This is a genomic window from Corynebacterium sp. KPL1824, assembly GCF_000478095.1.
In the GTDB taxonomy this organism is placed as follows: Bacteria; Actinomycetota; Actinomycetes; order Mycobacteriales; family Mycobacteriaceae; genus Corynebacterium; species Corynebacterium accolens.
Map to the genome: position 1 here is coordinate 173,015 of NZ_KI515749.1, position 112,963 is coordinate 285,977.

General features: G+C 57.8%; 109 protein-coding genes, 3 tRNA genes and 2 pseudogenes (2 of these 114 cut by a window edge). 70 read left to right on the forward strand and 44 right to left on the reverse strand.

Going from position 1 to position 112,963, the window contains the following annotated elements; all coding sequences use genetic code 11:
• The 3 genes in view from HMPREF1267_RS00755 to HMPREF1267_RS00765 are tightly spaced (each overlapping or abutting the next) and all read left to right on the forward strand, a layout consistent with a single transcriptional unit that may run on beyond the window.
• Positions 1–18, forward strand: the end of a protein-coding gene (locus HMPREF1267_RS00755; RefSeq protein WP_023028066.1) for a hypothetical protein. It extends 324 nt beyond the left edge of the window; the window shows 18 of its 342 coding nt (coding positions 325–342); its start codon lies beyond the left edge, outside the window; its stop codon occupies positions 16–18.
• Positions 18–848 carry a hypothetical protein gene (locus HMPREF1267_RS00760; RefSeq protein WP_023028067.1) on the forward strand — a complete coding sequence of 277 codons (831 nt, stop codon included), beginning with the start codon at positions 18–20 and terminating at the stop codon, positions 846–848. Before HMPREF1267_RS00755 ends, HMPREF1267_RS00760 begins: the two co-directional genes overlap by 1 nt.
• The gene (locus HMPREF1267_RS00765; protein WP_023028068.1) at positions 826–1,131 is read left to right on the forward strand and encodes a CHY zinc finger protein; all 306 of its coding nucleotides are present in this window, start codon (positions 826–828) and stop codon (positions 1,129–1,131) included. The genes HMPREF1267_RS00760 and HMPREF1267_RS00765 overlap by 23 nt, the downstream gene beginning before the upstream one ends.
• Positions 1,132–1,147: 16 nt before the next feature.
• Here HMPREF1267_RS00765 and HMPREF1267_RS00770 read toward each other — a convergent pair whose 3' ends face one another.
• Positions 1,148–2,455 carry a M20/M25/M40 family metallo-hydrolase gene (locus HMPREF1267_RS00770; protein ID WP_023016457.1) on the reverse strand — a complete coding sequence of 436 codons (1,308 nt, stop codon included), beginning with the start codon at positions 2,453–2,455 and terminating at the stop codon, positions 1,148–1,150.
• A 77-nt stretch (positions 2,456–2,532) separates the two neighbouring features.
• On the opposite strand from HMPREF1267_RS00770, the gene bioB reads away from it, so the two are divergent.
• The 4 genes from bioB to HMPREF1267_RS00790 all read left to right on the forward strand — a co-directional run bounded on the left by bioB (position 2,533) and on the right by HMPREF1267_RS00790 (position 6,051).
• Positions 2,533–3,513 (forward strand): biotin synthase BioB, encoded by a 981-nt coding sequence (gene bioB, locus HMPREF1267_RS00775; RefSeq protein WP_005276160.1) that lies wholly within the window; start codon positions 2,533–2,535, stop codon positions 3,511–3,513.
• Positions 3,513–3,776: a hypothetical protein gene (locus HMPREF1267_RS00780; RefSeq protein WP_023028069.1), complete on the forward strand. Its 264-nt coding sequence runs from the start codon at positions 3,513–3,515 to the stop codon at positions 3,774–3,776. The genes bioB and HMPREF1267_RS00780 overlap by 1 nt, the downstream gene beginning before the upstream one ends.
• Positions 3,777–3,995: 219 nt before the next feature.
• Positions 3,996–5,117 (forward strand): ATP-binding protein, encoded by a 1,122-nt coding sequence (locus tag HMPREF1267_RS00785; protein ID WP_023028070.1) that lies wholly within the window; start codon positions 3,996–3,998, stop codon positions 5,115–5,117.
• Positions 5,118–5,127: 10 nt separating this feature from the next.
• Positions 5,128–6,051 carry a Sir2 family NAD-dependent protein deacetylase gene (locus HMPREF1267_RS00790; RefSeq protein ID WP_023028071.1) on the forward strand — a complete coding sequence of 308 codons (924 nt, stop codon included), beginning with the start codon at positions 5,128–5,130 and terminating at the stop codon, positions 6,049–6,051.
• Here HMPREF1267_RS00790 and HMPREF1267_RS00795 read toward each other — a convergent pair whose 3' ends face one another.
• Positions 6,052–7,065 (reverse strand): triacylglycerol lipase, encoded by a 1,014-nt coding sequence (locus tag HMPREF1267_RS00795; RefSeq protein ID WP_023028072.1) that lies wholly within the window; start codon positions 7,063–7,065, stop codon positions 6,052–6,054.
• 600 nt (positions 7,066–7,665) lie between these two features.
• On the opposite strand from HMPREF1267_RS00795, the gene HMPREF1267_RS00805 reads away from it, so the two are divergent.
• The 7 genes from HMPREF1267_RS00805 to HMPREF1267_RS00835 all read left to right on the forward strand — a co-directional run bounded on the left by HMPREF1267_RS00805 (position 7,666) and on the right by HMPREF1267_RS00835 (position 14,638).
• Entirely contained in the window at positions 7,666–8,814 is a 1,149-nt protein-coding gene (locus tag HMPREF1267_RS00805) for an MFS transporter (RefSeq protein WP_023028074.1), read from the forward strand.
• Between the two features lie 521 nt (positions 8,815–9,335).
• Positions 9,336–10,739 carry an AMP nucleosidase gene (gene amn / locus HMPREF1267_RS00810; RefSeq protein ID WP_023028075.1) on the forward strand — a complete coding sequence of 468 codons (1,404 nt, stop codon included), beginning with the start codon at positions 9,336–9,338 and terminating at the stop codon, positions 10,737–10,739.
• Positions 10,740–10,811: 72 nt separating this feature from the next.
• Positions 10,812–11,324 carry a phosphoribosyltransferase gene (locus tag HMPREF1267_RS00815; RefSeq protein WP_005276176.1) on the forward strand — a complete coding sequence of 171 codons (513 nt, stop codon included), beginning with the start codon at positions 10,812–10,814 and terminating at the stop codon, positions 11,322–11,324.
• A gap of 21 nt (positions 11,325–11,345) precedes the next feature.
• A complete protein-coding gene (locus HMPREF1267_RS00820) occupies positions 11,346–12,827 on the forward strand; it encodes a SulP family inorganic anion transporter (protein WP_023016463.1) in 1,482 nt (493 codons plus the stop codon).
• Positions 12,828–13,112: 285 nt separating this feature from the next.
• A complete protein-coding gene (locus HMPREF1267_RS00825; protein WP_023016464.1) occupies positions 13,113–13,601 on the forward strand; it encodes a ferritin in 489 nt (162 codons plus the stop codon).
• A gap of 74 nt (positions 13,602–13,675) precedes the next feature.
• On the forward strand, positions 13,676–14,029 hold the full coding sequence (locus HMPREF1267_RS00830; RefSeq protein WP_023016465.1) for a hypothetical protein: 354 nt from the start codon (positions 13,676–13,678) through the stop codon (positions 14,027–14,029).
• 12 nt (positions 14,030–14,041) lie between these two features.
• Positions 14,042–14,638: an HAD-IA family hydrolase gene (locus HMPREF1267_RS00835; protein ID WP_023016466.1), complete on the forward strand. Its 597-nt coding sequence runs from the start codon at positions 14,042–14,044 to the stop codon at positions 14,636–14,638.
• Here the strand turns inward: HMPREF1267_RS00835 and HMPREF1267_RS00840 are convergent.
• A complete protein-coding gene (locus tag HMPREF1267_RS00840; protein WP_023016467.1) occupies positions 14,621–15,754 on the reverse strand; it encodes an ROK family transcriptional regulator in 1,134 nt (377 codons plus the stop codon). The two genes, HMPREF1267_RS00835 and HMPREF1267_RS00840, sit on opposite strands and share 18 nt — an antisense overlap.
• Positions 15,755–15,862: 108 nt before the next feature.
• On the opposite strand from HMPREF1267_RS00840, the gene HMPREF1267_RS00845 reads away from it, so the two are divergent.
• Positions 15,863–16,432, forward strand: coding sequence for a TIGR00730 family Rossman fold protein (locus HMPREF1267_RS00845; protein WP_034653731.1), 570 nt, complete (start codon positions 15,863–15,865; stop codon positions 16,430–16,432).
• Positions 16,433–16,503: 71 nt separating this feature from the next.
• Entirely contained in the window at positions 16,504–18,174 is a 1,671-nt protein-coding gene (locus HMPREF1267_RS00850; protein ID WP_023016468.1) for a DUF885 domain-containing protein, read from the forward strand.
• A gap of 22 nt (positions 18,175–18,196) precedes the next feature.
• Here HMPREF1267_RS00850 and HMPREF1267_RS00855 read toward each other — a convergent pair whose 3' ends face one another.
• Entirely contained in the window at positions 18,197–19,303 is a 1,107-nt protein-coding gene (locus tag HMPREF1267_RS00855; protein ID WP_005276193.1) for an AbrB family transcriptional regulator, read from the reverse strand.
• A 58-nt stretch (positions 19,304–19,361) separates the two neighbouring features.
• Here HMPREF1267_RS00855 and HMPREF1267_RS00860 point away from each other — a divergent pair, with 58 nt between their 5' ends.
• Positions 19,362–20,132 (forward strand): TSUP family transporter, encoded by a 771-nt coding sequence (locus tag HMPREF1267_RS00860; protein WP_023016469.1) that lies wholly within the window; start codon positions 19,362–19,364, stop codon positions 20,130–20,132.
• Between the two features lies 1 nt (position 20,133).
• Here the strand turns inward: HMPREF1267_RS00860 and hrpB are convergent, their stop codons facing one another.
• Together hrpB and HMPREF1267_RS00870 are read right to left on the reverse strand one after the other, a co-directional pair.
• A complete protein-coding gene (gene hrpB / locus HMPREF1267_RS00865; protein ID WP_023028076.1) occupies positions 20,134–22,404 on the reverse strand; it encodes an ATP-dependent helicase HrpB in 2,271 nt (756 codons plus the stop codon).
• On the reverse strand, positions 22,405–23,070 hold the full coding sequence (locus HMPREF1267_RS00870; protein WP_084539211.1) for a sugar O-acetyltransferase: 666 nt from the start codon (positions 23,068–23,070) through the stop codon (positions 22,405–22,407).
• A 108-nt stretch (positions 23,071–23,178) separates the two neighbouring features.
• On the opposite strand from HMPREF1267_RS00870, the gene HMPREF1267_RS00875 reads away from it, so the two are divergent.
• The 4 genes from HMPREF1267_RS00875 to HMPREF1267_RS00890 all read left to right on the forward strand — a co-directional run bounded on the left by HMPREF1267_RS00875 (position 23,179) and on the right by HMPREF1267_RS00890 (position 25,821).
• Positions 23,179–23,502 carry a hypothetical protein gene (locus HMPREF1267_RS00875; RefSeq protein ID WP_023028078.1) on the forward strand — a complete coding sequence of 108 codons (324 nt, stop codon included), beginning with the start codon at positions 23,179–23,181 and terminating at the stop codon, positions 23,500–23,502.
• Between the two features lie 294 nt (positions 23,503–23,796).
• Entirely contained in the window at positions 23,797–24,486 is a 690-nt protein-coding gene (locus HMPREF1267_RS00880; RefSeq protein WP_023028079.1) for an alpha-ketoglutarate-dependent dioxygenase AlkB, read from the forward strand.
• A 39-nt stretch (positions 24,487–24,525) separates the two neighbouring features.
• Positions 24,526–25,065: an NADPH-dependent FMN reductase gene (locus HMPREF1267_RS00885; RefSeq protein ID WP_023028080.1), complete on the forward strand. Its 540-nt coding sequence runs from the start codon at positions 24,526–24,528 to the stop codon at positions 25,063–25,065.
• 36 nt (positions 25,066–25,101) lie between these two features.
• Positions 25,102–25,821 carry an SDR family oxidoreductase gene (locus tag HMPREF1267_RS00890; RefSeq protein ID WP_023028081.1) on the forward strand — a complete coding sequence of 240 codons (720 nt, stop codon included), beginning with the start codon at positions 25,102–25,104 and terminating at the stop codon, positions 25,819–25,821.
• 67 nt (positions 25,822–25,888) lie between these two features.
• Here HMPREF1267_RS00890 and HMPREF1267_RS00895 read toward each other — a convergent pair whose 3' ends face one another.
• Together HMPREF1267_RS00895 and betT are read right to left on the reverse strand one after the other, a co-directional pair.
• The gene (locus HMPREF1267_RS00895) at positions 25,889–27,466 is read right to left on the reverse strand and encodes an aldehyde dehydrogenase family protein (RefSeq protein WP_023028082.1); all 1,578 of its coding nucleotides are present in this window, start codon (positions 27,464–27,466) and stop codon (positions 25,889–25,891) included.
• Positions 27,467–27,511: 45 nt separating this feature from the next.
• Positions 27,512–29,752 carry a choline BCCT transporter BetT gene (gene betT, locus HMPREF1267_RS00900; RefSeq protein ID WP_023028083.1) on the reverse strand — a complete coding sequence of 747 codons (2,241 nt, stop codon included), beginning with the start codon at positions 29,750–29,752 and terminating at the stop codon, positions 27,512–27,514.
• A gap of 333 nt (positions 29,753–30,085) precedes the next feature.
• Between betT and betA the strand changes: the two genes are divergently transcribed.
• The 5 genes from betA (at position 30,086) to HMPREF1267_RS00925 (ending at position 35,005) form a co-directional block, all read left to right on the forward strand.
• Entirely contained in the window at positions 30,086–31,861 is a 1,776-nt protein-coding gene (betA, locus tag HMPREF1267_RS00905; protein ID WP_023028084.1) for a choline dehydrogenase, read from the forward strand.
• A 190-nt stretch (positions 31,862–32,051) separates the two neighbouring features.
• On the forward strand, positions 32,052–32,180 hold the full coding sequence (locus HMPREF1267_RS00910) for a hypothetical protein (RefSeq protein WP_005280591.1): 129 nt from the start codon (positions 32,052–32,054) through the stop codon (positions 32,178–32,180).
• Positions 32,181–32,433: 253 nt separating this feature from the next.
• On the forward strand, positions 32,434–32,643 hold the full coding sequence (locus HMPREF1267_RS13525) for a hypothetical protein (RefSeq protein WP_023028085.1): 210 nt from the start codon (positions 32,434–32,436) through the stop codon (positions 32,641–32,643).
• Between the two features lie 113 nt (positions 32,644–32,756).
• A complete protein-coding gene (locus HMPREF1267_RS00920; RefSeq protein ID WP_023028086.1) occupies positions 32,757–33,116 on the forward strand; it encodes a helix-turn-helix transcriptional regulator in 360 nt (119 codons plus the stop codon).
• Positions 33,113–35,005 (forward strand): cation-translocating P-type ATPase, encoded by a 1,893-nt coding sequence (locus HMPREF1267_RS00925; protein WP_023028087.1) that lies wholly within the window; start codon positions 33,113–33,115, stop codon positions 35,003–35,005. The genes HMPREF1267_RS00920 and HMPREF1267_RS00925 overlap by 4 nt, the downstream gene beginning before the upstream one ends.
• A gap of 911 nt (positions 35,006–35,916) precedes the next feature.
• Here the strand turns inward: HMPREF1267_RS00925 and HMPREF1267_RS00930 are convergent.
• Positions 35,917–36,642: a TIGR02391 family protein gene (locus tag HMPREF1267_RS00930; protein ID WP_023016479.1), complete on the reverse strand. Its 726-nt coding sequence runs from the start codon at positions 36,640–36,642 to the stop codon at positions 35,917–35,919.
• A gap of 113 nt (positions 36,643–36,755) precedes the next feature.
• Between HMPREF1267_RS00930 and HMPREF1267_RS00935 the strand changes: the two genes are divergently transcribed.
• Complete coding sequence (locus tag HMPREF1267_RS00935) at positions 36,756–37,106, forward strand: VOC family protein (protein ID WP_023016480.1); 351 nt, start codon at positions 36,756–36,758, stop codon at positions 37,104–37,106.
• Here the strand turns inward: HMPREF1267_RS00935 and HMPREF1267_RS13530 are convergent, their stop codons facing one another.
• The 3 genes from HMPREF1267_RS13530 to HMPREF1267_RS00945 all read right to left on the reverse strand — a co-directional run bounded on the left by HMPREF1267_RS13530 (position 37,107) and on the right by HMPREF1267_RS00945 (position 39,008).
• Positions 37,107–37,406, reverse strand: a complete 300-nt coding sequence (locus HMPREF1267_RS13530; protein WP_366513730.1) for a HEPN domain-containing protein — start codon at positions 37,404–37,406, stop codon at positions 37,107–37,109.
• On the reverse strand, positions 37,407–37,736 hold the full coding sequence (locus HMPREF1267_RS13090; RefSeq protein WP_023016482.1) for a hypothetical protein: 330 nt from the start codon (positions 37,734–37,736) through the stop codon (positions 37,407–37,409).
• Positions 37,737–38,033: 297 nt separating this feature from the next.
• A complete protein-coding gene (locus HMPREF1267_RS00945; protein WP_034653306.1) occupies positions 38,034–39,008 on the reverse strand; it encodes an NAD-dependent epimerase/dehydratase family protein in 975 nt (324 codons plus the stop codon).
• An 82-nt stretch (positions 39,009–39,090) separates the two neighbouring features.
• On the opposite strand from HMPREF1267_RS00945, the pseudogene HMPREF1267_RS12930 reads away from it, so the two are divergent.
• The 7 genes and pseudogenes from HMPREF1267_RS12930 to HMPREF1267_RS00975 all read left to right on the forward strand — a co-directional run bounded on the left by HMPREF1267_RS12930 (position 39,091) and on the right by HMPREF1267_RS00975 (position 43,734).
• Positions 39,091–40,328 (forward strand): annotated as a pseudogene (locus tag HMPREF1267_RS12930) (IS3 family transposase).
• 72 nt (positions 40,329–40,400) lie between these two features.
• The gene (locus HMPREF1267_RS00950) at positions 40,401–41,084 is read left to right on the forward strand and encodes a LysE family translocator (RefSeq protein WP_023016486.1); all 684 of its coding nucleotides are present in this window, start codon (positions 40,401–40,403) and stop codon (positions 41,082–41,084) included.
• 106 nt (positions 41,085–41,190) lie between these two features.
• Complete coding sequence (locus tag HMPREF1267_RS00955; RefSeq protein WP_232215111.1) at positions 41,191–41,877, forward strand: LysE family translocator; 687 nt, start codon at positions 41,191–41,193, stop codon at positions 41,875–41,877.
• A gap of 9 nt (positions 41,878–41,886) precedes the next feature.
• Entirely contained in the window at positions 41,887–42,216 is a 330-nt protein-coding gene (locus HMPREF1267_RS00960; RefSeq protein ID WP_005276253.1) for a YbjQ family protein, read from the forward strand.
• A gap of 57 nt (positions 42,217–42,273) precedes the next feature.
• Positions 42,274–42,558 carry an RNA-binding S4 domain-containing protein gene (locus tag HMPREF1267_RS00965; RefSeq protein ID WP_023016489.1) on the forward strand — a complete coding sequence of 95 codons (285 nt, stop codon included), beginning with the start codon at positions 42,274–42,276 and terminating at the stop codon, positions 42,556–42,558.
• Positions 42,559–43,386, forward strand: coding sequence for a VOC family protein (locus HMPREF1267_RS00970; protein ID WP_023028089.1), 828 nt, complete (start codon positions 42,559–42,561; stop codon positions 43,384–43,386).
• An 18-nt stretch (positions 43,387–43,404) separates the two neighbouring features.
• A complete protein-coding gene (locus tag HMPREF1267_RS00975; protein ID WP_023016491.1) occupies positions 43,405–43,734 on the forward strand; it encodes an MGMT family protein in 330 nt (109 codons plus the stop codon).
• Here HMPREF1267_RS00975 and HMPREF1267_RS00980 read toward each other — a convergent pair.
• On the reverse strand, positions 43,718–45,343 hold the full coding sequence (locus HMPREF1267_RS00980; RefSeq protein ID WP_023028090.1) for an amidohydrolase: 1,626 nt from the start codon (positions 45,341–45,343) through the stop codon (positions 43,718–43,720). The genes HMPREF1267_RS00975 and HMPREF1267_RS00980 overlap by 17 nt on opposite strands.
• A gap of 203 nt (positions 45,344–45,546) precedes the next feature.
• Between HMPREF1267_RS00980 and HMPREF1267_RS00985 the strand changes: the two genes are divergently transcribed.
• Positions 45,547–46,902 (forward strand): MFS transporter, encoded by a 1,356-nt coding sequence (locus tag HMPREF1267_RS00985; RefSeq protein ID WP_051141740.1) that lies wholly within the window; start codon positions 45,547–45,549, stop codon positions 46,900–46,902.
• Here the strand turns inward: HMPREF1267_RS00985 and HMPREF1267_RS00990 are convergent.
• The gene (locus tag HMPREF1267_RS00990) at positions 46,899–48,392 is read right to left on the reverse strand and encodes a PucR family transcriptional regulator (RefSeq protein ID WP_023028092.1); all 1,494 of its coding nucleotides are present in this window, start codon (positions 48,390–48,392) and stop codon (positions 46,899–46,901) included. The genes HMPREF1267_RS00985 and HMPREF1267_RS00990 overlap by 4 nt on opposite strands.
• Positions 48,393–48,538: 146 nt before the next feature.
• Between HMPREF1267_RS00990 and gabT the strand changes: the two genes are divergently transcribed.
• On the forward strand, positions 48,539–49,867 hold the full coding sequence (gabT, locus tag HMPREF1267_RS00995) for a 4-aminobutyrate--2-oxoglutarate transaminase (protein ID WP_023028093.1): 1,329 nt from the start codon (positions 48,539–48,541) through the stop codon (positions 49,865–49,867).
• 28 nt (positions 49,868–49,895) lie between these two features.
• On the opposite strand, the gene HMPREF1267_RS01000 is transcribed toward gabT, so the two are convergent.
• The 3 genes from HMPREF1267_RS01000 to HMPREF1267_RS01010 form a co-directional block, all read right to left on the reverse strand.
• Positions 49,896–50,948: a histidinol-phosphate transaminase gene (locus HMPREF1267_RS01000; RefSeq protein WP_005276271.1), complete on the reverse strand. Its 1,053-nt coding sequence runs from the start codon at positions 50,946–50,948 to the stop codon at positions 49,896–49,898.
• 103 nt (positions 50,949–51,051) lie between these two features.
• Positions 51,052–52,377: an amino acid permease gene (locus tag HMPREF1267_RS01005; protein WP_023028094.1), complete on the reverse strand. Its 1,326-nt coding sequence runs from the start codon at positions 52,375–52,377 to the stop codon at positions 51,052–51,054.
• Between the two features lie 70 nt (positions 52,378–52,447).
• Positions 52,448–53,701: a M20 family metallo-hydrolase gene (locus tag HMPREF1267_RS01010; RefSeq protein WP_023028095.1), complete on the reverse strand. Its 1,254-nt coding sequence runs from the start codon at positions 53,699–53,701 to the stop codon at positions 52,448–52,450.
• 168 nt (positions 53,702–53,869) lie between these two features.
• Between HMPREF1267_RS01010 and HMPREF1267_RS01015 the strand changes: the two genes are divergently transcribed.
• Positions 53,870–55,138, forward strand: coding sequence for a helix-turn-helix domain-containing protein (locus tag HMPREF1267_RS01015; protein ID WP_023028096.1), 1,269 nt, complete (start codon positions 53,870–53,872; stop codon positions 55,136–55,138).
• 7 nt (positions 55,139–55,145) lie between these two features.
• Here HMPREF1267_RS01015 and HMPREF1267_RS01020 read toward each other — a convergent pair whose 3' ends face one another.
• Entirely contained in the window at positions 55,146–56,801 is a 1,656-nt protein-coding gene (locus HMPREF1267_RS01020) for a thiamine pyrophosphate-dependent enzyme (protein WP_023028097.1), read from the reverse strand.
• 130 nt (positions 56,802–56,931) lie between these two features.
• Between HMPREF1267_RS01020 and HMPREF1267_RS12515 the strand changes: the two genes are divergently transcribed.
• The 4 genes from HMPREF1267_RS12515 to HMPREF1267_RS01030 all read left to right on the forward strand — a co-directional run bounded on the left by HMPREF1267_RS12515 (position 56,932) and on the right by HMPREF1267_RS01030 (position 59,007).
• Positions 56,932–57,831 (forward strand): LysR family transcriptional regulator, encoded by a 900-nt coding sequence (locus HMPREF1267_RS12515; RefSeq protein ID WP_034666756.1) that lies wholly within the window; start codon positions 56,932–56,934, stop codon positions 57,829–57,831.
• A gap of 58 nt (positions 57,832–57,889) precedes the next feature.
• Positions 57,890–58,060, forward strand: a complete 171-nt coding sequence (locus tag HMPREF1267_RS13260) for a hypothetical protein (RefSeq protein WP_005276281.1) — start codon at positions 57,890–57,892, stop codon at positions 58,058–58,060.
• Positions 58,061–58,132: 72 nt separating this feature from the next.
• Positions 58,133–58,405 (forward strand): hypothetical protein, encoded by a 273-nt coding sequence (locus tag HMPREF1267_RS13265; protein ID WP_023028098.1) that lies wholly within the window; start codon positions 58,133–58,135, stop codon positions 58,403–58,405.
• Positions 58,406–58,410: 5 nt separating this feature from the next.
• Positions 58,411–59,007 (forward strand): hypothetical protein, encoded by a 597-nt coding sequence (locus HMPREF1267_RS01030; RefSeq protein ID WP_023028099.1) that lies wholly within the window; start codon positions 58,411–58,413, stop codon positions 59,005–59,007.
• An 18-nt stretch (positions 59,008–59,025) separates the two neighbouring features.
• Here the strand turns inward: HMPREF1267_RS01030 and HMPREF1267_RS01035 are convergent, their stop codons facing one another.
• The 3 genes from HMPREF1267_RS01035 to HMPREF1267_RS01045 form a co-directional block, all read right to left on the reverse strand.
• Positions 59,026–60,357 (reverse strand): amino acid permease, encoded by a 1,332-nt coding sequence (locus HMPREF1267_RS01035; protein ID WP_023028100.1) that lies wholly within the window; start codon positions 60,355–60,357, stop codon positions 59,026–59,028.
• Between the two features lie 225 nt (positions 60,358–60,582).
• Entirely contained in the window at positions 60,583–61,434 is an 852-nt protein-coding gene (locus tag HMPREF1267_RS01040) for a PrsW family intramembrane metalloprotease (RefSeq protein WP_023028101.1), read from the reverse strand.
• On the reverse strand, positions 61,435–62,016 hold the full coding sequence (locus tag HMPREF1267_RS01045) for a hypothetical protein (RefSeq protein ID WP_023028102.1): 582 nt from the start codon (positions 62,014–62,016) through the stop codon (positions 61,435–61,437).
• 42 nt (positions 62,017–62,058) lie between these two features.
• Between HMPREF1267_RS01045 and HMPREF1267_RS01050 the strand changes: the two genes are divergently transcribed.
• The 3 genes from HMPREF1267_RS01050 to HMPREF1267_RS01060 all read left to right on the forward strand — a co-directional run bounded on the left by HMPREF1267_RS01050 (position 62,059) and on the right by HMPREF1267_RS01060 (position 66,432).
• Positions 62,059–63,993, forward strand: coding sequence for a M13 family metallopeptidase (locus HMPREF1267_RS01050; RefSeq protein WP_023016508.1), 1,935 nt, complete (start codon positions 62,059–62,061; stop codon positions 63,991–63,993).
• 58 nt (positions 63,994–64,051) lie between these two features.
• On the forward strand, positions 64,052–64,930 hold the full coding sequence (locus HMPREF1267_RS01055) for an alpha/beta hydrolase (protein WP_023028103.1): 879 nt from the start codon (positions 64,052–64,054) through the stop codon (positions 64,928–64,930).
• A gap of 65 nt (positions 64,931–64,995) precedes the next feature.
• Positions 64,996–66,432, forward strand: a complete 1,437-nt coding sequence (locus HMPREF1267_RS01060) for a PepSY domain-containing protein (protein WP_023028104.1) — start codon at positions 64,996–64,998, stop codon at positions 66,430–66,432.
• Here the strand turns inward: HMPREF1267_RS01060 and HMPREF1267_RS01065 are convergent.
• The 5 genes from HMPREF1267_RS01065 to HMPREF1267_RS01085 form a co-directional block, all read right to left on the reverse strand.
• Entirely contained in the window at positions 66,371–69,832 is a 3,462-nt protein-coding gene (locus HMPREF1267_RS01065; protein WP_023028105.1) for an arabinosyltransferase domain-containing protein, read from the reverse strand. The two genes, HMPREF1267_RS01060 and HMPREF1267_RS01065, sit on opposite strands and share 62 nt — an antisense overlap.
• Positions 69,833–69,906: 74 nt before the next feature.
• Entirely contained in the window at positions 69,907–71,883 is a 1,977-nt protein-coding gene (locus HMPREF1267_RS01070) for a galactan 5-O-arabinofuranosyltransferase (protein WP_023028106.1), read from the reverse strand.
• A gap of 144 nt (positions 71,884–72,027) precedes the next feature.
• Entirely contained in the window at positions 72,028–72,786 is a 759-nt protein-coding gene (locus HMPREF1267_RS01075) for a decaprenylphospho-beta-D-erythro-pentofuranosid-2-ulose 2-reductase (RefSeq protein ID WP_023028107.1), read from the reverse strand.
• A gap of 43 nt (positions 72,787–72,829) precedes the next feature.
• On the reverse strand, positions 72,830–74,245 hold the full coding sequence (locus tag HMPREF1267_RS01080) for an FAD-binding oxidoreductase (protein WP_023028108.1): 1,416 nt from the start codon (positions 74,243–74,245) through the stop codon (positions 72,830–72,832).
• Positions 74,246–74,372: 127 nt separating this feature from the next.
• The gene (locus HMPREF1267_RS01085; protein WP_023028109.1) at positions 74,373–74,648 is read right to left on the reverse strand and encodes a hypothetical protein; all 276 of its coding nucleotides are present in this window, start codon (positions 74,646–74,648) and stop codon (positions 74,373–74,375) included.
• Between the two features lie 34 nt (positions 74,649–74,682).
• On the opposite strand from HMPREF1267_RS01085, the gene HMPREF1267_RS01090 reads away from it, so the two are divergent.
• From HMPREF1267_RS01090 to HMPREF1267_RS01100, 3 genes are read left to right on the forward strand one after another with little or no spacing between them, the layout of a single operon-like run.
• Positions 74,683–75,147, forward strand: a complete 465-nt coding sequence (locus tag HMPREF1267_RS01090) for a hypothetical protein (RefSeq protein ID WP_023028110.1) — start codon at positions 74,683–74,685, stop codon at positions 75,145–75,147.
• Positions 75,148–75,156: 9 nt separating this feature from the next.
• Positions 75,157–76,065 (forward strand): hypothetical protein, encoded by a 909-nt coding sequence (locus tag HMPREF1267_RS01095; protein ID WP_005276310.1) that lies wholly within the window; start codon positions 75,157–75,159, stop codon positions 76,063–76,065.
• Between the two features lie 11 nt (positions 76,066–76,076).
• The gene (locus HMPREF1267_RS01100) at positions 76,077–76,517 is read left to right on the forward strand and encodes a GtrA family protein (protein ID WP_005280656.1); all 441 of its coding nucleotides are present in this window, start codon (positions 76,077–76,079) and stop codon (positions 76,515–76,517) included.
• Positions 76,518–76,529: 12 nt separating this feature from the next.
• On the opposite strand, the gene HMPREF1267_RS01105 is transcribed toward HMPREF1267_RS01100, so the two are convergent.
• Complete coding sequence (locus HMPREF1267_RS01105; protein WP_198011985.1) at positions 76,530–77,456, reverse strand: glycosyltransferase; 927 nt, start codon at positions 77,454–77,456, stop codon at positions 76,530–76,532.
• Positions 77,457–77,518: 62 nt separating this feature from the next.
• On the opposite strand from HMPREF1267_RS01105, the gene HMPREF1267_RS01110 reads away from it, so the two are divergent.
• On the forward strand, positions 77,519–78,184 hold the full coding sequence (locus HMPREF1267_RS01110; protein WP_034666764.1) for a GNAT family N-acetyltransferase: 666 nt from the start codon (positions 77,519–77,521) through the stop codon (positions 78,182–78,184).
• Positions 78,185–78,187: 3 nt separating this feature from the next.
• Here the strand turns inward: HMPREF1267_RS01110 and HMPREF1267_RS01115 are convergent, their stop codons facing one another.
• A complete protein-coding gene (locus HMPREF1267_RS01115) occupies positions 78,188–78,988 on the reverse strand; it encodes an ABC transporter ATP-binding protein (RefSeq protein ID WP_005276318.1) in 801 nt (266 codons plus the stop codon).
• Between the two features lie 55 nt (positions 78,989–79,043).
• On the reverse strand, positions 79,044–79,895 hold the full coding sequence (locus tag HMPREF1267_RS01120; protein ID WP_042404151.1) for an ABC transporter permease: 852 nt from the start codon (positions 79,893–79,895) through the stop codon (positions 79,044–79,046).
• A 214-nt stretch (positions 79,896–80,109) separates the two neighbouring features.
• Here HMPREF1267_RS01120 and HMPREF1267_RS01125 point away from each other — a divergent pair, with 214 nt between their 5' ends.
• The gene (locus HMPREF1267_RS01125; protein ID WP_023016519.1) at positions 80,110–81,363 is read left to right on the forward strand and encodes an aminotransferase class V-fold PLP-dependent enzyme; all 1,254 of its coding nucleotides are present in this window, start codon (positions 80,110–80,112) and stop codon (positions 81,361–81,363) included.
• A 28-nt stretch (positions 81,364–81,391) separates the two neighbouring features.
• On the opposite strand, the gene HMPREF1267_RS01130 is transcribed toward HMPREF1267_RS01125, so the two are convergent.
• A complete protein-coding gene (locus HMPREF1267_RS01130; RefSeq protein WP_023028113.1) occupies positions 81,392–82,348 on the reverse strand; it encodes an NAD(P)H-quinone oxidoreductase in 957 nt (318 codons plus the stop codon).
• Between the two features lie 128 nt (positions 82,349–82,476).
• Here HMPREF1267_RS01130 and HMPREF1267_RS01135 point away from each other — a divergent pair.
• From HMPREF1267_RS01135 to HMPREF1267_RS13285, 12 genes are all read left to right on the forward strand, one after another.
• Positions 82,477–82,561, forward strand: a tRNA-Ser gene (locus tag HMPREF1267_RS01135).
• Positions 82,562–83,342: 781 nt separating this feature from the next.
• The gene (locus tag HMPREF1267_RS01140; RefSeq protein ID WP_023028115.1) at positions 83,343–84,587 is read left to right on the forward strand and encodes an IS256 family transposase; all 1,245 of its coding nucleotides are present in this window, start codon (positions 83,343–83,345) and stop codon (positions 84,585–84,587) included.
• 226 nt (positions 84,588–84,813) lie between these two features.
• Positions 84,814–85,143: a hypothetical protein gene (locus HMPREF1267_RS13270; protein ID WP_232215087.1), complete on the forward strand. Its 330-nt coding sequence runs from the start codon at positions 84,814–84,816 to the stop codon at positions 85,141–85,143.
• Between the two features lie 6 nt (positions 85,144–85,149).
• Positions 85,150–86,118 (forward strand): LGFP repeat-containing protein, encoded by a 969-nt coding sequence (locus HMPREF1267_RS01145; protein WP_255343687.1) that lies wholly within the window; start codon positions 85,150–85,152, stop codon positions 86,116–86,118.
• 41 nt (positions 86,119–86,159) lie between these two features.
• Complete coding sequence (locus HMPREF1267_RS12525; protein ID WP_023028118.1) at positions 86,160–87,053, forward strand: AbfB domain-containing protein; 894 nt, start codon at positions 86,160–86,162, stop codon at positions 87,051–87,053.
• A 117-nt stretch (positions 87,054–87,170) separates the two neighbouring features.
• Entirely contained in the window at positions 87,171–91,190 is a 4,020-nt protein-coding gene (locus tag HMPREF1267_RS12530; RefSeq protein ID WP_084539215.1) for a hypothetical protein, read from the forward strand.
• Positions 91,191–91,192: 2 nt separating this feature from the next.
• Positions 91,193–92,026: a hypothetical protein gene (locus HMPREF1267_RS01155; protein ID WP_023028120.1), complete on the forward strand. Its 834-nt coding sequence runs from the start codon at positions 91,193–91,195 to the stop codon at positions 92,024–92,026.
• Between the two features lie 5 nt (positions 92,027–92,031).
• Positions 92,032–93,003: a hypothetical protein gene (locus HMPREF1267_RS13275; RefSeq protein WP_023028121.1), complete on the forward strand. Its 972-nt coding sequence runs from the start codon at positions 92,032–92,034 to the stop codon at positions 93,001–93,003.
• A 300-nt stretch (positions 93,004–93,303) separates the two neighbouring features.
• On the forward strand, positions 93,304–93,705 hold the full coding sequence (locus tag HMPREF1267_RS01165; RefSeq protein ID WP_023028122.1) for a hypothetical protein: 402 nt from the start codon (positions 93,304–93,306) through the stop codon (positions 93,703–93,705).
• Between the two features lie 105 nt (positions 93,706–93,810).
• Positions 93,811–94,275, forward strand: coding sequence for a hypothetical protein (locus HMPREF1267_RS01170; RefSeq protein WP_023028123.1), 465 nt, complete (start codon positions 93,811–93,813; stop codon positions 94,273–94,275).
• A 176-nt stretch (positions 94,276–94,451) separates the two neighbouring features.
• Positions 94,452–95,276 (forward strand): DDE-type integrase/transposase/recombinase, encoded by an 825-nt coding sequence (locus tag HMPREF1267_RS13280; RefSeq protein WP_023028124.1) that lies wholly within the window; start codon positions 94,452–94,454, stop codon positions 95,274–95,276.
• Entirely contained in the window at positions 95,231–95,944 is a 714-nt protein-coding gene (locus tag HMPREF1267_RS13285; protein ID WP_232215089.1) for a hypothetical protein, read from the forward strand. The genes HMPREF1267_RS13280 and HMPREF1267_RS13285 overlap by 46 nt, the downstream gene beginning before the upstream one ends.
• Here HMPREF1267_RS13285 and HMPREF1267_RS13455 read toward each other — a convergent pair.
• From HMPREF1267_RS13455 to HMPREF1267_RS01185, 3 genes are all read right to left on the reverse strand, one after another.
• Positions 95,941–96,066, reverse strand: coding sequence for a hypothetical protein (locus tag HMPREF1267_RS13455; protein WP_023028126.1), 126 nt, complete (start codon positions 96,064–96,066; stop codon positions 95,941–95,943). The genes HMPREF1267_RS13285 and HMPREF1267_RS13455 overlap by 4 nt on opposite strands.
• A gap of 137 nt (positions 96,067–96,203) precedes the next feature.
• Positions 96,204–96,497, reverse strand: a complete 294-nt coding sequence (locus HMPREF1267_RS01180) for an antibiotic biosynthesis monooxygenase (RefSeq protein ID WP_005276388.1) — start codon at positions 96,495–96,497, stop codon at positions 96,204–96,206.
• A 132-nt stretch (positions 96,498–96,629) separates the two neighbouring features.
• Complete coding sequence (locus tag HMPREF1267_RS01185) at positions 96,630–97,439, reverse strand: class I SAM-dependent methyltransferase (protein ID WP_005280722.1); 810 nt, start codon at positions 97,437–97,439, stop codon at positions 96,630–96,632.
• A gap of 550 nt (positions 97,440–97,989) precedes the next feature.
• On the opposite strand from HMPREF1267_RS01185, the gene HMPREF1267_RS01190 reads away from it, so the two are divergent.
• A complete protein-coding gene (locus HMPREF1267_RS01190) occupies positions 97,990–99,183 on the forward strand; it encodes an IS481 family transposase (RefSeq protein WP_034666960.1) in 1,194 nt (397 codons plus the stop codon).
• 75 nt (positions 99,184–99,258) lie between these two features.
• Here HMPREF1267_RS01190 and HMPREF1267_RS01195 read toward each other — a convergent pair.
• The 6 genes from HMPREF1267_RS01195 to HMPREF1267_RS01220 form a co-directional block, all read right to left on the reverse strand.
• Positions 99,259–99,331, reverse strand: a tRNA-Arg gene (locus HMPREF1267_RS01195).
• A gap of 158 nt (positions 99,332–99,489) precedes the next feature.
• A complete protein-coding gene (locus tag HMPREF1267_RS01200) occupies positions 99,490–100,557 on the reverse strand; it encodes a GTP-binding protein (RefSeq protein WP_023028128.1) in 1,068 nt (355 codons plus the stop codon).
• A 63-nt stretch (positions 100,558–100,620) separates the two neighbouring features.
• On the reverse strand, positions 100,621–102,195 hold the full coding sequence (locus tag HMPREF1267_RS01205; protein ID WP_023028129.1) for a DASS family sodium-coupled anion symporter: 1,575 nt from the start codon (positions 102,193–102,195) through the stop codon (positions 100,621–100,623).
• Positions 102,196–102,478: 283 nt separating this feature from the next.
• Positions 102,479–103,843, reverse strand: coding sequence for a magnesium transporter (mgtE, locus tag HMPREF1267_RS01210; RefSeq protein ID WP_034666766.1), 1,365 nt, complete (start codon positions 103,841–103,843; stop codon positions 102,479–102,481).
• A gap of 125 nt (positions 103,844–103,968) precedes the next feature.
• The gene (locus tag HMPREF1267_RS01215) at positions 103,969–104,292 is read right to left on the reverse strand and encodes a DUF202 domain-containing protein (RefSeq protein WP_023028131.1); all 324 of its coding nucleotides are present in this window, start codon (positions 104,290–104,292) and stop codon (positions 103,969–103,971) included.
• Entirely contained in the window at positions 104,285–104,647 is a 363-nt protein-coding gene (locus tag HMPREF1267_RS01220) for a YidH family protein (protein ID WP_005276372.1), read from the reverse strand. The genes HMPREF1267_RS01215 and HMPREF1267_RS01220 overlap by 8 nt, the downstream gene beginning before the upstream one ends.
• Before the next feature lie 85 nt (positions 104,648–104,732).
• Here HMPREF1267_RS01220 and HMPREF1267_RS01225 point away from each other — a divergent pair, with 85 nt between their 5' ends.
• Positions 104,733–105,110 carry an NUDIX domain-containing protein gene (locus tag HMPREF1267_RS01225; RefSeq protein WP_034653750.1) on the forward strand — a complete coding sequence of 126 codons (378 nt, stop codon included), beginning with the start codon at positions 104,733–104,735 and terminating at the stop codon, positions 105,108–105,110.
• A 124-nt stretch (positions 105,111–105,234) separates the two neighbouring features.
• Here HMPREF1267_RS01225 and HMPREF1267_RS01230 read toward each other — a convergent pair whose 3' ends face one another.
• The gene (locus HMPREF1267_RS01230) at positions 105,235–105,423 is read right to left on the reverse strand and encodes a hypothetical protein (RefSeq protein ID WP_023016536.1); all 189 of its coding nucleotides are present in this window, start codon (positions 105,421–105,423) and stop codon (positions 105,235–105,237) included.
• A gap of 271 nt (positions 105,424–105,694) precedes the next feature.
• Positions 105,695–105,783 (reverse strand) — tRNA-Ser (locus HMPREF1267_RS01235).
• A gap of 120 nt (positions 105,784–105,903) precedes the next feature.
• Here HMPREF1267_RS01235 and hisC point away from each other — a divergent pair.
• Together hisC and HMPREF1267_RS01245 are read left to right on the forward strand one after the other, a co-directional pair.
• Positions 105,904–106,956: a histidinol-phosphate transaminase gene (gene hisC, locus HMPREF1267_RS01240; RefSeq protein ID WP_023028132.1), complete on the forward strand. Its 1,053-nt coding sequence runs from the start codon at positions 105,904–105,906 to the stop codon at positions 106,954–106,956.
• Positions 106,957–107,349 (forward strand): phage holin family protein, encoded by a 393-nt coding sequence (locus tag HMPREF1267_RS01245; protein ID WP_023016534.1) that lies wholly within the window; start codon positions 106,957–106,959, stop codon positions 107,347–107,349.
• Positions 107,350–107,392: 43 nt separating this feature from the next.
• Here the strand turns inward: HMPREF1267_RS01245 and HMPREF1267_RS01250 are convergent, their stop codons facing one another.
• Positions 107,393–107,653, reverse strand: a complete 261-nt coding sequence (locus tag HMPREF1267_RS01250; protein ID WP_023016533.1) for a MoaD/ThiS family protein — start codon at positions 107,651–107,653, stop codon at positions 107,393–107,395.
• A gap of 58 nt (positions 107,654–107,711) precedes the next feature.
• On the opposite strand from HMPREF1267_RS01250, the gene HMPREF1267_RS01255 reads away from it, so the two are divergent.
• Genes HMPREF1267_RS01255 through HMPREF1267_RS01270 form a run of 4 tightly spaced genes read left to right on the forward strand, consistent with a single transcriptional unit; the run spans position 107,712 to position 110,779 of the window.
• Positions 107,712–108,848: a molybdopterin molybdotransferase MoeA gene (locus HMPREF1267_RS01255; protein WP_023028133.1), complete on the forward strand. Its 1,137-nt coding sequence runs from the start codon at positions 107,712–107,714 to the stop codon at positions 108,846–108,848.
• Positions 108,845–109,324 carry a MogA/MoaB family molybdenum cofactor biosynthesis protein gene (locus HMPREF1267_RS01260; protein WP_023028134.1) on the forward strand — a complete coding sequence of 160 codons (480 nt, stop codon included), beginning with the start codon at positions 108,845–108,847 and terminating at the stop codon, positions 109,322–109,324. Before HMPREF1267_RS01255 ends, HMPREF1267_RS01260 begins: the two co-directional genes overlap by 4 nt.
• Entirely contained in the window at positions 109,314–109,775 is a 462-nt protein-coding gene (locus HMPREF1267_RS01265) for a molybdenum cofactor biosynthesis protein MoaE (RefSeq protein ID WP_023028135.1), read from the forward strand. Before HMPREF1267_RS01260 ends, HMPREF1267_RS01265 begins: the two co-directional genes overlap by 11 nt.
• Positions 109,772–110,779 (forward strand): ThiF family adenylyltransferase, encoded by a 1,008-nt coding sequence (locus HMPREF1267_RS01270; protein WP_023028136.1) that lies wholly within the window; start codon positions 109,772–109,774, stop codon positions 110,777–110,779. The genes HMPREF1267_RS01265 and HMPREF1267_RS01270 overlap by 4 nt, the downstream gene beginning before the upstream one ends.
• A 21-nt stretch (positions 110,780–110,800) precedes the next feature.
• Here the strand turns inward: HMPREF1267_RS01270 and HMPREF1267_RS01275 are convergent, their stop codons facing one another.
• The gene (locus HMPREF1267_RS01275) at positions 110,801–111,052 is read right to left on the reverse strand and encodes a hypothetical protein (RefSeq protein ID WP_023028137.1); all 252 of its coding nucleotides are present in this window, start codon (positions 111,050–111,052) and stop codon (positions 110,801–110,803) included.
• Positions 111,053–111,289: 237 nt separating this feature from the next.
• Positions 111,290–112,487, reverse strand: a pseudogene (locus HMPREF1267_RS12535) (IS3 family transposase).
• Between the two features lie 436 nt (positions 112,488–112,923).
• Here HMPREF1267_RS12535 and HMPREF1267_RS13100 point away from each other — a divergent pair.
• A protein-coding gene (locus tag HMPREF1267_RS13100) for a hypothetical protein (RefSeq protein WP_023028138.1) crosses the window boundary here: on the forward strand, positions 112,924–112,963 show its 5' portion. Its footprint extends 110 nt past the window's final position; 40 of the gene's 150 nt are visible here — the first part of the coding sequence; its start codon is at positions 112,924–112,926; the stop codon falls past the right edge of the window.

A 112,963-nucleotide genomic window follows, 5' to 3' on the forward strand; every position in this document is an offset into this window, starting at 1 on the left:
AAGTTGAGGAAGCGCTGATGGAAATCTGGCGGTTGGATCACCCTGAGGCTGGCCTGCTCGAGGTTGAGCGCGGCTACGATGCCGAGTTCGCTGAGCAGGGCGAATGGCCCAAGGAGCCGAAGGAATTTACGCCGGTGCTTGGCGATGCCCCCTTTATCTACCGCCTCCAGCTCTGGCGGAAGAATCCCACACCCCGCATGCAGATCGTGGTCGACCACGAGGTTCGTAGCCGGCACGACAAGCCGCGTGGTGGCCGTTATTCATTGCAGAAGAATCTGGAAAACGATCTCTCATTCAGTGAGAATAGTGCGCCGCTGACTAAGCCTTATGTAGATATCCAAGCCACGCCCTTTGGGGAGATACAGGATGTCTACTACCGCGATGGGGAGGAGGCCGTGGACTTTGATCCGCCGCCGGGCTCCTTGGGTGAAAAGCGGCGCCGGGCAATGGAAGAAAGCCCCTTCAAGCGCGTGCTGTATCCACTGCTCGGTGGGCTGGGGAAGTCCGGGTGGGCCATCGCGATGATTGTTTTGGCTCCTATTATTAGCCGCATCCTCTCGTGCTTGCTGCCGGATTGGGAGCTGCCAGATGTAGATTTCCCAGAGATTTACCTTCCGCTGCCAAATCTGCCGAATCTGCCGGAGCCACCGCAGATTACCTTGCCCGCGCCGCAGTTTGCGGTGCACTTTGTACCGCCGGAATGGGTGGTTTTCCTTATGGATTACAGCAGGGTGTGGATGCCTATAGTTATTGCCATTGCCTTTGGGGTGATGGCGGTGCGCAATGCAAAGAAGTCGGAGGCGAAGAAGGAGGAGTGGCAGAACCATGAAGATTCGCGGCGCGATTGATGAGGAGGGCCGGTGCAAGCATTGGCATTCCCCGCTCGACGTGGTGGCCAATAAGTGCGCGACCTGCGGCGAGTACTTTGCGTGCGCGCTGTGCCATGCGGAGCTGACGGATCATGAGTTTGGGCCCATGCTTGTCGATGCCCCCGCTGCCCTCTGCGGTTCCTGCGGCTTCGAGATGGATTACCGGCTGTATTCTACTGTCGAGGCATGCCCGGAGTGCGGGCATATGTTTAATCCCGGCTGCAGTGCGCATGCCGGGATCTACTTTCAGGTCACCGCGTAAAAGCGAGGGGAGAGTGCTACTGGTTCAAGCCCAAGAAGCGGTTGACTAAGCTGTGGTAGGCGCGCACGGTGAGATCGAGATCCTCGAGGTAGAGGTGCTCATCGTGGCTGTGTAGCTGTGAGTTGGCGCTGGCCATATCGCGGCCCTCGGCATGCATCGCGAAACCGTAGGCGTTGCCGCCCTTGCGGCGAGCGAAGCGGAGGTCGGAGCCACCGGTGGCGTGGACGGGGACGACGTCTTTATTGGGGAAGAACTCTTTGGCGGTGGCCTCAATGGTGCGCCAGAGCTCGGTATCGGTGGAGGACTGGGTGGCGTTTTCGGTAATGAGGTGCTCGATTTCTACCTCATTGGCGAGATCGCCCAGTGCGCTGCGGAGGAAATCGTCCAAGTCTTCCTGGGTTTGCCCAGGGAAGGGGCGGATATCCATCTCGAGGTAGGCGTGGGAAGGAAGCACGTTGATGGCTCCGCCGGCGCGCAGGACGGTCTCGGCGATGGTGGTGTGGCTAAAGGCGTGGGCGTAGGCATCGAGGTTGCCGAACTTGGTGTAGTCACCGGTGCCATCGATAAGCTCTTTTTCGGTCTCAGGATCGAACTTGAAGGTGCGGACGAAGCCCTCCCAGATCTCGTTGGAGGCTGTGGGTGGCTCGGCCTCGGCGATGCGGCGGGCGACCTCGCCGATCTTTACGATGGCAAAGTCTTTGCCGTAGGGAGTCGAGCCGTGCCCGGCATCGCCGGTGACGTGGAGGCGGCGCTGGCCAGCACCCTTTTCGCCCACGTTGAAGCCCACCGCGCCGGGCAGGTGGCTACCGCCGGTCTCGGAGAGGCAGTTCTTCCAAGAGAAGGCATCGGGGTGGTTTTCTGCCATCCACCGCACGCCCAGGCCACCGCGGGCCTCTTCATCGGCCATGCCCACGAAGGCGAGCGTTCCGCCGGGGTTGCCGGCGCGCGCTACCTCGCGGGTGACGGCGGCCATGGTGGCGGTAATAAAGAGCATGTCTACTGAACCGCGGCCGTAGAGCTTGCCGTCTTCAATGAGTGCCTCGAAGGGCGGCTTAGTCCACTTGGGTTCGTCGACGGGGACGACATCGGTATGCCCCATAAGGGTGAGGGGCTCCTTGGCGGGATCGCCGGGGACGGTCACCACGATGGACACGCGTCCCGGGTGGGATTCAAAGCGCTCGATGGAGACGTCTTCACCGGCAAAAAAGTTCTCAAGAGTATCGGCATTGCGCACCTCAAAGCCGGAATCCGGGGTGAGGTCGTTTACGCAAGCATTGCGGATGAGTTCTTGGAGGAGTTCGAGGGTGTCATCGTAAAGCGTCATGCCCCTTAGGGTAATCCCGCGAAAAAAATTTTGTGATTTTGGCCAAAGTTGAACGGCGTTCAAGTATGGTTCACTGCATGAGCATCATCGACATCGCCCGTGAGAAAGCTCTGGAGCAAGGCAAAGGCCTTAACCAGGAAGAACTACTACAAGTACTGCAGGTTCCAGATTCCCAGCTGGAAGAAATTGCTGATATCGCCCACCAGACCCGCCTGAAGTGGTGCGGCCCGGACGTATCGGTGGAAGGCATTATCTCCATCAAGACCGGTGGTTGCCCAGAGGATTGCCACTTCTGTTCCCAGTCCGGCCTTTTTGAGTCCCCAGTGCGCGCAGTGCGCCTGAACATCCCTGAACTGGTGGAAGCGGCACAGAAGACCGCCAAGACCGGCGCCACCGAGTTCTGCATCGTCGCTGCGGTGAAGTCCCCGGATGACCGCCTGCTGGACCAGGTGGGCGAGGCCATCGCCGCCATTAATGATGCCGTTGACATCGAGATTTCCTGCTCCCTGGGTACCCTGACCCGCGAGCAGGCACAGCGCCTGAAGGACATGGGCGCACAGCGCTACAACCACAACCTGGAGACCTCCCGCTCCTACTTCCCCAACGTGGTCACTACCCACACCTGGGAAGAGCGCAAGAAGACCCTGGATTACGTGCGCGAGGTAGGCATGGAAGTCTGCTGTGGCGGCATCATCGGCATGGGCGAGTCCCTGGAGCAGCGCGCTGAGTTTGCAGCCCAGCTGGCAGAGATCGATCCGTGCGAGGTTCCGATGAACTTCCTCGACCCTCGCCCGGGCACCCCATTCGCTGATCGCCCGCTGGTTCCGCTGGGAGAGGGCCTGCGCGCCGTTGCTGCATTCCGCTTGGCGATGCCCTCCACCACCCTCCGCTTCGCTGGCGGCCGCGAGCTTTCGCTTGGCGATGACGGCACCGAGCGCGGTTTGCTCGGCGGCATCAACGCCATCATTGCTGGCAACTACTTGACCACCTTGGGTCAGGAAATCGAAAAGGATGTGGACATGCTGGGCCGCATCGATCTCCCGATCAAGGCTCTGTAGTGTCCGAGCCGAACTCTGAGTTGGCAACCGCCGTCCTGGCCGGGGACGAGCCAATTTTCCACCCCAATACCGGCAAGCCGATCGAAGAGGTCTTCGCGCTGCACCCCGCCGCAGCCGCCGGCCTTGACGTGCCGCGCTACTGCCAGATCTGCGGCCGCCGCATGGTGGCCCAGGTGCGCCCCGATGGCTGGCACACCAAGTGCTCGCGCCACGGGGAGCTAGATTCCGAGTGGTTATACGTAGAGCAGCTACCAGAGAGCTAGCATTACCAAGATAAGGAGCCGCTGCCGCAAGGCAGGCGGCTCTTTTTCTATTGAAAAACAGCCGTGAACTGCGGGTAGGTAATCCTACTTGCGAAATTTGGTGCGTCCTACTTTAGAGATTTGGTACTCTCTACTTTAGAGATTTGGTGCGTCCTACTTGCGAAATTTGGTAAATATATGTTTGTTCCTCGGCAGCTCAGTGGATCTATAACGCAGTTAATGAAATGGTTTCCAGTTGTCAGCGTGACGGGGCCGCGGCAGTCTGGGAAGTCGACTCTTCTGAGAGAAATGTTTCCGGACTTGTCATACCTCAATCTTGAGGATCCAAGTATCCGAAGGGTGGCACAAGAAGATCCTGTGGGTTTCCTTTCGAGCCAACGTGGACCGTTGATTATAGATGAGGCTCAATATGCACCGGATCTGTTTTCCGTTGTCCAACTTCGTTCGGATGAAGTGGGAAGCCCTGGGCAATATATCTTATCCGGATCGCAAAATTTCTTGCTTATGGAATCCATAACGCAATCGCTGGCGGGCCGCGTTGGGATCAGTCATCTGTTGCCCTTCGGCCTCATGGAAGCTCGCTCTATATCAGCTGATCTGACCGTTGATGAATTTATGGTTCGTGGTGGATATCCGCGCTTGTACCAGGCTCAAATTCCTCCGGAAATCTATTTTGAAAACTACGTGCAGACTTATCTCCAACGGGATGTGAGTGGGTTACTCAATGTTCGGAATAGTGATAGCTTTTGGCGATTCATTAAGGTTTGTGCGCTGCAAGCTGGAAACTTAATCAACTATTCCGCAATCGCAAATGAGATTGATGTTTCTTTCCAGACGGTAAAAAATTGGGTCTCAATTCTGGAGTCTAGTTTCATCATATTTTCTTTACCCAGCCACCATTCCAATCCCCGGAAGGTGCTTACTAAGACCGCGAAGTTGTATTTCTATGATACTGGTCTGTTGTGCCACCTTCTTGGTATTTCTTCACCAGAAGAACTTTCTGTGCATCCACAGTCAGGTGCAGTGTGTGAAAATATGGTGGTAGCAGAAACCATGAAAACGCATATTCACTCTGGTCGCAAGCCGGATCTACGGTTCTATCGGGATAGTTCTAAAAGAGAAATCGACCTATTGGATTTTACGGGCGGCGATCCTAAGGCTTATGAAATCAAGGCATCGCAGACCTATCATTCCAAATACACGCGTCATCTCGCGACTGTAGGTGAAGAGCTGGAGATCAAACCCGCAAACCGCACAGTGCTATACCGCGGCCAGCATTCCTTCGAAGCGAATGGTGCGCAGGTAGTCCCTGTTGAGCAGTACTTGAAGGCGCTTGATTAGATTGGTGGGTATGGATCCCGCTGTAGCCCATGCTCATCAGTCCGCGCTGCGATCGATTGCGCGTGTCGTGGAGGAGACGGCGCCGCGCACGGAGGCGGGCAAGGCATTGGGGGACATCGCCAAGCAGCTGCGAGAAGGGCCGGTGATGGTGCTGACGGGGGCGGGGGTATCGACGGAATCGGGGGTGCCGGATTATCGCGGACCGCGGGGCTCGCTGAGCAGGCACCGGCCGATGACGTATCAGGAATTTCGCCATGATCCGGCCGCTAGCCATAGGTATTGGGCGCGCAGTTTTGTGGGCTGGCGCGTGATGGATTCCGCGGCGCCGAATCGCACGCATTATGCGCTCGTGGAGTTGGAGCGCGCCGGGCTGGTTAATGGTGTGGTCACCCAAAACGTGGATGGCCTGCATAAACGGGCGGGTACGGAGAGGTTGGTGACGCTGCACGGTGATATGGAAACCGTGGTGTGCCTGCTGTGTGGTCACCATGAGGATCGCGGGCACTTCGACGCGCGATTGGCTGCCGCGAACCCGGGATACCTGGAGCGCCTAGTCGTGGAAAGGGACCAAGTTAACCCGGATGGTGACGTGACGCTGGATGAGAAAGATGTTGCGGCGTTCCGGATGGCTGGCTGCGAGCGTTGCGGATCGGAGCTGCTCAAGCCGGACGTGGTGTATTTTGGCGAGCCCGTGCCAGCCACGCGGCGGGATGCGGCCTTTGCGCTATTGAACGAGGCTAATTCGCTGCTGGTGGCCGGTTCTTCGCTGGCGGTGATGAGCGGATACCGCTTCGTGCTTGAGGCGAAGAAGCAGGGCAAGCGCGTGGCCGTTATCAATGGCGGGCCAGGCCGCGGGGATAAGAAGGTGGATACGCTGTGGCGCACGCAGGTGGGCCCGGCTTTTGATGCCCTGCTCGATGAGTTGGAGATTTAATCAACGCGGCGTGTGCTCTACCATCCTGAGCAGCGTGCGCACGATGGCGTGCACGCGCCTATCCATGGGCATATCTTCGTGCATGACCACGGCGTGGCGGTCAAAATCTTGGATATAGATATTGCGCACCGCACCCTCAGGAGCGCCCTCTGGGTCGAGGAAGCAGGTCTCGGGCGGGACGACGACGGCATCGGAACGCGTGGCAATGCAGGTGTAGCTCACGCCGGATTCGAGGTCGCCATCGCGGTTGACATCGCGAAGCACCTCGCTGCCTACCACCTGGTCCATGCCGGCGGGGCCAAACCAGCCATCGATAATGGAGCGGATCACCGCCTCTTGGCGTTGGGTGCGAATGAGGCGACTGGCGATGCCCCCGTGGGTCGTCCCATGATTAGGCGCGCTGATGCTCATGAGGTGGACGACCTTTTCGGCGCCGCCGTCCATGCGCATCCAGTACCGCGCGAGCAGTCCGCCCTGGGAGTGGCCTACCAAGATGACCTTTTCTGCTCCGGTGACGGCGAGCACGGTATCGATATACGCGCCGAGCTGCTGCGACGATTCCGGGATGGTCTGCGTGGCGCGATGGCCATAATCAGGGGCAAAGACCGCCCAGCCGTCTTGGCGCAAGATATTGCCCATAATTTGCCAGACGCCCTTGGTATCGCAGGTGCCGTGGACCAGGATGACCGGCCAGGGGCGCTCGTCGCTCGGGCGGGCGCCCCAATCGTCTTCGAAAACGCCGCGCGGCTTCGTGCGTGCGCCGAGGGGGAGGGTCCTTGCGGCATCGGCATCGAGGGCGGAATCGCCGGGACTGGACTTGTCCTTTTCGGCCTTGAGGCGGTCAACGATCTCGTCGGCGACGTCATCCTGCAAAGCACTGGCCGCGGCCGGGGAGGCGATGCCAAGGCGTGGCGAATCTTTTTCTTCGGGTGCATCTTCCTCGTTCACGCGCCCGAATTTGAGGAGTTGTTCAGAAATAATGCTTTTCAACTCTGCAAGAGATTCGACAGCCATGCTTTAAATCATACGCGTTAATGCAGGTAAATGGCCTCTTTGGAAAAGTTGAAGAAATTTATGGAGAAAGCGCTTGACCTCGCGCCACAATCGTTGTAAACTTAGGCTTGCCTAATCACGGGCGGTGCTTACGGCGTAGGGCGCTCCACTCCTTGCCGCTAAGTGCCAGAGATTAGTCATGGGGAGAGGGCCCGCCGATGCGCAGTCGGCGGGCCCTCGTTTATGCAAGAAAACTTGCACGATTATCGCAGGCCGCTTAGCCTTGCTAATTGTTCAGGATTTCTTGCACGATTGGAGTAAGGGTGAGCCCGCGAAAGTATGAGCATCCAGCCATCGAAGAACTAGAATTCGTCCGTGTTCTGGCCGCAGTAAGCGATCCCATCCGGTTGGAAATGGTTAAGCGCATGGCGGACGGCCAAGAGCACGATAGCTTGGGCCTTGCCGATGACCTCCCGAGATCTACCCTGACGTATCACACTCGACAGCTCCGCGAAGCGGGAGTGACGTGGACAAGAAGTAAGGGTCGAACCTGTTTGATTTCTTTGCGGAGCCAAGACTTGAATGAACGTTTTCCGGGCTTGCTTGATGCGGTGATTGACAATGCTTAAGCAGCTGTGGCCGTTTGTCATAGGTAGCGTGGCCCTCGGCTTAGATGCATATGTTATTGCTGGCTTGCTGCCGCAGATTGCGGAAGACTTGGGCACGAACGGCAGCATGATTGGCTTGGGTGTCACCGCTTTTACCGGTGCGTACGCTGTATCTGGTCCGCTGTTATCGGGTAAAGCGGGCAAGAATCCGCGTAGCGGCCTGCTTGGCGCAATCGCTGTATTTTCTCTGGCGAATATTATGACTGCCGTATCACCTACGGTGGGAGTTTTTATCGTCTCGCGGCTAATTGCTGGTGTGGCGGCGGGAGTCTATTCGCCGTTGTCCTCAGCGGTTGCGGGTATGTCTGTCGCAGCAGAGCGTCGCGGGCGCGCACTGTCATTGGTCCTAGCTGGATTGGCGGTGGGAACTGTCGTGGGTGTGCCGGTGGGATTGGGTGTCGCTGAGCAGTTAGGCTGGCGGGCTACTATTGGGTTGGTTTCGCTAGTTGGCATAGTGGCGATGGTAGGTATAGCGTTGCGAAATCCGAGTGCCGTACCGGCTGTGCCTTCTTCCTCGCTGAGACAGCGAGTCCGAGTCATCGGCCGAGTAGATAATTTACTTACGGTCCTAGTTACTTTCTTTGTGGGAGTGGGGTCGTTAGGTTTGTACACCTATATTTCTGTCGTGCTCGGTCGTGTGCAGGTAGACACCATTGCGGGCATGTGGATATGGGGTATCGGTGGCGCAGTGGGCGCATTTGGAATCGGGCGGGTGCTCGATAAGGTAGATAGTTCTCGCACGCTAACGTTAATAATCATTGCTTTACTTGCGGCTGATTTCGCGCTATTACTGCTCTTCCCTTCGAGTCATGTGGTGGCAGTGGTGTGCCTATTTGCATGGGGGCTTTTGGGTTGGGCTTCTATGGCGCCGCAACAAAATACCATGCTCAGTGCGAACCCTGATGAAGGTGCGACTGCAGTCGCTGCGAATGCATCTGCAAACTATCTGGGCTCAGCTGTTGGTTCTGCAGTAGGGGGTCTTTTGCTTCCTTCATCCACGGGGCTTTTGCTTGCTGCGCTATTTGCAATTTTATTAGGAATCGCATGCAATGTTGGAGTCGGCACTCTTTCTCGCGCTCGGTCCGGCGGGCATGCGGCTTAGGCACCCCAAGGACTACTAAACTTTATTCCCGTATCGGCAAAAGTTAAACGCTTTTTGTGGCTCATACCGCTGATTTTCGCGCATTAAATGAGGCATTCGTTTTTCGGAGTACGCGGTGCACTGTGAGTACTTCGCCATATTCTTTTGTCACTGTGGTGTCGAAGGGTACGGTTTTCTTTCCTTTAATCGTGCAGCGGAGAGCTTCTAAAAGTCCGGTCTTTCCGCCTTCCAGTCAGAGAAGCATGATTCCGGGGTGCAACTCGGATAAGAACTGCGGTATTTGCAATAAGGTTCGTTAGCGGTTTGAAACCGTTCCACTATCCGCTCATCGGGTTCCGAATTCCTAGCTTCAGAGATTGCGTTGACACCGATGATGGTTGAAAGCCGACAAGCCCTGCCCCTTCGCTGGTGATATCAGCAGAGCTTTAACTCAGGCTATCTCGGTATAAACCTATCTCGGTATAAACAATGTATGGCACGGAGCACTGCCGTGCTGCTCGGTCCCCGCTAAACTCGCCGGTATGACCGATCTGCAGCATGTCCACTCCGTAGATGAAGCGGTGACTCGCTTAATTGAGCATTATGAAACCTCGTGCGAGTTGGCGCGCGAGGCCCTTGCCTCCGGCACCCTCGATGATTATCGCCACGTGGTCTATCCCAAGGTGACCGTGGAGATCCGTAAATGGCAGCCGATCGACCGCTCCGAGCCCTTTGGCTATGTGGACGAGGCCGGCAAGTATTCTGCGGTCGTCTCCAAGCCGCACATCATCCGAGAGTACTTGCACGAGCAGCTGACTCGGCTGACTAACAATTATCCGTGCGATATCTTCGTGGGCCAATCGGATGAGCGCATTCCGCCGGAATACATCAAAGATGCCCCGGCGGCGCCGCAGGAACGCGGCCCCATTCCGCGCCCGACCTTGGATGAGGTCAATGATGCGATTATTGATGGCGAGTGGGATGCGTTTCACGGCGGGGAAAAGCCGCTCTTTCACTTCGGGGCGCAGCGCTTCGATATTGCCTGTGCGCGCATTGAGCATTACACCGGCATCGAGGTCGATACGGTGCAGAAATACATTCTGTTTACCAATTACGCGATGCATACCACGGAATTCGTGAAATTCGGCCTGCGCGAGCTGACCAAGGAGGATTCGCGTTATACGGCGCTGGTATTGCCCAATGGGGAGACCATTCACCCTAATGATGCGGTGGACCTCGACCTGGATGGGCTAACGCTGACCTCGCGCTTTCAGATGCCCCGGTTCGATCTCATTACCGCAGGTGGCGATGGCATCACGATGATCAACATCGGCGTGGGGCCATCGAATGCCAAGACCATTACGGACTGCTTGGCCGTGCTGCGGCCGGAGGCCTGGATCATGATTGGCCACTGCGCCGGCATGGATGGGCGCATGCGCATCGGTGACCTGATCTTGGGCAATGCCTACGAGCGCCACGACCACATCTTGGACCGACAGGTGGTTTCTTCCACACCGATTCCGGCCATTCCAGAGGTCCAGCGCATGCTGGAGGCGGCCGTCGATGAGGTCTACGGTAGCGATAATTCGCTCATGCGCACCGGCACGGTGCTATCGACCGATGACCGCGATTGGGAGTGGCGCACCAGCCGGGATCTGTGGGAGTGGTTGCGCACTTCTACCGCGGTGGCGGTGGACATGGAATCGTGCGCCTTGGCGGCGAATGGGTACCGCTACCGCGTGCCTTATGGCACGCTGCTGTCCGTGTCGGATCTGCCGCTGCACGCCGTGCCGAAGCTGCCGGCGCAGGCCCAGGCGTTTTATTCCAACTCCAAGGAAGCCCACGTCATGTGCGCGGTGCGCGCGGTGGAACAGCTGGCAGAAAATCCGGAGCGCCTGCGCACTCGCAAGCTGCGGCGGACGCTGGGAGAGGTTCCTTTCCGGTAGCTGCTTTCCCTTGGTAGGTATCGCTAGTTAAACTACAAAGAAAGCCCATGACGCAAAAGGAGCCGCGCAATCGTGACTGAGAATTGGATCCACCCGGACCGGGAGAACCTCACTTGGGAAGTCTTCGGCGAAGCGAGCCGGAATCTTTCGGAGCAAATCGTGGAATCCGGCTGGTTTCCTGACTTGATCGTGGGCGTTGCCCGCGGCGGCCTGATCCCGGCCGGTGCCATTGGTTATGCCATCGGGGTCAAGGCCATGGGCGCTATCAACGTGGAGTTCTACACCGATATTGGCCAGACCTTGGATGAGCCGATCATCTTGTCCCCGCAGTTGGATACGGATTCCCTCAAGGGCAAGAAGGTGCTCGTCGTTGATGACGTGGCCGATTCCGGCAAGACCTTGGATCTGGTGGTGAACTTCTTGGAAGAAACTGCCGATGAGGTGCGTTCCGCTGTCGTCTACACCAAGCCGAAGACCATTTTCGAGCCGGACTATTCGTGGAAGAAGACGGATAAGTGGATCAACTTTGCCTGGTCGGTGCTGCCGGTCATCACGGCGGATGGCTCCTTTCAGGAAGGCTCGTAGTAGCTACTAGTATGTGCAGGCGTGATTAACGAGCAGCCTGCACCCACCGGCGTCATCGCCAGTTTCCGCTTCGCATTTTCCTCACCTGCGCGTTTGCGCAAGGAAGTGCTCGGCGGGCTGGCGGTGGCGCTTGCTTTGATCCCGGAAGTTTTAAGCTTTTCTATTCTCGCTGGCCTCGACCCGCGGGTGGGGCTGTATTCTTCGGTGATTATGGCGATGGCCATCGCCTTTACCGGCGGGCGGCCCGCCATGATTTCCGCAGCGGCCGGTGCGGTTGCCCTGGTGGTGGCCCCGCTCGCCCACGAGTATGGGCATGATTATGTGGTGGCGGCGGTGCTTGCGGCCGGTATCATCCAGGTGCTGTTGGCGTGGGTGGGCATCGCCAAGCTCATGCGTTTTATCCCACGTTCGGTGATGACGGGATTCGTCAATGCGCTGGGCATTATGATGTTTACCGCGCAGCTGCCGCACCTTATTGATGTCCCCTGGATGGTCTATGTGCTGGTGGCCATTGGCCTGGCCATCATGATTGTTTTGCCGCGGTTTACCCAGGCAATTCCGGCGCCGTTGGTGACCATCGTGGTGGTAAGCATCATCGCCGTCGCGGCGGGGTGGAAGGTGCCGGATGTGGCGGACCAGGGCGAGCTGCCCACGACGCTGCCGGGCCTTTTCATTCCGGATATTCCGTGGAACCTGGAGACCCTGCAGATCATTGCGCCCTACGCCTTTGGGATGGCGCTGGTGGGCCTCATGGAATCGCTGCTTACGGCGAAGCTTGTCGATGACATTACGGATACCCACTCCGATAAGACCCGCGAATCCTTTGGCCAGGGCATTGGCAATATATTGGCCGCGGCGATTGGCGGCATGGGCGTGTGCGCAATGATTGGCCAGACCATGATCGGCGTCAAGGTATCCCAGGCGCGCACGCGCTTGTCGACGTTCCTCGCCGGCGCCTTCCTCCTCGTGCTGTGCCTGCTTTTCGGCGAGGCGGTAGGCCGCATTCCGATGGCCGCGCTGGTCGCGGTGATGATCCTCGTGGCGGCGACGACGGTCAATTGGCATTCCATCCGCCCGCGCACGCTCAAGCTGATGCCGCTTTCTGAAATCCTCGTCATGCTGCTGACGGTCGCGGGCACGCTGGCCACGCATAACCTGGCGGTAGGAGTGGTCTTAGGCGTGGTGGCTGCATCGATTGGCTTTGCCCGCCGGGTGGCGCACCTCGTGGAAGTTGAGTTGGTAGATGGATATACCTACGTGGTGCATGGCCAACTCTTCTTCGCCTCCTCGAATGATTTGGTTTACGCCTTTGATTACACGCTTGATACGGACTTCGTGGTGGTGGACCTTACCGATGCCGAGGTCTGGGATGCCTCGACGGTGGCGACGCTGGATGCGGTGCAGAAAAAGTACGCGGATCGCGGCATTGAGGTGGAGTTTCGGGGCCTCGATGGGGCGAGCGCGCAGCGCCTGGAGCGCCTGAGTGGGCAACTGGGTGATTAATATCACATTGCAAGTTTGATGTGCGGGGGCGTACCCGCCGCAAGGCGGTAAATGGAGCGACCTAGCGCGGCGAGATTGGCCGTTTAGGGCAATGACCTCGAACTATTAGGCGATATTAACTTTGCGCCGTGGTGCAGCTTTGTCTTAACTAACTTAGGTGATCCAATCTGAAAAATGCCCCTGAGGTGCGGGTTTGATTAAGCATACCTTGCTAGACGGGAGATTTTATTTGGGTATTGTAGTGCCTACAACCAATTAATTGATTCCTACAGAAAGGATTTAGCAATGGATGAGAAGCTGCAAACCCTGCTAAACAATCAGGTCATTAACGAGCACGGCGCCGCTATGGTCTACACCCAGCTGGCCTACGAGATGGACAACCTGTCCTTCCCGGGCATGCGCGATTGGTTCATGGCTCAGGCTGGCGAAGAGCGCGTTCACGCACAAAAGCTTGCGGATCACCTCTTGGCACGCGGCTACCGCGTAGAGCTCAACGATATCCCGGTTGGCTCCATCAAGGCTGCCACCCCGCTGGATGCGTTCGAAGCTTCCTTGGCGCACGAGCAGAAGGTCTCCGAGCAGATCCGCGAGATCGCCCGCGTTGCCCTTGACATCCAGGACTTGGACTCCCGTCAGCTCATTGACTGGTTCTTGGCTGAGCAGATCGAGGAAGAGGACACCGTTTCTGAGATCATCGACCAGATCAAGCTGGTGGGCAACGATGGTGCTGGCCTGCTGCGCATCGATTCCCGTTTGGCTAACCGCAACTCCTAAGTTGTGAATAACAAACACATCAAGATTTAAATCAATCCTCCCATGGCACTGCGCTGCTGTGGGAGGATTGACGTATGTCTGCACACCTCAAAACAACCCTCTCCGCCACCCTGGCGGTATTGGCATTAAGTCTCATCATTGGGGCTGCGGTCATCTCAAGCCACGTCACCCTCGGCATCTTTTTAACCACTGCGGCGCTCATGCTGAGCCCGTTTGCGGGGGTGGTGATGCTGGCGTGTGGGGTCATCGGCAAGCGCGGGCTGGTCAACCGCTCCCTATATTCCCTGAGTGGAATGCTGATTTTGGCCTCGCTGGCCGTGCTCATCGTTTTGCCGATGGCGCAGGCGACGCTGGCGCTGGTGATTTTTATCGCCGGTATCGCGGTGGGGATCGTGGCAGTGCAGACCCAAGCTACTAGGCGCGCATAAACTGGATGCATTATGCCGAAGTTGCTGTTTGATCTCTACGGCGTGCTGCTGCGCCCCGCCACGCCGGAAGCGCACGCTGAACTGGAGCGCTTCCTCGCGCCGGCAAACCCAGAGGCATTCTGGGAGGCCTATAACTTTTTCCGGCCCGATTACGATGCCGGAATTTTTAGCGATAGCCACTACTGGAACGAGATTGCCGCCCGCGCGGGGATGGAACCTATTGATTGCGCCGGGGCCGTGGCCTGCGAGAATCAGTACCTGCTCGAGGCGGACCCAGAGATGGTGGCGCTGGTTAAAGGGCTCATCGGGGAGGGCTTTAGCGTGGGCATTTTATCCAATATCCCCACAACCCTGGCGGAGCAGGTGCGCGCGCAGCACCCGTGGTTAACTGAGTGTGCGGCGGTAACGTTGAGCTGCGATATCGGAGTGGCTAAGCCGCACCCAGAGGCCTACCGGGTGGCGGTGGACGCGCTCGCGGCGCAGCCGAAGGACACGCACTTTTTCGATGACAGCATCGACTACATCGAGGGCGCGACCTATTGCGGGTTGCACACCCACCTATTTACCGGAATCGACTCTGCGCGTGAGGTTCTACGCGGTCTGGAGTGAGCGGCCGAGCTCCAATGGCTCGCGCAATAGTTGATCGGTGGCCACGGTACGGGCGACGGCTCGCACGATTTCTTTGTGGCTTGGAATCATGCGCAGTTCCAGGTCCTCCGAGGCGGAATCGCGCACGGTGGAGGCAAAAAGCTGGGGCGCGCGGGAATCGCCGGTAAAGGCCCCGCCGGCAATGACCACGGTTTTTGGTGCGTATTCGTGGACCATGTCCGCCGTAATCTGGCCCAGCTGGCGGGCGCGCTCATCCAAAATGGCGCGCACGGCTGAATTGGACTCGGCGATGGTCGCGACCTCGGGCAGGGTACTGGCCTCGATGCCGTGGCGGCGCACGGCCTCCAGGATGGACTGGGTGGCCAAGAGGTGTTCGGAAGCGCCGTGGCCCAGCACGTCAGAGTGGGTCTGCGGGAGCGGGATGATGGAATTGACCTCGTCATCGACGGAGAGCGCAGATCCTAAGGAATCATCCGCGAAGAGCAGGAGAACGCGCTCGTTCGTGCCAATCTCGGCAGCCTGGGTCTCCGAGCCCAAAATGGCGGAAATGGCAGAGGTAACAACCACGGGAACGCTAAATTGGAAGCGCAGGCGCGCGGCGATATCCACGCCGTGCCAACCCAGGTTATCCGCGGTGACTAGGCCCTCTTCATCCACGGTGCCCGAGGTGGTAATCCCCAAGGCCACGAGCCGGCGATCTAGGCCCGTCATCATGCGGTTGATGCCGGCCATGATGTGTTCAAGAAAGTCTTCCTCCGTCAGGCGGGCGACAGGAGTGGCGATCTCTTCTTCTGAAACGGTGCGGCCCTTGATGTCATAGAGGCCGATATAGGTCTCAGAGGTGCCGACAGCGATGCCGCCGAGCACCCAGTTATTATCCGCGGCCTCGAGGGGAACGGTAGGGCGGCCCCGGCCCTGGGATTGGGTGAGGTCGGTGCGCTCTTGGATGAGTCCTGCGTTGAGGAGCGCGGTGGTAGCGCGGGTAATGGTGGGCTGGGAGAGTCCGGTGGCTTCTACCAGCTCACTACGGGTAATGATCGGGTTCAGGCGCACCAGGTGAAGGCACTTAGCAGCCGGTGTACGGGGGCGGGTGAACACGGGGCCAGGTTTGATCATGAAAGAAAGTATATGTGTCACAGACTGCTTTGTCTAATCTATTCATAGGTATATGTACCGAATGGTCTAAAGGTGGAGGTAGGCCGAAAATTCCCTATGCTGGGGCGCATGAAATCAGTAGCGGTTTATTGCGGCTCCGCCGTGGGCAATTCGCCCGCCTATAGCGCAGCGGCACAACACTTGGGCGGCGAGCTTGCCCGTCGCGGGCTGAACTTGGTCTATGGCGGCGGAAATATCGGCCTCATGCGTGAGGTTGCCAACTCCTGCTTGAAGGCCGGCGGCACCGTCACTGGCGTCATGCCGCAATCCCTGGTGGATTTAGAGATCTCCCACCCAGGCTTGACCCGCCTCGAGGTCGTGGATTCTATGGCCGAGCGGAAAACCCGGATGGAGCAGCTGGCGGATGCCTTTATCTGTTTGCCCGGCGGCGTGGGCACGTTGGAGGAAGTGACAGAGGTACTGACCCAACAACAGCTGGGCAGCATTCGTGGGCCCGTTGGCTTGGTTGACGTGGAAGGTTTTTGGCAGCCCTTTTATGACATGTATGCCGCCATGGCTGAGGCGGGCTTCATCCTGCCTCGCTTTGTAAAAGCACTGGTCATAGAGGAAAATCCCGCGGCCGTGCTGGATGGTTTTGTCCAGTGGCACTACCCGGGCACGAAGTGGAACAACGATTAGCTAACAAGTTTGCAACATTTGGGTGGGGCTGGGTGGCCTATCAACAAGATAAAGGGTTAGACTTCCCTCTTATGAGTTCTGAGCAGACCGCTAAGCGCCAGCCCTCTCTACTGGACGCTTCGTGCGATAACTTCGTTCACGACCTAGCCGAGCTATCCCCAACTGATGCAACCGCGTGGGGAATTGACGGTTTTGAAGGCGAATTGCAGGATTTTTCCCCCGACTATTTTGAGGCGGTCGCTGATCGCACCCGCGATATGGTTGCGGATCTAGATGCCTTGGATGACACCACCGATGAATCCGATGATGAGGATGACTTCGATGATGTGGATTATGTCACCGCCGCCGTCTTGCGGGATCGTCTCTGCTTAGATCTGGATTTGCACCACCACGGCGAGGATATTCGCAGCCTTAATAATATTGCCTCGCCCGTGCAGACCATCCGGGATTCCCTGCTGCTTATGCCGCAGGAGACCCAGGAGGACCGCGAGGCCATTCGCTCCCGCCTGTCCAAGGTCAAGGGTTCCCTCGATGGCTACCGCGAGTCCCTGAAGGAAGCGGCCTCCCACGGCATGGTGGCACCGCACCGCCAGATCTCTGAGGTCATTGTGCAGTGCGAGCGGCTTGCCGATGCCGACTCCATGCTCGAGGGCCTCGGCCTCGACCCCGACTCCGCCGAGGTAAAGAAGGCCAAGGAGGCCTTTGGCGAGTTCTCGGATTGGCTGTCTAATGATCTGCAGCCGCAGTCCTCTAATAAGGACGCGGTGGGCCGCGAGCGCTACGAGCGTTTCTCCAAGCTTTTCGTCGGCGATTCCGTGGACTTGGACGAGGCCTATGAATGGGGCCTTGACCAGGTGCGTTACCTGCGCGGCGAACAGGAGAAGATCGCGCACGAGCTTTATGGCTCGGAGTGCTCGGTGCGCTCTGCCATGCGCAAGCTGAACCACGAGGAACGCTATACCCTGCGCGGTACCGATGCCTTGGTGGAGTGGATGCAGAGCAAGGCCGATGCGGTCATCGCCGAGCTCAACGGCAAGGAATTCGACATTCCGGAAGAAGTCGAAGAGATCGAGTGCTGCATCGACCCAGCCGGCACCGGCGGCATCTTCTACACCCCGCCCAGCGATGACTTTTCGCGCCCGGGCCGCATGTGGTGGTCCGTGCCGGAGGGCCAAGATACCTTCCACACCTGGCAGGAGCTGACTACCGTGCACCATGAGGGCGTACCGGGTCACCACCTGCAGCTGGGTTCTGCCCTGGTACAAGAGGATCTCAACCTGTGGCGCCGCGCGGTGACGTGGAATTCCGGCCACGGCGAGGGTTGGGCCCTATACGCTGAGCAGCTCATGGCCGAGCTGGGCTACATGGACGATCCTGGTGTGCGGATGGGGCTGCTCGATGCCCAGCGCCTGCGCGCGGCCCGCGTCGTGGTGGATATCGGATTGCACCTGGGCAAGAAGCTGCCGGACTGCACCGTATCCGGCGTATGGGATAAGGCCCACGTGAAGACCTACATGCGCGAAAACACCGCCATGGATGATGCGAACCTCAACTTTGAGGTCAACCGCTACCTGGGTTGGCCGGGCCAGGCCCCGTCCTATGCCTTGGGCCAGCGCCTGTGGCAAGAAACCCGCGCCGCCGCCGAAGAGCAGGGCATGAGCGCCCGCGAATTCCACTCCGAGGCGTTGGCTCTTGGCTCGGTGCCCATGTCGGTGCTGCGCGAGGCCGTGCTCAATAACTAAACGCGCAGGCTAGCCGCGCACGCTAGCGCCTTTTAGCAAACTTGCTGACAGCCCTGATGAGCTGCGGCAGGTACCCCGCAATGACCAGCACGGCGATGAGGCGGGTGAGCTGCACCGCGATAACCACGGGGCCAGCCCCGCCTTCCGCGGAGAGCGCGAGCACGGTCTCTAGCGCGCCGGGGCTGGTGGCTAGGTAGGCCTCGAAGTAACTGATATTCAGCCAGTGCATCAGCGGCCACGCCGTGGCCGCACACAGGCCGAGGACGGCGGCGATGGAAAGAATCGTCGCGGGAAGTTGTTTGGCAAAGGCCTTGAGCGATGGGAGGGAAAGCCCGCCGCCGCAGACCCACCCGATGGATAAAAAGGCGATGACCTTAAAGGCATAGATCGGCTCCAGCGTATGCCCCTCCGGCAGGAAGAAGGAGGCCAGCACCGTCAAGATCAACGGGCCGAGCACGGCCGCTGCGGGCAGGTGCAGGAATTTTCCAAGGCTTTCACCGACCAGCGCGATAACGAGCACCAACGCGATGATCCACCAGGTGGTTTCCGCCTCCAGCCTTAAGTCACCGCCCCTTCCGGCCGGCGTATCGAGGAAGGTCACGACGGCGGGAAGGGATATGGAGACGATCAATAACCGCAGGTATTGGGTGAGCGCGACGTAGCGGTAGTCGGCACCGAGTTCATCGGCAAGCGCGGGCATGAGCGAGGCACCGCCGGGGAGCATGGACAGGATGCCGGTTTCGGAGGAGACGTCCCGTGGCCGCTGGCGGTGCAGCATGACGCCGCAAAAAATTCCCAACGCGATGGTGACAAAGGACATGGTTATGGCAGCCGGCAGGTATCCCACCAATTGGCCGAAGGAAACTACCGTCAGCGGCAGCGCGGCCATGATGCCGATGAATCCGCGCGATAGCCCATAAAATTTGCGGTTGACCTTGAGGTCTTCACCGGTGATAAGGGCCATGGCGCCGGAGGCGATGATCGCGGCCAAAATCCACGCGGCCGGCACGTGCCACATACTAAAAAGCCAGCCCAAGAGGATGGAGACGGGGACCACGATGCCCCACCGCAGGATGGTGTGGGTGTCTACGCTTATTCCCCAGTGCCGCTGTGCCACGTATTCTCCCATCTTCTGCTCGTCTTCGATCGAGTCTAGACCTCCCCGCCGCGGGGTTTATGATCTCCTCATGGATATCGACGTGGCGCAGTGGGCGGTGCTCCTTGTGGGCGCGGCGGGAGCAGGCTGGATCGACGCGGTCATCGGCGGGGGAGGCCTCGTGCTTATTCCACTATTGCTTGCCGTGGTTCCGGGGCTCGCGCCGGCAACGGCGCTGGCCACCAATAAACTTGCGGCGGTATCCGGCACGGCATCGGCGGCCGTGACCTTGGTGCGCAAGGTGCGCCCGCCCGCAGGGGAGCTCGTTCGCTACGCCCTCATCGCCCTCGTGTGCGCCGGGCTGGGCGCGAGTGTGGCGGCGAATCTTAATAGTGAGATCATGCGCCCGCTCATCATCGTGCTCTTAGTGGTGGTGGGCGTCTTCGTGACCTTTAAGCCGAGCTTTGGCACCACCGAGTCTCCCGGGATCCGCGGCGGATGGCGCACCTGGGCGGGGCTTGTGGCGGTGGCGGCCATCTCCTTTTATGACGGCATCTTTGGCCCGGGTACCGGCATGTTCCTGATTATGGCCTTTACCTTCATCTTCTCCCAGAACTTCTTAAAATCCGCGGCGATGGCCAAGGTGGTCAATACCGCCACGAACCTCGGTGCGCTGGTGACCTTCATCCTTGGCGGCCACGTGTGGTGGGCCCTTGGTATCGCGTTGGCCGCCGCCAATATCCTCGGCGCCCAGGTGGGCGCGCGGACGGTGCTCAGCGGCGGGACGAAGTTTATCCGCTATGCCCTGCTTACCTTGGTAGTGGTCATGAGCTGCTATTTATCCTGGCAGCAGTGGGGTTAGGCTACATCCGGTTCTTGGTCCGCGCGGTGGCGATGGCATTCCACGGATCCTCGGGCCACGGGTGCTTGGGGTAGCGTCCGCGCATATCGGCGCGCACCCCGGCGTAGGGGCCGGACCAGAAGCTAGCAAGATCATCGGTGACCGCCAGCGGGCGGCCGGCGGGGGAGAGCAAGTGGAATTGCACGCGGTTGCCGCAGTACTCCGGGGATTCGGCCAGGCCGAAGCATTCTTGCAACTTGATGTGGACCACGGGGCGCTCGCCCGACCAATCGATCTTGGCATCGCGGCCGGAGGGCACGGGCAGGCGCTGAGGTGCGAGCTCGTCCAGGCGGGTGGCTTCGGGCCAGGGGAGCAGGCGCTGCAGGGCGGGGTACATGTCTATTTTGGCGGTGGGGGTTCCCGCGGCAATCTGGTGCAGCTCGGGCCCAAGCCACTCGGCGGGATCGGCGGCATCGACTTCCGGCCAGGGGTCGCCGTAGTGCGCGTGCAGGTGGCGGAGCCTATCTTTTAAGCTCTGGGCCTTCTCGCTGAAGGTAAATAGGCCGAGGCCTTCTTCGCGGATGCCGGCGGCAAGGGCCTGCGCGGCGGCATCGCCGGTGACCTTGACCGGGGTTTCGGACAGCACAATCGCCCCGGCCGCCCGGACTTTGACCCCGCGCACGCGGCCCCCACGCAGGAAGGCGCGGGTTTCTTCTGTGACGCCGATGGCATCCAGCGCGGCAGACTCTTCGATGCGCGCGGCGGTGCGGATGATGGGGTTTCCGGCATTGGAGAGGGTGACCTCCGCGATGGCGAGCCACGGCGAGCCGGCCAGCCCGGAGTTATCCAGCAGCCGGGCGCGGGTGCCGCTGGCCAGCAGGTAATCTTCGCCCACGCGCTTGGCCACCTGCTCGGGATAGGCGGTGGCGACGACCTCGCCAGGGTCAGCGGGTCCGAGATCCTCCACCAGGCGAGACAGGCGCCTGATTTCCTTCTGCGGTGCGGGGCGGCGGGTGAGATCGGTGGTGTTGGTGGGGGCATCGGCAAGCGCGGCGATGGTGGGCGCCGCCTGGCTGCCGTGCCGGATAAGGGCCGCGCCTTGGCGGGGATCGGTGGGCAGCAGGGCGAGTTCCTGCGTCGCGCCAATGCGCTCGAGGGTGGCGCGCGCGGCCGCAAGGGCTTGGGCGGGCGGCGGATCGAGCAGCGGGAAATCCGGGCCCGCGCCCCAGCAATCCAAAAACAGCGCAGCCTGCGTGAGATCCGCGGACAGGATCTCCGGCGTAGTGTGCGGGGAAAAGTGCTGGTAATCGTCCTGGGAATAGCAGCGAATGACCGTACCCGGCGCCTCACGGCCGGCACGGCCCGCGCGCTGGTCCGCGCTCGACTTCGACGTGGAGACCGTCACCAGGCCAGACATGCCGCGCTGTGCATCGCGCCGGGGAACGCGGGCCAGCCCCGCATCCACCACCACGCGCACGCCAGGCACCGTCAGCGAGGATTCCGCGATGGACGTCGCCACCACAATGCGCTGCTCATCGGTATAAAGCGCGGCATCTTGCTCTGCGGTGGTCTGCTTGCCGTGCAGCGGGAAAACATTATGGCCCTGCAGCTCCTCGCACACCAGGTTGACCTCGCGCACGCCGGGCACGAAGACCAGCGTGGATTCGTGTTGGCGGGCCGCCTGCTTGGCGATGCCCCCGTAAAACTCCCGCGACCCCGCCGCGCGCCCCGATTGCGGCGCGTACTGGATATCCAGGGGATAGGTCACCGCCTCTGTGGTGTGGACGAGCGAGCCCATGAGCTGGGAAAAGCGCTGCGCGTCGACCGTTGCGGACATGGCGATGACGCGGAAGTCTTCGCGCAGCTCGGCCAGCTCCAGGCACATGCCGAGCACCAGATCCGTATCCAGCTGGCGCTCGTGGACCTCATCGATGGCCACGGCGGCCACGCCCTCGAGCTCCGGATCTTTGAGTAGGCGGCGCAGCAGTACGCCTGGGGTGACGAATTCGACCTCGCTGCCCGTGCGGGATTCGCCGCGGATGGCGAAGCCGACCTTATCCGGGGTGCCGCTGAGGGTGCTTAAGCGCTGGGCGGCCGCGCGCACGGCCACGCGGCGCGGGGCGGTGACGATGACCTTGCCGCGCCCTGCGGAATGATTGGCTAGCGCCGGTGGCACGAGCGTGGTTTTACCCGTGCCGGGCGGTGCCTGAATGACGACGTTTCCGGTGTGGGGCAGCGAATCGATGGTCTTGGCTACGGGCAGCCCCGCGCCAATGCTGGCGAGATCGAACATTTACTGCGCGGCCCCAAAACCTTCCACGGGGCCGTCCAAATCCTTGCGCTCCCAGGAATCCTCATCGCCGTCCAGGGTGCGTACCACGCGGCCGGGCGTACCCAGGACCAGCGAATTATCCGGGATATCCTTGGTCACCAGCGTGCCGGCACCAATAACGCAGTTTTCACCAATGGTAACCCCCGGCATGACGGTGGCATTGGCCCCAAACCAGGTATTGCGCCCCACGGTGATGGGGTGGGCGATTTCCCACCCGCCCTCGCGCATCGCGTGATCGTTGACGGGGTGGCCCACCGTAATGAACGAGCAATTGGGCCCAATCAACACGCGATCACCGAATGTGACCTTGGCCTGGGCCAAAATGCTGCTGCCAAAGTTGATGAAGACGCCTTCCCCACAGACGATATTGCAGCCGTATTCCATATTCAGCGGCGCGTGCGCCCCCGGCACGTGCGATTCGTCCGGCAGGATCTCCCGCAAGATTGCCTGCGCCTGCTCCTTATCGGTGTTGTGCAGATCGTTGAACTGCCCAATCAGCCCAAAGGTGCGCTGGTGCTCCTTATCGATGTCCCCCATGCCCGGCAGGTGCCACTGCCCACCCGTCATTCGCTCCCAAGTGCCGTAGCGTTGCAGGTCGTGCAGCTTCTGTTCATCCATGGTGGCCATTGTAGAGGGCGCGTGGTTCCTGCCGAGCATACCGGACTTGACCCCCTCACCTTTCGATAGAATTAAGGAGACGTTTCTTATCAAACCATGTTTTGGAGTGTTTTTCTGATGAGTCGTTTGATTGGCTTTGCTGGGATTGCGGTGCTTGTGGTTTCAGGGGTCTTTGCTTTACTCGGTTACACAAAAATCTCGTATATTTTTCTAGCCGTTGCCGCCGTTGATCTCATAGTTGCCCGGATCTATCAGCCTGACGAATCCAACGACAGAAGAGCTAAACAGCTAAAAGCAGTTAGCTGCTTCTTCATACTCCTCGGCACACTTTTCATCTATATAACAGGGAATTGGATAGGTATCATCGCAATATTCTCAGGAATAATAGATCTCATGTCTGGAGAATATTCAATACTTAGAAAACAGCCGCAGAACCGATAGATTTGTCGGCTCTAATGCAAAGTGCTATGGGTCAATGACTGATCTCAAACAGGTGGGTACTTTCGTTCCTTTTCCGTTCGATAATGCTTCTATCGTTGTCTGATTTCTGGATTAGGCTATGTGGGACCTCGGACGAGGTAAAGGCTTGAGTTCTAGGATTGACAGTGCGAGCTTGCTCGATGCCCGACCTATCGTCCAGACCACCACCAAAGTAGAAACTCCTGCTTGGTATGCCATCGCTTCCCGCATTTCGTCGGCAGCGTGGCCTAACCGATTAGCGGTTAGGGTGGAGGAATGCTTTTTGATTCACTGCCGCGGCCGAATGCGTACGTCGCGCCGGGCGTGGGGCACGTGCCGGGGTGGGTGGGCATCGGCAAGCAAAAGGCCCTTGTAGAAGAGACGCGGGAGATTGCTCGTGCGTATGCGCATACGCCGATGGCGATGGTGCAGCCGCGGCTGAAATCGGGTGGGCAGATGAGCGTATTTCAGCTGCATCTTGGCCGGTATTGGCATTATCCCAGCTACCGGTACGTGGACAATATGGAAGGCACGCGGGTGCCGCCGGTACCGGATAGCCTGCGGGAATTGGCCCCGGCGGCGCTGCGGCAGGCGGCCCAGGTTGCCCCGGAGCTTGAACCATGGGTGGATAACTTCGTGCCGGAGATGGCGCTGGTGAATTATTATCCGCCCGGCTCGGCGATGGGGATGCACGTGGATGACTCTGAGGAATCGCCCGCGCCCGTGATTTCGCTTTCGATTGGGGATGAGGCCCTTTTTCGCATAGGCCATACCGAAAATCGCACTAAACCCTGGGACGATGTGACCCTGTGCTCGGGTGATTTGGTGGTCTTTGGCGGGCCGAAGCGCTTTGCCTACCACGGGGTCGTGCGGGTAAATGATGGCACGCTGCCGGAGGGATGCGGGCTGCAGGAAGGCAGAATCAATATCACCATCAGACAAGTTTCGGCGAGCGCGGTAGGCTAGGGCGGGTTACATAAAGGTTGAAGGAAAGAGGTTTTTCTTATGTCCCGAATTGGCATCATCATCGGCTCTACCCGCGATAAGGCAGCAGGCCAGGCGGTAGGCGAGTGGGTCAATGACGTGGCCCAGGGCCGCCAAGACGGCGTGGAGTACGAGTTGCTGGAACTGAAGAAATTCAATGTTCCACTCCTTACCAGTGAAGTCGTTCCTGGCGCGGCGAATAAGCAGTACGATGACGCCAACGTGCAGGAGTGGTCCAAGGCCGTCGATGCCTGCGATGGTTTTGTCTTCGTGACCCCGGAGTACAACCACTCCGTGCCTGGCCCGTTCAAGAATGCCTATGATTCGCTCGGCGCGGAATGGGCCGGCAAGCCGGTGGCCTTCGTGGGCTACGGTTCTGTCGGCGGCGTGCGCGCGGTCGAGGCATGGCGCACTGTGGTGGCTAACTTCTCCATGCCACAGCTGCGCAACCAGCTGGACTTTAATATCTTCACCGACTGGAACGATGGCGAATTCCGTCCCAGCGATGACTCCTACGAGCGCGCAAACTCCCTGCTTGCTGAGCTCGAGGACGCACTTTAAGTAAAAGGCCCTGCACCGCGCAGCGCGCTGCGTAGCATGGGGTGCATGACTGAAAAGAAAGTAGCAGTAGTAACCGGCGCCTCCTCTGGCATTGGGGAGGCCACCGCGCGTTCTTTGGCCAAGGACGGCTGGCACGTTGTCGTGGGCGCGCGCCGGACAGACCGCCTGCAGCAACTTGCCAATGAAATCGGTGGCGAGGCCTACGAACTTGACGTTACGTCCGATGTCTCCGTCTCCAAGTTCGTCTCCCACCTCGAGCGTGTAGACCTCTTGGTCAATAACGCCGGCGGTGCCAAGGGCTTGGAGCCGCTGGTCGATACCTCCATCGAGGACTGGCAGTGGATGTACGAGACCAACGTGCTCGGCACCGTGCGCATGATTCAGGCGCTCATGCCCAAGTTAGAGCGGGTGCCAGATCTTTCCGGACTGATTATTAATGTCGGTTCCATTGCCGGCTGGACCGTGTACGAAGGCGGTTCCGGCTATAACACCGCTAAGCACGGCGTGCGCGTGATTTCCCGCGCGCTGCGGCTAGAAAATCACGATGTGCGCGTTACCGAGATTGATCCTGGCCGCGTGGCCACGGACTTTTCCTTGGTGCGCTTCAAGGGCGATGAGAAACGCGCGGCCAAGGTGTATGACGGCCAGCTCAACCTCGTGGCAGAAGACATTGCGGAGGCCATCCGCTGGGTCGCCGCCCAACCGGCCCACGTCAACGTGGATACGATGACCATTAAGCCGCGCACGCAAAGCTAAGGCCCCGCGGGCCTCTGCAAAGAGCAGCGGCGGGGCGGGGCCTAGGCTTTATCTTCCTGCTTGAGCCTTATTGCAGGCCAAACTGATCCCATGCGGCAGGGGCCAGGTTCTGGTACACGTGCTTGTGCTCTTGGTATTCGGCAAGGCCGGTGGGGCCCAGCTCGCGGCCGTTGCCAGACTGCTTGTAGCCGCCCCATTCCGCCTGCGGCAGGTACGGGTGGAAATCATTGATCCAAATGGTGCCGTGGCGCAGGGCGCGGGCAACGCGCTCGGCGCGGCCGGCATCGGAGGTGTACACCGCGCCAGCCAGGCCATACTCGGTATCGTTTGCGATCTCAATGGCCTCTTCTTCGGTGGTGAAGGTCTCGATGGTCACGGTCGGGCCGAAGGCCTCATCGTGGACGCAGTCCATCTCGCGGCTAGCGCCATCGATGATCGTGGGCAGGTAGTACACGCCCTGGCCCAGATCCGTGGTGCCGGTGCCGTGCTGGCCGTTGGTGTCCTCGCTGGTGGCGGCGCGGCCTCCGGTGAGGATCTTGGCGCCTTGTTCGCGGGCCTTGTCCACGTAGGCTGCTACCTTCTCGCGGTGGTCGGCCGAAATAAGCGGACCGGTCTCGGCCTTGTCATCGGTGGGTCCACCGATCTTGATCTTCTCGGCGCGCTCGACCAGTGCGGCAACGAACTTATCGTGCAGGGACTCTTCCACCACGATGCGCGAGCCGGCGGAGCAGACCTGGCCGGAGTGGAAGAAGGCGCCGTTGAGCGCATTATCCACGGCGACGTCGAAGTTGGCATCAGCAAAGATAACGTTCGGGTTCTTGCCGCCGAGCTCTAGCGCCGTGCGCTTGACGGTTTCGGCCGCGTTCTTTGCAATCAGCTTGCCGGTAACGAGGCCGCCGGTGAAGGAGACCATGTCCACGTCGGGGTGCTGGGAGAGCGGATTGCCGCAGTTAGCGCCGGCGCCGGTGATGAGATTGCCCACGCCATCTGGCAGGCCGCATTCCTTCAGCGCAGCCATGAGCAGCATGGCGGTGTGCGGGGTCAGCTCCGCCTGCTTGAGCACGAAGGTATTGCCGGCAGCAAGGGCCGGGCCTACCTTCCAGGACACCTGCAGCAGCGGGTAATTCCACGGGGTAATCAGGCCGCAGACGCCCACCGGCTCGGCATCGATGCGTGAGCGCAGGTTGGGATCTTGCGGGTCGACCACGCGGCCAGCTTGGTGCTGGGCCAAGGTGCCAAAGTACTCGAAAGCATTGGCAATATCGTCCATATCGCCCAGGGATTCCTCGTAGCGCTTGCCGGTATCCGCGGATTCGGCTTGGGCGAAAAGCTCCTTGTGCTCACGGATGAAATCCGCCAGGCGGATGACGATCTTGCCGCGCTCGGCGGACGGCGTTGCGGCCCACTCGCCCTTATCGAATGTTTCACGTGCAACCTGGATGGCACGCAGGGTATCTGCCTCGGAGGCCTCAGAGACGACGCCGACGGTGGAGCCATCGGCAGGGCAGATAATGGTGCGGGTCTCGCCATCCTGGGCGGCCTCCCACTGGCCGTTGATGAAGAGCGACTTCGGGGCATCACCGGAGTGCACGCCCTGGAGCAGTTCGGTGGTCGTGGGATCGAACAAGGTGTTCTGGGTGCTCAAAGTGCAAGCAACCTTTCTCTAATTGCGGCGGTATTGCCCGCCAGTTTAACTATCTTCGCGCCAGGTGCGTTCCGGCTCGGCGCCATCGGAGACATCGGAATCGCCCGGCTGGCTTTGCTGCATGTAGAGGAATGCCAGGTGACGCTCGTACAGGTCCAGCACGTTATTGATGATCTGGTTTTCGGAGTAGCCGTAGACGTCATAGCCCAGCGAACCGGTCATGTCGTAGACCTCCAGGCGGTAGTACTCGCCGTCGCCCTCGCAGAAGTCCGGTCGCTCCGCGGAAACCGGGAAGAGCTGGTAGCGGAATTGGCGCTCGTTGTGCAGCCGGACCTCGAGATCGAGCTGGGGCAATTCGGCATCGGGAAGCTCACTGGTAAGCAAGATGGCGTCATAGCCGCGGGTGCGCATTTGCGTGGCCACCTGCTCGAGGGCGTAGGCGGCAGTTCCCCGCAGGTAGTCATCCATGTCCTGTTTGGTGGGGAAGGAGTTGGCGCGGTCCAGGCGGTTCTTCCACAGGTTGGAATCGCTCGGCTCGCGCTCGGTGCGGCTGCTGATGGCGCCGTGCAAGGCGGTTTTCCGGGCCTCGCGCTGGACGATTTCCAGGCGCAGCGACTTCCAGAGCGAGAACATGATGAGGTAGACCACGAACGCGAAGGGCAGGCCCATGACCACGGTTGCGGACTGCACGGTGGCAATGCCATCGAGCTGCAGCAACGCCAAGGTGAGCGCGCCGACGGTAATGGACCAGAAAATGCGCAGCCACCGGGCGCCATCCTGCCGGTTATCCGTGATGCGGGAGGTGAAGTTGGACATGACCAGCGCACCGGAGTCCGCCGAGGTGATATACAGCAGGAGGCCGATGAAGGTGGTCAGGAAGATGACGATGGCGGAGCCAGGGAATTCCTGGAGCATGTCATAGAAACCCTGCTCCGGAACGTTGATGGCGTTTTCCGCAAATTCCGGATAATCACCGGAGCGCACCATGTCCAGGGCGGTATTGCCAAAGAAGGACATCCACATCAGGATGAACAGGAAGGGGAAGGTCAGCGTGCCCAGGATGAACTGGCGCAGCGTGCGGCCGCGGGAAATGCGGGCCAGGAATAGGCCGACGAAGGTCGCCCAGGCAATCCACCAGGCCCAGAAGAAGAGGGTCCAGGACTGCATCCAGGTATCTACGCTGGCTTGGTCCTCAGCAAAGGCGAAGGTCTCCAGCGTCCAGGAGGGGAACTTGGAGACGTAGTCACCGATATTGGTGACGATGGCGTCGAAGAGGTAGGCGGTCTTGCCAAAGACCACGACGTAAATCATCAGCGCGATGGCCAGGTACACGTTGAGCTCAGAGAGGAAGCGAATGCCCTTATCCACACCGGATACGGCCGATAGCGTTGCGATGACCACCGCGATGATGATGAGTGCGGATTGCAGCCCCAGGCCCTGCTCGATGCCAAAGATGAGGTGGAAGCCGTAGGACAGCTGCACCACGCCGATGCCCAGGGACGCGGTAACGCCGAAGACGGTACCCAGCATGGCGGCAATGTCCACCGCCGAACCAATGGGCCCATGCACGCGCTTGCCGATGAGCGGGTACAGCGCCGAGCGAATAGCCAGCGGCATATTCAGGCGGTAGGCGAAGTAACCAAAGGCCATGCCCATCAGCGCATAGAGCGCCCAGCCGGTAAGCCCGTAGTGGAACATGGCATAGACCACGGCCTCTTTGGCGGCCTCCATGGTTTCGCCATCGCCCACCGGCGGATCCATGTACATCGTGACCGGCTCGGCCACGGCGAAGAACATGAGGTCCACGCCGATGCCGGCGGCAAAGAGCATGGATACCCACGAGAAGGTATTGAATTTGGGCCGGGAGTGGTCTGGTCCCATGCGGATGCTGCCGGTATTGGAAAAGGCGATGTAGAGGACAAAGACCACGGCGATGGTGGCGGTCAGGACGTAGAACCATCCCAGGTTCGTGCCAATCCATCCGGTGACGCTGGCGAGTGTATTCGCTGCGGACTCCTGCCCGAAGCCCGCGTACAGCGCCATGGCGATGATGAGGACACCGGAAATGATAAAGACCGGCCAATTGGGCTTGGGCGCGGCCACCTCATCGGCGCCGACATCATCGCCGGTTTCGGCCTTGTAGCTGCCGACGATGGCGCGTACTTGGTTGCGCGGTTTACGGCCCTTGTCCCCAGCTGAGCGAGTATCCCCAGCGGAGCGAGCGAGAGAGGTGTCGGAGTCCCCTGTGCGGGACTCCTCATGGTCGTGCGGACCAAGGTTAGCCATCTACTTCTCCTAGTCTTGATCGATTAAGTACCGAATCCTTCGCACGAGTGCCCCATAGTCCCCGAAAAAGAGGGGTGAGAGATAGGTTGGTGGCATAAATCATATGCGGGCAATCTATGCGTAAAGACCCCGGATTTCATCTACTTAGATGCATATCCGAACACCGTAAATATACATTAATCTGGGAAAACGTCCACCGGATGTGTATTCTGGGGGCGCTATTGTGCATAAATGAAAGCGGAAAAGCGCAGATTTTTTGCGCAGGATACAATGGATCCGCCCGAAAGACGGCGAGAACTACGCGTGAGATGGCTCACAGAAGGAAGGGGATTTATGGGTATTGTGGATAAGTTGACTAAGAAGCGCTCGACAAAGAGGGCGACGGATGAGGTCAGCGATGTGGTCGTCGTCGGCGGTGGCTCTGCCGGCTCCGTCATTGCGGCTCGCCTGACCGAGGACAAAGACACCCGCGTGCTCGTTCTTGAGGCCGGACGCCCGGATTCCCTGTGGGACCTATTCATCCACATGCCTTCCGGTTTCTCTTTCCCCATCGGGGCAAAGAACTATGACTGGATGTATGAATCCGATCCGGAACCGGAGATGAATGGTCGCCGCATCTACCACGCCCGCGGCAAGGTACTCGGCGGTTCTTCTTCTATTAACGGCATGATCTATCAGCGCGGCAACCCCATGGACTACGAAAAGTGGGGCCAGAACCCGGGCATGGATAACTGGGACTTTGCCCACTGCTTGCCGTATTTCAACCGCATGGAAACCACCGCTGCTGCGGATGACGATGACCCGCGTCGCGGCCACGATGGCCCGCTCTACCTGTCCCGCGGCCCGGCTACCTCGCAGCTTTTCCAGGCGCTATTTAAGTCGGTACAAGAAGCGGGCTATAACCTGACCAATGACGTCAACGGTTACCGTCAGGAAGGCTTTGCCCCCTTCGATCGCAATATCAAGCACGGCAAGCGTTGGTCTGCTGCCCGCGCCTACCTGTACCCCAACCAGGACCGCGACAACCTTGAGGTGCGTACCCGCGCATTTACCACCAAGATCCTCTTTGAAGGCACCAAGGCAGTGGGCGTGGAATACGAGTGGCAGGGTGGCACCCACCGCGTTTTCGCAGACAAGATCGTCTTGTCCGCCGGTGCCATCAATACCCCGCAGCTGCTAGAGGTCTCTGGCGTGGGCGACCGCGAGATCTTGGAAAAGCACGGCATCGATGTGGTCAAGCACCTGCCAGGCGTGGGTGAGAACCTGCAGGACCACCTCGAGGTCTACATCCAGTACGAGACCACCAAGTCCACCGCTTCCTCCCAGCCTTACCTGGATAAGTGGCGTTGGCCGTTTATGGGCCTGCAGTGGCTGCTGACGAAGAAGGGCCCGGTGGCTACCTCGCACTTTGAGGGCGGCGGTTTCGTGCGCTCCAACGAGGATGAGGCCTACCCGAACTTGATGTTCCACTTCCTGCCCATGGCGGTGCGCTATGACGGCCAAAAGGCCGACGTTAAGCACGGCTTCCAGTGGCACGTTGGCCCGATGTTCTCCGATACCAAGGGCCACGTGCACATCAAGAGCTCCGATATCCGGCAAAAGCCCTCCATCCTCTTTAATTACCTGCGCACCGAGCAGGACCGCCGCGAATGGGTAGAAGCCGTCCGCGTCGCCCGTTCCCTGCTGGATACCAAGGCGATGGAGGAAGTTGGCGCCCGCGAGTTCAGCCCGGGCCCAGAGGTCCAAAGCGATGAGGAAATCTTGGAGTGGGTCCGCAATGACGGCGAGACCGCACTGCACCCATCCTGCACCACCAAGATGGGCGATGAGTCCGATCCCATGGCCGTGGTGAACCCAGAGACCATGGGCGTATGGGGCATCGATGGCCTGTATATTGCCGATGCATCCGTATTCCCCTCGGTGCCCAACGGCAATATCTATTCCCCAACTATGATGGTGGGCGAGAAGGCTGCGGATCTTATTGCCGGCCGCACGCCGCTCGAGCCGAACCACGCCGAGTGGTACAAGGCTAAGCAGGATATGCCGCTCTACGCTGAGGGCGAAGCAGTCCGCGATCACAAGCACTCCATCCAGGGCGCTGACCACTAAGCACCCTCCCGCGGGATTGCTCTAGCGCCGCGTTTCCCATTGTGGGGCGCGGCGCTTTTGCTTGCCGACGTCCCCCTTTCCCCACCGCGCACCCCTCCGCCTGGCCAGAACCATGATTTAATCGCCGGGCAAGGAATCGGCCCCAATGGAATGAAGCTGGAATGAAGCGCCAGAGTAAAGGAGGTCAGTGATGCTCAGCATTATCGCTGTAGTCATTAGTATCGTTTTCGCCGTTGCCGTTATTAAGAAGCTCGATGACATCGATACGCACCTGAAGGAGCTGCTCGCCGCGCGCGAAGATGGCGAAACACCGCGTTAATCGTGCGGGTGGCTAAGGAGATGGTGAACGAATTTCGAATTAACCAACTGCAAAAGGCCCATACCGACCGTGAAATGGAATTTTCCTGCGATGTAGCTTGAAGGCTATGGCTTCGTAGACCTAAGTGGTTTCCAAGCAGCAGTTCCAGTACTTCGTACGTGGGGTAGCCAACACCGCCGACTTCAAGGAAGTATCATTCCCGGATACCAGCGAAAAGAGTTAGTCATTTGGCTATTAGAAAGCTTCGCTACGTGTGGTTCGACCCGTACGCAATGTCCGTGAGTGTCTAGCCCTTGAGGGAGAACCTGGTGTCAGTGTCGCTGGCCGCACCTACGCCGCCGTCATGTCCGCCGACACCCTGTTCATCACCATCCCCACAGGGGTGGGTGTGGACATTCACGTGAAGATTCTGGAGAATTTCGCCGCCCACGTCGCCCCCTCGTTGTTGGCAGCCGAACCGTGAAGGACCAGTCATCGTCTATCCCATCGACTAATTCTTGCAGGTCGCAGGACTTTCGCGTGACTGTTAGTTCAGCCCATTTTAAATAGTTCACCGAACACTGTATAGTTCAGCATGTGCTGACTATTGCTTCGCGCCTCGACGTCATGAACCGGCTCGGCCGGGCCATGGCTGATCCGACGCGCTCCCGAATCCTGATAACCCTACTAGACGGTCCGAGCTACCCGGCTGTGCTCTCGCAAAGCTTGGATCTGACCCGCTCGAACGTTTCGAACCACCTGTCTTGCCTGCGCGATTGTGGCATTGTCGTCGCTGAGCCGGAGGGCCGTAAAACCCGCTACGAAATCGCCGATCCGCACCTCGCGGCAGCGCTCGAAGCGCTGGTCCACGCGACGCTGGCCGTCGACGAGAATGCCCCCTGTATCGACACTGAGTGCTCGGTGCCCGACTGCGGCGAGAAAGGAAAGAACGCATGAGTTCAGCATGTGGATGCGAACACGAAACCGGCACGGAGATTGACGAGCTCGATCGGCCATGGTGGAAGGACCCTGAGCTACTGCTGCCGATCTTCTCCGGCGTAGCCCTCATAACAGGACTGGCGCTGGACTGGTCCGACTTGGAGACGCCCGCGACGGTACTGTATTGGGTTGGCCTGCTGTTGGGCGCTTACACGTTCGCGCCTGGAGCGATCCGAAACCTTGTCACGAAGCGCAAGCTCGGCATTGGCTTGCTAATGACGATCAGCGCGGTCGGCGCGGTGATCCTCGGATTCGTCGGAGAGGCCGCGGCGCTAGCGTTCCTGTACTCGATCGCCGAGGCACTGGAAGACAAGGCGATGGACCGGGCCCAAGGCGGACTGCGGGCACTGTTGAAGCTGGTACCGCAGACCGCGACGGTGCTGCGCGACGGCACAGCGGCCGAGGTCGCAGCGAAGGACCTCGAGGTTGGCGAGCTAATGCTCGTGCGCCCCGGGGAGCGGATCGCCACGGACGGCATCATTCGGTCCGGGCGCTCCAGCCTTGACACCTCAGCGATCACCGGAGAATCCATTCCGGAGGAGGTTGCGCCCGGCGACGAAGTGCCTGCGGGAGCGATCAACTCCGCCGGGGTGCTGGAGGTCGAGACGACCGCAGCTGGAACGGACAACTCGCTGACCACACTCGTGGACCTAGTCGAGCAAGCGCAGGCGGAAAAGGGCGACCGCGCCCGGATCGCCGACCGGATTGCCCAACCCCTAGTGCCCGGGGTGATGATCCTGGCGGTGCTGGTCGGCGTTATCGGCTCGCTGCTGGGCGACCCTGAGACGTGGATCACCCGTGCACTGGTAGTCCTGGTCGCAGCGTCGCCGTGCGCGCTGGCAATCTCCGTGCCGCTGACGGTCGTGGCCGCGATCGGCGCGGCCAGCCAGTTCGGAGTGGTCATCAAGTCCGGCGCGGCGTTCGAGCGACTCGGCGGCATCCGTCACCTGGCAGTGGACAAAACCGGAACCCTTACCCGCAACCAGCCTGAGGTTACCGGAGTGGTCCCGGCAGACGGATTCGATCGGCCGCAGGTGCTTTCCTTCGCGGCAGCAGTTGAGCAGCAATCGACACACCCCCTCGCCGCAGCGATCGCGGCAGCGGGGCCCGAAGCGCCCACCGCCTCGGACATCAGCGAGGAAGCTGGGCATGGCATCGGCGGCACCGTCGAAGGCCGACGGGTGCTGGTGGGCAGCCCCCGATGGATCGACGCCGGGCCACTGAAAGCAGACGTTGAGCGCATGGAGTCCGAGGGCCAGACCTGCGTCCTGGTCACCGTCGATGACGCTCTCGCCGGGGCGATCGGGGTCCGTGATGAGTTGCGGCCCGAGGTGCCCGAAGCCGTGCAGGCCCTGCACGCCAACGATGTGGAAGTAAGCATGCTCACCGGCGACAACACTCGCACCGCCCGGGCGCTGGCTGGAATCGCCGGAATCGACGACGTGCGCGCCGAGCTGCGCCCTGAGGACAAGGCAAGCATCGTCGCCGAATTCTCCTCCAAGACGCCGACGGCGATGATCGGCGACGGCATCAATGACGCGCCGGCACTGGCGGGTGCGACGGTGGGCATAGCGATGGGAGCGACCGGCTCTGACGCCGCGATCGAGTCTGCTGACGTCGCCTTCACCGGCCACGACATCCGGCTAATCCCGAAGGCGCTGCAGCACGCCCGCCGAGGAAGCCGGATCATCAACCAGAACATCGTGCTGTCTCTGGCCATCATCATCGTGTTGATGCCACTGGCGATCAGCGGCGTGCTGGGTCTGGCCGCCGTCGTGTTGGTTCACGAGGTCGCCGAAGTGATCGTGATCTTGAACGGCCTGCGGGCTGCGCAAGCGAAGCGCTGAGGCTGTGACCGGCAAGTCTCATAGGGGTTAAACCACACGCCGAGCGGACACACCTTGGGCCAGGCACGTCATTCGAGTTCACGGTCCGTCTCCGTGGAATTGGGATCGTACCCGGTGGCCTGTCCGTTCTCGGTGCGTGTGGGCACGGGGGCTGTGGGCGAGCCACCACCCGGCACGTGCCCCAGCCGGTCAAGGGCCCCCGAGCGCTCGGCGTCTCCAGTGCAGATCGTGGAAGGATCGAACTTGCTCAGGGACCAAGCGTCACTGCGAGACTCTTTTCGTCCCGCAACTTGAATAGTTCAGCGGCCTTGATACCACGGACATCTATTCAGAGTGCTGCCGAGTCTCATCGACACAGCCCGCGACTACCTGGGCAGTGTGTTTGACAAAAGACCCCACCCTCATCAGCGTTGCCGAGCCCTCGCCGTTCCAGTTGCCGTAACCGACTAGATGCAGATTCTTCACCGCGGTTTCGCGGCCGCGCATGAGGTGGCGGAATAGACCGAGAGCCGAACGAAAACCAGCGCACCAGATCAGATGGTCGTGCTCACTAAAGCTATCGAAGATGGGGGATGTCCCCGAGGTTCGGGCCGGAATCGCCGCCGAGAATCCGGCGGCGGCCGCGTCGGCGAACGAACAGGCCGCGCTTCAACCTACCCCCCCAATAACGCGAAGCGTCATCAACGCCCCGCGTTACACGTTTAATTTGAACTCCACAGAGTGTCGGCGCAGTTTAACGTGTGCGAGATTCATTCTTGGACCCAGCCCAGTCGCTGGCGTTAACCTTGCACAAAACTACGGCGATGGTCCTGGACGGCCTTGCTGACTGAGCACCCGGCACCTCCATCACAGGCGTTCGTGCTCCCCACATCCTTCGCTCAAGCGGACTGCTATCCCGTAAACCGATGTTGTCACCCCTCCAGGACGGTAGCCTTATCAACCCAGCGAGCCAATAGGCTGAAAGCCGCGAGCTGCTCCAACGCGACTTGCTCCTCACCACCGTCGTGTGGAACATGCATCCCGGGATTGCGGATAGCCGCGTACAAGCCCTCTGCAAAGGCGCGGGCGCCCCGATGCAGGTTCTCAAACGTCTTACTGCCATCATTTTCCATAAGCCGAAGGCGCGGCACATTACGCTTCGGATCACGGAGTGAAAACGCCTCGTTGAAAAGTGCTGTTTCAGATACGTCTAGGCGGTTCAGTTTCGCTTGGGTCTCTGCATTGACGCGGATGGCAGCCTGCATCACGGCTTGATGGTAGTGCCCGTGATTCCAGTAACCCTTGCCATTTTCCCACGCCCACGGATGCAGATTGGCTGCATCTAAGTCTGGCGTGTTCTCTCCGAGCTTTTCAGCGAGTTCAGACCGACGTTCAAGCGCTGTCTTGGCTCGGGCCGCTTGACCCCTCAGCCAGCTATACTCCTTGTCCTGGACCGGAAGTCCTTGTCTCCACCCGGGAAGCACTCGGTCAAGGATCATTTCAACGACATGGGCGCGCGCCGCAGCCTCAGTCGGCGATCCACTCATAACGGTTCCAAGGTAGGCGATGCCCGGGCCCATGTCGGGGACTACCTTCGCTGTGACTTGCAGGAACGCGTCTATCTCATTGATCGCCCACTCGGGGTCCAGCTCGGCCATGCCTCCATTATGACGTATGGGGCTGACATGGCCGGAGAGAACTGGTCTGATACCCCCACCAGAAACACCTCGCATTGTTGCAGGCGCGCTGACGCGCGCACATAATGGAAACCATGAGCGACCCCAACTTCACGATCCGCCAGATCACCTTCGACTGCCACGATCCCTCAAAGCTCGCCAAGTTTTGGTCCGCCGCAACCGGCTGCGAAATCGCCGCGGATTACGGCGATTTCGTGATGGTTGATTCCACCCCGGCGCTGGGATTTCAGCGCGTTGAGGAACCGACACCTGGGAAAAACCGCATGCACGTCGACGTTGGCGGGGCGGAGCGCGAAACTTTAATAGAACGCCTCAAAGACCTAGGCGCCACCGAACTCACCACCCACGAAGCGCCGGGATTGGTGTGGACCGTCATGCAGGACCCGGAAGGCAACGAGTTCTGTGTGGGCAGCCCCAAGGCCTAGCTACACATTGCACCTAAATTCAACCATGTGCTCATCGAATTTTTCAATCAGTCGCCGAACAAAATCAGCCCAATTACGGACTAGACCAAGGTTAAGCGCATCGGGCGTTGAACCTCGATGCACAATTTCACCTCGTATTATGACCAGCTCGGAAACCTGTTTCCGCACCGCCGCGTTGGTTTTCTTCTGCCATTTGATTTCCCGCAGCGGGCAGAAACCGAGGATACTTTTGTACAGGCTTTCGACACCGCCAACGCTAGCTGTGTTGAATCCGTAACGGCCGTCCGAATCTCCTTCGATTCACAATCGAACAAGTTCAAGTACAGCCGATCGCCACGAGTCGCCCACGAACACCCACGGATCACTACTTTGCTCAGCCACCCACGACCGTAACTTTTCCGGCAGCTCATCGGCTTTCTTATTCGTCAAAAGCCATTCAACCGTCTCGATCAGTGATTCTTCGACATAGACCTCCCACGCCGTATAGCAGAGGGATGTACCCGCGCGCAGTAACGGCCCGTAACCTGGCCCCGCGGGCTTTCCCGGCTTAGGGTCCTTCTGTGCGGGATGGTGGTCAAGAAGGGAATTGACATCCTCTAAGAGTTCTTGGGCAGCCTCTAACGCAGTCATATCCCTGACTTCCTTTACTTCTTGTTTCCAGAGGTAGTATTAAATTTAAACTCGACGGAGTGGCGAAAGAAGGCTACCTCACTCAGTTGCAAGCGATTCGAGAAGCCGAAAAGTGTGCCGCAAGGCGTTTCCTGCTCGGAAAGGCAGCCTCCGCAGGCTAGATCGTTCCGCGTCATGAAGAGCTAGCACCGCCGAAGTTCCCCTCAAGTCAGATTCGGACTCATTCTAACAGTCAGTCGCGGGGCGAAAACCAACTCAGCGCGGTCCCGACTGCAACTAAAACTGGTCCTGCCGAAACTAAATACCATCTTCTAACCGCTGGCGAAGCACGACTTCCTCTTCATCGCTGAGCCCAGTGAGTCTTTCCCCCTGATGTTCTTCTTCGAATCGCAGCGCATCCGCCAATGTTTCTTTCAACGGGCGAATCCGCAGGCCAGCTTCGTAGGCTGCGGCGCAATCGAGTAGCGCGATGTTGCGAAACTGTTCACCTGGTACCCACAACGGCAACGATTTTGGGCCCATCCACGGGGTTACATCATTAGCGAGAAGCAGTTCATCAGAGCAAGGTCGTTCCGTAGCCTCCGATGCGGTTAACTCACGCGAAATCTTGAACACATCGGACAAGGAAGTAGCAAACCCCGTAGCGTTAAAGGTTCCGAAAGTCCCAACTTCTGCAGACTCAACTATCCAGCCTGCAAGGTCTTTCACATCAATCATAGCGACGGGAAACGCCGGGTCTGGGACGATCACGTTCTCACCCGTGGGATGCGCGAAGCGCCACGGATAGTAACCACTGCGCCCTGTTTCGTCGCCGTAGCCGGCGATCAGACCGGATCGAACTACCATTACCGACCGATTTGTGCTGCGATAAATCGTTTCGCAAGCAGACTTTGCGGCTGGGTACTGCCCCATGTTCTTCATGTAGTCAATTTCAAGCGGAGCGACTACGGAATCAGACTCAGAAGAAATACTTCCCTGATCCTCATATACGCTGCTCGAGGACACAAATATACGATGCTTGGCCTCGAGTTTCGCCGCCGCATCCCGCGCATGCTTCGGCTGACTCGTCAGATCCACAATGGTGTCCCACGTTTTCCCCGCAACCTCATCGTACGCACCGTCACGGTCACGGTCCGAACTCACAAAGTCAGTTCCGTTGGGAACCTTCCCGTTACCCCGTGCAAGGCAAGTAACTTCATGTCCTCGCTCGACTGCTGCAGTCGCTATGTGTCCTCCAAGGAAACCGGTACCACCGAGCAATAAAAAGTTCATGTCACTAGTTGTGCACGAAACCTTCTCACACGTGAAGTGTCCCAGGTTTTGTTCCGTTTGAGTAGATGGGAAAATCTGGAATATGCCAAGAAAATTTGACCAGGATGCGAAGGACCGTGTGGTCCGTCTTGTAGAGGATCGTATCTTGGCGGAAAACATGTCGATGCGCCCCGCGTGCCAGGCAGTAGCTGCAAAGTTGGGGTTTCATGGCACACGGCTCGTCTATGGACTTAAGTCTGCTCGTCGTGCGGGAAACACCCCAGAACCTGTGCCTGAAGATTTGGCTGCCGAAAATGCCAGGCTACGCCGTGAAAATCACCAGCTTCGAGATACCAATGAGTTGCTGAAGGCTGCGTCAGCTTTTTCGCCTCATGACTCGACCCGAAACGTTAAGAAATGATCCGGTTCATCGATGAAAACCGGAATTATTTCTCTGTCGAGTTCATCTGCACTGGCGTTGAAAAATAACCGGGCTGGTGGGTTTATCACCTCGCGTGGGTATCGCCAGTCCAAGGCCCGTGGGTTAAGTGCTCGTCGACTTCGCGATGCTGCGTTGGTTGAACGCATTAGTGCTGTTCATAGAGATAATTATGGTGTCTACGGTGTGCGGAAAATGTGGCATGCTCTTCGCCGTGAAGGAATCGATATCGGGCGTGAACACACCGCCCGACTGATGCGCCTAGCTGGCGTTTCTGGCAAAGGCAAAGGCGGATCACCAATCACAACCCGAAAAGCTAACGTGCCTGATTTGCGCCCGGACTTGGTCGAGCGTGAGTTCAAAGCCCAGGGCCTTAAACAAGCTGTGGGTGGCCGACATTACCTACGTGCGTACGAAGAAAGGCTTTGTGTACACCGCGTTTGTCACTGACGTTTACTCCCGACGGATCGTCGGATGGGCATTATCGGACTCGATGCGCACTTCAGGCATTACCGCTGCAAGCACTCAACCAAGCGATTGTGAGCGCGAAGGAAACAACAGGCCTTATTCACCATTCGGATCACGGCTTATAGTACGTCAGCGTTGTCTACAACCAGCGTCTCGCCCAGCACGGGATTGCCGCTTCCACTGGGACCGTCGGTGACTCCTACGACAATGCTCTAGCTGAAAACGTTAACGGCTCTTACAAGAACGAGCTCATCCATACTCGCAGGTGGAATGACGTTGTCGAGGTAGAAATCGCGACATTCGAGTGGGTGTCATGGTGGAACGAGGTAAGGCTCCACCAAAGCCTGGGATATCGAACCCCAGCCGAGGCGGAAACCGAATTGTGGAAGAAAAACCCGCAACAGGGAATAATAGAAATCAAGGCAAATGCCTAGGAACAAAACTCGGGACACTTCACTACTATTATTTACAGACTGAAACCTCTATCTGGTACAAGGATCTAGTTCATGACCATTTCCTCACTTCTTACCCTGATGGGGATTTGGCTCGCGGCTTTGGTGTCTCCGGGCCCGGATATCGTGCAGGTCATCCGCGTGGCCCCACGATTCACGCGCGCCGGGCTATTGTGCGCGGTGGGGGTATTTAGCGGAACGGTCTTTTGGATTGTCGCCTCCCTGGCAGGTTTATCGGCGTTGATTACGGCGCGGCCGGGCGTGCTGAGCATCTTGCAATTGCTCGGTGGTCTTTTCTTGCTGTACATGGGCGTATTGTCCCTGCGCAGCGGGTTAGCCGCGCGGCGCGCACCCGCGCGCGAGGTGGACACGGAAGACTACGCGGAGCAGGCGCGGGCGGCTGGCGATGCCGACGTCGAAGACATGACCAACTGGCGGGCCTTCAAGCTGGGGCTGGTGACTAACCTGTCGAACCCCAAGGCTTTGGTGTTTTTCGGGGCGGTATTCGCCCAATTCATCCGCCCGGAAATGTCTGTGGGGTGGACCATCGCCGTGGCGTTGATTCTTGCCGCCATGTCCTTCGTGTGGTTTTCTTCCTTCGCGCTGCTCGTGCGCGCGGCCGCGCGGTGGACGGCGCGGTATTCCGCCGGCATCGATATGGTCTCAGGCCTAGTCTTTGGGCTGCTCGGTGTGGTGATGGCCGGGGAAGGCGCCACCGCGCTGCTGAAGTCACAGTAGTTACCTGTTTCGCTGCAGGTGAGACACTTCCTACAGTTGTTTGCGTTAGTAAAAATGCATATGAATGTGGAGGTGTTAGGTGGCTATAGGTGCCCTTGTGACCCTGATGGGCGTATGGTTCGCGGCCATGGCTTCGCCGGGGCCGGATGTAGTGCAGATTATCCGCCTGGGTGCGCGGTCCACCCGCGCGGCGGTGTGGGTGGCCATTGGCAGCACGACGGGCCTTGCCCTGTGGACCATCGCTTCGCTCGCCGGGCTTTCGGCATTGATCTCTACGCATGAGGGCATCTTGGTGCTCCTGCAGGTCTTGGGCGGCAGCTATCTGCTGTGGATGGCCTATAGCGCGATTTCCTCCGGCCTGCGCGAGCGGCGCGCACCCGCCACCGTTTCCTCCGGCCTGCGCGAGCGGCGCGCACCCGCCACCGTCGTAGGCACGGAGAAGCAGGCACCGCAGCCGCGCGGGTTTACCCCGGACGGCATCATCAAGGCGAAGACCGCCTACCGCATGGGGTTGGTCTGCGATCTTTCCAATCCCAAGGTGGTCATCTTCTTTGGCGCCATCTTTGCCAATTTCATCGACCCAGGCATGGGCGTGGGCGGAAACGTCGTCGTCGCCGCGGTGCTGATACTGGAAAGCTTGGTGCTCTTCGTCGGCGTCGGTTTGAGCACGCGCGCGGTATCGAAGTGGATGGCCAAGAACTCGGCGTGGGTGGACATCGTCAGTGGCATCGTCTTTCTGCTCCTCGGCGTGATTATCCTCTTTGAAGGCATTCGCGGGCTCATTGCGATGTAACCTGAAGTTATGATTTTTACTACCACGAATACCGTCGACGGCTATGAAATCACCAAATACCTGCGCATCATCGCTGGTGAGACCGTTACCGGGATCAATATGCTGAAAGACTTCGGGGCATCGATACGCAATATCACCGGCGGCCGCGCCTCTGGCTATGAAAGCGAGGCCATCAAGGCCCGCGAGGCGGCGCTGGATGAATTGTGGCGCCGCGGTCAGGAATTGGGCGCTGATGGCGTGGTGGGCATCGCCTTCGACTATTCCCCAATGGGCACCAATAATGACATGCTCTTGGTCACCGCCACGGGCACGGCGGTCTCGCTGCGCGCGCGTGACTAAGTCGTTGCACCCCCACCCATAGCCGCGCGGGAACGGGCTCTGGGTAAGCTGGGCGGCATGCTTGAGGTTGCAATTTCTGGCGAGTCCATCAAATTGGGCCAGTTTATTAAACTGGCTAGCTTGGTCGGCACCGGTGGTGAAGCCAAGGAACTTATCGCAGAAGGCGCGGTGACGGTCAACGGTGACACCGAAACCCGCCGCGGCGCCACGCTGCAGATTGGCGATGAGGTGTGCATCGAAGGCACCTGCGCGCGCGTGGGCGAGCCCGACGATGATGATGACTATTTTGATGAAGCCACCGCAGACGATGACTTTGATCCGGAAAAGTGGAGGAATCTATAAATGCCCGCATTTGAAGCCGAAGTAGGCATGCCCTACTGGATCGATCTGACCACCTCGGATCCGCGCAAGTCCGCCCACTTTTATGAGCAGATCTTGGGCTGGGAAATCTCGGCCGAGTCCCAGGAGGACAACCCCTACCAGATGGCGCGCCTGCAGGGCCTGCCCATCGCCGGCCTCATCCCGCAGCCGGACGAGGCGCCTATGCCGGATACCTGGGTGACCTATTTCCTCTCCAAGGACATCGACGGCGATTGCCAGCGCACGGAGAACCTCGGCGGGCGCATCTTGGCCGCGCCCCAGCCTGTGCAGCTAGGGCACATGGCCCTGCTTGCCGATGCCGCCGGTGGCATGTTCGGCCTCATCCAGCCCTCCGGTCCCGAGCACTTCGTTGCCGGTGGCGAACCTGGCACCCCGGTATGGCACGAGCTGACCGCTACGACGCGATTCCAGCAGGCCATGGACTTTTATGGCGAGCTTTTTAACTGGGAGATTCGCGCCATGGAGTCCGAGGACGAGAATTTCATTTACGCCACCGCGGAAGAAGACGGCGCCCCGTTTGCAGGGTTGTGGAATGCCGAAGGCCAGTTCCCACCCCAGGTACCGAGCTTCTGGCAGACCTACCTAGGGGTGCGCGATATCGATGCCGCCGCCGAGAAAGCGGTAGAGCTCGGCGGTGAAATCATCCGCGAACCGTGGGATTCCCCTTTCGGGCGCATGTGCCTGCTCGCGGATTCCACCGGCGCGACCGTCACCCTGACCGAGGTCGAAGACGCTCCCGAGGATGAGCCCACCGAATCCGATGACGTACTCAACCCCACCAGGGACTAAGCGCGGGGAGAGGCGTTTATGTCAGACTCCTCTGATTTAGCACAGCGCGTGCTAGCCATCGTGGCCGTCATCCCACCCGGCAATGTGTCCTCCTACGGTGAGGTGGCAAAACTCGCCGAGTGCGGGGCCCGCAATGTCGGCACCGTCATGAATAGGCACGGTGGTAACGCCGCCTGGTGGCGCGTGGTCCGCGCCAATGGTGCCTCCCACGATCCCGTTCGCGCGGAAGAATACTGGGACCGCGAGGGCATCGAGCATTCTAACGGGCGCGTCGCCATGCATAAGCACGGCATGGATGCGCGGGACCTAAACGAATTATTGGGCGATGATGCTATGCGCGATGAATGATTTCTCCACCACGCATAGTTGCATTAATCGGAATAGTAGATAGTTCTTCAGTCGGGGTTTCAAGCGGGTTTTGTTGCAAGAAGGTGATATCTGCAAGGAATCCTTCTTCAATTTTGCCCTTGTGTCCACTCCAACCGGTAGCACGAGCGGAACCAATCGTATAGGCATCGATAGCTTGCCGTACGCTTATGCGCTCAGCAGGGGAATATGCATTATTAGAAGAGGTCAATCTTTCTACAAAAGATTGAATTACCTTTAATGGGGCGCCTTCAGCTACAGGTCGGTCAGAACTTCCAGGCAGCACAGCGCCGGCATCAAGTAACCTCTTAGCTGGGTAAGAATCCTTAACTCGGTCCGGCCCCAAGAGCTCTGCCATGCTATCGCCGAAAGCCTTAATGAAATGTGGCTGAGGGGCTAATGCGATATCGAGTTCTGCGATGCGTTGTACCTGCGCATCAGTGGTGACCCCACCATGCTCGATGCGGTGAGGAATGGTAGGGCGCCCATAAGCGGCGGTTGCCTTGTCGATGGTGTCGATAGCGAGGTCTACGGCAGCATCACCGAGTGCGTGCATGGCTAAAGACCAACCAGAGGCGGCAGCCCGCAGTGCGCTGGCTTGCATGGCTTCTGGGTCGTGCTGGAAATAACCGGAATTTCCCGCACACTGACAATAGTCATGAGTCATAGCCGCCGTCGTCCCGAGGATGGACCCATCTGTGAAAATTTTCGTAGGTCCAATTTGTAGGCGGTTGTCTCCCAATCCCGTGCGCATTCCGGTATCGAGGGTCAGAACTTTTGGATCATCGGCGTGATGGGGAAGGTCGTGCAAGGCGTCTAGTGTGATCATCGTCTGTACACGGTGTCGTAGAAGATTATTGTCTCGAGCATTTTGATAAGCCTGCAGTTCAAGCGGGGAATGCCCAATCCATCCACCGGCAATTCCTGCATCGGTGACAGAGGTAAGGCCTTCTGCGGCATAGACCTTGGATGCCGCCGCTAATGCCTTTTCCAAGTGAGGAAGGGACTTCGGCTCGAGGAGCTCATTAATCGGGCGCATAGCATTTTCATCTAGTACTCCAGTAGCCTTTCCGCTTTCATCCACATTGATGGTTCCCCCTTCGATCTTTTGTTCAGGGTGGCTACCAATGCCGGCGCGTTCTAAGGCCTCAGAGTTCACTGTTATTGCGTGCCCCGAATTGTGTTTTATAAGGAGGGGCCGCGCCTTGGTAATGGAATCAAGGGTATTGATATCGAGGGGGCCGTCATCCAACAGATGTGGGTTAAAGCCCGAGGCGATGATCCACTCACCCTTAACCTCATCGAGTGATCGCTTTAGGGCGTCATACACGGTGGAACATTTACGCGCATCAGCAAGGCTAATCTCTAAGAGGGTTTCGCCGAACCATACCGAGTGCGCATGGACATCGTTGAAGCCAGGTAGGGCGTAGCTTCCTTCGGCATCGAATTCTGTGTGAGCTGAGGAAGCGAAAGGGGCCTCTCCCGCTGGGGCAATATTGGCGATTTGTTCCCCGAAAACGGCGATATCGTATAGCCTGTTCGTCTCCGTTAAGGGCAGATGAACATTGCGGATAATAGTGCTGAACTGCATCGTAACTCCCTATAGTTGTTTGGGTCACACCCTAACAGGTGGGAAATCTTCAGGGGGAGGGATTGCCGGTAAAGCTCGTTGAATTGTGCATTTATCCAATATGAAGATGATTATATTGTAAAAAATTAGGTTTGTTATAAGTTTATTTGCGCTGGGTCACAGTCTGTATAAAGTGTTGGCCAAGCAAATGAACGGAGAAAAAGTTGTCCGAACCACACAAAACGGCCCTTTCTGGGGCGCACCAGAACGAGGAAAATATAAGTGAGGAAGTCGTAAGCCAAGATATGGGACGGATTGCCTTATCGGCATTCGTCGGTACTGCCTTGGAATGGTATGACTTCTTCTTATTCGGTACAGCTTCGGCTCTGATTTTTAATCACCTATTTTTTGCATCAGGGGACCCGGCAACCGCGGCGTTGGCATCCTTTGCCACTTTTGGTGTGGGATTTTTAGCTCGTCCGCTAGGCGGCGTGCTGTTTGGTCAAATGGGCGACAGATGGGGACGCCGCCCCGCATTGATTCTTTCCATTGTGGTTATTGGTACTGCAACTGGGCTGGTAGGTGTCCTCCCAGATTACTTTGCCATAGGCATCGCCGCGCCTATCCTGCTGACATTGTTACGGCTTCTGCAAGGTATTGCAGTTGGTGGTGAATGGGGTGGCGCAACCACACTCGCTATTGAACACGCACCGGAAGAAAAGCGTGCTCGATATGCATCGCTCGTACAGGTCGGTTCGCCTGCAGGCACATTGCTTTCCTCCGGCGCTTTTGCCTTGGTCTTTATGCTGGACGATGGCCAGGTAGAGTCGTGGGGCTGGCGAATTCCATTTCTTGCAGCTTTCCCTTTGCTCGGGGTAGCGCTATGGATTCGTATGCAGGTTGAAGAATCTCCTGTATTTCGGGCCTTGGAAAATGAAGCAGAAAGCGCACCAAAAGGTTCGCTCAAGGAGCTGTTTACTGAATGTGCTCCTCAGCTTTTGTGGTCGACACTCGCAGCGCTTTTGGGCATTGGTGGATTCTTCGTGATGAATACATACGTGCTGAGTTATGGTTCTTCGGCGCTTGGACTAGAGCGGCAGTCATTGGTCAATGCGACTGTCTTGGCTGCTGTATTCCAGATACTCATCTTGTTCTTTTTGGGTCGCCTTGCAGAGAGGATTGGCAGCAGTCGAGTGATCGTCTTCGGCGGCATTTTAACCGCTATTGCGGCATGGCCCTTGTGGCTAATGATCGACACTGGGAATATGGCAATGGCAACGGTGGCAATCGTTCTTGGAATTTGCTTTGCCACTATTCCTTATTCCGTTATTGGCGTGTTGTTGGGGCAGATGTTCCCAGCCAATCTTCGCTATTCCGGCATGGCCATTAGCTACAACGTATCAGGCGCAATCTCGGGGCTTTTGCCGCTCATTGCTACATGGTTGAACTCTTTCCATGAAGAGCAATCCATAGTTCCAGCCATTATTATCCTCATTGTTATTTCTCTTGCCACTGCCCTCGGTGGGTTCATGGGTGGCCGCCACCAGCGAAGCGATGATGTGCAGGTCCGGGAGAGTTAGTCGCTGACTACCAAGAGCAGGAGCTCAGCGCGAACAACAGGATCTGTGAGGTCAACTCCGCAGAGTGTTTGAATTTTCCTGATTCGAGAGCGCACGGTATGGCGGTGGACTGCGAGGTGCTCCGAGGTGGCAGCGATCTGAGAACCAGCGAGCAAGAATGCTTCAAGAGTGGGGAGCAATTGTGTCCCGTGCTCGGTATCGTAATCAGTCAAAACATCTATGGTGGTGCTGCGGCGATTTTCTAGTGCCTCGCGGACGTACGGGTTATGTAGCCAATCTGGTGCGGGTGATGAGTAGACGCCGCTCGTCCCGCGGTCAAGGCTATGTGCATGTTTGATCATCTGTGTTATTAGCTCGGGATTGACTTCGCGCCAGGGTATTCGCGGAAGGATTGAAACACGCACTGTTGGAAGATTGGGTGCGGAAAGTACTTTTTCCTGCGATATATCGTCTGCGGGGGCGGTGACGATTAGAGCAGCCGAGTTATCTACGGGCAGGTGGAAGTAATTGGTTCCGCCTTGTGCGGTCGTATGTTTTAGTGAAGCTAGGACTCGCCGTAACTGTGCTGGGGTGTCAGCGCACACTAAGTAAGCGGTGACGTTATCGGACGTGGAGAGTGTTGAAAATGCAGCCTCTAGGAGCATTGGCACTGAGGATTCCAATTGCACAGCTAGGGCTAGCTGTCCCAAAAGGTCCTGTGCAGTGGACCATGGGGGCTGCAGAAGCAAGCCAGCTAGCCCGACTACATGTCGGATTAGCGCGCGGTCAAAAGAGCCTATTTTTTCGGTGGCGCAGACTGTGAGCCCGTAACGATGCTGGGAATTGCTCTGAAAGTAGGTAGTTACCGTGGATAGGTTCCCTGAATTTTTAGAGTTCACAGAATGTGCCGTTGACGGTGAGTCCGAGACAGAGAAACTGGAATCATTCGTTGTTTTCAACGCATCGAGTCCTTGATACGTAGCACTTGCAATCTCAATGCCTTGGGCATCGGTGAGGGTGATTGCGGCGTGTAGCTCTTTTCCGGCATGAGTTATGAGCGAATTAATGCCTTGGGTCGCAGCATGATTTAATCGCTCTTGTTGGCGCTCAAATACGCGTCGTTGTTCTTGGTCTTGGCGGGTGAACTCCGCATTTACAGCGTTGATGATGGATATGAACGGAATGGCACGGGGGACCTCAAATAGCGTAAGGCCATGGTCTATGCATGCGCGTTCTAGCTCGGGAGGCACCTTAGAAAAAACCAAGCCGGTTCCGAATCCGATGCCGTGTACACCGGCCGAGGCCAGCGTGCGCGCGTAGGTAGAGAAATCCGCCGGGGAATGTTCAAAGGCGAGGCCCAAGGTAAGAACGACCGCTCCTTCTTTGGTGAATTCGGTGGGATTTTTAAGTTCGCTGGCTTGGACCGTGGTGAAAGACTGGTGGGGACAATGAAGCGGGCGCAGTTGTAGTTTGCTTTGATGAAAAAGCCAGGTAAAAGTACTGGTGCTCATAAAAGTCTCGCTTGCTGTCGGAGTAGCTATACGGCCTGTATATCACAGTGGGAAATTTTCACCATAGTGTACGTAGAGGAGAATCTATGTAGACGGTCACAATGTATTTAGGCAGGTTGAAAATCACTGTGTGGAAAGGACACGATATGCGAGAGCTTGAATACCGTTTGGAGCAAACCCGCAAAGTAGTAGGCCAGCTCCCTGGGCCGAAGAGTGCTGAATGGGATGCCCGCCGTAAGGCGGCGCTGCCGGCTGGGCTCAATCCGGGCCTGCCAGGCTATGTGGTGGATGCCGATGGCGGGATCCTTGTAGATGCAGATGGAAACCGGTTCATTGACTTCGCTTCCGGCATTGCCGTGACCTCTGCAGGCGCCTCTAACCCGGCGGTGGTACAGGCGGTACAAGAAGCGGTAGCACACTTCACTCATACGTCTTTTCCTATCTCGCCGTATTCCTCATACGTCGCGGTTGCGGAAAAGCTCAACACAGTGACGCCCGGTGACCACGAAAAGCGCACCATTTTATTTAATTCTGGAGCGGAGGCTGTAGAAAACGCGGTCAAGATTGCCCGCAACTACAGTGGCAAAACCAGTGTGGCCGTGATGGACCGCGCGTTCCACGGCCGCACCAATCTCACTATGGCGATGACCGCCAAGCAAAGCCCTTATAAGTCAGGATTTGGGCCATTTGCGCCGGATGTCTTCCGCGCACCGATGTCTTATCCGGTTCGCGATGGCCTTAGCGGAGAAGAAGCCGCAAAGCGCACTATTACCACTTTGGAACAAGAGATCGGTGCCTCTAATTTGGCTTGTGTGGTCATCGAGCCGATCCAGGGTGAAGGCGGCTTCGTTGTTCCTGCGGAAGGTTATCTTCCCGCCATTGTTCAGTGGTGTAAGGATAATGACGTCATCTTTATCGCGGATGAAATCCAGGCTGGCATGATGCGCACTGGTACCTGGTTTGCTAGTGAACATGAGGGCATTGTCCCCGATATGATCACTACTGCGAAGGGCATTGCCTCTGGCATGCCGCTTTCTGCTGTAACTGGGCGTGCCGAAATTATGGATGCTCCACAGCCAGGCGGCCTTGGCGGCACCTATACCGGTAACCCGGTGGCCTGTGCAGCTGCTTTGGCCACATTTAAAGAATTCGAAGAAAAAGACTTCGGTGCCCGTGCTAGCCGCTTGGAAGACATTGCGCGAGAGGAGCTGGCGGAGCTTATCAAGGATGAGCGTGTTGCCGACTTCCGCGGTCGCGGCGCGATGTTGGCACTGGAGTTTGTCACAGCGGACGGTGAGCCAGACTCGGAGTTGGTGCATAAGATTGCCGCCGCTGCGAAGGAGGAAGGAATTCTTATATTGACCTGTGGTCTTGACCACAACGTCATTCGCTTCCTGCCTTCGCTGGCTATTCCAGAGCACTTGTGGCGCGAGGGCTTGCAGGCGGTCGTGGACAAATTCCACGAATTTAAGTAAAGCCGGTTTGGCCTTTGTGCCACCCGGCCTAGTCGCCGGTTTCCCCTTCCCAAGGCTGGATACCGGCGCGCTCCCAAGCGTTGAGGAAGGCTGTTGTCTCTTCCTCGGTGGTGATGGAAACGCGCACGCCCTCATCGAGGTAACGGCGGATAATGATGCCTTCCTCCGAAATCTTTCGCTCTACTTCTTTAGCATCACCTCGTGGTAGCCAGACGAAATTGGCGCGTGATTCGGGAACACCGAGGGCCTGTGCCACGCGGGTGCGCTGACGTTTGGTTTCGTCCACGCGTGCATCCAGCTCATCTTGGGCATGAAGTGCGGCGATGGCTCCAAGCTCGCCAATGTAGCTGACAGTGAGTGGCAAGGCGAGGAGATTGAGGGCATCGACAAGCTCGGGTGATGCCATGCCATAGCCCACGCGCGCGCCTGCAAGACCAAAGGCTTTGGAGAAAGTCCGAGCACCAATGAGATTTGGGTAGTTCTGAATCTCCTTGGCCGCATTTGGGCTATCCGGATCATCGTTATATTCCCAGTAGGCTTCATCTAGGAGGACCACGATGTCCTTCGGTACCCGAGCCATGAAGTTTTCGAATTCTTCCTGGCTAATGGTGGTACCGGTGGGGTTATTAGGATTGCACAGGATGATGAGGCGCGTCCTATCGGTGATTGCATCGATCACTGCATCGAGGCCTAGTCGGTCATCATGCGTAAGCGGAGTCATTATGGGTTCGGCGCCAGCCATGCGCACATACAGCGGATAGGCTTCAAAAGAGCGCCATGGAAAGATGACTTCGTCGCCGGTATGGCAGGTAGCCATCACCGCCTGCTGCACAATGGCAGATGCTCCTGGGGCTACCGCGATGTTTTCTTCTGGTAGGCCCAGATAAGTCGATAATTCCGCTCGCAGCTCTGGTGAGCCATTGATTTGGTACCGATTCGCCACAGAAGCCGCCTGCGTCATAGCCCCCAGAACGGATGGAAGGGGTGGATTTGGAATTTCATTTGCAGAAAGCTTGAGCTTATTTGGCTCAGTTTTACCGGGCTTGTAGTCGGGGAATTTGTGCAAATCATCGCGTAGCATCGTAGTGCTTCTCCTTAAAATTGAATGTCAGCAGTGGAGAGATCGACGTTGAAATATAATGACAATCTTTTGAATTGACAAGGACGGAGAGGGAAGGGGGCCTTTAAATCAGGTTCCAGACCGTTACGGCCATAATGACAAGGCCCATTCCAAAGACGAAGTAATTCCAGATATCATCCTTGAACTGGGAATAGTCATCAAACTTCTTAAACATGTAGACAGGCAGTAGGTAGACCAAGAAGGCAACGAAGATGCCACCGACCACGGAAATCATGTCCACGATGGAAGGGTTATAGACGGACACCAAGGTGGTAGCCGTAAACACAATGATGTAAATGATATTGAGCAAGGTACGGCGGGACACCTTATTTGCCAATCGAGGTACAGCGATGCGCAGCAAATATTCCGTGCCTTCCTCAGAGCCCAACATGTGCCCAAAGTAAGAAGAAATGATTGCGCACATGGTGATAACTGGTGCCATGTAGGCCATGAATTGTGAGCCCGTAATGTTTGCAAAGTAGGACAGCACGGGGATGTTTTGCTCAGTCGCTTCCTTCATACCGTCTGCGCCCAGGGCTAGTACACATGACCAGACGAAGAACATGGTGAATACGACGAGCAGAGCGGCAGTATAGACCTCCGTGCGGGAGACATGTTTTTCCGTCTTATCACCGTAAGTGGGCTGCATATCTACGGAGAATTGTGAAAGCGCTGCCATGTGGGAAAAGGAAAAGACCAGGACTGGCAGAATTAACAGAATTCCTTTCAGGATGCCCAAGCCACCGTCTTCATACTCAAAGTGGATAAAGCTTTGGATATCCCACTTTGGAATCAAATAGAACGAGGTGGCAGCCAGGGTGATGATGAGCGGGTAGACCAGTATTTGCGCTAGCCACAGCATGGGCTTGCGGCCAATGGCAAAAAGGCCAGTCATGATGCCAACGCAGACGATAGATAGTACCCACCGGTTAATGCTGGGGCCACCGAGTTGGTTGACGATAAAGCTGTCGACCACGTTGGTGATGCTGATGCCATAAATAAGCACCGTTGGGACGATGGCCAGCCAATACAAAATGGCGATGAAAAGTCCACCATTGCGACCTAAGTAATGGCGTACAAGCTCTAGGACATCTTTGCCGTGCTGTTCTTTTGGGGCACCGCTGACGATCCGAGCGTAAGTCCGGTGAGAAAAGTAAACCAGAGGGAAGATGAAAACTGTGGCAAATACCAGCGGCCAAAAGCCAAACGAACCGGCGTTAAGCGGCAAGAAAAGAATGCCGGCACCAACGGCGGTGCCAAACAAGGTGATTACCCAGGAAAGAGTGGAACCAGTCGTTTCGGCCTTTTGCGTTTGCTGCGAATTATCACCCGGCGAGGAAGGATTATCAGTGTTTTCTGTGTTCGCCGGATCGTGAATTGGGGTACTCATAATGGTCCTCAGTTATTAATTGGGGCGGATGGAATGAAAATTCAGTCTTTTGACTGCCACGGTCCGCGATTTAAGCGTTAAGTGCGCCTTGGCATAGCTCAGTCAGGGTGGCTGTCATCATGCGCACGCCGTCTTCCATGTCTTCATCTTTCGTAAACTCTGCCTCATTATGAGAGATGCCGTCTACGCTGGGGATAAAGAGCATGACGGTGGGGCAAGTATCTTTCATATTGGTCGAGTCGTGCCCCGCTACGGTTTGGACTTGTTCGTGCTTGAGGCCAAGCTCAGTGGCAACCGCATCGGCCAGGTGGACGCCTTCTGGTTGGTAGGGCGATAGCTTCCACTCATGCGTGGGGGTGAGTTCAATTTTTACCTTGGCTTCTAATTCGGCTTTGCTAACGATGTCGCGTACTGCCGCGTAGCCCTCATTGAGCGTGTCCCAGTCTGGGGAACGCAGGTCCAAGTTCATCTGCACTTCGCGGGCGATGGTGACTGGGGAATTGGGTAGGACTTTCATGGTCGAAACGGAGGCCTGCAGCGGGTGTCCTTCGCGGGCTTCGGCATAGCGGCGTAGTTCCGAAATCACAATGGAAGCACCAAAGAGTGCGTCTTGACGGTCCGCCAGAAGGGTAGATCCAGTGTGCCCCTGTTCGCCGCGAACAGTGACTTGGAATTTTTTGGCGCCCCACGTCTCAGCCACGAGCCCGATGGTGGCACCGGAGTTATCCATGCCGCGTCCCTGCTCGACATGGATTTCCGCATACGATGCGGCCTTGGGTGGGGTAAAGCTGCCGATGAACCCGTGGCGTTCCAGTTCAGAGCGGGCAGTGGTCCCATCCAGCGCAGTTGATTCATAGGCGCTGGTGAGATCCATCTTTCCGGTATAAACCGAGCTACCCATCATGGAAGGTGTAAAGCGCGAGCCTTCTTCGTTGAACCAATTGACCACCGCGAGATTATGGGTGGGGGTGAGCTCGCCAGCCTCCACTCGGCGCTTGACTTCAAGCGCTGCGTGGGCGGAGGCCAGGACTCCGTAAGAGCCGTCGAAGCGCCCTGCTAGAGGTTGGGAATCCATGTGGGACCCAGTGAGTATGAAGTCGGCACCGTCTATGAAATTGAGCAATCCGTATTGGTTGCCAATCTCATCGTATTCGACGCGGAAATCGTGGCTTTCTAGCCAAGTGTGGAACCAGCGGCGTACGGCAGCATCCTCGTCGGTGGCTGCCTGGCGGTCGATTCCGCCGCCTGAGGTGGCACCGAAAGAAGACATGGTATGAAAATCTTCGATAAATTCCGGTGTGTCTTGTGTCGATGTAGCAGACATAAAAGGCTCTCCTCAGCTCTTTGTAGTGTGCATCACAAAGAAATACATTAGCGAGCAATATTACGTTTTATTAGTGAATTTGAGAAAATGATGGGTTATAGTGGCTTTTATTGTGCATTTGCACAAAATTAGGTTGGGAGAGGGCTCGGGCCGGTAATGGGAGGTGCTATGCCCGCAGAAAGGCTGGATACAGAGTGGAATGACCTCGTCCGCAGCATCGAAGGGGATGTGGGCACATTCGTCGATGAGTTCATTACGGAGTTTTTAGCACGCAGCCCCTACGGTGATATCGCCGTTGATGAGTCGGATTTGCGGGAAACTTCACGGGCGGTATTTACCGCATTGATTACTAAACTATGGGATGCTCCCCAGGGCGAGTCGGCCCTTCCTGCTGGCGAGCAAGCAGCTCTCGATAGGCGCTTACAGGAATTTGGCCGCTTGCGGGCACTGCAAGGGATTTCCATTACTGCGGTGGTAGAGATCATGCGCCTAGACTTCATCGTTCTTTGGCGCGGGCTAGCTAAGCGTTCCACCCCACAGACTCAACGTGCTCTAATCGCGAATGCAGAGCGGGTACAAGCTGCCGTTGATGAGATTTCTTCCCAAGTCAGGGTGGCGTTTATGCAGCAACAAGCGGCGATGCGCAATGACGCGAGGGTCAGTGCGCACCGTCACTTGGAAAGACTGTTTAATGCCCCAGAGCTAAGTCAGAACCAATTAGAGTCCGTTGCCCAGGCCTTAGGGGTGGACCAGCATGAGGTTTATGATGTTCTTGTTGCTGGTCCCTCACACGCCGCCCAGTTGGAGCAGGCTTTGGCGCCGTATCTGGCGGCCGGTTCGGCGTGGGGTATTTATGTGCGCCAGGCTTTTTGTGCTTTTTACCCGGTTGCAACAGCACGAGGTAATGAGGCGGCACCAACGGCAAGTCCAGAGGCTGCAGACGCGTTAGCACCAGAGGAATCCTGTGTCTTAGATCGTGCCCGTGAGATGACTGCGAAGGCTGTTTCCAGCATTGTTCTGCCAGCCCAACGTGGGATTGGGGCGGTGCGCGCGTGTAGTGGCGGACTGATTGACATGGCAGCGGCGGTAGAAGCCTCTGGGGTGATGCGGGATGTGGGGCCGATATTAGCCGAGGAAGCTTTGCCCATAGCCTTAAGCAGTTATGCGTATCATCTGCTTCCCGGCGGTACTGATGAGCCCGTAAGCCGTATGGAGCGATTGCCGGACAAAGAACGCACCAAGTTGATTGATACAGTCACATCCTATTTTGCGGACGGTTCTATCAAAAGCACCGCCCGCGCGCTGGATTGTCATCGCAATACAGTCATTAACCGGCTCAAGCACTTTCATGAAGTAACCGGGCTATCACCATTGGTGCCTGCCGATGCGTTCTACATAGAAATGGTGCTCTATCGGTTAAAACATACTGCTAAATAGCACAGTTTTATTGCGCTGCAGGCAATGACAGATCCTGATCGGTATACACATTGACCACGGCCGGAATGCCATTATTAACTGCATTTAAAGCGCGTTCGATAGCCTCGGAAACATCTGCGTCCGCGTCTACTGATTCTCCATGGGCACCGTACCCCTTGGCGACGGCGGCAAAATCCGGATTAGCCAATTGCGTACCGGAGACACGGTCTGGGAAGTGATTTTTTTGGTGATCGCGGATGGTGCCGAATTCACCGTTGGTCATGATGACCGTCAAAAATGGTGCCCCGAATTGTACAGCCGTGGCAAGTTCCTGACCATTCATCAGGTATTCCCCGTCGCCGGCAATGGCAACCACGGGGCGTTCAGGGAATTGCAATTTCGCCGATACCGCACCTGGTACGGAATAACCCATCGACCCGTTGCGCGCTGCTAGTTGAGAAGGGTAGTGCTGGGTGGGCAGAAATTGTTGTGCCCAAATGCAGTGGTTGCCTGCACCAAAGGTAAAAATGGCCTCTTCCGGGAGTTGGTCTTGCAACGCCTTAATGACTGCTTCCATATGCGCGGTGCCTGCAGAGGTTGCTCGCCAGTCCGACTCACTTGGAATGGTGGAGAACTCCTGGTGAGCGCGACGAGCGTTTTTAAACCACTCGGATTGCGCTGAAGATATCTCTCCGGTGTTGATGTTGTCGAGGGCTTCCGCCAAGGCAACGGGGGAAGCCAAGATATGGCGGCTGATGGCTCCGGAATGTCCACGTAGGCCGGTATCGATGTTGACCACGATATTTTCCGCATGGGGATCTTGGCGCAAGGTATATCCGTCGGAGGGGACATCGGTAAGCAAAGCTCCTACCTCCAGTAGCACATCGGCTTCAGAAAGGAGCTCTGCGGCATGTTCATTGCGGCCATAGCCCAACCAACCGGCATTGGCTGGCGAAGAAAAGGAGATGCGGTCGCTGGCGCGAAAATCGTGCACCACGGGAATCTGGTTGATTTCCGCGAACTTTTCGATCGCTCGCGCGGATTCTGGGGTCCAGCGGCCGCCGCCGGCAAAAATTAACGGCTTTTTGGCAGCAGCCAGCTTTTCCGAAACATAAGCGGCATCCGCTGCAGAAACGGCTCCCTCCGTCACTGGGATGGGTTCTTCAATTTCGCCTGCAAAGTCCTGGTAGAGCACATCTTCCGGTAGTCCCACGATCACGGGGCCGGGGCGGCCTTGCTTGGCCTGGAAGAAGGCTTCTGCCACGACGCGGGAGGCGCGCGTTGGATCATCGAGGACGAAAACCTGCTTGGCCTGAGTGCCAAACCACGCCTTAGGGTCGAATTCCTGGAAGGATTCACGGTCGCGGTCAGAGAAGGGGATGAGACCGACGAAGATAACCATTGGAGTGCCATCCTGCCAGCCGGTGTGGACTCCTACGAAGGCATTGGACGCGCCGGGGCCGCGGGTGACCATGGCAACACCGGGCTCGCCCGTAGCCTTGCCGTAAGCCTCTGCCATATAGGAAGCGCCGCCTTCTTGGCGGGACACGATCGCTTCTACAGGTGAGTTATACAGCCCGTCCAGGACAGGCAGGAAGCTTTCTCCAGGGACGAGGAATGCCCGAGAGGTGCCGTGGGCAGCCAGGGATTCGGCGATAGCGGTACCAACATGACGACGAGTCATAGCAGTCACTCCTTAAAACTGTGCACTGAATTACTGCATTCATTATCCAAGTCTGATGCTATGCCTGTCTAATGTCTAAACCGCTGCTATTTCATTACCATTGCGCATAACCAATGCTTAAAATAGGTATGTGGATATACAACGCGTCAAATATTTCCTTACCCTGGCGGATTCGCCCACAGTCACCGCAGCGGCTTCTAAGCTCGGCATTACCCAACCGGCATTGAGCCGGCAACTGCGTCGCTTCGAAAAAGAGGTCGGCCTCGAGCTGTTGGAGAGGGGCACGGGCGCAACTGGTTCTCCTGCTACTTCATTGCGGTTGAACGATACGGCTCGATCACTTCTTCCCGCGTGTCGTCGCCTTTATGCTGAAAACCGAAGTACCGAACGTGCCACAGAAGTCCTGCGGCAAGGTGTCGTAGAACGGCTAATTATTGCTGCAACACAAACTACGATTTCCACCATCGTGGCGCCTCTGATTGCTACTGCTCAAGAAGGCATTCCAGTGGTCACCACACAGCCGATAGAACACTATGCAGCATTCAATGCTTTGGAAGGCAATGCCGATGCCGTGGTGTCTCCATTGCCCCCACGAGATGACCTCTGCTTTCATGCGTTGGGGCAAGCCCCCATTCGCGCCTGGGTGCCGCCAAGCTGTGCGTTGGCCGGGCGGGACAACGTGGATATTGCGCAGCTATCCCAACACAGATTGGCGCTTCCTAGCCACCGCAGCGTGTCCCGCACTCTGTTTGATGCCTTCCTTGGTACCGCAAGCGCCCCGCTCGGAGAGATGATTGAATGCGATGACACCGCCACCTTATTGGCGTTAGCTAAAGCGGAGAAGGCCCTTGCGATTTGTACTGCAATTGCCGAGGCTAACTTGGTACCGCTAAAAATTACTGCGGGCGACGAAAGCCTTCAGGGGGTACCGCTGTATTTGGTGTGGAATCCGGGCCATTTTGCTAGCGCGCAATTAGAGAAATTGGGCGATGCACTGCAGAACTATATTGCTGCGGCTACGACGGCCTAAAGCGATAGTCTGGGGAACGTAAGAATGGCGGACAAAATAGCGCCTCCTCTGCTGTGTTGTGGTTATAGCTGTCATCGTTGCTTGCGTATTTATTGCCGCGCAGTACGAACTAAATGCTTGGCGGATACAACAAGAGCGCTATGGGTGGGGTATCGAGCACTCCCACGGGCGCGTCGCCATGCATAAGCACGGCATGGATGCGCGGGACCTAGAAGTATTGCTACAATAGATGGTACAATAGGGAAACTTTTTGCATTTATAGCCTGCGGCGATGTAGAGCCCCGGCTACGCTAAATGCGTTATGAAAAAGCTGGCAATAAGTTCTCTCGTTACCGCACTTTCCTTCGTGACCATCCCTGCTGCCCAAGCGGTCAGCCTCGATCCCCACTCCGTGCCTGAGCGCACGCAGATCACCGTCAGGCACGATTCCGGCGCCACCGTCTCTACCGCCAATAGTCATGAGTCCCGCCCGGCGCTATCCTTGAGCAAGATCTACCTGGGGTATTGGGTGCTCAAGTACGGTTCTGTTGCCGATAAAGCCCAGACGGTTCTGTTGCCGATAAAGCCCAGGTAGAACATATGATCCGCTACAGCGACGATGCCGTGGCCAGCGACCTGGACCGCCGCTACCCGCAGGCCATCCCCAGCATCATCCAGGAATTCGGGCTGAGCGAGACCCACTACACCGGCTACTGGGGAACCACGCAGACCTCGACCGAAGACGTCGCGCGGTTTACCGCGGAGATCCAGCACGATCCCATCGCTGCGCCCATTTTCGCGGGAATGGCCACCGCGGCTCCCGTGGCCGCGGATGGGTACCGCCAGGATTTCGGCACAGACCACATTCCCGGAGTATGGGGCACCAAATTCGGTTGGTCCGATGACCGCACCATCCACGCCTCCGTATCTACCGGGCATGGATTTACCGTAGCCGCCAATACGTACGGCGATGCGCAGACCCATACCGCGGATGTCACGCGCGGCATCGGCAATGCGCCGGTCGGCGGATCCAGTGAGGCCATCGGCGCGCGCATCGAAAATGACCTCAACCTGCCAGAACCTGCGCAGCAGGCGCTTCGCGATGCCACCCGCACCGCCGCCGACCTTGAGCGCCAAGCGTGCGCGAACGCTAATCAAGCCCTGGCGCAGGTCAGCCAGGTGCGGGTCTGCCAATAAGCGCCGAACAGCTGGCCTTTAGATCAGGTTCCAGACGGTCACGGCCATGATGACAAGGCCCATGCCAAAGACGAAGTAATTCCAGATATCGTTTTTGAACTGGGAATAATCATCGACCTTTTTAAACATGTAGACCGGCAGCAGATAGACCAAGAATGCCACGAAGATGCCGCCGACCACGGAAATCATGTCCATGATGGAGGGGTTGAATACTGACACGAGGGTCGTTGCCACGAATACGATGACATAAATGGTGTTGAGCAGCGCGCGGCGCGAGAGCTTATTGGCCATGCGGGGAACGGCAATGCGCAGGAGGTACTCGGTGCCTTCCTCGGAACCAAGCATGTGCCCGAAGTAGGAAGAGATGATCGCGCACATGGTAATTAGCGGTGCCATATAACCAATGAACGGCGTGCCCGTGACGTTGGCGAAATAAGACAGCACCGGGATGTTTTGATCGGCTGCCTCCTTCAATCCGTCCGCGCCGAGCGCGAGGACGCAGGACCAGACGAAGAACATGGTAAATACCACGAGCATTGCGGCGGTATAGAGCTCCACGCGGGAGACGAATTTCTCCGTCTTCTTGCCGTAGGCCGGCTGCACGTCTACGGAGAACTGCGATAGCGCGGCCATGTGGGAAAAGGAAAAGACCAGAACCGGCAGGATGAGCAGAATACCTTTAAGGATTCCCCAGATACCGCCTTCGTATTCAACGTTAAGGAAGCTTTCGAAATCCCACTTGGGGATCAAGTAAATGGAGGTTGCCGCCAGGGCGATGATGAGCGGGTAGACCAGCATTTGGGCCAGCCACAGCATGGGGCGGCGGCCGATGGCAAAAAGGCCCGTCATGACGCCTACGCAGGCAATGGACAATATCCACCGATTGATGCTCGGCCCGCCGAGCTGGTTGACGATGAAGCTATCGACCACATTGGTGATGCTGATGCCGTAAATGAGCACCGTCGGCACGATGGCCAGACAGTACAATACTGCGATGAATAGGCCGCTATTGCGGCCCAGGTAGTAACGCACCAGCTCCAGGACGTCCTTGCCGTGCTGTTCTGGTGGCGCGCCGCTGACTATGCGGGCATAGGTCCGGTGGGAAAAATACACCAACGGGAAGATGAAGACGGTGGCGAAGACGAGCGGCCAAAAGCCGAAGGCACCTGCGTTGAGCGGCAAGAATAGGATGCCGGCGCCAACACCGGTGCCAAAAAGCGCGATGACCCAAGACAGGGTGGAGCCCACTGCCTTTTGCCGGTTGGCTTCCTCTGCGGAGTTTTCGGGAGCTGCCCCCTCTATACTTTCCGTGCTGTTATCCGTGCGGGACTCGTAAGTTGGGGCATTCATGAAGGTGTTTAGTCCTTTAAGTGGAGGATAGGTGGCAAAAGCGCCTTGTAGAGAGTGTAGCGAAAGTCACTACCGGCATATGCCATAAACCACATATTTATGCGCCCGAGAGAGCACCAGAAGGCTCAGGCGTTCAAAGCAACCGCGTTTGTCCAAAAATCGAGGGAAATTTTGGCGGAATGCGGTTGTTTTGGACATTTTGGGAGAAACAAGCACGGCTTGGGGTTAGCGGGTGAAGGCTAGCGCGTCCTGTGCGGTGCTGTGGCTGTAGCTGTCATCGTTGTGTGCGTATTTATTGCCGCGCAGGATGAGCCAGACGCTCAGCGGGTACAAGATGATTGCTACGGCGAGGGCTTGAATGATGGCGGCGATATCGGAATCGTGCAGGTAATTCCAGCCAAAGTGCAGGAGGAAGGATACCGCGAGGCAGCCGAGTGCCACGCCGATGCGCCACCAGAGCGGCTTGGCCGCCGCGTAGAGGGCCCAGCCGATGCCCCAACCGGCCAGCGCCGTGAGCAAAACGTGCAGGCCAGGGCCGGCGATAAGGCGCAGGCCCCACATCTGTATGAGCCCGGCGAAATCGCTATCCGGGTGGGTGGTAGCGCCCATGGAGCCGTAAAGGATGTTTTCGTTGGCCTCAAAGCCAAGGCCCACGACGGCGCCGACCATCCACCCGTGCCAGGGGCGGTTGAGCTGGCGGAAGGACATCAGGACGAATAAAACGCCTGCGGCCTTGGAAATCTCTTCGGGATAGGCGCCGCTCCAGGACATGAAGGAATCGACCCAGCCTGAATTGATGGCGAGCTGCATGACCGCCGGGGAGCTTATAGATGCCAAGCTAATGGCCATGCCGGAGCCCCATAAAAAGGCAAGCGGTGCCCATACGCGCGCCGGGCGCGCCCACATCGGGCTCAGGCGCAATAGCGCTATGACTACCGCGACTAGGATCGCCGCGATGAGGAAGCTGATAATGCCCATCAGCGGCGAGATAAACAGCGTAATGACTGACTGGGAGATAAATCCGATAAGCCCCAGGCCGGAGAAAATCCACAGCGCGGTGCGAAAGAGTTTAGACATTTAAACCAAGGCCTTTCCAGAAAACTCCGCGATATCAGCAGTGAATTCTTCTGGTAATTCGTCTTGCCCAAAGGCTTTCCAGAGGCGTTCAGTGGTCGTGCGCGTTGCTGCGGAATCCCCGGTGACGGTGACCACCCAGTCCTTATTCTCGTCCGCGCCGGTGCCGTTGATGGAGATGGCGGCGGTGGAGGAGGGGGCATCGGCAAGCGCGAGGGCGCCATCTTTACCTTCGTAGACCTCGCCCTCGGGAAGGCCTGGGGCCATGCCATAGGCGCGGACCATGCGGCGCAGGGTGTGCTCATCGTCGTCGGTATCTTCCACGATGACCGCCTGCACGGTGACGTCACCGCAGGTCCAGCCAACGCTGGCCAGCGAAGCATAATCGCGCTCGCAGTACAGATCGGAAACGGTAATATCCCAGTCGTGGCTGGGATCGGACAGGGTTACCTGCTCCACATCGGCGTGGTGCGTCGGTAGCACCGCGTGGACGATAGCGGGCAAGGCAAGGACCACCGTCACGAAGGCGATGATGGCGATAAATAGGCTGCGCGGCCGGGCTGGTGGAAACCGGAATTTTTCCATAGTCCATACCTTAACTGGAAGGTTTGGCCTACAGTGGCAACCATGAAAGATCTTTATCAATTGGTCAATGGACCTTGGGTAGAAAATCACGTTGTCCCAGATGATCGCGGTGTGGATGGCACCTTCCACGCCCTGCGCGATGAAGCAGAAGAACTGGTTCATGACATCGTTAAAGATAACGATGGCCGCCCTGGCAAGCTCTATGCATCCTTCATGGATACTGAGGGAGTCAACAATGCTGGCATGGCCCCGCTGGATGCGGACCTTGACCGCCTGAGCGCCGCCGACCCCACGGAATTGGCGCACCGCTTGGGCGAGCTCGAGCGCGAGGGCGTGGGGGCGCCGGCGACGTTCTGGGTAGAAAAGGACTCCGGCTCGGAAGAAGCCGTGGCCTATATCGTGCAATCCGGGCTGGGCCTGCCGGATGAGGCCTACTACCGCGAAGAAGCGCACGCGGAAACGCTGGCCGCCTATGAAAAGCACGTGGCCGAGATGCTGGGTTTTATCGAGCCCACCCGCCTATTTGGCCTCGGCACCGAAGTTGCCGCCGAGCGCATCGTCGGCTTGGAAAAAGAACTGGCGGCAGGCCACTGGGACGTGGTTTCTACCCGCGATGCGGTAAAGACCAATAACCCGTGCGAGTTTTCTGAGCTTCCCTCCATCACCCAAGCCTTGCTGGCCGGCGGGAAGCTGCCGGAGCACCGCGTGGTGAATATGATGCCGTCCTACCTGGAGCACCTGGAAAAGCTCTTTACCGCTGACCGCATGGCCGATTGGCAGCTGTGGGCCACCTGGCACATCCTGCGCTCCCGCGCCGCCCTCTTGCCGGAGGAAGTGGGCGCCAAGAACTTCGAGTTCTACGGCACCCGTCTTTCTGGCGCCACCCAGCAGCGCGACCGCTGGAAGCGCGCGGTGGGCTTGGCCGAGAGCCTGGTAGGAGAGGAAATTGGCAAGGAGTTCGTGGACGCGCACTTCCCAGAATCCTCCAAGCGCGAAATGGATGAGCTGGTGGACTACCTCATCGCTGCCTACCGCGAGCGCATTTCCCAGCTGGAGTGGATGACCCCGCAGACCCGCGAGCGCGCCCTAGAAAAGCTCTCCCAGTTCAAGGCCAAGATTGGTTTCCCCGATACCTGGCGCGACTACTCCGGGCTGGAAATTTCTGACCAGGGCGCGGATCTGATTGCCAATGCCCGCGCCGGGTCCGCCTTTTCCCACGACTATGAGCTGACAAAGATTGGCAAGCCCGCCAACCGCGACGAGTGGGTCACCACCCCGCAGACCGTCAACGCCTTCTATAACCCGGTGGTCAATGACATCACCTTCCCGGCCGCCATCCTGCGCCCGCCGTTCTATAACCCGGATGCGGATGCCGCTGAGAACTTCGGCGCCATTGGTTCTGTCATTGGGCACGAAATTGGCCATGGCTTTGATGACCAGGGCTCGCAATTCGATGGCCAGGGTAACCTGAACTCCTGGTGGTCTGATGAAGATCGCGCGGATTTTGAGGCGCTTACGGCAAAGCTGGTGGAGCAATTCGATGGCCAGGTGCCTACGGTGCTAAAGGATGCCGGCACCGAATCCGCCGGCGTCAACGGCAAGTTCACCTTGGGTGAAAACATTGGTGACCTGGGCGGATTGGGAATTTCCGTGGTGGCCTACAAGAATTACTGCGCCGATAAGGGCATTGACCTGCTGGGCCAAGAAGAGGAATTTGTGGTCGACGGTGCCGAGCCGGAATTGGCCGAGCACACCTACAACGGCCTGCAGCGCTTCTTCTTGTCCTGGGCCCGCGTCTGGCGCACGGCCATCCGCCCGGAGATGGCGACCCAGTACCTGGCCATTGACCCGCACTCGCCCGCGGAGTTCCGCTGCAACCTCATCGCCGCGAATATCGCCGAGTTCTACGAGGCTTTCGACGTGGACAAAGACTCCCCGATGTACCTGGCCCCTGAGGACCGCGTCACCATCTGGTAAAACGGTTCTCCCCCGAGCCCACCTTGTGCGCATCATGTGCACGCGTAGGCTCGGGGATATGACTGATGCACACGATAAAGATCCGCACCGGCCGCTAGAGCCCGGCCAAGAATGGCGCATCGGCGGGCAAGACCGCCAGATGAGCGAGGAAGAACAGCTAGAGCAGCTGGTTTCTTATATCGACGCCCATTATGAGACGCCGGATTTCCGCCCGCCTTGGGCCGGCGGTGGCTCGCCGGAGGCGGACCAGTATTGCGCACTGTTGCCAGACCGCATCACCCACGCCGCCATGATGGTTCTGGGCACCGGAGTTAATCATGCGCTGCCCGGCACGGCGTTTACGGACGGCATTACCGTAGAATCCGCCGAGGTCGGCGCCATTTTTCGCCCCTCTGAGCCCACCGGCCGGTGGGCGGTATCGCTGCACTCCGGCGGCTGGTGGCGCGGCGATGGTAAGGCGCTGGAAATGCAGTGGCGCCCCGAGGTCGCCGCCGCCGCGCAGCTTTCCGGCACCACCATCATTGACGTGGATTATCCGCTCGCGCCGGAACATACGGTCAACGACATGGTCGCGGCGGTCAACCGCGCCATTGATTACGCCCGCGAGCAGGGCGCCTCCCACGTCACCACGTGGGGATATTCTTCCGGCGGTGCATTGGCAGCGCTCGCGCCTGCCGATGCCCTCTTGCTCACCTTCCCCGATTTCGGCGCTCTGGCCAACCTGCCGGAGGACTACCGCGTGGGCTATGAACTGCCCAAACAATTCCCTGAGACCTTCGTGCAGACTGCGACCGAGGACGAGATAGCCGATCGCGTCCACATCCCGCAGGCGCACGAGCGCGATTATGTCTCGACCCACCGCGTATCCACCCCGGCCGTGGCGCGCCAACGGGTGCAGGATGCAGCCGAATTTTTGCGCGGTGAGCTGGCGCAATAGATTAAGGCTCCATTATTTCAGCGATAATCGGGAACTTATGCCAATAAGGCTGCGACTAGTGAGCCATGAAGACTACAACTCATGGTGCGCTATCGCGCCTGCATAAGTTTGCCGGCGTGATCGTCGCGCCGTTCCTCATTGTTGCCGCGCTCAGCGGCTTCTTCTACGCGCTCGCGCCCACCCTTGAGCAGTGGGTGTACCACGATGAAATCACCGCCACCGCGCACGGCAGCCCACGCAGCTTGGACGATCAGATCGCCGCGGCGCAGCGCCAACACCCCGGCGCTGCGGTGGCCGCGGTGGAGGCGTCTGAAGATCCAGAAGAGACCACCCGCGTGCTGTTCACGGATCCAGATGCTAAGAGCCCTAGCTACACCCATGCGGTATTCGTTGATCCAGTAGACCTGCGCATTACCGGCGAAGAACAACAATACGGCGGCTCGCGGGCGCTGCCACTGCGCACGTGGCTATCCAATGGCCACCGCACGTTGTGGTTGGGCGAGCCCGGCCGCATCTATGCGGAGCTAGCCGCGTCCTGGCTCGGTGCGCTGACGATCGCCGGTGTCTATCTGTGGCTCAAGCGCAGGAAGAAAACCCAGAAGAAAAACAATAAGGCGCTGCGGATACACGCCCGCTTGGGCAGCTGGTTGCTGCCCGGTTTCCTATTCCTCACCATCACCGGCTTGACCTGGTCGATGGTCGCCGGCAGCAATATTGGCAAGGTGCGCGAGGAGCTCAACTGGAAGGAGCCATCCGTGGCAACTTCTGTGGCAGAAGCCGGTGCCGGCACAGGGGCAGGCGAGGGTTCCGGCGCGCATGCTGGCCACGAGGGCCACGCGGGTCACGAGGGCCACGCTGGGCATAGCGGCGGTGAGGTTACGGACAACGACGTGCTCGAGGGCGCGCAGACGGCCTTGTCCACCGCCCGCAGTGAAGGGCTTACCGGGGTGCTGCGGATGACCCCGCCGGAGCAGGCCGGCGATGCCTGGACTGTGCGCGAGGGGCGCGCGGCATACAAGCTGCGTAGCGATGCCGTAGCGGTCACCGCAGATGGCCGCGTCATTGACCGCATCAATTCGGCGGATTGGCCGCTGGCCGCCCGGTTGACCTCCTGGCTTATCCAATTGCACATGGGCACCCTCTTCGGCATCTACAGCCAGGTGGCCCTGGCCGCGCTGGCGCTGGGCCTTCTCGTCATCAGCATCGCCGGGTTGTTGATGTGGTGGAATAAGCCGCGCCGGCGCCTCCCCGAGCTAAAAATAACCCCCGCCGTGGTGGCAGGGGTTGTGATCTACTCGATCATTGCGCCGCTTTTTGGAGCATCGCTGCTCCTCTTCTTCGCCGGCGACTGGCTGGTACGCCGGCTGCGGCCCCAGTCCCGATCTCGGTCCCGATCCGGCTCTCAGTCCGGAACGGGCCGCAGCAACGGGGACAGTGGGCCTACTGCTCGTCCTCGGGGCGAATCTTCATCTCGGATTCCTTCCACAGTCCAGAACGGGTAACGTCCTCGTAATCAATCTCCGCGTCGGCCGGGGTATTGCCCTGCGAATCGGTACGCAATTCGTACTTTTCAATGGCACCCCAGTCGCGCGCCCAATCGTTGTTGAGGTAGCTCGGGATTTCGTAGGAGTAGTTCACCGCTTCCGCGGTGGACATGGCGCCACCACCGGCGAAGGATTGGAACTCCGTGAGCGAGGTCTGCGCCGAGGCATCCGGCAGGATGCGGTACTCCGGAATCTCGGTCACGCCGGCGTAGTGGTCAAAGGTGCGCTGGCAGGGGAACTGCAGGGCCACCGCCCAGTCCAGCAAGGCTGGGGTTTCCTTGGGGAATTGGTTATTGATGGTGTCCAACTCCGGCACGCGCGGTGGGGTAAAGGCAATCCAGTCATCCTCGTCGGTGGAGTCATCCTTGGCCACGAGGCGAACCACGTTGGCATCGTCAGGCAGCTTATCCATCGGGATGCGCAGGTTGCGCCACTTGGGGGTTGCACCGACGGCGGACATCTCCTCTTCGCCCTTATTGCTGACGCTGCCATCCTCATCGATGGTGCCGTACTCCAAGGTGAGCTCCATGCCGTCTTGTTCCACGCCGTTGACGTCATGGTGGTAGATATTGCCGGCCGCAGAAACCGCGAGCACTGGGGTCTTCTCGGTTGCCTCCGGCAGGTTATACCACTGGGTGGTTACCTGCGAGGTGGCCTCTTGGTCCTCTGAGTACGAGCCCAAGACCGGCACGGTGGTGTAGTCCAAGTTGAAGGGCAAATGCATGGTGGAGCCATTGACTCCTTCGGTGCCGCGCACGCCGCCCTCAGAGGTATTAGTGGTCTCTCGGGCGTGCTCATCCTTTTTGCGCTTGGTCTCCTGCGAATCAGAGGAACCAGAAGAATCGGAGTCATCGCCGCCCAATTCGGTATCCGAGCCCGAGGTCGCGTCCTGCGAGGCAGAATCGGAGTCTCCCGAGCTGCCACCGATGGCACCAACGGAAGCAGAGTTCTGGTCTTCTGGCTCGATCGACTCGGGGATATTATTCGGCCCGAAGCCAGCGTGGGTCTCGTCCTCATTGATGAGCGAATCGCCCAAGCTACCGCTGACCGGAGTGAGGAAGGAGTCATTGGTATTGGTCTCCACCAAGGTCTCGTTGGCCAGCGAGCAGGTATCGCCGCGCAGGGACGCGAGGTTGCCCTTGCCCACGGAGTAGGAATCCGCCTGGGCGATGGTGGACTTGGCAAAAGAGGCCATGGAAAAAGCCACCACAATGGCGCAGGCTAGCGCGATGGGCGCGGACATGATGCCGGCCGAGCGCGATACCTTGGCCGCGGCGTCGTCCTTGAACTGTTCCACAGTGCCGTCTTCTTGCGCCTGCAGCTTGCGGTGATCGTGGCGCAGGGATTGCACCACGCCAACCGCGAGGACGACTAAAGAGATGGCCAGCAGGATCTTATTGGCCTCAACACCCTTGAACTGCACCGTGCGGTCCCACCACGGGATGCCGAAGGAGGAGACATACCACCATGCGTTCCAGCCCGCGAACGTTAGCGCGAGCAAGAAGATGACCGCCGCGATGCTGAAGGTGCGGGCGCGCGGCGAGTGCAGCGCAAACCGGGAGAGGACCACGGCGGCGAGCGCGGCAATGACACCGGCTACTCCGGCATAGATGCCAAAGTGATGCGTCCACTTGGTTGGAGTGAACATGAGGAAGAACATGGACAGTGCCACGATGATGAGCAGGCGCTGGGTAGGGCCAACGGCGATGCCGCTGATCCGGCGATCCTTAATGACCGCCGCCGCAATAAGTGCCAGGCAAAACAGCATGGTAAATACGGCGAAACGGCGGGTCAGCGAGCCGTCCACGGATTCTTGGAAGAGCGTGGAGTAGCGGGCGTATTCCGAATACCACGGCAGCGACGGGCCGACCTCAGAGCGGACGCGGGTGGATTCCATGACATTGGCCAAGGTTTGATCCCCGAATGCTGCGACCATGATGGCGGTGCCAGACGCCAAGAATGGTGCGATGAGGGAAAGCCAGCCGGTGGCGCCGCCGCCCATGGCGGGAACGCGCTCGCTCATTGCGCGGAAAAGGTGGGGCACGCTCACGAGGAAGACGCCGACTGCAAATAGGCCGGTTGGTCCAGCGGCCAGCGTCAGGGTAGCGGCGATGGTACCCACCGCGGCGGGCAAGAGGCGGCGCGTGGCGATGGATCGCTCAAACGACGCCCAGGTCAGCATGACGCCGAAGGCCACGATCGGCTCCGGGCGAATGCCATTGTTATACGGCAGCCAGAAGGCTAGGAACATCAGCGCGGCCGTCCAGTGGCTAACGCGGCGCTTGTCGATGACCTCCCCAAACCGCGGCAGCATTTCGCGCGAGAGGATAAACCAGGTGATAAGACCTGCAATCAAGCCCGGCAGGCGCACGAACACGGACGCGGTGGAGATTTGGGACAGCAGCGCGACGAGGTCGTAATACGGCGCACCGAAAGGCGCCTCGGGCACGCCGTACCAGCGGTAATAGTTGGCCATGTAGGTGGCGTTATCGAAGACGCGGCTCATGGAGAAGATGAAGCCATCGTCTGAGGTATTAGCGCCGAAGATGTACCAGAATCCCAAGATGGCGGCGACCACGCCATCAAGCGGGCGCACCTTCTTCCACGATTCCGGCATGAACTTCAAGCGGCGGCCATCAAGCCGGTCGATGCGCCAGAGGCAGTAGAGGGACACAATGACCATGGCGCCGCCCAGCCACATGGCGATGGTCTTAACCGGCGACGGCGAAGAGGTAAACCGCGAGTTGATATCGACGTGGACATTGAGGCCATCATCAACCAAACGCTGCACGTCGGCCTTATCGTCCAATTCGGTATAGACGCCGGTTACCTGTGGGCGCAGATCGTCGTCGGTGGTCTTTTTATGCTTGCCCACGCTGACGGTGGTGCCGTCGCCGGTGGCGGAGATCTTGAGCTTGGCGGCATCGTCAAGCTGCGCTACCTCCTTGGCGTTGAGGGTAAGCAGCACCTCATCGAGCGAGACGACGGATAAGCCGTCATCGTTGGCGCGGACGAAGAGCCCGCGGTTCGAGGCCTTCTTTGACTCCGGCGGCACGGTGCCATAGACCATGTTCTGGCCATCGCGCAGCTCATTGACCGCGGACATGGGGATGGTGGCCTCTAGCGACTCGGGAGCCACGGAGATAAGCGGTGCGTTGATGGATTGCACCGAATCATGCTGCGGCCAATCATAAGACGACTGGGTCTGATCCACCGGCAGCAGCGGGGTGGCTATAAAACACAAGAAGCCAATCAATCCGGCAATGATCGCCGTCCACCGCAACCCCTTAGGGGCGGTGGAAAAGCTCAAGCCGGAAGATCTCGCTTTATTCGAATTCACAGTTAGGCTATCTGACACGGCGATTAGTGTACGTCAGATAAGCCGTACTTCTTGGGTCCACGCCCGATAACACGGGCGAAGTGTGGGTGAACTTACTGGGTTCGTACCGCTGTTACGAAAGGACCGGTTTGTTTGAGCTCCCAGCCCTTGTCAAAAACCTCGGCGTTGAAAAAGACCGCGCGGAAGCGAATATTGGGCTGGTTGGGATAAATATCCTCGGCCAAGTGCAGCTTGTAACCGTCGTCTTTATTGTCTAGATCGCCGCGGAAAATCATGACGTCTGGCCCGCGCCATGGGGTGGAATCCAGCGACTTCTTGAATTCTTCGGGGCTTTGCTCCCAGGAATCATTCGCCCAGGTTTCAATCTGGTCATTGCGGGTCGTAAACTCGCCCAGCGGATTGGCATAGTGGCTGGTAAAGGCGTTAAAGCCCCAGTACGGGTAGTAGGCCATGAACGTCTTTTCATCCGTGAGGACCACGGTTTCATTGGCGGTATAGCCCTGGTCCTGGATGAAGTTGTGGATATCGAGGTAGTGGTGGGAGGAATCGCTGGTAAAGCGGTCCCCACGCTCACCGTAACCATCGGTATCGCGGTAGGCGTAGTCGATGGCATCCTCATTTTCCTCCGGGATCTGCTGGGCATAGAACACACCCGCCAGCGTCAAAATGACGCCGAAGACGGCGGTCAGGCGCTTATTGCCCGCGCTGGAGAAGCTAGCGGGGTACAGGCGGTGGATGCCAACGGTGCGCACCTCCCCTAGGGCGAGGATGCCGGCGGTGGCAAAGAGCAGCACCACGATGACCTCGAGGCGGAAGCTCAGCAGCGTGGTGCCGGCCAGGGTCACCACCATGGATAAGATGATCCACCCGTAGATGCCGATGAGGGCAAGGCCGAGCGCGCGCATCTCCGCGTTCTGCAGGCGCATGACGATGTAGACCAGGCCGACCAAGCAGAGGAATCCGACGATGCTCAAGGACAAGAAGGGCACCGGAAGCTGTGTGCCTTCTTCCGGCAGGTAGTGCTGCGCGGTGGTTTGCAGCGGGGCAGAGGAGTGCAGCACGCTCCAGAGATAGGGGGCCCATGCAATCAGCGCGATGGCGATAGAGATAACCGCGATGATGATAAGCCGGATAATGGGGCGCCACGTGCGCTCATAGAATGCGGTAAATACCGCAATGAGGCTCACGACGGTAAGCGCGGCCGCGCCAGTAAATAGCGTGTAGAACGTGGCGGAAATACCCAGGTACAGCGCCACCGCAAGGATGGACAAGCGTGATCCCTGGAAAGCCCTAGTGCTCAAGACCGCAATGGCAGGAATACCCATGGCGATAACGGCAGAGTACGGCTCTTCCGCCGCGATGGTGAGCGTGACGGCGGTGGTGGTCAGCGCGATGGCGGTTCCCACGGGCAGGGACTTAGTGAGGTGCTGCCAGATGGGAACGAGGATGCAGCCTGCTACCGCAATGGAAATCAGCGACCAGGGCTGGTAGACCTCCCAGCCTGGGACGCCGAGCAACGAGCCGAGGCGCCCTCCCAGCCAGAACCAGCCCAGCGGGTAGAAGGTGGGCATGTCCAGGTAGTTCATGTCCGCATAGCCCATTTGATCCACCGAGCGGGTAAGAAACTGGGTGCGGAATGCTTGGTCCACCTGCACGCCATCGAGCCACAAGCGCGAAGCAGAAAGCGGCAGGCCGATAGACGCGAGGGTGAGAAGGGCCGGCGATAGGTAGGTCACCGCGTACGTCACCCACGTGCGCCACCGCGGCCTGGAGAAAGTCTCCTTGTAGTGGTCATAAATCCACCACGCGCTAAATCCACCGGCTAGAACCAAGGTGATGACGACGCCGACGGTAGATAGCGCGCGGGTGACCATGGAGGTATTAAAGGACGGCAGGGATACCGCCTTGAAGGCATACCAACCAAGGAGGGTGACGATGCCGCCACCGAGGGCGGCGAAAAGGATACCCAGCAGGGTAGAGCGGTGGGGGAGTGCATCTGCGTGATACGCGGTGGTGCGATTCTTCTCGCTCGCTGGAGCTTTTTGGGAAGGCGTAGCTGGGCTTGTCATGCCCTTTAGTTTCGCATACCTTAATCCCACTTCTGGGATAAGGCGCGGTGTGAGCTGGCTTATTAACTAGCAAAGTGCGCAGGGCCGCGGGCCTTTTAGGGGCCCTGCGTACCCTGCGCGCTGCGAGGCACGCCGGAACCGCGGTTAGAACGGCAGCTTGCGGAAGATAGGCTGCGGGATGAACTTGAATGCCAACGAGACGTACTTGAACAGCGGGTGGACGTAGATGGATTGCTTGCCATCCAGTACTGCCTGCACGGTGGCCTTGGCCACGTCAGAGACGTTGACGGTCAGCGGGGCATCGCCGGCCTCGGCCGACATCTTGGTGCGAACCTGACCCGGGCGGACGACGAGCACGTTGGCGCCGGTACCGCGCAGCGCTTCATCCAAGTTGATGTAAAAACCATCCACGCCGGCCTTGGAGGCACCGTAGACAAAGTTGGAGCGGCGCACGCGCATGCCGGCCACCGAGGACATCGCCACGATGGTGCCGTGGCCCTGGTGCTTGAACTTTTCGGCCAACAGCACGCCGACGGAGACGGGCGCGGTGTAGTTGGTCTGGGCGGAAGCTACGGCCTTGTCGTGGTTTTGCCACAGCTCTTCCTGATCCCCCAGGGTGCCAAAGGCCACGATGGCGATATCGACATCGCCGCGCTCCCAGGCCTTATCGATGACCGCCGGGTGCGATTCAAAGTCGGTGGCATCAAAGTCTACGATCTCTACATCCGCGCCGCGGGCCTCCAGGTCAGCCTGCGCCTTTTCGATGCGCGGGGACTGGGCGCGGGCAGCCAGGGTGACCTTGGCGGGGCCGCGCTCAAGGAACTCAGCGACGACGCCGAGGCCGATTTCAGAGGTACCGCCCAAAAGCAGGATGTGCTGGGCTTGGCCTACTGCATTAAGCATGGTTTAAAAATCTCCTTCATGAGGGTGGTGATGAGTCCAGTGATTAGTGCAGCTCGAGGCGGCGGGACATATCGGAGGCAAAGACCCCGGTGGGGTCAATGTCATTGCGGGTCTTGAGCCAGCCTTCTAGGCCCGGGTACATCTGGTGGAAGTTTTCGGCGGAGGTGCGCGATTCCTTTGCCAAGTACAGGCGGCCGCCAAATTCCATGACGCGGCGATCCAGGTCATCGAGAAGCTCGCCCAAGCCCGGGCGGATGGGGAAGTCCACGCAGACGTTCCAGCCCGGCATCGGGTACGACAGCGGCGCGCGGTTTCCTTCGCCGAAGAGCTTGAATACGTTCAGCGCGGAGTAGTGGCCGGAGCGCTGGATATCGCGGATGATCTCCTTGAACGGCTCCACGGCCTCCGTGGGAACGACGAACTGGTACTGCAAAAAGCCCTTGGAACCGTAGCCGCGGTTCCACTCACCAATGAGATCGAGCGGCTGGTAGAACTGCGTCAAGTTCTTGACCTGGTTCTTCGCCGGCGCGCCCATGGTGTAGTAGGCCAAGCCCACAGCGGACAGGCTGAGCTTATTCAGCGTCCAAGACGGGAAGATATCCGGCACGGTCATCAGCTGCGGCGCGTTGAACTTCAGCGGATCCTTCGCCAGCTTGGGGGCCAATTCCTCGAGCTGCGCCAAGGTGGCCAGCGAGCCGCGGGAAATGGTGGAGCGGCCCAGCTTCGGTTCTGGGGAAATGACATCGAACCAGGCGGAGGAATAGGTGTAGTTGTGCTCCGAACCATCCGAGTGGAAGGCAATGGTTTCTTCCAAGTTATCGGTGCGATCTGTATCCGCGATGAAGTAGGCGGTCTCCGTCTTGGTCATGCGGATGGTAGCGCGCAGGATGATGCCGGTAAGGCCCATGCCGCCGATGGTGGCCCAGAAGAGGTCACCGCTCGGGTCATCCTCACTGCCCTCTGGGGTGAGGTGGAGAACGCGGCCATCAGCAACCAGCAGCTCGATGGAGACCACGTGGTTGCCAAAGGAACCGGCGGAGTGGTGGTTCTTGCCGTGGATATCGGGGCCAATGGCGCCGCCGATGGTGACCTGGCGGGTGCCGGGCAGGACCGGAACCCACAGGCCATAGGGCAGCGCGGCCTTCATGAGCTGGTCAAGGGTGACGCCACCATCGACATCGACAAGCGCGGTCTCCGGGTCAATGGAGTGGATCTTGTTCAGCTTTTGCATGTCGATGACCAGGCCGCCACCATTTTGGGCGGGGTCACCATAGGAGCGCCCCATGCCGCGCGCGATGACGCCGCGGCGCAGGTGGGCGGGCTTGTCCGAGTTATCGTCCGCAACCTGTGCCACTGCATTCTTGATGACGTCCACGTCTTCCGTGGACAGCACATGGGCGGTCGTGGGGGCGGTGCGGCCCCAGCCGTGCAGGGACTTTTCGGTGGTATGTAGTTCCATCTCTTACTCTTTGCTCGACGGATTGTATCGATGTACCAGCCTACCTAGCTCATAGTGCGGTGGCTGGAGTGACGTTCGTGATATTTAAAACATCGCGGGGCACACAGGCGGCCCCGAATGGTGTGTTTCAGAGATCCATGATCTCGCGGATTTCTTCCGGCAGCCCTGCTTGGGACTCAATCGTGGGCCCTTGGTAGGTGCCTAAAATCTCGTACACGCGGCGCCGCGAAGTGGAATCCAAAATCGGCATTTCCTCTGCCATCAGGCGCGTCATAAAGGGGCTAAGCGGCAGATTGGTGTGCTCTGTTGCCTCAAAATGCCCGTTGCGCTTATCGTCCTCGGCACGCTCATCTTGAGCGGCTTGCTGGGCCGGCGTCATATGCTCTGTCTTTTCCGAGTACATGCGCAATAGCTTACCGCCGCTTAGAGTGGTCGCTATGACAAACAACCACGAAGTAGCAGAAAAATCCCGCGATAATTATGCCCTCGATGACACCTTGGCAGGCCGAATCACCCAAGCGGCCGCACAGGGCATCGTCACCTCCTACCCAGATTGGATCAAATCCAAAAAAGGCCTTATCACCGCTTACGTTTTGTCCACGATTGGTTTTGGCGCATTGGTGGCCTATACCAACGCCCAGGCCGAAGAGGACGGCGATGAACCGCGCTCACCGCAGGAATTTGCGGATAAGGGCCTGAAACTTTGGGCCATTTTGGCGGCGGTGCTCATCTTGGTGGGCCTTGCTTTGTGGGCCGATGTAGCCGTGTCCCGCAAGGTGGTGTCTTTCCTGCGCAAGCGCGGCGTTAAGCGCCCGTGGACGCTGTTGGGAGCTATCGGCGCGGCGGCGACGTTTATCATCAGCGAGCTTGAAGCGCGCGATATAGAAAAACTGGCTTCTTAAAATTTGCGTATGGTGGGGCCCATGAATGCAGGGGTCACCGATATTGCACAGGCGCGGGCTCGCCGTGCTGACCCGCTGCTGTCATTAAAGCGGGAACCGCTCACCGTCATCTGCCAAGCCTCCAATATCCGCGCGGATGAGGAGGTCCACCGCCAAATCGGCTTTAGCGATGCGCTTACCCTGCATGAGCTGCAGAAAGTGCTGCACATCTGCTTTGGGCTGCCGGATGAAAAGTCCCCGTGGCATTTTTATGAACACACCGATGCCCGCGGTCCGCGCCTTGATCCAGAGCGTCAAGCTTCCGAATTCCTCTGGCGCGAGGGAGACCAGATCGATTTTGTGTGGGGGCTCTGGGACTTTGAGCTGGTGGTCGCGGAAATCTATCCCCGCGATAATGGCACCCCCAGCGCGCTGTGCGTGGGCGGCTCGGGCAGCCTCTTTGCACCCTTTGAACTTACCGCGGTGAACCGGGCATTAACCGGTGAAAAGATCACCGATGAAGTCCTGGCACAGGTTAAACCCCAGGTAAGGGCGCTCATCGAGCGCACCAAGCTTTATGACTTTGTTCCCCTCTTACAGGCCATGGACTTAAACCGTGGAAGCGACCTACCGGCGGCCACCGCCGAGGCACTGGCTAGCCTGCCGCGTGAGGTTACCAACGAGGGCAAGGATGCCTTTTGGTCCATGGCCTTGGCGCTATCCTGCATGGGCGGTGACGAGCTGACCGATTCCGTGGTGGAAACCACCATGGATGCCTTGGGCTGGGTCAACGATGATGGCAACACCTTGAAAGGCGCGGAGATTCGCGCGCTGTGCGATGCCTCCTTGCACCAGCTATCCCAGATTGGTGCCTACGGCAAGGACGCCGCCGCGCCGGTGTACCGCCTAGACATGTACCGCGCGCTGCTGCGCGGGTAAGCTAACTGCCTGTGACTAATCCACTTGAAGATGCTGCAGAAGTAAAGCGCCCCTCCAGCTCTTTGAAGCAGCAGCTGGTGCGATTTATTGCGGTAGGCGTCTTTGCCGCCGTCATTGACTATGGGTTGACGCTGTTATTGACCCATCTAGGTCTGCACCGCTCTGGGGCGAAGGCGATTGGTTGGGTCTTTGGCACCATCGCTGCCTACCTGGCCAATGCGCGCTGGACCTTTGGAACGAAGGTGTCCGGCCGCACGGCCGCGACGGTGGGCGTGTTATACGTATCCACCTTTGCCGTGCAGAATTTCTTGTACTGGGTGCTCAATGAGCCGCTGATTTCCTTAGGCTTTGAGGGCGCGGTGAAAGACACCATCGCCTTTGTCATTGCCCAGGGCGTGGCGACGGTGACCAACTTTGCCATCCAGCGGGTCTTTATCTTTAAAGAAAAGTAGGTCTGCTGCGCCTTAGGAGCGAGTGCCGGGGCGGCGGAAATCCTCGCGGCGCCCGCGGTTGTGCAGCTTGAGCCACTCCAGGAAGCCTGCCGGATCGTGGCGTTGGACCAAGAAGAACCAGCCAAAGCGGGCAAATTCCTGGGGCAAAAGCTTGCGCATGCCGCGCTGCCACAGCAGGTAGCCGCGGTTGCGGTAGGTGAAATAGCGCTTGAACTCGCCTTCTGGGTACTGGGTATGCATCTTGCCGCCCAGGATGGGCTTGAATTCATCCGAGCCATCTGGGTGCAGGTAGCTGGTGGTCAAGGCGGTGCCGAAGGACAGCCCGGAGTTGACCAAGCGGCGGTGGTATTCCACCTCATCGCCGCGGATGAAGAGGCGATAATCCGGCACGCCGATGGTTTGCATCGCCGCGGCGGAAATCAGGGCGCCGTTAAACAGAGAGGCGATGCCGGGCAGGAAGTCTCCCTCGAGTTCCTCCATGCGGCGGCGCCACACCAACCCTTGGCGCAACGGGAAGGCCAGGCGGCCGGGATCGTCGATATTGCACACGGCAGGTGAGACTTCGTGCAGGTTATTATTTCCTGCCACGCGGTAGAGCTCTTCTAATACGCCGTAATCGGCGGGGCGGCCATCATCATCGGCGCACCACACGGCGTCGGCACCGAGCGATAGCGCGGTAAGAAAACCGAGGGCGAAACCGCCCGCACCGCCCAGGTTGGTCTTGGACGGCACATAGACCGCTCGATCACCTGCCAGGGATTCCACCGCGTCACGGACCGCATCTTCGGCGCCATTATCCACCACGATGACCCACTCGACGGGGTGGGTTTGGTTGACTACCTTTTCGAGCGAGGCGCGCAGCAAGTCCGCGCGCTGGTGAGTGACAATGACGGCAGCGGTGGTACCGGTGGAATCAAGGGTGGCAGTCATGCGTTCCATCTTGCCACCGGGGAATGGATCTGCCGCGGATAAACACTCCGCGTGGGCTAAGCTGACTTTCTATGGAAAGCATGTGGCCACCGTTCGGGCTAAGGATATACGCGAGCGATACTACCCACCCCGGCATCGAACTCCGCGTGATGCGCGATGAGGATATTGCGGCAATCGCCGGTGTGGCGGCAGAGGATATCTACGGCGCAGACATTCCGGATTATGCCTTTCCGTGGCTCTTTAAGCCCGGGATGAATACGCCTGCAGCGGCGGCCCAGTTCCGGTGGACCAACCGCGCGCAGCTGCGCCCAGAGAAATGGTCCTTGGATTTCATCGTGCGCGAGGTGCATTCGGGGGAAATCCTGGGCACCATCGATGCGCGGGCGCAGGACTTTGCTATGGCGCGAGAAATCGCGACCGGTTCCTGGGTCTTTCACCGGTTCCAGGGCCAGGGTGTGGGCACGCTCATCCGGCACGCGGTGGTGGCCTTTGGGCTCGATTACCTGGGTGCGCAGGCGATGACCACGAGCTGGGTGGCACAGAATGAGGCCTCGGCGCGGGTGAGCCAGAAGCTGGGTTACCAGGGGGTTTCTGAAGGAGAAGAAAAGGCGGGGCCAGAGAATAGTTCGCAGCGGCACGTGACTGCGCGCGTGGAGGCCGACACCTATAAACGCCCGGATGACCTGCACGTGGAGGTCTCCGGGCTGAGCCAGCAGCTGCTAGGGATGCTGCGCTAGCTTCTACCCGGCTGCCTCTTCGCCCTCAAAGCGCTGGCGCAGATCGCGCACGTATTCGCCTACTTCTGGGCCCTCGTACTGGCCCACAACTTCAGATACCTCGCCCACGGATCGGATTTCGCCGTGATCGATCCACAGCGCGGTATTGCACAGCTGCGCCAAAAAGTCATTGGAGTGGGAGGCAAAGACCAAAATACCGGAGCGCTTAACCAGCTCTTGCAGGCGCACGCGGGCCTTGGCCATGAAGGCGGCGTCGACGGCGCCGATGCCCTCATCCAGCAGCAGGATTTCCGGCTCGATGGAGGTCACCACGCCGAGTGCCAGGCGCACGCGCATACCGGTGGAGTAGGTGCGCAGGGGCATCGATAAGTAATCGCCCAGCTCGGAGAACTCCGCGATCTCATCCATCTTTTTCTTCATCTGCTTGATGGATTGGCCCAAAAACAGCCCGCGGATGATGATGTTGTCGTAGCCGGATACCTCTGGGTCCATGCCCACGCCCAAGTCAAAGACGGGGGCGACGCGCCCGCGGACATCGGCAGTACCGCGCGTGGGCTCGTAGATGCCGGAGAGCAGGCGCAGCAGCGTGGACTTGCCGGCGCCATTGTGGCCAACGAGCCCGACGCGATCGCCTTCGCGCAGGTGCAGGTTAATATCCCGCAGCGCCTCAACCACCACGGTGTTGTGGGCATTTTTCCCAATGGCACCGCCCGCGGTAGAAAGCATGGCCTTTTTTAGGGAGCGGGATTTGGCATCAAAGATGGGAAAGTCCACGCACGCGTTATACGTATCGATTGAGACCATCAGTTTTTATCCTTTCAACGAGCCTCATGGTGGGGTGGGAGACAAGGACGGGAAGCTATACCCAGTAGCTCACGCGGAAGCGCCACTTGCGCATGACTAGCCCGGCGATGAACAAGCCGATTGCGGTGCAGCCGATGACGATCCACCAGTGGTAGGCAGCAACGGGTTCCCCAATCATTGGGGCGCGCACGATTTCCAGGTAGTGATACAGCGGGTTGATTTCCGCGATGCGGGCGCGGTCTGCCACCGCACCGCCTTGGTCCTTGAGCGTATTGGTCATCCAGACAATCGGGGTGACGTAGAACAATAGCTGCGTCAGGGCCTCTAGCAGCGGGGCAACATCGCGAAAGCGCGTGGCGATGATGCCAAAGAACATGGTGACCCACACACCGTTGATGAGCAGGAGGAGCAGCCCGGGGATGAAGAGGAAGAATTCCCAGCCCAGGTTGCGCGGGAAGATCATAATGAGCAAGAGCCAGATGATGAGGTTATGGCCCAAAAACAGCGTTTGGCGCCACACCAGGCGGTACACGTGCACCGAAAGCGGGGCGGGAAGCTGCTTAATCAGTCCCTCATTTTCAATAAAGACCGTGGCGCCTTCCTTGATGCAGCCCGAGATGAAGGTCCACATAATAAGGCCCACGGTGACGTGGGGAAGGAATTCCGCGACGGGAATCTGGAAAAGCATGGAATACAGCAGGCCCAAGGCAAGCGCCATCACACCGGTGGCGATGGTGATCCAGAACGGGCCAAGGACAGAGCGGCGGTAGCGCTGCTTGATATCTTGCAGGCCCAGCTTGAACCACAGCTCACGCTGCTGTGCACCCCGCGTAAGGTCCGCGAAAGCAGCCTTGAGGGTCATGGACTGGGACGCTGGGACGGCCTCGCCTTCTGGCTGGGAGGTCATGCGGGCGATATCAGCGCGCAGTTGATTGTTATCTTGCACGCCCAACACCCTAGCGCGCGTGCTGGGCAAACGGGGAACTACACGCCGCTAGCCTGCGAAAACAGCGATGCCCAGGGAAAATTCAGATTTGGGAAACTGAAGCCAAATGCGTATACAGTAGGGAATCGACCGCCACGTGGTGGCAGTTGTTCAGCGCGATGAAGAAGGGGACCTAATGCCAGCAGCTTCGGCACACTATGACGTCTTTAGTGCGCGAGGTTTGTACACCGGGCTATCTGATGGCTGGACGTACCTCAACGCGCACGCGGTGCCCCAAATTTCGGAGCGCGTGACCTCCGGCGTTGCCCGGTCCTTCCGGATGGCGACGGCGGTAGCGACGCAAGAGGGCCCAGGCGGCGCCCACTCGGCCGCGCCAGAGCCGGGTCGGTTGGCAGGCGATGGCAACTACGCGGCAGCGCGCATGGCCATTGCGGATCTCACCGGTTCCAAGGCGGACCGCGTGGTCCTTGGCCCATCCTTGCCCGTGCTGTATCAATCCTTAGCGCGCGCGGCACGCCCGCTATTGGGCAGCAACTCCTCGGTGGTGCTGTCCAAGCTGGACCCGCCCACGCTGTATTCCGCTTTTTCTGAGGTGCGCGCCGATATCCGCTGGGCGCAGCCGGATCTGGGCACCGGCGAATTGCCGGGGTTCCAGTTCGCGGAGCTTGTCGATGGCTCCACCAGGCTCGTCTCCTTTTCCGCCGCGCATGAGCTTCTGGGCACGGTATCCCCGGCCGAGGAGATCATTGACACGGTGCGGGGGCGCTCGCGTGCCTGGACGCTTCTCGATGTCTCCGCAATCGCGCCCTACCGCCCCATCCGCTTCGATGAGCTGGGCGCGGATATTGTGGGTATCGATATCGGGCTGCTGGGCGGGCCGCAGATGGCCGCCTTGGTCTTCCGCGATACGCGCATGCTCCGCCGCCTGGATGCCCTAAATCCCATTTATTCCAAGGAAGACGGCCGCAAGCTAGAAACCCCCGTCTCCTCCGGCTTGGCCGGCGGCGTGGGGCCACTGGTAGACCACCTCGCGGCCCTGGCCGGTGGGGATAAGGGATCGCGCCGGGTGCGGCTTAATAAGTCCATGACCGCCTTGAATGCATACCTCGAGGACTTGCGCGCGGATCTGTACTCATTTTTGAGCACGCTTCCCGCCGTGCACATCCTGGGTATTACCGGCGAGGCAGCAGCGGGTGCGTCCGATAATCGCTTGCCGCGCCTTACCTTTGCAGTCCAGGGCGTGCCCGCGGAGACGGTGTACAAGCGCCTCTTTGATAATGGGCTCGTCACCACCCTGGCCCCGCAAACGCCGCTGCTTACGGAAATGGGCGTGGAAGAGATCGGCGGTGCCGTCACCGTGGCATTAGGCCCGTTTAATACCCACTACGATATCGAGCACCTCGTTCGCGTCGTTGCCTCGCTCGCCTAGGTTCGCTTGAGTAAGGCGCGCCGGGAAGCTACACCGTAAGGACCAGAGTGCCCGTGACCTCGCCGCTATCGAGGGCTTCGTGGGCTTGGGCGGCATCGGCAAGCGGGTACGTGCCATGCAGCGCGTGCTTAACGCGGCCATCTTCCAACATGGGCCAGACGTTTTCGATGGTGCCGGCGACGATTTCTGCCTTATCGTCCAAGTCACGCGCGCGCAGCGTCGTGCCCTGAATAGTCAGACGCTTCGGCAGCATGGGGGCTAAGTTGATATCCGCCTTGGTGCCGCCCTGCATGCCAATGATGATGAGCTTGCCGTCCTTGGCCAGGCACTTCATGTTCTTTTCCAGGTACTTCGCGCCGATGATATCCAGGATGACATCGCAGCTTCCCTTGAGCTCGTCCACAAAGTCCTGCTCTTTGTAGTTGATGAGAATATCCGCGCCGAGCTCGCGGCAGCGGTCCAACTTTTCTTGCGAACCGGCGGTGACTGCGACCTCTGCTCCCAGCGCCTTGGCTACTTGGATGGCAAAGGTGCCGATGCCGCCGCCACCGCCGTGGATGAGCACGCGCTGTCCCTCGTGCAGGCCCGCCTCGATGCCCAAGTTGGACCACACGGTGCAGCCGACCTCAACCACGGCCGCGGTTTCTTCCAAGCTAAATCCCTTGGGCAGCGGAAGGAGTTGACCCTGCGGTACCGCGACGTATTCTGCATAGCCGCCACCTGCGAGCAAACAGCCGACCTCGGTACCGGTTTCCCAATCCGTATCGCCGGCATCCTCAATCACGCCGGTGGCCTCTAGGCCAATGATTTCCGATGCCCCTGGTGGCGGCGGGTACGCGCCCATCGTCTGCAGAATATCGCCGCGATTGACGCCCGCTGCCTTCACCTTCACCAGTACCTCGCCGGATCGCAGCTCAGGAACGTCTACGTCCTGCAGCTCTAGCGACCGTGGGGTATCAGGATCGGTTTGGACGATTGCCTTCATCTGTGTAGCACTCATACCGCCAATCTAATGGAGAAGGTGTGGTGTGCGCCACGTCCATTTCCTCGTGGGGCAATGTGATTCGCGCGGAACCGTTTAGTAAGCTAACCAAGTTGCCTTTTCGGCACGATGGAGACGTGGCAGAGCGGCCGAATGCACCGGTCTTGAAAACCGGCGAGGTTTATTCCTCCGCGGGTTCAAATCCCGCCGTCTCCGCAGGTGTCATGAGTCGCGACATGCTTGACAGGTCAGTCGCGACATCGTTGACAAACCGGCATCTCAGTTGTTTTTGTTCTGGGTGCCGGTTTTCTTGTTATTTGGGGTTTAGGGGTGGGTCCCCTTTTTTCCAGTAGGGCTTTTGGTAGTCGCGGGCTGTGTCGATGTAGTGCTCGGTGATGATTTCTCCGGTCGCAGCTAGTGATGTGGTTGTCGGCGATGGCCATGAGGATTTTTGTTTCTTGAATGCGCGCCCGATGCCTAGGTGGAAGAGTTTGCCGTCGTAGCGGATGGTGACTTTGCCTTCTGTCCCAGACGATGTCTTTTCTGGTGCGCCATTCTTGTGTGGGATTGTTGAGGCTGGCTTTTGCCTAGGCCCACCCCACGAAATTAATACCCCCATACATGACCTTCGCTGCCTCTTACCAGATTACAGAGACAACTACAAGGCGTAACACCGAGACCCCCACCTTGCCCAAATGGGGCGGAAGCTCTCAGTTTCTTACACTGTCGAGACTGTATGTGCAGCATGAATGTTTAGATTAGGGTCTAATATACCCCCATATAGGTTGGTTCGAGTGTCGTTCCAGGATTTGAAAATCAAGGCTGTGCATGTGTTACCTGGCGTTTTGGTGAATTATTTAGGTTTTAAGAAGGTTGCGTCCATTAGTGTGGTGTATCTGTAACCCGTGGTAAGCCTCGTGCCGGTGCACAATAAGGCGACCATCACGGGTACCTTTCGAATCAACTTCAACCTATCCTCGAAAGGAATATAACCGCGATGGCCGCTAACCCCCATCATATCGATCCCACTGCGTATCTGGAAGAATTGCTCACCCAAGCCTCCCCAGACTTGATGCGCCAGATGCTGACAGACTTCATTAACCAGATACTTTCAGCTCAGGCTGACACGGTCTGCGGCGCTGATTACGCCACGGTATCTCCACAACGGACTAATACCCGCAATGGCTACCGTCACCGCTCCTTAGACACCAGGGTAGGCAGCATTGATGTTGCTATCCCGAAGCTACGTCACGGCGCATTCTTTCCCGACTGGCTCTTAGAAAGGCGCACACGCACCGAAAGAGCCCTGACTACCGTGATAGCCACGTGTTATCTCAAAGGGGTCTCCACTAGACGCATGAATGATTTGGTGGCCACGCTGGGTATTAACAATCTGTCGAAATCACAAGTTTCTGACATGGCCAAAGAACTTGACGAGATGGTCGCTGACTTTAGAGCCCGCCCACTGGATTCAGGACCGTATTACTACTTGTCCTGTGACGCGTTGACCATGAAAGTCCGCGAAGGCGGACGGGTCGTTAAAACCAGTGTGCTTATCGCTACCGGTGTTAACAACGACGGCTACCGTGAACTACTAGGCATGCAGGTCGCAACATCAGAATCCGTGGAATCATGGACCGGATTCTTCCAAGACCTCAAAGCCCGTGGTCTTGGCGAAGTCTATCTCGTCACCAGCGATGCGCACCTAGGAATCCAAGCAGCTGTTGGTCAAGTACTGCCTACTGCAGGTTGGCAACGCTGCCGGACACATTTTGCTAAGAACTTGTCGTCAAAAGTGTCAAAACGCCAGTGGACAACACTATCGGGAATGTTTCACTCCATCTTCCAGCAAACCGACGCGCAAGCTACCTGGGACCAAGCCCGCCAAGTCGTAGATTTCTGCACGCAGCGTTTCCCCGACGCAGCTGACTACCTGGAAGAATCATTAGATGAGATTCTCGCGTTTACAACCACGCCCAAAGCTGTATGGACGAAGGTATGGTCCAATAATCCAACGGAGCGTTTGAACCGTGAAATCAGGCGGCGTACCGACGTTGTAGGAATCTTTCCCAACCGCGCAGCTATCATACGCCTCGTCGGCGCGATACTAGCTGAACAGCATGACGACTGGATTCAGCAGAAACGCTATATGTCACTAGCAAGCTTGGAACACACCCGACGCCTGATAGCTACCAACACCATCCACACCAACGACGAAGACACCATCGAGGCAGCCTCCTAATGAGCCAACATCAACCCCGAGCCGGACCCCAACACCGACCCTGACACTGTCCCCCGATTCACAGATTCAGAAAGGACAGATACACCACTCCACCGGACTTGACCTTTAAGAAAGTTCCTAAATATTTAACTATGGACTACCCGTATGTATAAGGCTACCCTAACCTTATCTGTCAATTATCTGGTGTTTAGCTGTTTTTAAATGCGGTGGCGGGAAAGGGCTACGGATGAAATTCGCTAAGAAGTTGACTGCAACTATTGCGGTATGTGCCAGTGTTACTTTTGCTGGTGCTGGTGTTTCAAGCGCCAAGGTTTTTCACGGCCATTGGATTGGTGGCCGTATTGAAGAGGCGTATCACCGGCTTGGTGGGTGGCAGACTTTTGGTGACGCTACAACTGATGAGCGTGTAGCTAAAAATAATGGTCGGTTCCAGGTGTTTGCTAAGGATGCCTCCATTTATTGGCATGCTGGTGTTGATAATGGAATTGCTCACCAAGTGGGTGGGCGTATTCGCAATAAGTGGGGAGATCTTGGCTGGGAAGGCGCGGCCTTGTGATATCCCATTACGGATGAGTTGAAGACCCCTGATGGTAAGGGGCGGTTCAATCATTTTCAGGGCGGGTCTATCTACTGGTCGCCAGAGACTGATGCTCATCAAGTGTGGGGAGGCATTCGCGATAAATGGGCTCAGCAAGGCTGGGAGACCGGTGAGCTAGGGTACCCAACCACCGATGAGTTGCTTACCCCGGAAAAGACTGGGCGCTACAACCATTTTCAAGGCGGATCTATTTACTGGTCACAAGCTAGCGGAGGCCACAGTATTTCTGGCCCCATTCGGGATTTCTGGGGAAGTCAGGGATGGGAACGTAGCTCTTTGAAGTTTCCCACATCGGAAAAATACGCTGCAGGCGGAGGCATAAAGCAGGATTTCCAGGGCGGATCTATTCAGTATTTTAAGCCTACTGGCAAGGCCCTAGAGGCTTATGACAATCAAAATATTTCAAGCTACCGTCAGATTTATCCACTGTTTAACACCGCCGACTTCAAGCGGTGGCATGCAGCCGGGGTCTATCGAGAGGTTATCCAAAACATGGATAAATACTTTCCCCTCTCAGGGTGTCCTGACGAAATTACCGAGGGCTCTGTATGCACTTTTACCGGTGTGGGCGGAGCTAAAAGCAAAGTAACCGTAGAACGTATCTCTGATGAGGGATTCTCACTGGTTACTGCTAGCGATCATCCTGAAGGCGGCGGCAGAACACTAAACATCCGATTCGATGAAGTAACTTCCCCCAATGCCGGTGATGACAATGTTGTCTTTGACAACGACAGCGTAGAAACTTCCTACACCGGCTCTGACAAAACATGGGTTCGTCTCGTAGTTGAATCCTTTGGTCCGACACAGACCTCAAAGGTTCAAGGTCCTTTTAGCTCCGATCACATTGGTTCACAGGTATGGAGCAAGTTTGCCGGAACTGTGCGTTCAACAATTGACTCTTCCTCGACGACGTATATCCCGTTGGCACAGTAGCCACAGTGTTTATCCATGTATCTAGATTCAAGGAGCCTATTGTGAACTCTTTTGTTCAACGCTTATCTATTGGAGTGCTTACCTGCATAGTTTCTGCTGGTCTTGCTACCTCTCCTGCACTAGCGGGAATACCTGTGACCGTCACAGCAGGTGACGGTGGCCTCGTTCAAAAAGACTGTGCTACTGGCGCGGAGTATGTGCGTATTGATTCTTCCGAGCTGGAAAACTCTAAAGCGTGCTTTTTCCTTACAAAGCCCACAGGCTGGGTGGCCGTGAACATTACGGGATCGTATGGAGTTGTCAATCGCTTAAAAGTGCCGGTTTCAGTGGCCTTTAAATTGCCCGATGGTGAAGTGTACTGGCAGAGAGTAGTGGAACCAGGAAAAATCCAAAGCATCGACGTCGGACATAATCGTTCTACTGTTGTTGAAATGCAGGTTACCCCGGTGGCGACCTCAAATGGTGCTGGCACTGGCGACCTTAGCGTGGATACAGTCAACCCACACGTGATCAGTATGCGTGCTGCTGGACGGTATGCAGGCGGAAAAATACTGCGGTTGTCGTGGTCTGGAGTAGAACTATCAAGCATAGATAGAAACTCAGGCTTTAATGATCGCCTCGATGCGTCTTTTAAAGTAGTCCCAGCCCGCGATGGCTCTCAGTGCCTGTCCTTGGAAGCAGCTGCATACTCGGGCGTCTACTTGACCATGCAATCTAACGGATCAGTATCTGTTCAAAGCAACCCGAACGCCAAAGGCGCAACGTGGTGTCCTGCGAGTGTGGCAGAAATCCCCACAGGAACTCGCCTTGCCTCGGCATTAAATCAAAATCGTGTTCTCACAGCAAGTGGGACGCAAAAGATTGCGACCACCACTTCTCGCACGAGTGAATCGGTGTGGTTTATTGACCAGGGCCTTGCCCTACCCGGGAAGTAAACGCAAAACATGTAATAAAAGGGCCGCCACTGTGTATGCCTGCCTTTCTTCAGGCTGCTGTCGCTGTAGCGCATAGCGCCCAGTTAACCCCATACCTTTAGATAAGAAAGTCCGCACATGCGCTACAAGCATCATCACCCTGCGAAGACAATGACACATTGCGCTCGAAAAATCATGTCCGCCATCACCGCTGCTGCAGTAGGACTAAGTCTTTCGTCAGCGCATGCGCTTGCCCAAGCAGATCAACGTGATCTAGGCGCTGAGATTGCTGATGAACAGCAAGCGAGAAACTATGCCATTGAAATGGTGAGCACCAACTTCCCTGCCTCGCAGGCAGCTGCTGAAGAAGTACTTCGCGGTGGGCAAGAAGAATTATCTGCTTATACGAAATCAGGCATGGATGAGGCCCGCACCCTGGACCTTCGCCACATAGTAGTGACAATCTCTTCACTATCTGAAGAAAACGTTCAAAACGCAGCCAAACAGGCACTCGATGCAGGTGATATCGACAGTCTTAGCAACTTTATCGATACTGGGTGGCAAACAGCCCAAACCGAAGATGATCGTGCCACAGCGTGGAAAGCTACCCAAGCATCAGAAGGAAGTGTCCTTAAAGCAGCAGCCGAACAGGCACTATCTACAGACACTGAAGAAGCCCTAAGCGAGTTTGCAGCTACAGGTGCAGATAAAGCTCGCTGGGATGATAAACGACGCGAAGTCTACGAACTTTCCCGATCCCCACTTCCATCAGTTGCTGCAGGCGCTTCTGAAGCACTGATGACAGATACAGATACAGCAATTGAGTCGTATCTTCGCTATGGGCAGTTTGTTGATGCAGCCCAAGACTCAGAGAAGATGAGTATTACCGAACTGGTCGATACCGCTATCGAAGAGTCCGATAAAGCCCAGCGTGCCGCAAGCTTCGCTGCAACAAACGCTGACCAAGCCAGACGGGCAACAGAGGCATCTCGACAGGCTACTCAAAAAGCAAAAGATGAGGCACTAGCCGCCGATGCAGCACAAGTAAGGGCAGACAATGCCGCAGCGTCGGCAGGAAAGCTTGCTAACCAGTCTGCCCAAGTAGCCGATAACGCAGTGGCTGCAGCAGCAGAAGCACGACAAGCCTTAGCGCAAACTGCCGATGCTCTAGCTCGTGCAGCCTCTGCTGCTTCTCGGGCGCGTATTGCAGCCCAAGAAGCAGCATCCCGTGCTTCTGCAGCAGGCTATGACGCCTCCATGGCATCTCAAGCGCGCCAAGCAGCCGAACAAGCTCGTGATGCTGCACGGGCTGCTGACAAAGCCGCGCAATCTTTTGTCCACGCAGACGCCGCTGCCGGTTTTGCCCGCACCGCCAGCGGCGCCGCAGCCAGCGCTGCAAACAATGCTGATGCGGCAGCAGCCGCTGCATCCGAAGCAGCAGCCGCCGCAGGAGCCGGTGACCAAGCCGCTGCAGAAGCACGAGCAGGTGCCGCACGAGCACGTGCAGCAGCCTCTCGAGCACGCGCAGCCTCTAACGAAGTCGATGGAATCGTCAATCAGATTACCGAGCTAGTACAAAAAGCCCGTACAGCAGCTCGACAAGCCGCCGACCACGCAAATAAAAGCGCCCAAGCCGCAGAAGACGCAGCACGAGAAGCCGGCAATGCCTCTGCCGCCGCACAACGAGCCGGCGCTAATGCTCAATCAGCCCAAGAAGCAGCCATAAAATCCATCGAGGCCATCAACCTCGCTAATGACATCGCCAAGCTTTCTCAAGAAGCTGCCACCCAGCGCCAAGAACAAGAAGCCCAATACCTCAAAGACCAAGCAGTATATGCACGTGAACTCGAAGATGCACAAGATAAGGTAGTCCACGATAACAAGGAAGAAAAACAACGCCTGCAAGCAGATCTGACAGAACTTGCCTCTCTAGCGCAAGTTCCTGAGGAGAGCATCGATACTGCAAAAGTCCAGCAACTTACAGTCTCTGCTTTACAAGTAGGCGATTCCATGGTCCAAGGCGGCGCTCAAGTCGCACTCCAAACCGGATCTCAAGAAGACCTTTTGGCCTTCGTGAAGTCTTTCGACTCCCTTAAGTACCAAGACAATGTCACCAAGGCCCAATTCTTGTGGCAGGCAGATCCCAACCCAGAAATCCGCAAAGCTGCCGACGAGCATATCGAAGATCCTCCAGCAGAGTTAGACACGTTCCTTAACGAGACTGTTCACACTATGAAAGTCCCGGAACTAACTAGACAAGCTTGGCAGCTTCGTGATGCCGGCGGCAATACCGTTAAGGAAAAAGCTGACGCAGCCATTTCTTCTGGAACCTACGATGACCTTGTCGATTTTGTCGTTGAAGGCGGCTTTGAAAAAGCTCGATATGAAGACCAACAACGTCAAGCCTACGAACTCGCAAGAACCGGTGGACCCGAACTTAAAGCTTCTGCAGAAGCAGCTGTGCTCGGCGACCGAGCCATGCTCAACGAATTTGTCTCTGTTGAAGCTTTTCGAAAGTCTGGCGATGATGCCGAGCGCACAGTTTACAACGATAGTATCAACGCTCTACTTCAACAGGGTTTTTCCGCAGCACAAAAAGCATCCGAAAGCGCAGCTAAAGCCCAACAGTCCTACTATGCCGCCTATGGCGATTCTGTAAAAGCAAGAGACTACGCCAATCAAGCTTCGCAGTGGGCAGGAAAGGCAGCTCAATCTGCCCGAATCGCACAAGACCATGTGCGCAACGCAGAAAACTCCCTACGCTTTGCTCTAGCCCAGAAAGAGCGAGCTCATGCTGCCGCCAACCAAGCGGAAGCCGATGCACGACAAGCTGGCGCCAATGCCGATGCAGCTACCAGCTATGCTTTACAAGCACACCAATCAGCAAGTGATGCCGCAAGTTCTGCTGCGACCGCACGCCAATCAGCCAATCAAGCCGGCTACGACGCTCAGCGTGCAGGCCAAGCAGCTCAAGAAGCCTACGACGCAGCAATCCAAAAGCAGCTCGCAGAAGAAGCAGAACTACAAGAAGCCTCCATGGCTGGAGCAGGTGACAACGCACCGACAAGCGTTCTCGATGCCATTAAAGAAACCATCGGCAAAGAAGCACTAAACATCCTGCTTGACTTTATAGGCGTTACCGACGTAATCAATTGCTTCAAGGGAGAAATCTCAGGCTGCCTCTGGACCGCATTAAGCTTCATTCCAGGCGGGGCCATTGTTAAGTTCGGCAAAGGATTAAAGGCTGCATCGGCTATCCGGAAACTCTTAGCCAAGCTCCCAGATGTCAAAAAACTCCTAAGCGTACGCAAGCAACAAAAAGCAGACCGTCTTATCGCTGGGCTGAGTAAACCAGGAAAATGCGGGATCACACTAGCAACATCTCGCCAGCAACCGACGTATTCCTTCGCCATACACAGGCCAACACACAACAAGACTAGAGCACATATTCAGCCTGCTATCTCGCGGTGCGGCGGATATCCCAAGACATTCAAGGCATACCAACTTGATATCCACACGCTCACCCCCGATGAACTAAATGTGTTCATGAAATGGAACAGAACCAAATCCTTAAAAGAGATGGACCCACAGTACTTTATGGCCTTCGGCTACAAGACAGCTCCTTCTAAGATCGATGCGACAATAAGTAGTCTTCAGAGGAAAATTGAGCACTCAGCTATCGAGGTACCAGTATCTCAGCCGCATATCCTCAACAGCATTGGATTGCGCAAGGCACCCAATCCTTTGGATGTTAAAAAGCGCACAGTTGGCCTAACGCCAGCACAAAATCAGTTTGCCCAAACTCAAGCGATCTTGGCAAAGGGAAGAGACGGCTTAATAGCACGTATTAACCAACGTGATGCCGACTACTTCCTTGATTCAGAAACGGGGCAAAAGGCGCTAAAGACAACAAGCCGTGGACGCCCCGACCTTAATATCGTCCACGAGGATGGTGTGTCAATTAAAACTGAGTTCGACCGCCCACCTGCATCCAGGGCGCCGTACCATGCACAGCAGCAGTTGGATGCGAATCCGGATGCGGTTATTTGGCTGCTTACACTAGACAAGCTTGATGAGTCCTCTGAACTTTGGAAAGTCATCAAAGCCAATCGAGATGGAGTAGACAACTATGTCGCTTCGCTCAGGGAAGGGATTTAAAGATGGGTGTGTACCTGCGGCGAGATATTGATTATCTGCTAGCCCCGTATTCTTATGATCAGTTATTTTTGAAGCTGCCTTTTGATTATGCGGTTGAGGCTGCCGCACGGTCAAATGTTTTCCACACGCCTTTAGACACAGCTAATAGTTACTGGTCACAGCAATACGTGAACATTGATACCACCGTCGATGATCTTCCCCATGCGCTACGCCTTGGGGTCCACGATCCGCAGTTTCCTCGTCGTTGGGCAGCAGTCTTAGAAACCGCGAATCCCGATTGGGTGTGGTTTATCAGCGATGATACGAGCAACAATCACGACTTTTTCGCAACCGTTAGGTATAACGGTTCTATTCCTTTTGTTCCCGGTATGACACAGCTACGTATCGTGGATGAGCCAGATGAACGCAAAATCGTCACAGGATGGAACTACCGCTCAGGCAACAAGTGCCTCATCATCGACACCTACGATATGGATGCTGCTATCGGCAAACGCGCCCCTGTCGCTGAAATCCGAGGAAACAATACCTTTATTGTAGGGATCGGGGAAGGAGAATCCCGGTTCCAGGCTTTTACCGACTGGCCTGACGGCGAAGAATTTGCCTTCCCCGGACTAGAACGACTCAAAACCAAAAAAGGTCCACTACGCAAGCGGTTTACTACCGAAGATCTCTTCGAATGCGCACAACTTTTCGGACTCGATCCCTTCAACAGGCAATTCCTCACCGGGCGTGCAACACTCATCAATAGTGGATACCCTTTGCCTAAAAAGTACGGACCATGCGCTTTATTTGAACGTCGTGAACACACCTGGGACCGCGAACACGAAGGGAACTAAAGACAATGACGAAGTATTTCTACCCCAATTCCATCGCACCGGTATCCCATGCTGTGGCACTTCTTCGGTTTCCACTATCGACCGTTGTTGAAGAATTTCAGCAGTGGGCATCAGGAATAGAAAGCATTTATACAAGGGAGTATTCCCACAGGAAGAAGCAAAAGGTTGAATGTGTAGTTCATGCGGACAAGGTATCGGCCAGTAGGAACCAGCTTGCAGAGTTACTTAAACCGCAAAATCACATTACGCAGTTTGTATTCGTCCCCACCGAGTCAGAATGGACTGCAGTTTTTAGCCCCTGCTGCTTTACCAAAGCGCCAAAGATGCCACGGATTGGTGAATTTGCCTGCCGTCTGGCGCGCAAGAAAGAAATTGAGTCACAAGTTCCTTACTACATCGAAATCAAGCACACGCCGTGGGTAGATACCGACGATGTAGCCTTTTTCCATCGCGCAAGCTATGGAGAAATAGAGTTTATGATGTGCGCGCTTCCCTCCGAATTGCCCGATGATCGTTTAGGCCGATTTGATTGTTGCTTCTACAGATCTTTTAGCAGCCACAAACAGTTAAAAGCTGATGGTACGCTGCACCGTTCCATGTCGTACCTCGAGGATCAAAGTGAGCCTTTTAAGGATTACGGTTTTGATTTTGACTCCCTGCCAAAGGTCACTGAGTTTCCACAAGAAACGTTTACACAAGAACACGCGCAGATTATGTGGTCTCAGTTTGGGGAGAAGCAGATAGAATCCATCCTCGCCCCGCTAGGTGTATCCCCGTATGATGACGCATTCTATGGGACAGATGGTTACTTGGCCCGTCTAACACCAGCACGCGTTGTCGACCCACACACTAAGGAGTTGGTCACGGCTCCCGACTTCGATCCCCCGGCACGTATCCCTCTAGAAAAGTACCAGTTTTTCCAAGGGCTCCACGACGGCCCCCTCCGTTCCTGGTCGTCAACACCTATTGCAGAATAGAAGTCAGACGAAACACAACCTGAGGCATCTCAAAACGGCGCTCCAGACTCCAAACACGCGGAAGCATCGCTGTAACAAGCCCCGAACTTCATACCGAGCCGAAAGCACAAATGGCTACACCACTACACGGGACTTGACCTCCGTATCGGAAACGGACGAGCAGCAGACAATCTAACAATGAAGCCAAACTACGCCACACTTGTGGCCTAGACTGCAAAGAATAGAGCCCTCGTCTAAGTTGAATCTTCCAAAAAGGCAGGGTCTAGAAGATAAACATCTTGCGTCAAGGAGTTGTAGAAAATGAAGTTTACTTTTGATGTTCCTGAACCGTTGCAGCGGTCTGTACCTGTTTCATATTACGAAAATCTTCTGTCTGATTACCGATACCTAGATATTTCTTATCTCGGGATAGGCAGCACGGGCCAAATTTTTGGCAAATGTGAGATCGGGGGAATCGACTATGACATTGATGGCTTTGAAAACGACGGATTGATTGCCTCAGTAGAAATCTTAAACGCGCGGGAGACAGATAGCTTCCTTGATATCCCACTGTCATTGTCAAGCCGAAAGTTTGTCAAAGCCCTAAAAGATGTGGGGATCGAATTTGAACATAACCGTGACGGCATAACCATTCCCCACGACAATGGAACCATTGCTTTGTCATACCAATTCGGCAAAGTCGTGGCTATTTGCTGGGAATAGCCAGCCAATTTCAATCACACGAGTGCGCAGTCTGACTTACGCGACAGCCTAACCGAAGACCTTGGCGTACTAAACAACCGACGAAAAAGGAAGTGCATCGAGAAAATGAAAATTGAAGGTACCTGTCCCTTGCCCGTACAACCCGGAATGACGGTGAACCAGGCCACTAAAGCATGCTATGACTCGGAATTAGGTGCGGATACGTATGAAGAGCAGTTTGAAGGCTGGGTTGATATCGAAACACTCGAGCCCGGTGATCCTGGCCGCAAGATTGTGTGCTGCGTGGAAGACGGTAAGTGCGTCACCGTTGAAATGAAGTACCTGGAGGCACCAATCACGGATACTTTCTATGGCGTTGACCTTAATCGTCGCCCCGCCGAGACCGCACAGGAGAGCACCAAGCGAGTCGCACAAGAGCTACAGCGCCAAGGAATCCGTGCTGAGATAAATGATTTCCTCATCTTATTGCCTGACCAATTCGTCGCAGTCGAAGTCGACGAAGGCGTTGCGTGGTTTGATCCTGAATATTGGAGTCTTGAGGACTTTCTTGAAACGTCGTTCCTTGCCTAGTGAAAAGTAATTCTTAGACGTTAGCGAACTCGTGTGATGTCTAGTGACTTTTTGGACTCGGAGTCCATTGACTTTTTGGACGCGGAGTCCAGTTAGTTTTTTGACGCGGAGTCCAGGAAGTTTATGGACAGGATGTCTAGTGACTTTTTGGACTCTGGCTTCTTGACAATGTGGGGATGGCAATTCCCATTACTCTCCGCAAGAAGATAGCGGATTTCGACCCCATCCGTGAGGGCATCACGGTCCAGCAGTTCTGCAAGAACATCGGCGTATCGAAGCAGACGTACTACAACATCAAAGCACGTATCGCCGAACGCGGGCGGGCTGGCATCGTGCCCGACAGCACGGCACCGCTGAACCCGCGACGGGTCTACGATGACAAGATTCGACAACAGGTCCTGCAAGCTCGCGGTACGTTAAAAGCCCGCGGCCAAGACTGCGGCCCATGGTCAATCTTCTACTTCTTCCTCGACGAACTCGGCTACGACCAACCACCGTCACGAGCTTTAATCGCACAATGGTTGCACGAGGCTGGCGTCGCTGACATCAATGCACGTAAACGACCGCGTAAGTCCTACAGGCACTTTGCCAGGGGCGAAGTCAATGAACTGTGGCAGATCGATGCGTTTGCCTACAGACTCTTCGATGTGCCTCACACGCAAGTGACTATCTACCAAGTCGTCGACGATGCCAGCCGCTTCGACGTCGGCTCCCAAGCTTTTGGAACTCCAGAAAACGGCACCGATGCCCGCATCACGCTAAGTGGAGCCATTGATGCTTACGGACTTTTCCAAGAAGTCCTCTCTGACAACGGTGATGCCTTTGCCACCTACCATCGCGGCCGGCTGTCGCAAACCGAACGCTGGCTCGCCAGCCTGGGAGTTCAATCAAGTGCGGGCTTTGCTCCCACGACGCAAGGCAAAGACGAGCGATCGCACCAAACCATGACCAGGTTTTGGATGCTCGTACCCCGACGACGCTGGCGCAGGTCCAACAGCTGATTGTCGACTACCGCAACTTCTACAACACACGCCGTCGCCACCAAGGACTTCTCAGGGGCAAGATGCACATCACCCCAGCCCAAGCCTGGGAGATTATCTCGCATGCCCAGCCACCGACGCAGCCGATTGACCCAGATGTTTTATGGACAAAAATCGCGAAACAATATCACCGGATTCACCCCGACAACCAGGCAGATGCTTTAGCAGCCGACACAGTGGTCGCGACAGATAATGCCCTGCCTGAAGTTGCAGCTTCAGACAGGGCACCAAGTAACGACACTCAGGCGATCCAGCAAGATACACCCCATGCCGATTCCTCAACCGTAATGCCAAGCTCTACCGGTGTAAATGCATTCTGGCCTATCCCGGACAAGCTGTGGATCAACAAAAGCGGGGTGGTACGCGTTATGGGGCACGGCCTCTACGTCGGGCTGCGCTTCAAAAATCGAGCCATCTACAGCAGCGTAGCCGATGACTATGTGGAATTTTTTACTGATCACGACGGTGAGAAACTGTTTTCATTTCCGCTACCGATCCAACTGAATCAGCGTCCACCCGGCGGTCAAATCAACATAAACCACGTTGTCGGCATGTGGCACCGACAACCCCCAGAGCTAAAACCCAACCTCTCTGGGCCACGGCCAAGCCGCCGGAAGAAGCCAAGCTAGCACCAGTACAAAAACTCCGTGGACTCCCCGTCCAAAAAGCGGGGAGACTCCGCGTCCACAAAGTCCCTAGACTCCGAGTCCACAAAGTAGCTGGACTCCAAGTCCAAAAACCTCATGGACATAACACTTTAAAACTAGTACAGGCCGCGCTGGCTGGTTCGCCAGTTAGCGCGTGCAACCGGGGGATAATGAAAACCGCGGGTTCCGGATTTCCGGGCCCGCGGTTTCGCTTGTCGTGCCTGTGAAGATTTTTGATGAGTTAGCTTTCGAGCTGAATGGATTCAAAGCCCAGCACGTCGACGGACATGCCACGCTTTTCGTCTTCGACATGGTTGCCTGCTGGCCGTGCATCAGCCCACTTTTGGTAGTTTTCCTGGCTGTCCCACCGGGTGACGACGAAGTAGCGATCCTCACCGGCGACGGGGCGCAGCAACTCAAAGCTTTCAAAGCCTTCGGCCTTGTCGACACCTTTTGCGCGTTGCGCAAAGCGCTGCTCGATTTCCGGGCCAGCACCTTCAGGGAAGGAAAGGGCAGTGATGTTAACGTAGCTCATAGATCATCCTTTCTGTGATTGGATTCATCCTTCATTTTAGCGATAGTTAATCTGGTGGGGATGTGAAGTTCAGCAGAATTACCGTGGTATTTTCTGCGAGTTGCGCGCCTTAACCTCGTCGTTTGGTTGGTTCTAGCTCGGTTTCCGGGCCACCAAAGCCACACCGCGCAAGACATCGCTGTGTTCGTTGAAAAGCTTGCGCATTGCCAACATGCGGCGCCTGGCCTCCTTATCGCGTAAGGCATTTTTGATGATGCGCAACGTACCCAGCAGTCCTTCGTCGGCAAGATTGCGGCGCATCTTTAGCAGCGCCATTGGCGCGGTATCTGTCCATTCGACGACTAAGCCAGCGTTTTCGAGAAGCTCGGTCCACTCAACCACGGTGAGCGGGCGGGCATTGACCTTAATCACCCGCGCGAGGTTTTTGCGCAGCTCTGTTTTGAATTCATCATCAAGATCGTCGGGTTGCAAGCCGAGCTCATGAATCGCATAGCGTCCACCTGGTCGCAACACCCGCACGGCCTCGTCGACGATCTTTTGTTTTCCGTTCGGCGATTGCATCGTTAGCATTGCCTCACCCAGCACGACGTCAGCGTGAGCATCGGGCAAACCGGTATCCGCGGCATCAGCATGCACCATGCGTCCGGTGTCTTTGACGATCTCACCGGTAATGCGTGCGGCATCTTCGTCTTTTTCCACACCGACATAGCTGGCAGGTTGGAAACTTAATAGTTCGGTGGCGGTGCGCCCCAAGCCCGGTGCCAACTCGACGACATCAGCACCACTAAGACCGGCATGCTTGAGCAACTTGCGGGTGAGTTCCAAACCGCCTGGCCGCAGCACTCGTTTGCCCAGCCGCGCGAGCAGCCAGTGTCCGGGTACATCTTCTGCACGACGCTGCGCATAGGGAAGTGGATTGTCCTGGTGGGAGGAGTGAGTCATGGTGGATTCCTTTCTCGAAGGCCCACCTACAACGGACTAAGGCAGATGCTTGCAGGTACTTTAAGGCAGGCCTAATGTGCATCCATTTCTGAGTCTAATTCCTGGCGACTGTAAAGGATAGGCTTGCCAAAATAGTGTGACTTTTCTTGGACATAGGGCCTGACCCCCGGAAAGTAGACGCATCGGGGGTCAGGCCCCCTCCGCTGGGCCGGCAACATGCGCAAACTCTACGTCGGAAGAAAACACCGCACCAAAGAAATCATGCTCATCTGCATCAACAACGACATCGCCGCCATTAACCCCCACACAGGCGAAATCTAAAAACGAACCCCCAACACGAAGAGAGCCCCGAGACATCGAAATAGAAACAATGTCTCGAGACTTCACATTTGTGCGCCCGGAGGTGTCTGAGTTCACGACATATTTGACACCCTGTTCCTGCGAAGGCAGTCCTGATGCTTGACAGGTGAGTCGGGACAAACTTGACACTTAGCCCACCCTTACCGTGTCAGGTGATGTTTTACAGGTGAGTCGGGACATGTTTGACACTATGAACAGTCCCAACCGTAACCTCGCCATCGTCAAAGCAGTCCGCGGGCAAAAGCGCAGCCCATCACAAGTAGCCAAGCAATTCGGTATCTCTCGCCAACGCGTTTACCAAATCCTTCATGCCTTCGATGCCGGTGGCACAGACGCCATCGCGCCGAAATCCCGCGCCCCACGCACTCACCCCCAAGCCGTGCCAGACACCGTGCGCAAAGACATCATCACAATCCGTAAACAGCTCACCCGTCACGGACTCGACGCAGGTCCAGAAACCATTGCCTACCACCTACGACAAGACGGCAAACGCGTCCTTTCAACCTCGACAATCCGCCGCATCCTAAGAAAAGAAGGGCTCATCACCCCAGCACCAAAAAAGAAGCCCAAAAGCTCCTTCATCCGCTTCGAAGCAGCCATGCCCAACGAATGCTGGCAGGCTGACATCACCCACCTGTACCTAGCGGACACCACCCGCATCGAAGTCCTTGACTTCCTCGACGATCACTCCCGCTACCTGCTATCAATCACCGCAGCCGCAGCCTTTAGCGGCACACAAGTCGCCGAGGAATTATCACGCCTGATAGCAGAATACGGACCACCGGCATCCACACTCACCGACAACGGCCTCGTCTTCACCGCCCGCCTAACAGGACGCAAAGGTGGGCGAAACGCCTTTGAAAAAGTCCTCACCACCAACAAAATCCAACAGAAAAACGGCCGACCAGGCCATCCCCAAACTCAAGGAAAAATCGAGCGCTTCCACCAAACACTCAAAAAATGGATCAACGCCCGACCACCCGCTAAAACCGTTGCTGAACTGCAGAAACTCCTTGACGAATTCCGCGACTACTACAACACCACACGCCCCCACAAAGCCCTAGGCCGACGCACCCCACACCAGGCCTACACCACCGGCACCAAAGCCAGCCCAGCCCACAACCCGACACAAGAATGGCGCACAAGAAACGACGTCGTCTGGGACAACGGCAAAACCACCGTGCGCTACGCCGGCAAACTCTTCCACCTAGGCATCGGCCGCAAATGGAAGAGAAAGAAAGTCCTCATGGTCATCGCTGACAACCACATCATCACATCACTAGCCGAAACCGGCGAAGTCATCACCGAACACTACATCGACACCAGCCGCAACTACCAAAAGCCCTACTGGAAACAAGGAGACCCACCCCTAGGCCCAGAATAAGAAGAAACCGGCATCCCAGAACAAAAAGAAACTGAGATGCCGGTTTGTCAACGATGTCGCGACTCATGACATTTGTGCGCCCGGAGGGATTCGAACCCCCAACCTTCTGATCCGTAGTCAGATGCTCTATCCGTTGAGCTACGGGCGCAGTCCGTTGTGTAGCAGCGCGGATGCTCTGCTGTGCAACGAGAATTTACTATACCCACGGACATGCAAAGTAACAAATCACCAGTACACAACCATGATCGGCGGGATAGTCAAAGGCGTGTAGTTCACCCGCCGTTCATGCTGCGACTCGGCGCGGGGTTATACGAGGACGGAGGCTTCGGCATCGGAAAGCAAGGCATTCTGGAAAGCCTGCAGGGTGGATTCGTGATCGAAATCGATGCCAATGAGCACGAGCTCCGTGCCAGGGGTTACGCCGTTGGCGGCCCACAATGACGCGGGCATGATTTGCAGGTTAGGGCCGGCCTGCTGCCACGCGTGGGCTACGCGCAGATCGGTGTCGATCCAGCAATAACCCTTGGAGCGCACTAGGCCCGTACTGGCCCGCAAAGCAGCGATGAGGCGCTCGCGATTAAAGGGACGATCGGCGCGGAACACGACGGAAGAAATGCCATATTCCTCGGTTTCTGGCGTGTGTGGGTTAGCCAGCTCTTCGGCATAGCCGTGGTAGGACGCGGCGGTGGCAGCATTGAACAAATGTGCATCCAGGACAAGCCCAGGCTCGATGACACCGTGGGTTACCGGCACTACGCGAGCCCGCCGGTTCATGGCGCGAACGGTGGCGACCACGCGCTCGGTCTCGGCGGCATCGACCAGGTCGGTCTTGGTAATGAGGATAAGGTCGGCGAATTCGACTTGATCCACTAAGAGATCGGAAATGGTGCGGTCATCTTGGGGCGTAGCCTCGATGCTTTCGGAGACGAGGCTGCGGCCGCGACGCAATTGGTTTAAGAAGGTAGAGGCATCGACGAGGGAGACCATGGTGTCGATGGGGGCGGCATCGGCAAGCGTGGTGCCATCGGCAAATTCCCACTCAAAGGTGGCAGCCACGGGCATGGGCTCGGAAATGCCGGTGGATTCGATGACAATCTGATCAAAGCGGCCGGAGCGCGCTAGCTTGCCCACGGACTCGATGAGGTCTTCGCGCAAGGTGCAGCAAATGCAGCCATTCGACAGTTCCACGAAGCGATCCTCGCCGCGCTCGAGGTGGCCTTCGCCGGCAACGAGGGCGGCATCGATATTGACCTCAGAAAAATCGTTGACGATGACCGCCAGCTTGCGCCCCTCCCGGTTCGCGAGCAGGTGGTTAAGTAGCGTGGTCTTTCCGCTGCCTAAGAATCCGGACAGCACGGTAACAGGTATAGCCATCCTTTAATGGTAACGTTTTTCATTAAAGGATGGCTACAAGGGGCTGGCCGACCGGTGGGTGGGCTAGACCGTCAGTCCGAAGATAGGAACCGCCAGCAGGAAGACGGTGAGGGTGATAAGGAAGATACCGATGATGTTGAGGCCAACACCGCCCTTGATCATCTCGCCAATCTTGACGTAGCCGGAACCATAAGCAATGGCGTTCGGCGGGGTTGCCACCGGCAGCATGAAGGCACAGGTTGCGGCCAAGGCGACCGGGATGGTGAGCAGCAGGACGTTGATATCGCCTTCGGTGGTCAGGCCCACGCCCACAGCGACGCCGCCCATGATGGGGATGAAGGTGGCCGCGGTGGCGGTATTGGAGGTGATCTCCGTCAGGAAGAGGACCAGGGCGGCCACGGCTGCGACGATGAGCACGATGGGCAGGGAGCTGAGCCCCTTGGCCATCTCACCAATCCACAGGGACAAACCGGAAGAGTTGAAGGCCGAGGACAAGGAAAGACCACCGCCAAAGAGGAGGAGGACGTCCCATGGCATTTCATTGGCCGTCTTCCAGTCCAGCAGGCGGATGCGGCGCTCCGAATCGGCCGGCAGGATGAACAAGAGGATGCCTGCGGCGATGCCGACGATGGCATCGTCATAATTATCAAAATCGCCAAGGACGATGGGCAGGGATACCCAGGCCAGGGCGGCCAGGATGAAGATGATGCCGGTCATGATCTGCGGGCGGGTCCATGGGCCCAGGGCCTTGATTTCGTCGTTGATGAGCTCGCGGCCGCCGGGAATTTCGGTCATTTCCGGCTTGAAGATGGTAATCAACAGCACCCATGCGATGAGCAGGAAGGTTAGCGCCAGCGGCACGCCGACGGCCATCCAGCGGCCAAAGCCGAGGGTAACGTCCCAGGTATCGGCCATGTACGCGTTCAAGAACGCATTCGGCGGGGTACCAATCAGGGTACCCAGCGAACCGATGGAAGCGGAGTACGCGATGCCCAGCATGAGGGCGGTGGCAAATTTCTTCTGCTTATCCCAACCGTCAACGGTCTCTGCGGTAAGCGCCAGCACGGACGTACCAATCGGCAGCATGACGACGGCAGTTGCGGTATTCGATACCCACATGGACAAAAAGCCGGTGGCCAGCATGAAGCCCAAAATGAGGCGGCGCGGCGAGGTACCGATGAGTTTTACTACATAAAGCGCAAGGCGGCGGTGCAGGTTCCAGCGCTGCAGCGAGAGCGCGATTAGGAAGCCACCCATGAACAAGAAAATGGTGGCAGAGGCATACGGTGCGCCAACTTCCTTAATGGTGCCCACGCTAGCGAGCGGAAAGATGACCAGCGGAATCAGCGCGGTGGCCGCCAGCGGGATGGCTTCAGTCATCCACCACACACCCATGAGGATGGTCACCGCCGCAACGGTGCGGATGGCGCTTAGCGTGTAATCGGCTTCCTCATCCACGCCGGTGGACTGCTGGACAGTATCGATGGCATTCGAGGGGAAGATGAAAAATACGAGGATAGCCAGGGCGAGGCCAATGAAAAGGCCAATGAATTGGCGGCGCCATTCATTGCGTGGGGCACCGGGATCCTCAGCGCCCTCTGATTGGGCGGTAGATTCGTGAGTATGCGGGGTGGTCATGCCGCGAACTCCTTTGCTAGAGAGACTTTTAGCAGGGCGGGGGTGTGATAGCTCTGTCAATTACCAGCAATCGAGCCGGATCCTTGGTGCATCCCGAACATCATTCAGTCCGTGCAGAGCATGCTAAGACCCTACAAAACATTTGCACCAGAAACCACAAACTTCACGGCATTCACCCCCACTGCTTTTAAAATTCACACACCACAGCTACTCATAATGTGAAATCTCCCCCACCGGTTCGCTACCCCCGCCCAGCGCGGCAGGCCCCGTGTGCCAGAGAAGTTTATAGCCCGAGCACCGACTTGGCGATGAGGAAATAAATGATCAGACCCGTGGCATCGCAGAACGTGGAGATGAACGGATTGGAAAATACGGCAGGGTCCGCGCCAATGGTCTTTGCAACGATAGGCATCAGCCCGCCCACCGTGGCGGATATGGAACAGATTAAAAACAACGTCGAACCAATGACTAGGCCTATATCCACGCCGTATACCACCGTTGCTAGGCCAAGTCCGGCCAAGCCCAATACGGCACCAAGCAGCATGCCCACGCGGAGCTCGCGCCAGAGGACGGCGAGGAGGTCGCGCCCGCGGACATCGCCAAGCGCCAGCGCACGGGTCACCGTCGTTGCCGCCTGGTTTCCCGTATTACCGCCGGTACCGGTCAGCAGCGGGATAAACAGGGAAAGCACCACTGCCTGCGCCAATGTGTCCTCGAAGGCGTCTAGGACCCGCACGGTCAACAGCGCGGATACCGCCAGAACCAGCAGCCACACGATGCGGGACTTCACCAATTTCAATAGCGGCGTGGACAGGTAGGGCTGCTGCAGAGCCTCGGTACCACCGGCGCGCGCGGAGTCCTCGCTATCCTCGGCCTCGACGATGTCAATGGCATCATCCCAGGTCAAAAGCCCTACCAGGCGGTCCGAATCATCCACGATGGGCAATGCCAAAATATCGAGCGGCAGGAACCACCTGGCGGTTTCTTCCGCATCATCATTGGCATTGGCGTAGATGGGGCTTTGCATGATGTCCCCAATCGTGGTGCCCTCCTTCGCGGTAAAAATCTCCCGCAGCGTCACCACGCCCACTAGGCGGCGATCCGCGCGGGTGATGGGCACCGCATAGATGGTTTCCAGCTCATCGGCCTTCGCGCGCAGGGTCCGCAGCGCTTCCTCCACGCTCATTTCTGGATGGATTCCGGGGACTTCGGGCGACATGCGGCGGCCCACCGAGCCCTTGGTGTAGCCCAAGACAACCCCGGTGACATCCCGCTTCGATTTGGTAAGCGAGCGCAGCAGCCGGTCCGCGATTTCCGCCGGCAGCTCATCCAAAAGGGCCACGCGGTCTTCCGGCTCAAGTTCATCGAAGAACTCATAGACATCAGCATTGCCCAGCTCATCGATAATATCGGCCTGGTGCTTGGCATCCAGGGCATCAAATACCACGATGGATTTACGCCGCGGCAACAAGCGCAGGGCCAGCGCGGCGCGGATGGCATTTTGCCGCTCGACGATGGCGATGAGTTCCTGCAGCGGCACCTCATCAAGCAGCGCCTGCAAGCGGGGTGCCTTTTGTGGGTCAATGGCAGAATCCTGCTTCAACCATGCCTCGACCGTATCGCTGGCCTGCTCAGTAATATCCGCCATTGCCATCACCTTGCCCTTCTCGCCCCTCATACCGCGGCACCGGTGGCCACCGTAATTGATATAGCCTCACATAGATTACGCGTATCCCCCACCAGTACACAGCGCTGCGGCGGAAAACTTTGCCTTTAGGCAAAAACACCCCACAGGGCAAAGGCCGCAAGCAGGGAGACCAGCACCGCGCTACTGGCCAAGATGGTGGCGCCGGGGAGGTGGCGGTGGGTTCGCAGGGAGGCATCGACAAGCGATGCCCGCTTCCGCACCGCCACTATCAGCACCAGCACACCAGCCGCGAGCGCCAGCAACGGGAGAAACACGCTGACGCTGACCACCCGCATGACCCCTAGGAGTATCACCGCCAGCGCGAGGATGGTGCGCTGCCACGATAGGCGGGTGCGCTCGGGCTGCAAGCCGGGGTCAAAGAGCTCCCCATGTTGCTGCGGGCTAGGCAAGTAGCTCGCCTACCAGCAGGACAGCCGCGATAACGACGATGGTGCCTACAAGCACCGGGATGGCGATGCTGAAGGGCAACGGGCGCTGTTGCCGCAAGGCGCGCTCAGCCCGCTTCCATTGCACCCACGCGACTACCGGCAGCACAATCGCCACCACCAGCATGAATGCGGAGACCACCGCGCGCAGCGTCGCCGGCAGCGGCACGTCGAAAGCTTCCAAGGCCACTCCCCCGGCAATCAGCGCGAGCGAGGTGCGGATCCATGCGAGGAAGGTGCGCTCATTCGCCAGCGTAAAACGCGGATCAGGGTCGCTTCCTACCCCAAATACCGAGCGGGGAAACCTCGAATCGCTCATGCCTTCCTACCTTATATTCAATGTCCACCCTTGGCGCGATAAGGCTGCGAGCCTGTTCGCCGGCCACCTCGTTATGATCGGGGCCATGATTGAAGTCGCAGCAATCGTTTTCCGCAATTCCTTTGACCACGTGCTTGGCGTACGCAAGGCCTCATCCACGAAGTTCCAGCTGCCGGGCGGCAAGCTAGAAGAAGGCGAAAGCCCTGTCCAGGCCGCTGCGCGCGAGGCGGAAGAAGAAATCGGCGTCCGGGTTCGCCTACCTGAACTTACCGAGCTCGGCACCTTCACTGCCCCCGCTGCCAATGAACCGGGCCAGACCGTCCGCGGGCATATCTTTACCTACCCGCGCCCCGTCATCGCCCACGCCGCAGCCGAAATCGCCGAAACCGCCTGGATCGATCCCGCCGACCCGCAGTGCGAGCTTGCTGATCTCCTGCGCAGCGAGGTTTTTCCGGCGCTGTAAAGTGGTCAAGCCCGCGCATCAGCAAAGGAAACTACGCCTACACCGCACCACCTGCGCCAGGGAAAATCATGAACCAACGGTCACGTAACAGTCACCCTGGGATAAACGGGGTGCGGTGTACTACTTATTTAGACTGACGCCCTGCATTCTCCGCCCACACGCGCACTCCCACAGAAGCAGCAGTCAGAACAACAATGAAGATGGTCACTAAGCCGATGCCTATTACATCGGTCAGCCACAAAACAATTAACACCAAAGAGGCAACTGCTAAAGCGAGCAAAATTCCGTTCTTTATCTTCTGCACTTTATCCATAGCGCCATTATTCACGATAAAAATTCACCACGTGACGAGTTCATCCTTTTGAAAAATCTCCTTGCGCTCCAAAAGCGCCCTCGGAGAACTGCATTTCCGCTTCATGCCCGTAGCGAGCGAATACTCGTATCCCTGCTTACAGAATAGGGGTCTGGCTCCTGCTTGGTGGCCACCACATTTTGTCATTTAACTCCGTTTAAGCCGCCGCTTAGGCCTATTGTTTAAGCTGGCAAAACGACGAAATCCCGAGCGCAATTGCCCGGGATTTGGGTGGCGGAGATGAGAGGATTCGAACCTCCGGACCCCAGAAGGGTCAACTCCTTAGCAGGGAGCCCCATTCGGCCGCTCTGGCACATCTCCAAGTTCAGAAAGAACCGTAAAAGACAATACCTGCCGCATGCGCCACGGCCAAACTAACCCCCTGGTTTTGTCCCCGGTTTTCTTCCACGCGCGCAGGAGAGACGACCTAGAGTGGTAGCCATGATTCGCTCCGACTTACGCGCCATCCCTGGCTACGTGCCCGGCGCGCGCCACGATGATGCCCTCAAGTTGTCTTCTAATGAAGCCACGCAGCCACCGCTGCCTGAGGCCGCCGAGGCTATGGCCCGCGCCGCTGCCGAGGCCAATCGCTACCCGGATATCGCGGCCACCGAGTTGCGTGAGGATCTGGCCGAGCACTTAGGCGTGAGCTTTGACCAGGTTGCGGTGGGCACGGGTTCTTCCGCGCTGTGCCAGCAATTGGTACAAATCACCACCAGGCCCGGTGAGGAAGTGATTTTCCCGTGGCGTTCCTTTGAGGCTTATCCCATTTTTGCCCAGGTGGTGGGTGCGCGCCCCATTCCGGTTCCGCTCGATGCGGACCAGCGCGTGGATTTGCCCGCAATGGCGGAGAAAATTACCTCAGATACGCGCCTGATTTTCGTCTGCAATCCGAATAATCCTTCCGGCACTACCGTGACTAAGGCGGAGTTTTCCGAATTTATGGACGCGGTGCCAGGCGATGTCCTCGTGGCCCTCGATGAGGCCTATATCGAATATAATCGGAATGCCGATACCCCGCTGGGCACCGAGCTTTTTGGTACTTACCCCAACGTGGTCTTCCTGCGGACCTTCTCCAAGGCCTATGGTTTGGCCGGCGTGCGCGTGGGCTATGCCTATGGCCCAGAAGACGTCATCGCGGCACTGAATAAGGTAGCGATTCCGTTTTCCATCAACGCCGTGGCCCAGGCCGGTGCCCGTGCCGCGCTCGCAGCGCAGGATTCGCTGCGCGAGCGCACCGAAGAGACTTGTGGCCAGCGCCAGCGCGTGGAAAAGGAGTTGGCAGAGTGGGGCGTTCCCCGCTCGGAGGCCAACCACGTATGGCTGCCGGCGGCGAATATTGAAAAGCTAGGAACGCCGCAGGAATTAGCCGCGCGCTTGGCCACACGCGGCGTGCTCGTTCGCGCCTTTAGCGAAGGCATCCGCATTACCATTACAACTAAGGAAGAAACTAACGCCCTGCTTCGGGCGTGGAACGATACCGTAGGAGGCTAAATGCGTTCGTTGACCAATTTTGCCCTCAACGTGGTCGCCATCGCGATTGCGCTCTGGGTCGTAGTGGGCATTATTCCCGGGATTTATATCACCCCGGATAAGCTGGGCAATTTCATTGCCGTGGCCATTGTTTTCATCATTATTAACGCGGTGGTCATGCCCGTGCTGCGTTTTATCGGCGCCCCGCTAACCTGCCTTACCCTCGGACTATTCGCGCTCGTCATCAATGGCGCCGCCCTGCTGATCGTGGAGTGGACGCTTAACGCCTTTGACTTAGGAATTGGCCACCTTGTGGTCAATTCCTGGGGCTCTGCAATCTTCGGCGCCATCATCTTGTCCCTGGTCAGCAGCCTGGTTAATTTCTTTACCAGCCCACTGCGCAAGCCGGTCTAAGGCGCTGGCTGGTCTAACACACCAGCCGGTCCGAAGGAGCGGGCTATCCCCCGGCGAAGGGCGGAAGCACGTCAACGCGGGTCACGCCCATGAGCGGCGAGTCCGCTTGGGTGTTCCCGGCGCCATCGATAAGAAAATTACAGCGCCCCAGCACCTCTTTCATGCTCATACCGGCCTCGGTGGTGCCGGTGTGGTCCTTACCCAGCTGCTCTATGAGCTGGCCTAAGGTGGTGGGCGCTTTTACCTGCTCCGAAGCAACGCCGGCCGCGGCACGAGCGGCGGCGAAATAGTGAACGGTCAACATGCTTTCTACTATGCCCGCAGGCTTCGAACGTGTCGAACTCGCGGGTAAACTTGGCTCTATGCGCACTCCCGAAACCCACGCACACGAGGTCGCGGCAGCCCTCGGCCCGCGCCAAGTCATCTCCCGGCCCCTGGGGCAGGCGCAGGAGATGGTCCTTGCCGCCGATGTCCATACCGCCTTCCCCTCGCCGCGCTTTAGCAATTCCCAGATGGATGGCTACGCGCTGCCCGCCACCGCAGCCGGATCGTACGAGGTGGGCCCCACCATCGCCGCCGGCGCGAATCCCACCGAGCTGCTGGATGGTCCCTTGCACACCGCCTGCCCCATCATGACCGGAGCCAAGGTTCCAGAGGGCACGGCATCCATCGTGCCGATTGAAAAGTGCCAGCCGCAGGAATTCCTCCAGCCAGGCGAGACCATTACAGTTCCGGCCACTGAGGAGGGCCAATTCATCCGCGGTACGGGCACGGACCTCCAGCAGGGCGTTCTCCTGGCCGCCAAGGGCGAGAAGCTCACTCCGGTGCGCCTGGCCGCGCTGGCCTCCCAGGGCATCGAGGAGGTCAGCGTTTATCGCCCCGCCCGCATCCTCGTGTGCACCGGCGGCGCGGAAATTGGTACGGGTGTTGCTGCTATTCCTGATGCCAATGCGCCGCTCATCTCCGCTATGGCCCACCGCGCCGGCATCGAGGTCGCCGGATACGTCACCACCGATGACGATCCAGAGGTGCTCACCCGCGCGCTGGAGGAGGCCACGCAGGACTACCGCCCCGATGCCATCGTCACCTCCGGCGGGATTTCCGCGGGCAAATACGAGGTTATCCGGCAGGTGCTCACCGGTTGGTTTGGCCACGTGGACCAGCAGCCTGGCGGGCCGCAGGGCATCGCCAGTTTCCATGGCACCCCAGTCATCTGCTTGCCCGGCAATCCGATTTCCACCATGGTAAGCTTCCGCCTCTTTGTGGCCCCCACCCTGGGCTGGGCGCCCGCGGCATATCGCGTGCCAATCGCGCACGCCATCGAGGGCCTACCCCACAAGGATCAATTCCGCCGCGGGTACGCTGGTGCGCAGGCCCGGGTTACCGGCGGCGCTAGTTCCCACCTGCTGGCCCAAGCCGTCGATGCCACCCACCTCATCCGCATTCCTGCTGGTAAGAGCCTCAGCGCAGGAGAAGAAGTAAAGGTCTATCCCCTATGAGTTCTGCTCGCACCGCCATTGTTTTGGTCGCCTCCACCCGCGCCGCCGCCGGGGTCTACGAGGATCGCTCGGGCCCCATCGCGGTAGATTTCTTGCGCCGCAAGGGCTTCGACTGCCCTGATGCCCGCGTGGTTCCTGATGCCGATATCGCCTCAGCGGTGGACCAGGCCTTCGCCGAAAAGCCCGCGGTCATCCTCACCTCCGGCGGAACCGGCCTGACCCCGGATGACCTCACCGTCGATGCCGTTCAGCCCCACCTCACGCGGGAGCTTCCCGGCATCGCCATGGCCTTTTGGAATAAGGGCCTGGAGAATATCCCCACCGCGGTGGCCTCGCGCGCGGTCGCAGGCGTCAATGACACCACCTTTGCCATGACCCTGCCCGGTTCTACCGGCGGGGTCAAAGATGGGTGCGCCGTGCTAGATGAATTAATCGTCCACATCGTCGATATGTTAGAAGGAAAACATGAGCACTGATCCCTCTTATGTCGCCGCGCAGACCGGGCTCACCGTCGGCACGATGCTGACCGAGCAGCCCCTCGAGCCCCTCCTTGCCGCGGCCAAGGCAGAGGTCATCACCCCAGCCATGGGCGCGGTGGTCACGTTCGAGGGCATCGTGCGTGATCATGATGGCGGCCGGCCCGATGTCACCCTGCTAACTTATACCGCGCACCCCAGCGCCCCGGAAAAGCTGCGCGAGATTGTCGATGAAGTAGCAGGCCAACACCCCGTGCGCTTGTGGTCAGCCCACCGCACTGGCGATCTACAGGTGGGCGATCTGGCCTTTACCGTCGTCGCTGCCTCTGCCCACCGCGGCGATGCCTTCCGCGCCGCGGAGGCCTGCGCCGATCGCGTCAAGGCCGAGGTGCCCATCTGGAAGGAACAAAGCCACGGCGATGGCTCCGTTAACTGGGTGGGCCTCGAATGAGCATCCGCTATGCCCGCCAAGAGGCCCTGTGGGGTGAAAAGGGCCAGCAGAAATTGGCCGACTCCCACGTCGCGGTCATCGGCGCGGGCGGGCTTGGCTCACCAGCGCTGCTCTACCTAGCAGGGGCCGGGGTGGGCCGCATCTCGCTTTTCGATGACGACCTCGTCTCCCCCTCCAACCTCCACCGGCAGGTCATTCACACCACCGCCTCCATCGGCACTGCAAAGACCGAATCGGCCGCGGCGGCGGTGCGCGCCCTCAACCCTGAGGTGGAGCTTATCTGCCACGGCCGCCTGGAATCCGCCACCGCCCTCGAGCAGCTGCGCGGCTGCGACGTGATCCTCGATGGGACGGATAATTTCGACGCCCGCTACCTGTGCTCATGGGCCGCCCACAGCCTGGGCATTCCGCATATTTGGGCTTCTATCCTGGGCTTTGATGCGCAGATGAGCGTCTTTTGGTCCGGCAAGGGCCCTGTGTACGAGGATGTTTTCCCCACCGCCCCGGCTCCGGGCGAGGTCCCATCGTGCTCCCAAGCCGGCGTCCTGGGCCCCATCGTTGGCACGGTGGGATCCGCGATGGCCTTGGAGGCTTTGAAGATCATTACCGGCGTCGGCACCCCGCTTATTGGCACGCTCGGCTACTTTGAGGCCCTATCTGGGACCTGGGAGTATATCCCCATCCGCCCCACCGGCGCGCAGCCTACCCAGCCAGCCGATGCCCCCGAGGTCCGCGAGATCCCCGCGCACGCCCCGCTTATCGATGTCCGCACCGACGCCGAACGCGCCCGCGCCGCCATTCCTGATTCAACGCATCTGCCCCTAGACCGCATCCTCGCCGGCGAAGACCCAGATATCGGCCAGGGCGATGCCGCCGTTATCTACTGCGCCAGCGGCATCCGCTCCGCGCAAGCCGTCCACGCATTGCGCGGCCGCGGCTACGAGCACGTTGTTTCACTGCGCGGCGGCATTAACGCGTGGTTGGAACAGCACGGGATGCCCTAGACCAGCCGCACGATGGCCCTTCTAGCGCCTTTGTTTGTCTTCCCTGCCGCGAACAAAGAGGAACCAGATGAGCGGTCCCAAGAAGGGAAGGGCAAAGGTAGCGGCGATAAAGAGCACCTTGGCCGCAATCGTGTACCCAGAAGCGATAATAGAAATAACCGCCGCAATCCAGAACGCAACGAGCAAAAGGATGGGCAGGAACCCGAGGAACCACCACGTGTCATTAGGGTTAGTAGATTCCGCTGCTGCTACATATAGTTCCGAGGTACTCATGATGTCCTTTCGTCGAGCATTTTTATCTCTGAGACAAAGCCAGCAAACAACCACACCTGACTTACCCTGTACATTTCCAAGATTAAGTCTGCGCCGCACTAGGCGCGTCATCCCCCGGTATGAAATGCCGCAGCAACAAGCGTGAAGCTCGTTAGCTTAGGCAGCTTTCCGGTGTCCTGTTAGCTCCACATTTGCTGTAGGGCCTGACCCCCGGAAAGTGGACAGATCGGGGGCTAGCTATGCTGCTTTGGTCAGTGTAGCTGAAGTCTTGGTTTCAAAGACATCAGGAGCTACGAGATTGCACCAGGAGTGCCGTCTGCGGGTGTTGTAGCGCATGCACCACCGGAAGACTTCCCGGCGGCAGGCGATCGGATTGTCAAAGACTTTCCGCTCTCGCAGCACTTCCCGCTTTAAGGTGGCGTTAAATGATTCTGCTAGGGCTTCTATCAGCACTCGTTCCTACCGCTCCCATAGACTGGCGCACACCCAACGACGAGCAATAGTTCCTAAAGGCCTGTGAGGTGTACACGCTGCCGTGATCGGAATGGAAAATAGCCCCGTCAAGACTGCCACGCACACCATGCGCGTGAGCTAGAGCATCGATGACCAGTGAGCCCCGCATGTGGTCTGCGAGTGCATACCCTGCAAGTTTGCGTGAATGAAGTGTCAATGACAGTGGCCAAATACATGTTTTTCCCTCCTTTACATGGCAGGTAGGTAATATCGCCGACATAGACGCGGTTCGGCTCGTTGGCTGTGAATAAGCGGGCCTAGTAAATCTGGCATGACGCGGTGGCCAGGCTTGCGCCTGGTAGTGACACATCGGCGGCGCTTGGTAAAGCCTCTAAGCCCCATGGCTTTCATAATTCGTGCGACTTTCTTGTGATTTATCGGGCTGAAATCCGTATCACTGTTGAGGCTTGCAGCGATGCGTTTAGCACCATAAAGACCATGCTCATCATCAAAGACGGTTGTGATCCTTGCACCAATAACGGCATCAGAATACATCCTTGACCTGCGCTTTTCACGGGTGTGGACCCATTTATAAAACGAGGAGCGATTGAGCTTCAACACGTGGCACATCCGTGTGAGCCGAGTATTCGGTTCGGTGGTCATAGACAAACTGGAAGCGGATCACCAGTGAGTCTCTTCGGCAAAATACTTCGCAGCCTTACGCAGGATGTCACGTTCTTCGCGCAGTTTTGTGTTTTCTTTCTCCAGTTGGCGAATGCGTTCGGATTCATTCGCTGCCTGGGCTTTATCATGCACGGCTTTTATGCGGGCACGTTTGCCGGTGCCGTACTTTTTGACCCAAGAATGCAGCGAAGCTCGGTTGATGCCGAGTTCGGCTAATGCTGAGTTCAGCGAGAGATCCTCATTGTTCCTTATAGAGGGCCACGGCATCGCGTTTGAACTGTTCGGAATACCTGGACATGATGGTAGATTACCTTTCTTCCCAGCCCGACTGGGCTGGATATCAGGTGTCCACCAAACAGGGGTCAGGTCCATGACTTTCAATATGGAAACCGTCAGACGATAACACCACACTCACCACTTTCTGTAAACATAAGGCCTGAACCCTGATAGACACGTGTAAAACAATATTAGGAACGGCCCTATTTTACAGGAAACATTCTGCCGCACACCGGCGTAACAATAGGGTGTAGCTTATATTTCCTTCCAGCCCTACAGGGCTAGATGTTCGGGGGCTACCTAACAAGGTTCAGATCCTTGCTCGCAATACGAGCGCAACGACCTTAGCCATATACCGCAGTACAAAGCGGGAAACTAGAACTTTCGCCAAAGTTGGGGATTATCCTAATTGTTTTCCGTTAAAGCATGCTGTCGCCGGCGAGTTCGCTAACGTTGTTATGTCCATGAGGTTTTTGGACTTGGAGTCCAGCTACTTTG

Bases quoted from the DNA above. Each gene is read 5' to 3' on its own strand.
- HMPREF1267_RS01010 (WP_023028095.1), bottom strand. From the start codon at position 53,701: ATGTCTGCTACATCGACACAAGACACACCGGAATTTATCGAAGATTTT.
- HMPREF1267_RS01085 (WP_023028109.1), bottom strand. From the start codon at position 74,648: ATGTACTCGGAAAAGACAGAGCATATGACGCCGGCCCAGCAAGCCGCT.
- HMPREF1267_RS01275 (WP_023028137.1), bottom strand. From the start codon at position 111,052: ATGAGTACCTCGGAACTATATGTAGCAGCAGCGGAATCTACTAACCCT.
- HMPREF1267_RS00980 (WP_023028090.1), bottom strand. From the start codon at position 45,343: ATGCAGTTCAGCACTATTATCCGCAATGTTCATCTGCCCTTAACGGAG.
- HMPREF1267_RS01075 (WP_023028107.1), bottom strand. From the start codon at position 72,786: ATGCTTAATGCAGTAGGCCAAGCCCAGCACATCCTGCTTTTGGGCGGT.
- HMPREF1267_RS01155 (WP_023028120.1), top strand. From the start codon at position 91,193: ATGGGTGTGTACCTGCGGCGAGATATTGATTATCTGCTAGCCCCGTAT.
- betT (WP_023028083.1), bottom strand. From the start codon at position 29,752: ATGGCTAACCTTGGTCCGCACGACCATGAGGAGTCCCGCACAGGGGAC.
- HMPREF1267_RS01205 (WP_023028129.1), bottom strand. From the start codon at position 102,195: ATGACCACCCCGCATACTCACGAATCTACCGCCCAATCAGAGGGCGCT.
- HMPREF1267_RS01180 (WP_005276388.1), bottom strand. From the start codon at position 96,497: ATGAGCTACGTTAACATCACTGCCCTTTCCTTCCCTGAAGGTGCTGGC.
- HMPREF1267_RS01000 (WP_005276271.1), bottom strand. From the start codon at position 50,948: ATGCTACGCGATGATTTGCACAAATTCCCCGACTACAAGCCCGGTAAA.
- HMPREF1267_RS00930 (WP_023016479.1), bottom strand. From the start codon at position 36,642: ATGGCCGAGCTGGACCCCGAGTGGGCGATCAATGAGATAGACGCGTTC.
- HMPREF1267_RS00975 (WP_023016491.1), top strand. From the start codon at position 43,405: ATGTCAGACTCCTCTGATTTAGCACAGCGCGTGCTAGCCATCGTGGCC.
- HMPREF1267_RS01270 (WP_023028136.1), top strand. From the start codon at position 109,772: ATGAGCATCCGCTATGCCCGCCAAGAGGCCCTGTGGGGTGAAAAGGGC.
- HMPREF1267_RS01070 (WP_023028106.1), bottom strand. From the start codon at position 71,883: ATGACAAGCCCAGCTACGCCTTCCCAAAAAGCTCCAGCGAGCGAGAAG.
- HMPREF1267_RS01105 (WP_198011985.1), bottom strand. From the start codon at position 77,456: ATGGAACGCATGACTGCCACCCTTGATTCCACCGGTACCACCGCTGCC.
- HMPREF1267_RS00760 (WP_023028067.1), top strand. From the start codon at position 18: ATGGAAATCTGGCGGTTGGATCACCCTGAGGCTGGCCTGCTCGAGGTT.
- HMPREF1267_RS13455 (WP_023028126.1), bottom strand. From the start codon at position 96,066: ATGTCCATGAGGTTTTTGGACTTGGAGTCCAGCTACTTTGTGGACTCG.
- HMPREF1267_RS01015 (WP_023028096.1), top strand. From the start codon at position 53,870: ATGCCCGCAGAAAGGCTGGATACAGAGTGGAATGACCTCGTCCGCAGC.
- HMPREF1267_RS00960 (WP_005276253.1), top strand. From the start codon at position 41,887: ATGATTTTTACTACCACGAATACCGTCGACGGCTATGAAATCACCAAA.
- HMPREF1267_RS01165 (WP_023028122.1), top strand. From the start codon at position 93,304: ATGAAGTTTACTTTTGATGTTCCTGAACCGTTGCAGCGGTCTGTACCT.
- HMPREF1267_RS01090 (WP_023028110.1), top strand. From the start codon at position 74,683: ATGACAAACAACCACGAAGTAGCAGAAAAATCCCGCGATAATTATGCC.
- HMPREF1267_RS01125 (WP_023016519.1), top strand. From the start codon at position 80,110: ATGCCAGCAGCTTCGGCACACTATGACGTCTTTAGTGCGCGAGGTTTG.
- HMPREF1267_RS01255 (WP_023028133.1), top strand. From the start codon at position 107,712: ATGCGCACTCCCGAAACCCACGCACACGAGGTCGCGGCAGCCCTCGGC.
- mgtE (WP_034666766.1), bottom strand. From the start codon at position 103,843: ATGGCGGATATTACTGAGCAGGCCAGCGATACGGTCGAGGCATGGTTG.
- HMPREF1267_RS00950 (WP_023016486.1), top strand. From the start codon at position 40,401: ATGACCATTTCCTCACTTCTTACCCTGATGGGGATTTGGCTCGCGGCT.
- HMPREF1267_RS00795 (WP_023028072.1), bottom strand. From the start codon at position 7,065: ATGGCTGTCGAATCTCTTGCAGAGTTGAAAAGCATTATTTCTGAACAA.
- HMPREF1267_RS00765 (WP_023028068.1), top strand. From the start codon at position 826: ATGAAGATTCGCGGCGCGATTGATGAGGAGGGCCGGTGCAAGCATTGG.
- amn (WP_023028075.1), top strand. From the start codon at position 9,336: ATGACCGATCTGCAGCATGTCCACTCCGTAGATGAAGCGGTGACTCGC.
- HMPREF1267_RS00825 (WP_023016464.1), top strand. From the start codon at position 13,113: ATGGATGAGAAGCTGCAAACCCTGCTAAACAATCAGGTCATTAACGAG.
- HMPREF1267_RS00770 (WP_023016457.1), bottom strand. From the start codon at position 2,455: ATGACGCTTTACGATGACACCCTCGAACTCCTCCAAGAACTCATCCGC.
- HMPREF1267_RS00925 (WP_023028087.1), top strand. From the start codon at position 33,113: ATGAGTTCAGCATGTGGATGCGAACACGAAACCGGCACGGAGATTGAC.
- HMPREF1267_RS00785 (WP_023028070.1), top strand. From the start codon at position 3,996: ATGAAATGGTTTCCAGTTGTCAGCGTGACGGGGCCGCGGCAGTCTGGG.
- HMPREF1267_RS01190 (WP_034666960.1), top strand. From the start codon at position 97,990: ATGAACAGTCCCAACCGTAACCTCGCCATCGTCAAAGCAGTCCGCGGG.
- HMPREF1267_RS00945 (WP_034653306.1), bottom strand. From the start codon at position 39,008: ATGAACTTTTTATTGCTCGGTGGTACCGGTTTCCTTGGAGGACACATA.
- HMPREF1267_RS13270 (WP_232215087.1), top strand. From the start codon at position 84,814: ATGAAATTCGCTAAGAAGTTGACTGCAACTATTGCGGTATGTGCCAGT.
- HMPREF1267_RS01230 (WP_023016536.1), bottom strand. From the start codon at position 105,423: ATGGATAAAGTGCAGAAGATAAAGAACGGAATTTTGCTCGCTTTAGCA.
- HMPREF1267_RS01080 (WP_023028108.1), bottom strand. From the start codon at position 74,245: ATGGAACTACATACCACCGAAAAGTCCCTGCACGGCTGGGGCCGCACC.
- HMPREF1267_RS00790 (WP_023028071.1), top strand. From the start codon at position 5,128: ATGGATCCCGCTGTAGCCCATGCTCATCAGTCCGCGCTGCGATCGATT.
- HMPREF1267_RS13090 (WP_023016482.1), bottom strand. From the start codon at position 37,736: ATGACTGCGTTAGAGGCTGCCCAAGAACTCTTAGAGGATGTCAATTCC.
- HMPREF1267_RS01260 (WP_023028134.1), top strand. From the start codon at position 108,845: ATGAGTTCTGCTCGCACCGCCATTGTTTTGGTCGCCTCCACCCGCGCC.
- HMPREF1267_RS01115 (WP_005276318.1), bottom strand. From the start codon at position 78,988: ATGGTCTCAATCGATACGTATAACGCGTGCGTGGACTTTCCCATCTTT.
- HMPREF1267_RS00840 (WP_023016467.1), bottom strand. From the start codon at position 15,754: ATGATCAAACCTGGCCCCGTGTTCACCCGCCCCCGTACACCGGCTGCT.
- HMPREF1267_RS01140 (WP_023028115.1), top strand. From the start codon at position 83,343: ATGGCCGCTAACCCCCATCATATCGATCCCACTGCGTATCTGGAAGAA.
- HMPREF1267_RS00990 (WP_023028092.1), bottom strand. From the start codon at position 48,392: ATGAGCACCAGTACTTTTACCTGGCTTTTTCATCAAAGCAAACTACAA.
- HMPREF1267_RS01225 (WP_034653750.1), top strand. From the start codon at position 104,733: ATGATTGAAGTCGCAGCAATCGTTTTCCGCAATTCCTTTGACCACGTG.
- HMPREF1267_RS01050 (WP_023016508.1), top strand. From the start codon at position 62,059: ATGAAAGATCTTTATCAATTGGTCAATGGACCTTGGGTAGAAAATCAC.
- HMPREF1267_RS01095 (WP_005276310.1), top strand. From the start codon at position 75,157: ATGGTGGGGCCCATGAATGCAGGGGTCACCGATATTGCACAGGCGCGG.
- gabT (WP_023028093.1), top strand. From the start codon at position 48,539: ATGCGAGAGCTTGAATACCGTTTGGAGCAAACCCGCAAAGTAGTAGGC.
- betA (WP_023028084.1), top strand. From the start codon at position 30,086: ATGGGTATTGTGGATAAGTTGACTAAGAAGCGCTCGACAAAGAGGGCG.
- HMPREF1267_RS01265 (WP_023028135.1), top strand. From the start codon at position 109,314: ATGAGCACTGATCCCTCTTATGTCGCCGCGCAGACCGGGCTCACCGTC.
- HMPREF1267_RS01055 (WP_023028103.1), top strand. From the start codon at position 64,052: ATGACTGATGCACACGATAAAGATCCGCACCGGCCGCTAGAGCCCGGC.
- HMPREF1267_RS01120 (WP_042404151.1), bottom strand. From the start codon at position 79,895: ATGACCTCCCAGCCAGAAGGCGAGGCCGTCCCAGCGTCCCAGTCCATG.
- hisC (WP_023028132.1), top strand. From the start codon at position 105,904: ATGATTCGCTCCGACTTACGCGCCATCCCTGGCTACGTGCCCGGCGCG.
- HMPREF1267_RS13280 (WP_023028124.1), top strand. From the start codon at position 94,452: ATGGCAATTCCCATTACTCTCCGCAAGAAGATAGCGGATTTCGACCCC.
- HMPREF1267_RS01245 (WP_023016534.1), top strand. From the start codon at position 106,957: ATGCGTTCGTTGACCAATTTTGCCCTCAACGTGGTCGCCATCGCGATT.
- HMPREF1267_RS01020 (WP_023028097.1), bottom strand. From the start codon at position 56,801: ATGACTCGTCGTCATGTTGGTACCGCTATCGCCGAATCCCTGGCTGCC.
- HMPREF1267_RS01030 (WP_023028099.1), top strand. From the start codon at position 58,411: ATGATCCGCTACAGCGACGATGCCGTGGCCAGCGACCTGGACCGCCGC.
- HMPREF1267_RS01130 (WP_023028113.1), bottom strand. From the start codon at position 82,348: ATGAAGGCAATCGTCCAAACCGATCCTGATACCCCACGGTCGCTAGAG.
- bioB (WP_005276160.1), top strand. From the start codon at position 2,533: ATGAGCATCATCGACATCGCCCGTGAGAAAGCTCTGGAGCAAGGCAAA.
- HMPREF1267_RS00845 (WP_034653731.1), top strand. From the start codon at position 15,863: ATGAAATCAGTAGCGGTTTATTGCGGCTCCGCCGTGGGCAATTCGCCC.
- HMPREF1267_RS01185 (WP_005280722.1), bottom strand. From the start codon at position 97,439: ATGACTCACTCCTCCCACCAGGACAATCCACTTCCCTATGCGCAGCGT.
- hrpB (WP_023028076.1), bottom strand. From the start codon at position 22,404: ATGTTCGATCTCGCCAGCATTGGCGCGGGGCTGCCCGTAGCCAAGACC.
- HMPREF1267_RS01220 (WP_005276372.1), bottom strand. From the start codon at position 104,647: ATGAGCGATTCGAGGTTTCCCCGCTCGGTATTTGGGGTAGGAAGCGAC.
- HMPREF1267_RS00850 (WP_023016468.1), top strand. From the start codon at position 16,504: ATGAGTTCTGAGCAGACCGCTAAGCGCCAGCCCTCTCTACTGGACGCT.
- HMPREF1267_RS00970 (WP_023028089.1), top strand. From the start codon at position 42,559: ATGCCCGCATTTGAAGCCGAAGTAGGCATGCCCTACTGGATCGATCTG.
- HMPREF1267_RS00885 (WP_023028080.1), top strand. From the start codon at position 24,526: ATGTCCCGAATTGGCATCATCATCGGCTCTACCCGCGATAAGGCAGCA.
- HMPREF1267_RS00875 (WP_023028078.1), top strand. From the start codon at position 23,179: ATGAGTCGTTTGATTGGCTTTGCTGGGATTGCGGTGCTTGTGGTTTCA.
- HMPREF1267_RS13275 (WP_023028121.1), top strand. From the start codon at position 92,032: ATGACGAAGTATTTCTACCCCAATTCCATCGCACCGGTATCCCATGCT.
- HMPREF1267_RS01170 (WP_023028123.1), top strand. From the start codon at position 93,811: ATGAAAATTGAAGGTACCTGTCCCTTGCCCGTACAACCCGGAATGACG.
- HMPREF1267_RS01250 (WP_023016533.1), bottom strand. From the start codon at position 107,653: ATGTTGACCGTTCACTATTTCGCCGCCGCTCGTGCCGCGGCCGGCGTT.
- HMPREF1267_RS12530 (WP_084539215.1), top strand. From the start codon at position 87,171: ATGCGCTACAAGCATCATCACCCTGCGAAGACAATGACACATTGCGCT.
- HMPREF1267_RS00955 (WP_232215111.1), top strand. From the start codon at position 41,191: ATGGGCGTATGGTTCGCGGCCATGGCTTCGCCGGGGCCGGATGTAGTG.
- HMPREF1267_RS00890 (WP_023028081.1), top strand. From the start codon at position 25,102: ATGGGGTGCATGACTGAAAAGAAAGTAGCAGTAGTAACCGGCGCCTCC.
- HMPREF1267_RS01040 (WP_023028101.1), bottom strand. From the start codon at position 61,434: ATGTCTAAACTCTTTCGCACCGCGCTGTGGATTTTCTCCGGCCTGGGG.
- HMPREF1267_RS00935 (WP_023016480.1), top strand. From the start codon at position 36,756: ATGAGCGACCCCAACTTCACGATCCGCCAGATCACCTTCGACTGCCAC.
- HMPREF1267_RS00835 (WP_023016466.1), top strand. From the start codon at position 14,042: ATGCCGAAGTTGCTGTTTGATCTCTACGGCGTGCTGCTGCGCCCCGCC.
- HMPREF1267_RS00880 (WP_023028079.1), top strand. From the start codon at position 23,797: ATGCTTTTTGATTCACTGCCGCGGCCGAATGCGTACGTCGCGCCGGGC.
- HMPREF1267_RS01110 (WP_034666764.1), top strand. From the start codon at position 77,519: ATGGAAAGCATGTGGCCACCGTTCGGGCTAAGGATATACGCGAGCGAT.
- HMPREF1267_RS01060 (WP_023028104.1), top strand. From the start codon at position 64,996: ATGAAGACTACAACTCATGGTGCGCTATCGCGCCTGCATAAGTTTGCC.
- HMPREF1267_RS01045 (WP_023028102.1), bottom strand. From the start codon at position 62,016: ATGGAAAAATTCCGGTTTCCACCAGCCCGGCCGCGCAGCCTATTTATC.
- HMPREF1267_RS00805 (WP_023028074.1), top strand. From the start codon at position 7,666: ATGCTTAAGCAGCTGTGGCCGTTTGTCATAGGTAGCGTGGCCCTCGGC.
- HMPREF1267_RS00855 (WP_005276193.1), bottom strand. From the start codon at position 19,303: ATGGGAGAATACGTGGCACAGCGGCACTGGGGAATAAGCGTAGACACC.
- HMPREF1267_RS01200 (WP_023028128.1), bottom strand. From the start codon at position 100,557: ATGGCTATACCTGTTACCGTGCTGTCCGGATTCTTAGGCAGCGGAAAG.
- HMPREF1267_RS00830 (WP_023016465.1), top strand. From the start codon at position 13,676: ATGTCTGCACACCTCAAAACAACCCTCTCCGCCACCCTGGCGGTATTG.
- HMPREF1267_RS13265 (WP_023028098.1), top strand. From the start codon at position 58,133: ATGAAAAAGCTGGCAATAAGTTCTCTCGTTACCGCACTTTCCTTCGTG.
- HMPREF1267_RS00965 (WP_023016489.1), top strand. From the start codon at position 42,274: ATGCTTGAGGTTGCAATTTCTGGCGAGTCCATCAAATTGGGCCAGTTT.
- HMPREF1267_RS00860 (WP_023016469.1), top strand. From the start codon at position 19,362: ATGGATATCGACGTGGCGCAGTGGGCGGTGCTCCTTGTGGGCGCGGCG.
- HMPREF1267_RS01005 (WP_023028094.1), bottom strand. From the start codon at position 52,377: ATGAGTACCCCAATTCACGATCCGGCGAACACAGAAAACACTGATAAT.
- HMPREF1267_RS00910 (WP_005280591.1), top strand. From the start codon at position 32,052: ATGCTCAGCATTATCGCTGTAGTCATTAGTATCGTTTTCGCCGTTGCC.
- HMPREF1267_RS00870 (WP_084539211.1), bottom strand. From the start codon at position 23,070: ATGGCCACCATGGATGAACAGAAGCTGCACGACCTGCAACGCTACGGC.
- HMPREF1267_RS01035 (WP_023028100.1), bottom strand. From the start codon at position 60,357: ATGAATGCCCCAACTTACGAGTCCCGCACGGATAACAGCACGGAAAGT.